The following is a 115,343-nucleotide window of genomic DNA, read 5'->3' as shown; positions in this document are numbered from 1 at the left end:
AGACCAGTTAAGGTCGCACGGTGCTTTGGTAAACGACCGATAGCACTTTTAGTCTGAGTAACTTTTACAGTTTTAGTTGCCATGGTGCATTACCCCCGAATTTCGTCAACATTCAGGCCACGCTTAGCTGCGATTTGCGAAGGTGACTTCATGTGCACCAGAGCATCTACAGTTGCGCGAACGATGTTGATCGGGTTAGTAGAACCGTATGCTTTTGACAGAACGTTATGAACGCCTGCTACTTCCAATACGGCACGCATTGCGCCACCGGCGATAATACCGGTACCCTGTGATGCTGGTTGCATGTATACACGTGAACCAGTATGACGACCTTTAACTGGGTGATGCAGAGTGCCTGCATTCAACTCAACGGTCACCATGTTACGACGGGCTTTTTCCATAGCTTTTTGAATCGCTGCTGGAACTTCGCGCGCTTTACCATAGCCATAGCCGACCTTACCGTTACCATCACCCACTACTGTTAGTGCAGTGAAGCTAAAGATACGACCGCCCTTAACTACTTTAGAAACACGATTAACTGCAATTAATTTCTCTTGCAGATCGTCTTTTTGCTGAGCTTCTAATTTAGCCATTTTTATAACCCCTTAGAACTGGAGGCCAGCTTCACGAGCAGCATCTGCCAGAGCAGCTACACGACCGTGATACTTGAAACCAGAACGATCGAACGCAACAGTAGTTACGCCTTTCTCGATCGCGCGTTCAGCAATAAATTTACCTACTGCTTTAGCCGCGTCTACGTTACCGGTACTCTTCAGTTGCTCTTTAACCGCTTTTTCCACGGTTGAAGCAGCTGCCACCACCTGAGCTTCAGGATTGATCACCTGAGCATAAATGTGACGCGGTGTACGATGTACAACCAGACGGTTCACGCCCAGCTCTTGGATCTTCTTACGAGCGCGAATAGCGCGACGTAAGCGAGATGTTTTCTTATCCATATCGCGTTACCTACTTCTTCTTAGCCTCTTTACGGCGTACTTCTTCGTCGTCATAGCGAACACCCTTGCCTTTGTATGGCTCTGGTGGACGGTATCCGCGAATCTCAGCAGCGACTTGGCCAATTAACTGCTTATCAACGCCACGTAGGACGATGTCAGTTTGGCTTGGACACTCTGCAGTAACGCCTGCGGGCAGTTTGTGTACTAACGGATGAGAGAAACCTAAAGTCAGGTCAATGTCAGAACCGACGAGCTTCGCACGGTAACCAACGCCAACTAACTTTAACTTACGCTCAAAACCTTGAGATACACCAACAACCATGTTGTTTACTAATGCACGTGTGGTACCAGCCTGTGCCCAAGCGCCAACAGCGCCTTCAACAGGTAGGAACTTGATCACGCCATCTTCAATAACAACATTGACCGCATTGTTGATCACTCGAGTCAGACTTCCTTTCGCGCCTTTGACGGTCAGGGTCTGTTCGTTTAAGGTCACCTCTACGCCAGCTGGAATAGATACTGGTGCTTTTGCTACACGAGACATTCCTAGCTCCTTATGCTACGTAGCAGATAACCTCGCCACCCATGCCTGCAAGGCGGGCGGCACGATCAGTCATCAGGCCTTTAGAAGTGGACACAATTGCGACACCCAGTCCGCCCATCACTTTTGGTAACTCGTTTTTACCTTTGTAAATACGAAGACCAGGACGGCTTACGCGCTGGATAGTCTCAACGACTGGTTGGCCTTGGAAATACTTTAAAGTGATTTCCAGTTCAGGCTTGGCTTCATCTGCTACGGCGTAATCAGCGATGTAACCTTCTTCTTTAAGCAGTTTCGCGATAGCGACTTTCAGCTTAGCAGAAGGCATCTTCACAGATACTTTGTTAGCAGCTTGGCCGTTACGAATACGGGTTAACATATCCGCAATAGGATCTTGCATGCTCATATTAGCTTACTCCGTGACAAGTGCTTACCAGCTAGCCTTACGCAGGCCAGGAACTTCACCACGCATGGTTGCTTCACGTAACTTGATACGGCTTAAACCGAACTTACGCAGGAAACCATGTGGGCGACCAGTTTGATTACAACGATTGCGTTGACGCGATGCGCTGGAATCACGTGGTAGAGCTTGCAGCTTTAATACTGCGTCCCAACGGTCTTCGTCAGAAGAAGCTGGACTTGCAATAATTGCTTTCAGAGCAGCGCGCTTTTCAGCGAACTTAGCTACGAGCTGTGCACGCTTTGCTTCACGTGCTTTCATTGATGTTTTTGCCATTACGCTACCCTTATTTCTTGAATGGGAAGTTAAAAGCGTCTAACAAAGCACGACCTTCTTCGTCAGAATTCGCAGAGGTAGTGATAACAATATCCATACCGCGAATTTTATCGATTTTATCGTAATCGATTTCTGGGAAAATGATCTGCTCACGCACGCCCATTGCGTAGTTACCACGGCCGTCGAACGCTTTAGCGCTCAGACCACGGAAGTCACGAATACGTGGGATTGCGATGTCAACTAAACGCTCTAAGAATTCCCACATACGCTCACCGCGCAGGGTCACTTTACAGCCAATAGGGTAGCCTTCACGGATTTTAAAACCAGCAACTGATTTACGAGCAACAGTCACTACTGGTTTTTGACCAGCGATTGCAGTCATGTCACGAACAGCATGTTCCATAACTTTTTTGTCTGCAACGGCTTCGCCAACACCCATGTTCAGGGTGATTTTCTCAATCCGAGGGACTTGCATGACACTGGTATAACCGAACTTTTTAGTCAGTTCAGCGACAACAGTCTCTTGATATTTATCATGCAGTTTCGCCATCGTTTACTCCAGTTACTTAACGAGTTCACTGTTCGATTTAAAGAAACGAACTTTTTTGCCGTCTTCAAATCGGAAACCAACACGATCCGCCTTGCCAGTGACAGGGTTAAAGATCGCAACATTTGATGCTTGAATCGGTGCTTCTTTCTCAACAATACCACCGGCTACACCCAGTTGTGGGTTTGGCTTTTGGTGTTTCTTGACAAGATTGATGCCTTCAACAATTAACTTACCAGTAGGTAATACTTGAGCAACTTTAGCGCGTTTGCCCTTGTCTTTACCTGCTAATACGATTACTTCGTCTTGACGACGGATTTTAGCTGCCATTTTGAAGCTCCTTACAGTACTTCTGGTGCCAGCGAGACAATCTTCATGAACTGCTCAGAGCGCAATTCACGTGTCACTGGTCCAAAGATACGAGTGCCAATCGGCTGCAGGTTGTTGTTCAGAAGAACTGCTGCATTCCGATCGAAGCGAATGACAGAACCGTCTGGACGACGTACGCCTTTCTTAGTACGGACTACCACCGCGTTATACACATCACCTTTCTTCGCTTTAGCGCGAGGAATTGCTTCTTTAACAGAAACCTTGATGATGTCGCCGATACCGGCATAACGACGATGAGAGCCACCCAAGACCTTAATACACTGAACTCTGCGTGCGCCGCTGTTACATGCGACGTCAAGAGTCGATTGCATTTGGATCATTTTAAGTGCTCCGCTATCGTTACTACACAATTCCCACAATTGGGACTATAAACACCATTTTTGCTTTGAATTTAGTCAAAAATGGCGCGCAAATATAACACCATAAATATGGAATGTATAGTATTAAAAAACAAACGGCCCCAAATACTGGAGCCGTTTACCTAAATACCTAATATAATTAGGCCTTTGATACTACTTCAACCAGAGTCCAAGATTTAGTCTTAGACAGAGGACGACATTCGCGGATCGCTACTACATCGCCTTCGTTGCACTGATTAGCTTCATCGTGTGCATGGATCTTAGTCGTACGCTTAATGTACTTCCCATAGATTGGGTGTTTCACTTGGCGTTCGATAGCTACAGTAATGGTTTTATCCATTTTGTTGCTTGTCACACGACCTTGCAAAGTACGGATTTTATCAGACATTATGCACCCGCCTTAGAAGTAATAATGGTCTTAACGCGCGCAATGTTACGGCGCACTAATTTCAGTTGATGAGTCTGAGTCAACTGACCAGTGGCGTGTTGCATACGCAGGTTGAACTGCTCACGCAGCAGACCAAGTAGTTCAGCGTTCAGTTCTTCAACGCTCTTTTCTCTTAGTTCGCTCGCTTTCATTACATCACCGTCTTAGTTACGAAGGTAGTCTTAATTGGAAGCTTGGCAGCAGCTAAAGCAAACGCTTCACGAGCGATCACTTCAGAAACACCATTCATCTCATAAAGAACCTTACCAGGTTGAATCTGACATACCCAGTATTCAACGTTACCTTTACCTTTACCCATACGCACTTCAAGAGGCTTAGAGGTAATTGGTTTGTCCGGGAAAACTCGAATCCAAATTTGTCCCTGACGCTTAATGTGACGTGTCATGGCACGACGTGCAGATTCGATCTGACGAGCAGTTAAACGACCACGGCCGACTGCTTTCAGACCAAAAGTACCAAAGCTAACTTCGGTACCGTTCGCTAGACCGCGGTTGCGGCCTTTGAACATCTTGCGAAACTTCATACGTTTAGGTTGCAGCATTGCCGGCTCTCCTATTTACCACGAGGCTTGCGCTTAGGTTGCTGCTGTTTCGGCTCTTCAATCTGTGGCAGCATTCCGTCCAGAACTTCACCTTTGAAGATCCAAACTTTAATACCAATCACACCGTATTGAGTGTGACTTTCAGAGGTTGAATAGTCGATATCAGCACGCAGTGTATGCAAAGGTACACGACCTTCACGGTACCACTCAGAGCGCGCAATCTCAGCACCGCCTAAACGGCCACTAACTTCAACTTTGATACCTTGAGCACCAATACGCATTGCGTTTTGTACTGCACGCTTCATAGCGCGACGGAACATAACACGACGCTCTAATTGCTGTGCAATTGAGTCAGCAACTAACTTGGCATCTAGCTCAGGTTTACGGATCTCAGCGATGTTAATTTGAGCAGGAGTGCCAGCCAGTTTTGAAACTGCAGCACGCAATACTTCAACGTCTTCACCTTTCTTACCGATCACAACGCCTGGACGGGCAGTGTGAATAGTAACGCGGATGCTTTTCGCTGGGCGTTCGATAACAATCTTAGATACTGATGCAGCTTGCAGTTTGTCTGCAAGATACTTACGCACTTCCCAGTCGCTGTTCAGGTTATTTGCATAATCTGACTTATCTGCGTACCAGGTAGAGATCCAAGGCTTGGTGATACCCAGACGGATACCATTAGGATGTACTTTCTGTCCCATTGCTCTCTCCTAGCGATCTGATACAACCACAGTGATGTGGCTGGTACGCTTCATGATACGATCAGCGCGGCCTTTAGCACGTGGCATGATACGCTTCATAGTTGGACCCTCGTCAACGAAGACGGCGCCTACTTTTAGCTCATCAATGTCAGCGCCTTCGTTGTGTTCGGCGTTTGCGATAGCTGAGTCAAGTACTTTTTTAACCAGTACGGCGGCTTTCTTTGGGCTGAAAGTCAGAATTTCGAGGGCCTTAGCAACAGGCAAACCGCGAATTTGATCAGCAACTAGACGAGCCTTCTGCGCAGACGTACGGGCAAAACGATGTTTAGCTAAAACTTCCATCTTATTCCTCCCGTATTAACGCTTCTTCGCTTTCTTATCAGCAGCATGGCCGCGATAAGTGCGAGTTGGTGAGAATTCACCAAGTTTGTGGCCGATCATTTCGTCAGTTACGAACACAGGAACGTGCTGACGACCATTATGGACAGCGATGGTCAAACCAATCATATTTGGAATGATCATAGAGCGACGTGACCAAGTCTTAATAGGCTTCTTGTCACCTGCTTCCATCGCTTTCTCTACCTTCTTCAGCAAGTGCAGGTCAATGAAGGGACCTTTCTTGAGAGAACGTGGCATGGCGAATCCTCTTACTATTTATTACGACGACGTACGATGTACTTGTCAGTGCGCTTGTTACTACGAGTCTTATAACCCTTAGTTGGCACACCCCATGGAGTCACTGGGTGACGACCACCAGAAGTACGGCCTTCACCACCACCGTGTGGATGGTCTACCGGGTTCATTGCAACACCGCGAACTGTTGGGCGAACGCCTCTCCAGCGCTTAGCACCTGCTTTACCTAACTGGCGTAGCATGTGTTCGGCATTACCAACTTCACCAAATGTTGCGCGGCAATCAACTGGCACTTTGCGCATTTCGCCAGAGCGAAGACGTAAAGTGGCATATGCGCCATCACGAGCAACAACTTGTACATAAGCACCCGCTGAACGCGCGATCTGAGCACCTTTACCAGGCTTCATTTCTACAGCGTGCACAACAGATCCTACTGGAATGTTGCGCAGTGGCATTGCGTTACCGGTTTTGATTTCGGCTTCAACACCAGACTGGATCTTGTCGCCAGCTTGCATGCCTTTAGCAGCAAGGATGTAACGACGCTCACCATCCGCATACAGTACTAACGCGATGTGCGCAGTACGGTTTGGATCGTATTCCAGACGCTCAATTTTTGCAGGGATACCGTCTTTATCGCGTTTGAAGTCGATTAAACGGTAGTGCTGCTTGTGACCGCCACCAACGTGACGAACAGTGATACGGCCAGTGTTGTTACGGCCACCACTTTTAGATTTTTTCGCCAACAGGCCAGCAAAAGGTTTACCCTTGTGCAGGTCAGAGTTCACCACTTTAACAACGTGGCGACGACCTGGAGAGGTTGGCTTACACTTAATAACTGCCATGATAATTCTCCTTTGCTTACTCAGCGCCGCCGACGAAATCGATGTCAGCACCAGCAGCTAAAGTCACGTAGGCTTTTTTCCAATCGCTACGACGGCCAGCACGGCCACCAGTACGTTTAGTTTTGCCTTTGCTCACTAAAGTGCGAACTGATTCGACTTCAACTTCAAATAGCTTAGCAACAGCAGCTTTGATTTCAGCTTTAGTTGCATCGATAGCTACGCGGAAAACAACAGTGTTGTGCTTCTCAGCATTCACAGTGCTCTTTTCAGAGATGTGAGGTGCAAGAATTACTTTTAGCAAACGTTCTTCGCGGATCATCATGCTAGCATCTCCTCGATTTGCTTAACTGCATCAGCAGTCACAAGCACTGTGTTGAACGCGATCAGACTTACTGGGTCTAGACCTGCAACGTCACGAACGTCAACCTTGTACAGGTTGCGAGCTGCTAAGAATAAATTCTCGTCAACTTCTGAAGTCACAATTAACACGTCTTCTAAGTTCATTGCTTTCAATTTAGCTTTCAGCTCTTTAGTTTTAGGAGCTTCAACGCTGAATGATTCAACAACAACCAGACGGTCTTGACGTACCAGCTCAGACAGAATGCTTTTCAGCGCGCCGCGGTACATCTTCTTGTTAACTTTTTGGCTGTGATCTTGAGTTTTAGCAGCGAAAGTTACGCCACCGCCACGCCAGATTGGGCCCTTAACACCACCCGCACGAGCGCGGCCAGTGCCTTTTTGGCGCCATGGCTTTTTGCCAGAGCCAGTTACTTCCGCACGAGTCTTTTGAGCACGAGTGCCCTGACGTGCGTTTGCAGCGTATGCTACAACTACCTGATGAACCAGTGCCTCGTTAAAGTCACGGCCGAAGGTAGTTTCGGAAACTTCAAGAGCGCTTTGCGCGTCTTTCAATACCAATTCCATTACTATCTCCTCAGACCTTAAGCTTTAACTGCAGGCTTGATGATCAGGTCGCCGTTAGTTGCGCCCGGAACAGCACCTTTAACCAGTAGCAGGTTACGTTCAACATCTACACGTACAACGTCTAGATTTTGAGTAGTAACACGCTCGGCACCCATGTGGCCTGACATTTTCTTGCCTTTAAATACGCGACCAGGCGTTTGGTTCTGACCGATAGAACCGTTCGAACGGTGCGACAAAGAGTTACCGTGAGTCATATCTTGGGTACGGAAGTTCCAACGCTTAACGCCGCCTTGGAAGCCTTTACCTTTAGATTGACCAGTAACGTCAACTTTCGCTACATCAGCGAAGATACCTACATTTAGCTCAGCACCAACTTCAATGCCTTCGCCTTCACCGTCTGCCAGACGCAATTCCCACAGTCCACGACCGGCTTCAACACCGCTCTTGGCAAAGTGACCTGCTTCTGGTTTAGTGATGCGATTGGCTTTTTTGGTACCAGTAGTAACTTGAAGAGCACGGTAACCGTCAGTTTCTAAAGTTTTCACTTGAGTAACACGGTTGCCAGCAACTTCAATTACTGTAACAGGTATAGAAACACCATCTTCAGTGAAGATGCGAGTCATACCAACTTTACGACCAATAAGACCGATAGCCATCTCTCAAACCTCTTCTAAGGATCTCAATTAACCCAAGCTAATCTGTACGTCGACACCAGCCGCAAGATCTAAACGCATTAGAGCGTCTACAGTCTTTTCAGTTGGCTCTACGATGTCAACCAGGCGCTTGTGAGTACGTAATTCGTACTGGTCACGAGCATCTTTATTAACGTGCGGAGAGATCAAAACGGTATAACGCTCTTTGCGCGTAGGTAGTGGAATTGGACCACGTACTTGGGCGCCTGTACGCTTAGCAGTTTCAACGATTTCCGCTGTAGACTGATCAATTAAGCGATGATCAAATCCTTTTAAGCGGATACGGATTCTTTGGTTCTGCATTGACCAGAGCTCCTAAAATGGACACATAAAAAATCACCCTCTAGCTTCTTCCTTACTGGAAAAGCAGAGCGAGATGATTTAACCGTTCGACTCCCAATCGGAGCCGCTATGATAATGACAAGTTCATTGACTTATCATTTAATTCGCTAACCTAGGTTAACGAGGGGGCCATTATACTTATCTAAAATTAGATTTCAAGCCCGCTGTGTAAATAGTCATCAAAAAGACTATTCAACTTCAGAGTGGCGAGCATTTTACACAAATTTCAGAATAACACCAGCCCAAAATAAAAAAGGAAGCCGAAGCTTCCTTTTTCAGTACTATAACTAATTCGCGATTAAGCGAAAATCTTAGCTACAACACCAGCGCCTACTGTACGGCCACCTTCACGGATTGCGAAGCGTAAACCTTCGTCCATCGCGATTGGGCAGATCAGAGTCACTTTCATCTTGATGTTGTCGCCTGGCATTACCATCTCTACGCCTTCTGGCAGTTCGATAGTGCCTGTCACGTCAGTTGTACGGAAGTAGAACTGTGGACGGTAGCCTTTGAAGAATGGAGTGTGACGACCACCTTCTTCTTTTGACAGAACGTAAACTTCTGATTCAAAAGTAGTGTGTGGGTTGATTGAACCTGGCTTAGATAATACTTGGCCACGTTCTACGTCATCACGCTTAGTACCACGTAACAGGATACCACAGTTCTCACCTGCACGACCTTCGTCAAGCAGCTTACGGAACATTTCAACACCAGTACAGGTTGTCTTAGTAGTTGCACGGATACCAACGATTTCTACTTCGTCACCAACACGTACGATACCACGCTCAACACGACCTGTTACTACTGTACCACGGCCAGAGATTGAGAATACGTCTTCGATTGGCATCAGGAATGGCTTATCGATATCACGCTCTGGTTCTGGAATGTAAGAATCCAGTGCAGCGGCTAATTCGATGATCTTAGCTTCCCACTCTGGCTCGCCTTCAAGGGCTTTCAGAGCAGAACCTTGGATAACTGGTAAGTCATCACCTGGGAAGTCGTATTCTGATAACAGTTCACGTACTTCCATTTCTACTAATTCTAACAGCTCAGCATCGTCAACCATGTCACATTTGTTCATGAATACGATGATGAATGGTACGCCTACTTGGCGAGACAGCAGGATGTGCTCACGAGTTTGTGGCATTGGACCGTCAGTAGAAGCTACTACCAGGATCGCGCCGTCCATCTGTGCAGCACCAGTGATCATGTTTTTAACATAGTCAGCGTGGCCTGGGCAGTCTACGTGTGCGTAGTGGCGAGTTGGTGTATCGTATTCGATGTGAGAGGTATTGATGGTAATACCGCGCTCACGCTCTTCTGGAGCGTTATCGATTTGAGAGAAGTCTTTAGCTTCACCACCGTAGGTCTTAGCCAGTACGTGAGAGATAGCTGCAGTCAGAGTGGTTTTACCATGGTCAACGTGACCGATGGTGCCCACGTTAACGTGAGGCTTATTACGTTCAAATTTAGCTTTTGCCACGATATATTCCTTTCTTTTCAGAATAATCCTGTATCAACAGGACCATATTACATTTATGTCGTAACTTAAAATTAGCTACGAGATTCAATAATCGCTTTCGCAATGTTTTGCGGTGCATCAGTGTACTTCAAGAACTCCATGGAGTAGGAAGCACGACCCTGAGTCGCAGAACGCAAATCAGTTGCATAACCAAACATTTCAGAAAGAGGCACTACAGCATGGACTATTTTGATGCCACCGAAGCCATCATCCATACCTTCAATCAAACCACGACGACGGTTTAAATCACCAACCACATCGCCCATGTAGTTCTCAGGAGTAGTTACTTCTACTTTCATGCAAGGCTCGAGCAACACAGGATTCGCTTCTAGCGCACCCTTTTTGAAGCCCATAGAACCCGCAATTTTGAACGCCATTTCATTCGAGTCCACATCGTGATATGAACCGTCGAACAGAGTGACCTTCACGTCCAACACAGGGAAGCCGGCGAGAACACCGTTCTTCATCTGCTCTTGGATACCTTTATCAACCGCAGGAATGAATTCACGTGGAACTACACCCCCAACGATCGCGTTGATAAATTCGTAACCAGCGCCTTCTTCATTAGGCTCTAGTTTTAACCAAACATGACCGAATTGTCCACGGCCACCTGATTGGCGTACAAATTTACCTTCAGCCTCGACTGATGCGCGAATGGTTTCGCGGTAGGCCACTTGTGGCTTACCAACGTTACACTCAACACCAAATTCGCGACGCATACGGTCAACGATAATGTCTAAGTGTAACTCACCCATTCCAGAAATCAGTGTTTGTGATGATTCTTCGTCAGTCTCAACCCGGAAAGATGGATCTTCTGCTGCAAGTTTTTGCAGCGCGATACCCATTTTATCTTGGTCCGCTTTAGACTTAGGCTCAACGGCAATGGTAATTACTGGCTCAGGGAACTCCATGCGTTCCAAGATCACCTTATGATCAGGATCACAAAGTGTATCACCCGTGGTGACTTCTTTCAGACCGATAGCCGCAGCGATATCACCTGCACGTACTTCTTTCAGTTCGGTACGGTCGTTAGCGTGCATTTGCACGATACGGCCGATACGTTCACGCTTCTGTTTAACAGAGTTATAAACGCCAGAACCTGATTCGAGTACGCCAGAGTACACGCGAATAAAGGTCAAAGTGCCCACGAACGGGTCTGTAGCAATCTTAAATGCCAACGCCGCAAAGGGGGCATTGTCATCTGATGGGCGCTCAACTTCTTGCTCATCGTCATCAATGCCCTTAATTGGAGGCACATCGACAGGGGCTGGCAAGAATTCCACAACCGCATCAAGAACCGCTTGAACGCCTTTGTTCTTAAATGCAGAACCACAGGTCGCTAAAACGATTTCATTATTAATAGTACGCTGACGCAGTGCCTTTTTGATCTCGTCTTCTGACAGTGTGCCTTCTTCAAGGTACTTGTCCATCAGTTCATCCGAGGCCTCGGCTGCTGCCTCAACCAGATACTCATGCATCTCAGCCGCTTTATCGGCTAACTCTGCAGGGATCTCTTCATAAGAGAAAGTCATACCCTGGTCCGCTTCGTTCCAGTTAATGGCTTTCATCTTGATTAAGTCGATCACGCCAGTGAAGTTTTCTTCTGCGCCGATATTCAGTTGAATAGGCACACAAGTCGCTCCTAGGCGAGTTCTGATTTGCTTCACTACACGTTCAAAGTCCGCACCTGCGCGGTCCATCTTGTTGACAAACACTAAGCGTGGAACGCGGTATTTGTCAGCTTGACGCCAAACGGTTTCTGATTGAGGTTCAACACCTGAAGAACCACAGAAAACCACGACAGCGCCGTCGAGAACGCGCAAAGAACGTTCAACTTCAATAGTGAAGTCAACGTGACCAGGGGTATCGATGATATTGATGCGGTGTTCAGTGAATTGAGCATCCATACCACGCCAGAATGTAGTAACAGCAGCCGAGGTGATAGTAATACCACGCTCTTGCTCTTGTACCATCCAGTCAGTGGTCGCGGCGCCGTCATGCACCTCACCGATTTTATGAGACAAACCGGTATAGAACAGAACACGTTCTGTTGTGGTGGTTTTACCTGCGTCCACATGAGCACAAATACCGATATTACGATAACGCTCAATTGGGGTTGTACGAGCCACTATTATACCCTCTCCACCAAGACAGGTGCCTTGGCAATATCAACAACAATGGTGTGGGCCTAAGCCCACACCATCAGATTACCAACGGTAATGAGCAAAGGCCTTGTTAGCTTCAGCCATGCGGTGCACGTCTTCACGCTTCTTAACAGCAGTACCTTTGTTTTCAGACGCATCTAGCATTTCACCTGCTAGACGTAAAGCCATAGATTTTTCACCACGCTTACGAGCAGCTTCAACTAACCAGCGCATCGCCAGTGCGTTACGACGCACAGGACGAACTTCACATGGTACCTGGTAAGTAGAACCACCAACGCGACGAGATTTAACTTCGACTGATGGGCGTACGTTGTCCAGGGCTGCTTCAAGAACGTCTAAATGGTTAGCGCCTTTCTTTTCAGCGATAACATCTAGCGCCTTGTAAATGATTTTTTCTGCAGTCGACTTTTTGCCGTCTTGCATAATGACGTTGATGAACTTAGCCAGCAACTCACTGTGAAACTTTGGATCTGGTAGGATTTTACGTTGTCCTACAACGCGACGTCTTGGCATAACAATTCTCCGTATGCTTCAGGGATTTCCAAAACTGGAATTCTCAAAATAAAACTAGCTTGGCCTTACTTAACGGATTGCGTTAAGACTTAGGACGCTTAGCACCGTACTTAGAACGACCTTGGCGACGAGTGTTCACGCCAGCACAGTCTAGGGCGCCACGAACAGTGTGATAGCGCACACCTGGTAAGTCTTTAACACGACCACCACGGATTAAGATCACGCTGTGTTCCTGCAGGTTGTGGCCTTCACCGCCGATGTACGAAGTAACTTCGAAACCGTTAGTTAAGCGCACACGAGCTACTTTACGTAGTGCAGAGTTAGGTTTTTTAGGGGTAGTAGTGTACACACGTGTACATACACCACGTTTTTGTGGGCACGCGTTCAACGCAGGCACGTTAGTCTTGTCGACTTTAGGTGCGCGTGGCTTACGTACCAACTGGTTTACAGTTGCCATGTATAGCTCCGAAACAGTTGAATCAAACTCAACGATAAGGTGTGAAAAATCTATATCCCACAATGGTGGGACGCGGAATTTTAGAAAGGTAATGCCTGACTGTCAAGAAATAGCCAACTTTTGCGGCATTTTACAATAAAAAAGGCGCCATAGGCGCCTTTTTGTTACAAACTGATTACTTAATCTTGGCTACCAGCCAGGTTTAAGAGGTCTGCAAGGTTTTGTTCTGCTTCACTTGCAGTGATCTTATTCACTACAACTGGCTCGTCTTTCTTAGCACGGGCATCGTTACGGGTCTTGTGATAAGCATAACCAGTACCGGCTGGGATCAGACGGCCAACGATTACGTTCTCTTTCAGACCACGTAAGTTATCAGACTTACCACCTACGGCAGCTTCTGTCAGTACGCGAGTGGTTTCTTGGAACGATGCTGCAGAGATAAACGATTCTGTTGCCAGAGACGCTTTGGTAATACCCAGCAGTTCACGTTCGAAGGTCGCAGGCACTTTGCCTTGTTCGATCAGGTCGCGGTTAGCGATCTTCACGCGAGACACTTCAACTTGTTCGCCTTCTAAGAACTCACTGTCACCCGCAGAGGTGATCACGCACTTACGCAGCATTTGACGGATGATCACTTCGATATGCTTATCGTTGATCTTCACGCCTTGTAGACGGTATACGTCTTGTACTTCGTTCACAATGTAGTTTGCTACGTTGTGGATGCCACGTAGACGCAGAATGTCGTGCGCCGCTTCTGGACCGTCAGCAATAACTTCACCACGTTCGACTTTTTCACCTTCGAACACGTTTAAGTTACGCCATTTCGGGATCATCTCTTCGTACTGTTCACCGCCATCCGCTGGTGTAATCACCAGACGACGCTTGCCTTTGGTCTCTTTACCAAACGAGATTGTACCAGAGATTTCCGCCAGGATAGCTGGCTCTTTTGGCTTACGAGCTTCGAACAGGTCAGCAACGCGTGGTAGACCACCCGTGATGTCGCGTGTTTTAGACGATTCTTGTGGAATACGTGCTAACGCGTCACCCACGGCGATTTGCGCGTTGTCGTCGAGGTTAACGATCGCACTGCCTGGTAAGAAGTATTGTGCAGGTACTTCAGTACCTGGGATCATCAGGTCGCTACCGTCGGCACCAACCAGACGGATCATTGGGCGCATTTCTTTACCCGCTGAACCACGTTGACCCACGTCGAGGATCACGATTGAAGACAGACCAGTCAGTTCGTCTGTTTGACGAGTCATGGTCACGCCGTCGATCATGTCAACGAACTTAATACTACCCGCCACTTCAGTGATGATTGGGTGAGTATGTGGATCCCAGTTAGCGATGATATCGCCCGCTTCTACCGCAGCTTCTTCTAACTTCTCGAGCACAGTACCGTAAGGCACTTTATAACGCTCTTTCTCACGACCTAGTTCGTCGATGATCGCCAGTTCAGAAGAACGAGAAACGATAACCAGCTTGCCGTCAGTGTTAGTTACGTACTTAGCATTGTGCAGTTTCAACGAACCAGAGTTCTTCACTTGAACGTTGTTTTCTGCAGACGCTCTTGATGCCGCACCACCGATGTGGAACGTACGCATCGTTAACTGTGTACCTGGTTCACCGATTGATTGCGCCGCGACAACACCGATGGCTTCGCCGTGGTTAATCAGGTGACCACGGGCTAAGTCACGGCCATAACATGCCGCACACACACCGAAGTCGGTATCACAGGTAATTACTGAACGTACAATCACTTCGTCGATTGAGTGTTCTTCTAACTTGTCACACCATGCTTCATCGAGCAGAGTGTTACGTGGCGCAAGCACATCTTCAGTACCAGGGTACAGAACATCAACCGCAACCACACGACCCAGTACGCGTTCACGTAATGGCTCAACAACGTCACCACCTTCGATCAGCGGCTTCATTGTCAGACCTTCGTGAGTACCACAATCGTCTTCGATGACCACTAAGTCTTGAGCAACGTCAACCAGACGACGAGTCAGGTAACCCGAGTTCGCTGTCTTCAATGCGGTATCGGCAAGACCTTTACGCGCACCGTGGGTTGAGATGAAGTACTGAAGTACGTTCAGACCTTCACGGAAGTTCGCCACGATTGGGGTTTCGATGATCGAACCGTCTGGTTTCGCCATCAGACCACGCATACCCGCTAACTGACGGATCTGTGCGGCACTACCACGAGCGCCCGAGTCGGCCATCATGTAAATGCTGTTGAACGATGCTTGTTTCTCTTCAACGCCATCACGGTTAATCACTGTCTCAGTTGACAGGTTTTCCATCATCGCTTTAGAAACTTTTTCGTTCGCACTTGCCCAGATGTCGATTACTTTGTTGTAACGCTCACCCGCGGTTACCAGACCTGATTGGAACTGCTCTTGAATTTCGAGCACTTCTGCTTCAGCGTCAGCAACTAAGGTGTACTTCTCAGCTGGGATCACCATGTCGTCGATACCGACAGATGCACCAGAGATAGTGGCGTAACGGAAACCTGTGTACATCAGTTGGTCAGCGAAGATAACAGTATCTTTCAGACCTAATTGACGGTAACAAGTGTTCAATAGTTTAGAAATCTGCTTTTTGCCCATGTTCTGGTTAACCAGATCAAATGACAAACCTGCTGGCAGAATTTGTGACAGCAGAGCACGACCCACAGTTGTATTTACGATACGACGTTGCTCAGTACGCTCACCATTGTCACCGATAACGGTTTCAGTGATACGCACTTTCACGCGGGCATGCAGTTCGGCAGCGCCAGTTGCATAAGCTTTTTCAACTTCAGCAACAGACATAAAGTACATACCTTCACCACGGCCGTTGATACGCTCACGGCTGGTGTAGTACAGACCTAATACCACGTCTTGAGACGGAGTGATAACAGGCTCGCCGTTCGCAGGTGACAGGATGTTGTTGGTAGACATCATCAGGGCACGAGCTTCAAGCTGCGCTTCCAGTGTTAACGGTACGTGTACCGCCATTTGGTCACCGTCGAAGTCGGCGTTGTATGCCGCACAAACGAGTGGGTGTAACTGGATGGCTTTACCTTCAATCAGTACAGGTTCGAACGCTTGGATACCAAGTCTGTGCAGTGTTGGTGCACGGTTAAGCATCACTGGATGTTCGCGGATCACTTCATCCAGAACGTCCCAAACTTCCGCCACTTCACGCTCTACCATCTTCTTAGCAGCTTTAATGGTCGTCGCTAAGCCACGACCTTCCAGCTTGCCATAGATGAATGGCTTGAACAGTTCCAGCGCCATCTTCTTAGGAAGACCACATTGGTGCAGACGTAAAGTAGGACCTACGGTAATTACCGAACGACCTGAGTAGTCAACACGCTTACCTAACAAGTTCTGACGGAAACGACCTTGTTTACCTTTGATCATGTCGGCCAAAGATTTCAGAGGACGTTTGTTAGAACCGGTAATTGCACGACCACGACGACCGTTATCTAATAGCGCATCAACAGACTCTTGTAACATACGCTTTTCGTTGCGTACGATGATGTCCGGCGCAGCTAAATCTAACAGACGCTTCAAACGGTTGTTACGGTTGATCACGCGGCGGTACAGATCGTTCAGATCTGAAGTCGCGAAGCGGCCGCCATCGAGCGGTACCAGCGGACGTAAGTCAGGTGGTAACACAGGCAGTACTTTTAAGATCATCCACTCTGGCTTGTTGCCAGAAGTGTGGAACGCTTCCATCAACTTAAGACGCTTGGTCACTTTCTTGCGACGAGTCTCAGAGTTGATTGATGGCAGCTCTTCACGCATTTGTTCGATTTCTTTTTCGAGATCGATTGCGCGCAGCAGTTCTAATACCGCTTCAGCACCCATCTTAGCTTCGAATTCGTCACCGTATTCTTCTAATGCGTCCAGATAGTTTTCTTCTGTCAGCATTTGGCCACGCTCAAGGCTGGTCATGCCAGGCTCGATCACGACGAAAGATTCAAAATACAGTACGCGCTCGATATCACGCAGCGTCATGTCCAGCATTAAACCGATACGGGACGGCAGTGATTTCAAGAACCAAATGTGGGCAACTGGGCTAGCCAGTTCAATGTGACCCATACGCTCACGACGTACTTTAGTCTGGGTAACTTCTACGCCACACTTTTCACAGATCACACCACGGTGCTTCAAACGCTTGTACTTACCGCACAAACATTCGTAATCTTTGACCGGGCCAAAGATACGCGCACAGAACAGACCTTCACGCTCAGGCTTGAAGGTACGGTAGTTAATGGTTTCTGGCTTCTTAACTTCACCAAAAGACCAAGAACGGATCAGATCAGGCGATGCCAGACCAATTTTGATGCCGTTAAATTCTTCAGTCTTGCTTTGCTGTTTCAGAAACTTTAATAAGTCTTTCACGTTTCTCTCCTGAAGGAGTTAAACCGGGTGCTCCGCTCGCACGGAGCACCATTCTGTTGCCAAACGCGGCTAAATACCTGCGCTTATTCCTGATCCAACTCGATGTTGATACCGAGTGAACGGATCTCCTTCAGTAATACGTTGAAGGACTCTGGCATGCCAGGCTGCATCTGATGGTTACCGTCGACGATGTTCTTATACATCTGAGTACGACCGTTAACGTCATCCGATTTCACGGTGAGCATTTCTTGAAGCGTATAAGCGGCACCGTATGCTTCGAGTGCCCACACTTCCATCTCACCGAAACGCTGACCACCGAACTGAGCTTTACCGCCCAGTGGTTGTTGAGTCACTAAGCTGTACGAACCGGTAGAACGGGCGTGCATCTTATCGTCAACTAAGTGGTTCAGTTTGAGCATGTACATGTAACCTACAGTTACTGGACGCTCAAATTCGTTACCGGTACGACCATCAAATAATTTCAGCTGACCAGAGGTTGGCAAGCCTGCAAGCTCAAGCATCTGCTTGATCTCTTTCTCTTTAGCACCGTCGAAGGCTGGCGTAGCAACTGGGATACCGCCTTTCAGGTTGTTCGCTAAACGCAGTAACTCATCGTCAGTGAATGAATCGATGTCAACGCGCTGCTGCACTTCGTCACCTAATTCGTACACTTGCTTGATGTAGCTACGAACTTCTGCAAGTCCCTTCTCGCGCTGATCTTCCAGCATGGCAGCAATCTTGTTACCAATACCTTTAGCAGCAGCACCTAAGTGAACTTCAAGAACCTGACCGATGTTCATACGTGATGGAACGCCTAGCGGGTTCAATACGATGTCCACAGGGTTGCCTTGCTCGTCGTACGGCATATCTTCAATTGGGTTAATCTTAGAGATAACACCCTTGTTACCGTGACGACCCGCCATCTTGTCACCTGGTTGGATAGTACGTTTAACCGCTAAGTAAACCTTAACGATCTTCAGTACGCCTGGTGCCAAGTCATCACCTTGGGTGATCTTGCGACGTTTGATTTCAAACTTCTTATCGAAGTCTGCTTTCAGCTCTTCATGCTGTTCAGCTAATTGCTCAAGTTCAGTTTGTTTGGTTTCATCGTCAATGACCTGAACCAATACATCTTTACGTGGCAATGCTGCGATTTGTGCTTCAGTGAAACCGGCACTTAATAATAAGTTGCGCGCACGGCTCAATACGCCTTCTTCAAGGATCTTGAACTCTTCGCCTAAGTCTTTACGAGCTTGGGCAATGTGCATTTCTTCGATTTCAATGGCGCGTTTGTCTTTCTCAACGCCGTCACGGGTAAATACCTGAACGTCGATGATGGTACCTTTAACAGAGTTAGGTACACGCAGTGAGCTGTCTTTCACATCAGACGCTTTCTCACCGAAGATGGCACGCAGTAACTTCTCTTCTGGAGTCAGTTGAGTCTCGCCTTTTGGCGTCACTTTACCTACCAGAATGTCGCCGCCCTTCACTTCTGCACCAATGTAAACGATACCTGACTCGTCGAGTTTCGACAGAGCAGATTCACCTACGTTTGGAATGTCAGCAGTGATTTCTTCGCTACCCAGTTTGGTATCACGAGCGATACAAGACAGCTCTTGAATGTGGATAGTGGTGAAACGGTCTTCCTGTGCAACACGCTCAGAAATTAAGATCGAGTCTTCGAAGTTGTAACCGTTCCAAGGCATGAACGCGATACGCATGTTCTGGCCAAGGGCTAAGTCACCTAAGTCAGTAGACGGACCGTCTGCTAACACGTCACCACGAACCACTGGCTCACCAACAGAACAGCAAGGACGTTGGTTGATACAAGTGTTTTGGTTAGAACGGGTGTACTTAGTCAGGTTGTAAATGTCGATACCCGCTTCGCCTGGGCGCAGCTCGTCTTCATTTACTTTAACTACGATACGGCTCGCATCAACGTAATCGATCACACCGCCACGTTTAGCGGCGACTACTACGCCTGAGTCCACAGCTAACGTGCGCTCAATACCAGTACCGACCAGAGGCTTCTCTGATTTCAGTGTTGGTACTGCTTGACGTTGCATGTTCGCACCCATCAATGCACGGTTCGCGTCGTCGTGTTCTAAGAACGGGATCAGTGACGCAGCAACAGAAATAATCTGTTGTGGCGATACGTCCATGTATTGAATGTCAGACGCGCGCATAAAGGTAGATTCACCTTTGTGACGACATGCGATCTGCTCTTCAACCATGCGGCCTTCAGAGTCAACTTCGATGTTCGCCTGTGCAATCACATAACGACCTTCTTCAATCGCTGACAAGTATTCCACATCGTCAGTGATCACACCGTCTACCACCTTGCGGTATGGTGTTTCTAAGAAGCCGTAAGAGTTAGTACGGGCAAAGCTTGCTAATGAGTTGATCAGACCAATGTTTGGACCTTCAGGGGTCTCAATTGGACATAAACGACCATAGTGCGTTGGGTGTACGTCGCGGACTTCGAAGCCTGCACGCTCACGGGTCAAACCACCTGGGCCGAGAGCAGAAATACGACGCTTATGCGTTACTTCTGACAGCGGGTTGTTTTGGTCCATGAATTGTGACAGCTGAGAAGAACCGAAGAACTCTTTCACTGCAGCAGAAATTGGCTTAGCGTTGATTAAGTCTTGTGGCATCAGCTCGTTCAGATCGCCTAATGACAGACGTTCACGCACGGCGCGCTCAACACGGACCAGACCAACACGGAATTGGTTTTCAGCCATTTCACCCACAGAACGAATACGACGGTTACCTAAGTGGTCGATATCGTCCACTTCGTCGAAGCCGTTACGGATGTGAATGATGTTCTTCATTACTGCAACGATGTCTTCTTTAGACAGTACGCCGCTACCTTCGTCATCAGGAATGCTGAGACGACGGTTGAACTTCATACGACCTACTTTAGACAGGTCATAACGTTCTTCGCTGAAGAATAAGTTTTGGAACAGGGCTTCTGCTGCATCTTTGGTTGGTGGCTCACCAGGACGCATCATGCGGTAGATCTCAACTAACGCTTCTAAGCGGTTAGTGGTTGGATCAATACGCAGAGTGTCAGAGATGTAAGCACCGTGGTCTAGCTCGTTGATGTACAACGTGCTCAGCTCTTTGATGCCTGCCAGTGATAACTTCGCTAAGTCTTCTAAGCTGATTTCACTGTTAGCAGAAACTAATACTTCGCCCGTGTCCGGATCGATGTAATCTTGGGCTGCATATTTGCCCACGATGTACTCAACTGGTACTTCGAGTTCAGTGGTGTTGGTTTTTTCGAGTTGGCGAATATGACGTGCAGTCACGCGACGGCCCGCTTCTACCAATACAGTACCTTCAGCATCCTTGATGTCGTAGCTGGCGGTTTCGCCACGCAGACGCTCAGGTACTAAGGTCATAACCAGAGTATCTTTCTTGATCTTGAATTCAACGCGTTCGAAGAACAGGTCGAGGATCTCTTGAGTAGAGTACTCTAATGCGCGCAGAATGATGGTCGCAGGTAATTTACGGCGACGGTCAATACGTACGAACAGCGCATCTTTAGGATCGAATTCAAAGTCTAACCATGAACCACGGTAAGGAATGATACGTGCGTTATACAGCACCTTACCTGATGAGTGGGTTTTACCACGGTCGTGATCGAAGAATACGCCTGGGCTGCGGTGTAATTGAGATACGATTACACGCTCAGTACCGTTGATCACAAAGGTACCGTTGTCAGTCATCAATGGGATATCGCCCATGTAGACTTCTTGTTCTTTAATATCTTTTACAGTGCCGGCCGCTGCTTCACGATCATACAACACCATGCGTAATTTAACGCGCAGTGGAGCTGAATATGTAACACCACGGATCTGACACTCTTTCACATCAAAAACAGGCTCGCCAAGCTTATAGCTGACGTATTGCAGTTCTGAATTACCAGAAAAGCTCTTGATGGGAAAAACGCTACGGAAGGCGGCTTCTAGGCCGCGCTCACCGGTAGGATCTTGATCGGTGAACTTCTTAAAAGAGTCTAACTGAATAGACAAAAGGTAAGGAATATCCAACACCTGTGGACGCTTACCAAAGTCTTTGCGAATACGCTTCTTTTCAGAATAGGAGTAAACCATGGGTTTCCTCTGCTTGCGAGATGTGACCAAGACTGAACTTATAACATTCGTCATTAAATTCAGCACGTTTGCCCATCACCGTTGATGGCAAGAACCTAACCAGTAATCTCTGCTAGGGACTGCAAAATTTGGCGATAAACGGTGAAAAAAAATCGCCGACGAATATAGCGCAAAAAAGGCCGACGGTTAAAAAACCGCCAGCCTCCACCCAATTGGCTTGGGTGAGTAAGCTACATAATAGCTTACTTGATCTCTACTGTAGCACCAGCTTCAACCAGTTCTTTCTTCAGAGCTTCAGCTTCTTCTTTAGAAACGCCTTCTTTAACTGCTACTGGAGCAGCTTCAGACATTGCTTTAGCTTCTTTCAGGCCTAAACCAGTTGCGCCACGGATTGCTTTAATTACAGCAACTTTGTTGTCGCCGTGAGCAGTTAACATAACAGTAAATTCTGTTTGTTCTTCAGCAGCAGCACCTGCATCAGCAGCACCGCCAGCAACTACTGCAGCAGCAGCAGAAACGCCGAACTTCTCTTCCATAGCTTCGATCAGTTCAACAACTTCCATTACAGACATAGCTGCAAAGGCTTCTAAGATTTGGTCTTTAGTGATAGACATAACAAATGTTTCCTATTGTTCTGAATTCAATTTTATTAAGCAGCCAGCTTAAAATTAAGCGGCTTCTTGTTTTTGATCGCGCAGGGCGGCCAGAGTACGAACGAACTTGCCAGCAGATGCTTCTTTCATAGTCATCATTAACTGTGCCAGTGCTTCTTCGTATGTTGGCAGTTTCGCCAAACGATCAATTTCAGCTGCAGGGATGAAATTCCCTTCAAAGGCAGCGCCTTTAACTTCGAAGTTAGCTTGCTCTTTAGCAAAGTCTTTTAACAGACGAGCTGCAGCACCTGGGTGCTCGTTAGAGAAAGCAATCAAAGTTGGGCCAGTGAACGTTTCTGCTAGGCACTCAAAAGCAGTACCTTCAACAGCACGACGAGCCAGAGTGTTACGTACTACACGTACATAAACACCAGCTTCACGAGCTTTTTTACGCAGACCGGTCATAGCACCTACAGTTACACCGCGTGAATCAGCGGCTACTGCAGATAGCGCACCTTTGGCAGCTTCGTTGACTTCAGCAACAATCGCTTTTTTGTCTTCGAGTCTTAATGCCATTGGCTTTACTCCTGGATTCCACCTAGGGTATACCCCTAGTATTTACCATACTAAATACTTATGTATTTAGTGACTTACGGTGCAGATTATCCAGTAAAAAAATTTAGCTGGGGCCTGACACCGTCTACGCAGGAAATTAAGTAAACCGATAAGGAAAACACCTGCGGTCTTGGACGGAAGCCCGTTTCACGATGTTTTACACATCAAAAACAGGCTTCAACCCACAAAGTGCGCGCATTATAGACTAATGCGCGTACCTTGTAAAATTAGTTAGCTGTATCGAGAGTCGCTTGGTCGATAGCTACACCTGCACCCATAGTGGTAGAGATGCTAACTTTCTTCACGTATACACCTTTAGCAACTGCAGGCTTAGCCTTTTTCAGTGCAGAGATTAACGCTTCCAAGTTTTCTTTCAATTGAACTGGTGTGAAATCCACTTTACCGATAGTAGTGTGGATAATACCGTTCTTGTCGTTACGGTAACGAACTTGACCAGCTTTAGCGTTCTTAACTGCTTCAGCAACGTTTGGCGTTACTGTGCCAGTTTTTGGGTTAGGCATTAAACCACGAGGGCCTAAGATTTGACCTAACATACCAACAACGCGCATTGCATCTGGAGATGCGATAACTACGTCGAAGTTCATTTCACCGGCTTTGATTTGCTCAGCCAGATCATCCATACCAACGAGTTCTGCACCAGCAGCTTTTGCAGCTTCAGCATTTGCACCTTGTGTAAATACTGCAACGCGAACTTCACGACCAGTACCGTGTGGTAATACAGTAGCACCACGAACGTTTTGGTCTGATTTACGTGGGTCGATACCCAGGTTAACAGCAACGTCAACACTTTCAACGAACTTAGCAGTCGCTAATTCTTTTAACAGAGCAACAGCGTCGTTGATTTCGTATAACTTAGTACCGTCAACTTTCTCGCGGATTACGCGCATGCGTTTAGTTAGTTTTGCCATTATATTAACCCTCTACAACCAAACCCATTGAACGCGCAGTACCTTCGATTGAGCGAGTCATCGCTTCAACATCAGCACCAGTCATATCGGCCGCTTTCAATTCAGCAATTTCTTGAATCTTAGCACGAGCGATAGTACCTACTTTCTGAGTGTTTGGACGTGGAGAACCTGATTTCAGGCCTGCAGCAGTCTTCAGTAAGTAAGAAGCTGGCGGAGTCTTAGTTTCGAAAGTGAATGAACGGTCACTGTATACAGTGATCACGACTGGAATAGGCATGCCTTTTTCCATTTTTTCTGTACGGGCGTTGAACGCTTTACAGAATTCCATGATGTTCACACCTTTCTGACCCAGAGCTGGACCAACTGGTGGTGAAGGGTTCGCAGAACCTGATTTCACTTGTAGCTTAATATAAGCATCAATCTTTTTTGCCATCTGACATTTCCTCAGTTTGGGTTCAAACGCGCATCAGCGACATGCCGACGTGCTCCCCCGAAAACAACGGGTGCGGATTATATAGAAATCCGCACCCGTTGCCAAACGGATTTTTGTATTTAATTTAATCAGCCTTTTTCGACCTGATTAAAATCGAGCTCAACTGGTGTAGAACGACCAAAGATCATTACTGACACTTTTACGCGGCTCTTGTCATAATCCACTTCTTCAACGGTACCGTTAAAGTCAGCAAATGGACCATCACAAACACGCACCACTTCGCCCGGCTCGAAAATAACACGGTGAGTCGGTGAAGCTGTGGTTTCTTGTAAGCGACGCAGAATTGCATCCGCTTCTCTATCTGAAATTGGGGCAGGACGATCAGAAGTTCCGCCAATAAAGCCTAAAACACGCGGGATGCTTTTGACTAAATGCCAGCTGTCATCGTTCATTTCCATCTGGACTAAAACATAACCAGGGAAAAACTTACGCTCGCTCTTACGACGCTGGCCTGCACGCATTTCAATGACTTCTTCAGTCGGAACCAATACTTCGCCGAAGTACTCTTCCATGCCGTGCATTTTAATGTATTCAATCAGTGACTTACAAACTCGGCTTTCATAGCCTGAGAATGCCTGCACTACATACCATCTTTTTTTAGCTTCTTTAGCTTCAGTCATTCGAGGTGCCTATACGCCAGTGATGAAATTGACAATGTGCATTAACACTGCATCTAAACCCCATAAAACAAGGGCTAAAATACCTGTTGCAGCAAGGACAATAAAAGTGGTGTTAAGCGCTTCTTGACGTGTTGGCCATACGACCTTGCGCACTTCAATTTGCGACTCACGAGCGAACGCTAAGGCTTTCTTACCCTTTTCTGTTTGCAGGGCAATAAAACCAGCAATAGCGAATGCAACGATAACAGCCAGTGCACGGATCACGGCACTTGTCTCGCTATACATCTGATTGCCAATAACAGCAGCGGCCAGCAATAGGATCGCTAAACCCCACTTCACGATATCCAGAGAGTTAGTCTGGTTTTCAGTATTTGTTGTCATCGGTTATTCCGTTACTCAATACGGCCTGAGCTTGAGCACAATAATTAGGGACATACGACCCAGTTACAATACGCTTTAGATACTCTGCATTCCGAATACCCCTAGAAACGCATCATGTTGCATAAGCTCAGGGTCAAAAATCGGCCATAGATTGTATTCTTATTCGACCTTGTTAGCAAGGATGCACAGCCGTTGCAACCCACAAAACCTAGTAAATAATCGACTTAAACAAAAAAGGAAGCCGAAGCTTCCTTTTTCAGTACTATAGCAAGTTCGCGATTAAGCGAAAATCTTAGCTACAACACCAGCGCCTACTGTACGGCCACCTTCACGGATTGCGAAGCGTAAACCTTCGTCCATCGCGATTGGGCAGATCAGAGTCACTTTCATCTTGATGTTGTCGCCTGGCATTACCATCTCTACGCCTTCTGGCAGTTCGATAGTTCCAGTCACGTCAGTTGTACGGAAGTAGAACTGTGGACGGTAGCCTTTGAAGAATGGAGTGTGACGACCACCTTCTTCTTTTGACAGAACGTAAACTTCTGATTCAAAAGTAGTGTGTGGGTTGATTGAACCTGGCTTAGATAATACTTGACCACGTTCTACGTCATCACGCTTAGTACCACGTAACAGGATACCACAGTTCTCACCTGCACGACCTTCGTCAAGCAGCTTACGGAACATTTCAACACCAGTACAGGTTGTCTTAGTAGTTGCACGGATACCAACGATTTCTACTTCGTCACCAACACGTACGATACCACGCTCAACACGACCAGTTACTACTGTACCACGGCCAGAGATTGAGAATACGTCTTCGATTGGCATCAGGAATGGCTTATCGATATCACGCTCTGGTTCTGGGATGTAAGAATCCAGTGCAGCGGCTAATTCGATGATCTTAGCTTCCCACTCTGGCTCGCCTTCAAGCGCTTTCAGAGCAGAACCTTGGATAACTGGTAAGTCATCACCTGGGAAGTCGTATTCTGATAACAGTTCACGCACTTCCATTTCAACTAATTCTAACAGCTCAGCATCGTCAACCATGTCACATTTGTTCATGAATACGATGATGAATGGTACGCCTACTTGGCGAGACAGCAGGATGTGCTCACGAGTTTGTGGCATTGGACCGTCAGTAGAAGCTACTACCAGGATCGCGCCGTCCATCTGTGCAGCACCAGTGATCATGTTTTTAACATAGTCAGCGTGGCCTGGGCAGTCTACGTGTGCGTAGTGGCGAGTTGGCGTATCGTATTCGATGTGAGAGGTATTGATGGTAATACCGCGCTCACGCTCTTCTGGAGCGTTATCGATTTGAGAGAAGTCTTTAGCTTCACCACCGTAGGTCTTAGCCAGTACGTGAGAGATAGCTGCAGTCAGAGTGGTTTTACCATGGTCAACGTGACCGATGGTGCCCACGTTAACATGGGGCTTATTACGTTCAAATTTAGCTTTTGCCATGGTATTGCCTCAATCCAAGAGTCTTGGTGATGAAAACATACATATAGAAAAAATCCGATGCATATAAATGACATCGAACCGATTATTTAGGTATAGGAGCTTAATTTAGAAAGGCTGGTGCTGATAGGCAGATTCGAACTGCCGACCTCACCCTTACCAAGGGTGTGCTCTACCAACTGAGCCATATCAGCAACTAAATTTGGAGCGGGCAGCGGGAATCGAACCCGCGTTATCAGCTTGGAAGGCTGGAGTAATACCATTATACGATGCCCGCGCAACCTAACTAAGGCTACCTAACTACCTAGAAAATGGTGGAGGGAGAAGGATTCGAACCTTCGAAGGCGGAGCCGTCAGATTTACAGTCTGATCCCTTTGGCCACTCGGGAACCCCTCCAGTAAAATGGTGCCGGCACCAAGAGTCGAACTCGGGACCTACTGATTACAAGTCAGTTGCTCTACCAACTGAGCTATGCCGGCAAATCATTTCGGAACGGGATATTAGGTAAATGTGTGCCCAAGTGCAAGCAAAAATCGACGATTTGTTTAAAAAAAGCAATCAAATGATGCTTTTTTACACTCAAACCTAGGCTGTCGTGCAATTATTCTGCGAATACTCAATCCTGACCAATAAACGGGGCATCGGGAATAGATTTTATATTGTCGATACTTAAGTCATGGTGTACTGTGCGATCCCTAAGCCGAGGAAAGCCAATGACGTCAAAAAATCCAATTCAAAAAGCACTCTATCTTGCCTTTGAGCGCGCGCAATGGTCTGTTTTACGGGACGCAGTGCCGATGACACTGAGTGAACAAGACTTGGAAAATTTGCGTGGTATTAATGAGAAGGTCTCCCTCTCAGAAGTGACCGACATTTACTTGCCTCTCAGTAGGTTACTCAATCTCATCGTAAAATCGAAGCAACAACGTGGCTTAGTTTTGGATGAGTTTCTCGGCCAAAAACCCTCAAGTAGCCCTTATATCATTAGTATCGCCGGCAGCGTTGCCGTAGGCAAAAGTACCACAGCGCGTATTTTACAGGCATTACTGCGCCACTGGCCTGAGCATCCTAAGGTCGATTTAGTCACTACCGATGGTTTTCTGTATCCTTTGGCTGACTTAAAGCGCAAGGGTTTACTGCAGCGTAAAGGCTTTCCCGAAAGCTACGACATGAAGATGTTGGTCGAATTTATTTCGGCGGTAAAATCGGGGCAAGCCCATGTAAATGCGCCTATCTATTCCCACGTGACTTACGATCGTATTCGCGGCCAACATCAAACGGTTTCTCAACCTGATATTTTGATCCTAGAAGGACTCAATGTACTGCAAACCGGCTTAGATTCTCCGGTAGATATACGCCGCCCCTTCGTCTCTGACTTTGTCGACTTCTCCATTTACGTCGATGCCGAAGAGCACTTATTAAAGCAGTGGTATCAGGAGCGCTTTTTGCAGTTCCGCAAAGGCGCCTTCAGTGATGAAAAGTCGTATTTTCATCACTATGCCAGCCTAACGGATGATGAGGCGAATGCCATTGCAGCGAAGATTTGGGACACGATTAACGGCCCCAATTTACAACTCAATATCCAGCCGACAAGAGAGCGGGCACATCTGATCCTGCAAAAAGGTCAGGATCACTTGATGTCCCACGTATTGTTACGCAAATAATCTATCTTGGCCTTAAACTGATTTCGCCGCCGATGTATGCCTGTGTGCCATCGGCGGTTTCGAGTAGCACTGCCCCCTGTTCGTCCACACCGCGGCAAATACCATCGACATGATTTTCACCCATGAGCAAACGGATCTCTTTGCCATAGAATAGATCAGCCGCTTGCCAACGCAGTTTGAATGCCGCCAGTCCTTCTCGCTCAAAGAGTTGAATGTCTTTCTTCAGCTGCTTTTGCAGCGCAATCACGAGATCCGTTTTATTCGGCATAGTCGCTAAGGCGGATAGATCGCTCCAAGGCTGGTCGATACCTTTACCCTGATCTTCCGACATGGCCATGTTGACGCCAATACCAATGATCAATTGGCACTCGCTGTCAGCCTGACCTGACATCTCAATTAAAATCCCAGCAAGCTTTTTATAATTAAGGTAAATATCGTTTGGCCATTTCACGCCGATATTATCAACACCAAAGGATTTCAATACCTCGACTAAACTACAAGCCACCACTAAGCTTAAGCCCATGGCCTGCGCCATACCCTGTGGGAATGACCAGAACTGCGAGAAATATAAATGATGCCCATAGGGAGAAACCCAAGTACGGCCGCGTCGACCTCGCCCTGCCGACTGGTATTCCGCGACACAAAGGTCGCCACTCTTAAGCTCACCCGTATGACTTAACATAAATCCGTTAGTGCTTGGGATCTCATCAAAATAAAAGCAGCGATTATCAATCGACTGAATTAACCGAGCCGAGTCGATGAGGGAGATGGGGTTCGCTAGCTTGTAACCACGGCCTTTGACACTGTAAATTGCCACGCCATACTCTTCCAAAGCATCCACATGCTTACTCACCGCCGCACGAGAAATACCCAGTTGTGTTGCCAACTCTTCACCTGAGACAAAATGTTCGCTCGACAACAATCCCAGAATTTCGCGTTTTCTCACCCAGTTATCAGACATCAAGACTCGTCTCCCCTGTTAATCCCATAATTCTTGGCTCAGCTTCGAGCTTAACATCAAAAATCTCATTTACTCGCGCAATCACATGCAATGCTAATCGACAAATATCTTGGCCAGTCGCATGGCCTAAATTGACTAATACTAAGGCTTGCTTTGCATGTACGCCCGCATTACCAAGAGCAAAACCCTTAAGACCCGCATGCTCGATTAGCCAACCCGCAGCCAGTTTAACCTCTCCATTGGGTTGAGCATAACCGACGATACTCGGGAAACGCGCAGCAAGCTGCATATATGTCGCCGCGCTTACGATTGGATTCTTAAAGAAACTGCCTGCATTCCCTAGCACTTCTGGGTTAGGTAGCTTTTCGCTCCTCACTTCACAGACCCGATCAAAAATCTCCCTTGGGGTCACTGTCTCAGCGGTAAATGATTGCAACGGACCATAGGCCAATTTCGGTTGCCAAGCTTTAGGAAGGCACAAACCAACGGCGGTAATCACAGCTTTGTCGCGTAAGCTGCCTTTAAATATCGACTCCCGATAGGCAAACTCACACTCATCGACTGTAAGCCTTAGCAAGTTACCAGACTCGAGATCTAGATATTCGACCCAATCACAAATATCGCACAGCTCAACGCCATAGGCGCCGATATTTTGGATCGGAGCCGCACCAACGGTACCAGGGATCAGCGCTAAATTCTCAAGTCCTGGCATGTTCTGATTTAAGCTGAATTGAACCAACTCATGCCAGTTCTCACCCGCCTCAACAGCAAGGTAAAAGTGAGTGTCATCTTCAGAGCAGAAAATGCCCTTAGACAAAACTCGCACTACAGTGCCATTAAAATCATCGGTGAATACGATATTGCTACCGCCACCCAGCACAAGCATAGGTCGCTTAGACTGATATAAGGATAAGCAGGTCGCTTGTAGATCTGCCTTGGAATGGACTTCAATCAAGGATAAGCAGGATTGCTCCACGCCAAAAGTATTAAACGGCTTTAGCGAATATGGAAAAGACATGGTGATGTTCTGCCGCGACAAAAGCGACATTGTAAACGCTTCACCCTAGAATTGCAGCAAACTGAGGTCGATCGGTCAAAGCAGGCGCAAGACCTTGAACAAGAGTAAAAATAACAGTGGAAGTGGCGGTTAAGAACTGCCAAAAACAAAAAAGCCAGCTTATTCAGCTGGCTTTCTGCTCTCTTCCGAGAATGTTAGGCGCTTGGCGATGACCTACTCTCACATGGGGAGACCCCACACTACCATCGGCGCGATTGCGTTTCACTTCTGAGTTCGGGATGGGATCAGGTGGGACCACAATGCTATTGTCACCAAGCAAATTTGTTATTTACTACCAGTCTTATCTCATGCAGGCAGTAAATTAAATTCGGAAAGCTGGTTTGAGTTGCACTTCTTAAGTGTTTGTATTCAAGCTAAGTACTCTTAGCAAAACCCATCTGGGTTGTATGGTTAAGCCTCTCGAGTCATTAGTATCAGTTAGCTCAACGCCTCACAACGCTTACACACCTGACCTATCAACGTCCTAGTCTCGAACGGCTCTTTAGTGGACTTATAGTCCAAGGGATGACTCATCTTGGGGCTCGCTTCCCGCTTAGATGCTTTCAGCGGTTATCGATTCCGAACATAGCTACCGGGCAATGCCATTGGCATGACAACCCGAACACCAGCGGTTCGTTCACTCCGGTCCTCTCGTACTAGGAGCAACTCCCCTCAATCATCCAACGCCCACGGCAGATAGGGACCGAACTGTCTCACGACGTTCTGAACCCAGCTCGCGTACCACTTTAAATGGCGAACAGCCATACCCTTGGGACCGACTTCAGCCCCAGGATGTGATGAGCCGACATCGAGGTGCCAAACACCGCCGTCGATATGAACTCTTGGGCGGTATCAGCCTGTTATCCCCGGAGTACCTTTTATCCGTTGAGCGATGGCCCTTCCATTCAGAACCACCGGATCACTATGACCTACTTTCGTACCTGCTCGACGTGTCTGTCTCGCAGTTAAGCTGGCTTATGCCATTGCACTAACCGTACGATGTCCGACCGTACTTAGCCAACCTTCGTGCTCCTCCGTTACTCTTTGGGAGGAGACCGCCCCAGTCAAACTACCCACCAGGCACTGTCCTTAACCCCGATTAGGGGCCCAAGTTAGAACATCAACACTACAAGGGTGGTATTTCAAGGACGACTCCATCAGAACTAGCGTTCCAACTTCAAAGTCTCCCACCTATCCTACACATGTAGGGTCAATGTTCAGTGCCAAGCTATAGTAAAGGTTCACGGGGTCTTTCCGTCTAGCCGCGGGTATACGGCATCTTCACCGCAATTTCAACTTCACTGAGTCTCGGCTGGAGACAGCGTGGCCATCATTACGCCATTCGTGCAGGTCGGAACTTACCCGACAAGGAATTTCGCTACCTTAGGACCGTTATAGTTACGGCCGCCGTTTACCGGGGCTTCGATCATGAGCTTCTCTTGCGATAACCCAATCAATTAACCTTCCGGCACCGGGCAGGCGTCACACCGTATACGTCATCTTGCGATTTTGCACAGTGCTGTGTTTTTGATAAACAGTTGCAGCCACCTGGTATCTGCGACTGCCGTCAGCTTAGGGAGCAAGTCCCATCACCAACAGCAGCGTACCTTCTCCCGAAGTTACGGTACCATTTTGCCTAGTTCCTTCAGCCGAGTTCTCTCAAGCGCCTTGGTATTCTCTACCCGACCACCTGTGTCGGTTTGGGGTACGATTCCCGCTAACCTGAAGCTTAGAAGATTTTCCTGGAAGCATGGCATCAACTACTTCATCCCCTTGGGGACTCGTCATCAGCTCTCAGTGTATAGTGACCCGGATTTGCCTAAGTCACCCACCTACCACCTTAAACGCGGACTACCAACGCCGCGCTAGCCTAGCCTTCTCCGTCTCTCCATCGCAGTTAGCGGAAGTACAGAAATATTAATCTGTTTCCCATCGACTACGCCTTTCGGCCTCGCCTTAGGGGTCGACTCACCCTGCCCCGATTAACGTTGGACAGGAACCCTTGGTCTTTCGGCGAGGGGGTTTTTCACCCCCTTTATCGTTACTCATGTCAGCATTCGCACTTCTGATACCTCCAGCGTGGGTTACCCCTTCACCTTCAACGGCTTACAGAACGCTCCTCTACCGCGCAACCCTAAAGGATTGCACCCGTAGCTTCGGTGGTATGTTTAGCCCCGTTACATCTTCCGCGCAGGCCGACTCGACTAGTGAGCTATTACGCTTTCTTTAAATGATGGCTGCTTCTAAGCCAACATCCTAGCTGTCTAAGCCTTCCCACATCGTTTCCCACTTAACATACACTTTGGGACCTTAGCTGACGGTCTGGGTTGTTTCCCTTTTGACGACGGACGTTAGCACCCGCCGTCTGTCTCCCGGATAGCACTCTTTGGTATTCGGAGTTTGCAAAGGGTTGGTAAGTCGGGATGACCCCCTAGCCTTAACAGTGCTCTACCCCCAAAGGTGTTCGTCCGAGGCGCTACCTAAATAGCTTTCGAGGAGAACCAGATATCTCCCGGTTTGATTGGCCTTTCACCCCCAGCCACAAGTCATCCGCTAATTTTTCAACATTAGTCGGTTCGGTCCTCCAGTTGATGTTACTCAACCTTCAACCTGCCCATGGCTAGATCACCGGGTTTCGGGTCTACGCCTTGCAACTAAACGCGCAGTTAACACTCGGTTTCCCTACGGCTCCGCTATTCGCTTAACCTCGCTACAAAACGTAAGTCGCTGACCCATTATACAAAAGGTACGCAGTCACGGTCTCAAGAACCGCTCCCACTGCTTGTACGTATACGGTTTCAGGTTCTATTTCACTCCCCTCACAGGGGTTCTTTTCGCCTTTCCCTCACGGTACTGGTTCACTATCGGTCAGTCAGGAGTATTTAGCCTTGGAGGATGGTCCCCCCATATTCAAACAGGATATCACGTGTCCCGCCTTACTCGTTTTCATCAAAGGTTAGTTTTCGTGTACGGGGCTATCACCCTGTGCCGCTGGACTTTCCAGACCATTCCACTAACACCCCTCTGACTTAAGGGCTAATCCCCGTTCGCTCGCCGCTACTAGGGGAATCTCGGTTGATTTCTTTTCCTAAGGGTACTTAGATGTTTCAGTTCCCCTCGTTTGCCTCGCAACGCTATGTATTCACGTTACGATAACAGCTTATGCTGCTGGGTTCCCCCATTCGGACATCGTTAGCTCAAATGCTTGTTACTAGCTCGCCAACGCTTTTCGCAAGTTACTACGTCCTTCATCGCCTCTGACTGCCAAGGCATCCACCGTATACGCTTAGTCGCTTAACCATACAACCCAAATGAGTTTCACTCACCTAGGTCGTTGCGACCAGCTGGTTTTACTTGTCTCATTTCCGACCAAGGAAATGGACTCGCCTTAGACTTGAATATTCAAGACACTTAAAAAGTGTTTTAAGAACTCAATTTTTTCGTATTAACACAACGACAGACATCATTGCATTAATTACTATCAGCTTTCCAAATTGTTAAAGAGCGGGCTTAAAAAAGCCAAAGATAATTTTTCAGTTTATCTTTGGCATCTCTAACCAGATTGCAGTAAATGGTGGAGCTATGCGGGATCGAACCGCAGACCTCCTGCGTGCAAGGCAGGCGCTCTCCCAGCTGAGCTATAGCCCCATTTACATGCAGTGCGAGTATCAGATGTCCAACCCTCAAAGGATTGGTGGGTCAGAGTGGACTTGAACCACCGACCTCACCCTTATCAGGGGTGCGCTCTAACCAGCTGAGCTACAGACCCATCTTTTACTCTATCTTCTATCAAGCAAATCTGTGTGAACACTCAACAAACATCGAGTTAGTCGTATAGGTAAGGAGGTGATCCAGCCCCAGGTTCCCCTAGGGCTACCTTGTTACGACTTCACCCCAGTCATGAACCACAAAGTGGTGAGCGCCCTCCCGAAGGTTAAGCTACCCACTTCTTTTGCAGCCCACTCCCATGGTGTGACGGGCGGTGTGTACAAGGCCCGGGAACGTATTCACCGTGGCATTCTGATCCACGATTACTAGCGATTCCGACTTCATGGAGTCGAGTTGCAGACTCCAATCCGGACTACGACGAGCTTTGTGAGATTAGCTCCACCTCGCGGCTTTGCAACCCTCTGTACTCGCCATTGTAGCACGTGTGTAGCCCTACTCGTAAGGGCCATGATGACTTGACGTCGTCCCCACCTTCCTCCGGTTTATCACCGGCAGTCTCCCTAGAGTTCCCGCCATTACGCGCTGGCAAATAAGGATAGGGGTTGCGCTCGTTGCGGGACTTAACCCAACATTTCACAACACGAGCTGACGACAGCCATGCAGCACCTGTCTCAGAGTTCCCGAAGGCACTAAGCTATCTCTAGCGAATTCTCTGGATGTCAAGAGTAGGTAAGGTTCTTCGCGTTGCATCGAATTAAACCACATGCTCCACCGCTTGTGCGGGCCCCCGTCAATTCATTTGAGTTTTAACCTTGCGGCCGTACTCCCCAGGCGGTCTACTTAATGCGTTAGCTTGAGAGCCCAGTGTTCAAGACACCAAACTCCGAGTAGACATCGTTTACGGCGTGGACTACCAGGGTATCTAATCCTGTTTGCTCCCCACGCTTTCGTGCCTGAGCGTCAGTCTTTGTCCAGGGGGCCGCCTTCGCCACCGGTATTCCTCCAGATCTCTACGCATTTCACCGCTACACCTGGAATTCTACCCCCCTCTACAAGACTCTAGTTTGCCAGTTCGAAATGCAATTCCCAGGTTGAGCCCGGGGCTTTCACATCTCGCTTAACAAACCGCCTGCGCACGCTTTACGCCCAGTAATTCCGATTAACGCTTGGACCCTCCGTATTACCGCGGCTGCTGGCACGGAGTTAGCCGGTCCTTCTTCTGTAGGTAACGTCACAGCTGCAAGGTATTAACTTACAACCTTTCCTCCCTACTGAAAGTGCTTTACAACCCGAAGGCCTTCTTCACACACGCGGCATGGCTGCATCAGGGTTTCCCCCATTGTGCAATATTCCCCACTGCTGCCTCCCGTAGGAGTCTGGGCCGTGTCTCAGTCCCAGTGTGGCTGATCATCCTCTCAGAACAGCTAGGGATCGTCGCCTTGGTGAGCCATTACCTCACCAACTAGCTAATCCCACCTAGGTTCATCCAATCGCGGAAGGCCCAAAGGTCCCCTCCTTTCCCCCGTAGGGCGTATGCGGTATTAGCAGTCGTTTCCAACTGTTATCCCCCACGACTGGGCAGATCCCTAGGCATTACTCACCCGTCCGCCGCTCGCCACCTCATAAGTAAACTTACTTGTGCTGCCGCTCGACTTGCATGTGTTAGGCCTGCCGCCAGCGTTCAATCTGAGCCATGATCAAACTCTTCAATTAAAAGTTTTGTGAACCCGAAGGTTCGGCTCAATGAATTCTGATTTGTCGTTTCAACCCGAAAGTCAAAACAAACTGTACATATTGCTATGAACACTCATTCATTGATGTAAATTTTGATTACTCGCCAAACGGCAGAGTAATTTCGATTAACTCAACACCTGTGAGTGTCCACACAGATTTGCTTGATAAATTGTTAAAGAGCGTTGACCATCGCCTTACCGTAAGTGATTTCAGCGGGTCAGGGCTGCGTATTCTACGCATTCCCGTTTTTGCGTCAAGTAGTTTTTGCAACTTTCTTTTCGCTCATCGAGGAGTGAATCACTCGATGAACTGGCACTTGAAACTGCGTTTCGCTGTCTGCCGTGTCAGTGGATGCGCATTATAGGCAGCAGAACTTTTTGTGCAAGGGCTTTTTTCGGTTATTTAAATCGTACGTCGATATTTTAAACATCATGTCTATTTTTTATCTCTTTCTGCTTTGTTATTCGATTTAAAAGCGAATTTTTATCTGAGAAATGATAATTCACGCTCAATTTTTCGGCAGCGGTCTAGTGTAAAAGTAAATAATTCATTACCATATGATTTGCTGTTAACAGTTATTTATCATTTTCTATTTCATTCAGAGAGCATTTATATGCAAAAGTCATTTCTTATTGTTTTGGTTATTGCCATTCTCGGCGCAATCGCGCTATCTCAGTTTGCAACTACATTACCTGCGTACATCGCTTTTGTTGCTGGCGTTATCATTACTACTCTCGTTTTTAAATTTGTCCCAGAGACAAACCAAGCTCAAGGTGCAGATGAGCAATATGTTGGCCCGACCATGACACTCTATGTAGGCAACTTGCCTTATCGTGTCCATGAGGGTGAAGTGAAGGTTCTGTTTGGTGAGTTCGGCCCCGTCAACTCAGTACGTTTAGTACGTGATCGTAAAACGGGTCGTCGTAAAGGGTTTGGCTTTGTGGAAATGTCCGAGGCGGGAGCTCAAAAGGCGATGGTCAAGTTGAACGATTTCAACTTCCAAGAAAGAACCTTAAAGGTTAGAGAAGCGAAGACTCAAGATTCGGAAGCTGCCGACCGTACAGGTACCGATGAGTAATCCGCGTTAATTTATCCGTTTGAGTTGATTGTGGTGATTCGCTCTAAAGTTGAAAAGCCACAATCGACTAACGTAGTCGCTAATCCCTCACTGATTTCCGCTTTAGTATAAAACGCCTGCATATGTGCATCGCAGTGCGCATCTTCTTGAACTTGCTGCTCACTGTTAGTCTCAGCCAACAATGTTTTGACTCGCTTGGCGATTGCCTCACCGGAATCGAGCAAGGTGACACCTTGGCCTAATACCTGTTGCAATTCATCACGCAGCATAGGGAAGTGAGTGCATCCAAGCACCAGTACATCTAAGTCCGCTTCGACGATGGGTGATAAAACCTGTGTTAACCGCGCCATGTCCAATTGACCAGTGGCAATCTTCTGCTCGGCCATCAGCACTAATTCAGAAGATCCGAACAGCTCAACGTGACAATCATCGGCAAATTGGCTGATTAACTCGTAGGTATAGTGGCGCTTGACCGTACCAGGGGTGGCGAGCAAACCGATACGCTTACTTTTAGATAACTGCGCCGCGGGTTTAATGGCGGGGACAACACCCACAACAGGAATAGATAAGGTTGCACGCAGTGCGGGCAGCACCACAGTACTGGCGGTATTGCAGGCAACGACGACAATGGCGGCATGGGTACGCTCGACGACTTGGTCGATGAGCGCAACACAACCCGAGACAAGTTCCTGCTCTTCCAATTCGCCATAGGGCAATCTGGCATTATCGAACAAATAGCAGTAATCGTGATGTGGGAGCAATTTGCGAATTTCGGCCAATACGGATAGCCCGCCGATGCCAGAATCGAATACTAATATTGGTTGCGACAAGCCCGTCTCCAGTTAATTCGTTGTCCCATTCGCGAGCGGATTCTCCCACAGCTTAACTCAAACCGCAAAACCAAGATGCTGGACATTCGTGTCACCTAGTATAAAATTTGCGCCCCAATTTACAGCCACGGTGAATCAACAATGAACTTAGCAGCAATGGATCCCACGACCTATGATGCGCAACTAACTGCAAAGCGTATCAAGCTAGAGCAGGCCTTTGCCCAATTTGAGACACCGAGTGTTGAAGTGTTTGCCTCAGAACCTGCCCACTATCGGATGCGCGCCGAGTTTCGCGTATGGCACGAAGGCGACGATTTATACTATTACATGTTCGATAAAGTATTGAACGACAAAGTTCGTTGCGATCAATACTTACCCGCGAGCGCGTTAATCAATCAGATGATGGCGGCGCTGATCGCCGAGTTAAAACCGAACCACAGCCTACGTCATAAACTCTTCCAAGTTGATTTTTTATCAACGCTCAGCGGTGAGATTTTAGTGTCACTGCTGTATCACAGACAGCTTGATGACCAATGGCGCACCGAAGCCGCCGCACTTAAAGCCAGATTGAGCAGCCAATTTAAGGTCAACATCATTGGCCGTGCGCGCAAACAGAAAATCGATTTAGATAAAGACTTTGTGGTTGAGTCACTGCAAGTGAATGACAAAGTTTTCCATTACAAACAAATCGAAAACAGCTTTACCCAGCCAAATGCCAAGGTGGCAATCAAGATGCTGGAATGGGCTATCGACGTGACTCAACGCAGCCAAGGCGATTTACTGGAGCTTTACTGTGGTAATGGCAACTTCTCCATCGCGCTGGCACAAAACTTTAATCGCGTGCTCGCGACCGAGTTAGCTAAACCTTCGGTGGATGCAGCCCAGTACAATATCGAAGTCAACAATATCGATAATCTGCAGATTATTCGTATGTCGGCGGAAGAATTTAGCGATGCGATGGCGAAAAAGCGCAGCTTTAGACGCTTAGAAGGCATAGATCTGGACAGCTATGTCTGCAACACCATTTTTGTCGACCCACCACGAGCAGGTATCGACCCAGCCACGTTGGAGCTAGTGCAAGGTTATGAGCGGATCCTGTATATCTCTTGTAATCCCGACACCCTGAAAGACAATTTGCAGCAATTAAATCAGACCCATAAAGTCACCCGTTTTGCCCTGTTCGATCAGTTCCCTTATACCGACCATATGGAAACAGGTGTACTGCTTGAGCGTCGTTAGGCGACTCTATGTACCTAAAAATAAAGGAGCCATTGGCTCCTTTATTTTTAGACTAAATCACACTCTTACTTAACGATGCTCGATCTTATGTTGTAAGGCCTCGGCACCCTTCGCCACCATACGTAATTGCATCACCAGTTGATCGGCGAGCACTTTACGATCGGCGCGCTTCATATCCAGCGCCGACGCTCCGGCGTTAAACACTAAGGTCACTAAGGCTTCTGCCTGTGCTCTGGCGAGCATAGGCGTGCGGCCCGCTGTCGCTTCGGTGTAATGGGCCAGTTCAGAGATAAAATGTTCAATCTCACGGGCTACCGCCGCGCGGAATGCCGCCGAAGTCCCTGAGCGCTCATGCAGTAAGATTCTGAAAACGTTTGGATTAGAATCAAGCACTTCCATAAAGGTATCCACAGAAATGCGGATCACACTGCCCCCGGCTTCGGCACGTTGCCGCCCCTTTCGCATCATCTGTCTTAGGGTGAGCCCGCCTTCGTCGACCATGGTCAACCCGAGCTCATTCATATCCTTAAAATGACGATAAAAGGATGTGGGTGCAATGTTGGCTTCCCTCGCCACCTCTCGCAAGCTTAAGCTAGAGAAACTTCGCTCAGCACTGAGCTGGTTAAACGCCGCATCGACCAATGCCCGCCGAGTTTTCTCTTTTTGCTGTGCACGAATACCCATTCTTCAATCCGCTAACTGAATGTAATGACGCGATAATACCGCTTTTGCGTCTGAAACACAGCCCCATCCACCTTGACCAAACAAGATTGCTAGGCTAAATTAGCTTACAGTTGTACGCTCAAATGCGGATATTGGAAACTATAATGAATAAACCCCCTATCATCTGGCTAAATGTCATCCTCTTTAGCCTCACCTTCCTCAGTGCAGTTATCCTTGTTCCTTGGTATGGCCTAACCCACGGGTATGGCGCCAGCGAATGGATTGCTTTTGTGGTGTTAGCCTTTGCAAGTGGTCTGTCGATCACAGCGGGTTACCATAGACTCTGGTCGCACAAGGCCTATAAAGCTCACCCTGCGGTACGTTTCCTCTACGCGCTTGGCGGTGCATTAGCATTGCAAAACAGTGCATTACATTGGGCATCCGATCATCGTGTGCACCATAAGCATGTCGATGACAATGATAAAGACCCCTACTCGGCTAACATGGGTTTCTGGTACAGCCATATCGGTTGGATGCTGCGCGAATACCAAGCCCAGCGTTACCATGACTACCAAAACGTGCGTGATTTGCAGAACGACCGAATCGTAATGTGGCAACACAAGCACTATCTCGCCCTCGTGATTCTGATGAATATTGGTCTGCCCGCGCTACTCGGCTGGTTCACTGGCAATATTGCCGGTATGTTGCTGATGGCTGGATTACTGCGCTTAGTCGTTGTGCATCACTGCACCTTCTTCATCAACTCTCTCGCCCACGTGTGGGGTAGCCAACCCTATACCGATAAAAACACCGCCCGTGACAACGGTTTTCTGGCGATGTTGACCTACGGTGAGGGTTACCATAATTTCCACCATATCTTCGAGAACGATTACCGTAACGGCATTAAGTGGTGGCATTACGATCCGACTAAGTGGCTGATTAAGGGTTTATCTTGGGTTGGCTTAGCCAAAGACCTACGCACCAGTCCACAGGAACGGATTGAGAGCGCACGCCTGCAGATGCAACTGCTACATGCCAAAAATAAAGTGGTCCATCTGCCCAATGCCGATGAAGTGATTGAGAAAATCCAACAGGAATACGAGTTAATGAAGGAACATTTACTAGAATACTATCAAGCGAAAAAGGCGCTGTTAGACGCCAAACGTAAGCAACTGGTCGATCAACAGTTATTACTGCAAGTCGAAGAATTGAAGACACGATTCCTGACTCAGCAAAAAAGCTGGAAGAGCCTCACGGCAAGTTATAGCTAGACCACAATTCTCGGTAAAAATCATACGGCCGCCTTGCATGGTGGCCGTATCCTATTATGATGATGCCTCAATCACTTTTTACAGGATGTAAGGCTCATGTCGAATTCCGCTGTATCTTCCGCCGATAGCATTAAACTCACAGAATATAGTCATGGTGCCGGCTGCGGCTGTAAAATTTCCCCTAAAGTACTGACCACGATTCTTGCCTCGCAGCTGCCTGTATTTACCGATCCTAATCTGTTGGTCGGCAATCAAAGCCGTGATGATGCAGCCGTTTACAAACTCAATGATGAAATCGGCATTATCAGTACCACCGACTTTTTTATGCCTATCGTAGATGACCCCTTTACCTTTGGCCGTATCGCCGCCACCAATGCCATTAGCGATATCTATGCCATGGGTGGCACGCCCATGATGGCGATTGCGATTCTAGGCTGGCCAGTGAACAAACTTCCCGCCGAGATCGCGCAACAAGTGGTCGATGGTGGCCGTCAAGCCTGTATGGAAGCCGGGATAATGTTAGCCGGAGGTCACAGTATCGATGCGCCTGAACCAATCTTTGGCCTTGCGGTCACCGGGCAAATCGCCCTGACGGATTTAAAACAAAACGATACCGCAAAAGCGGGCGATCGCTTGTATCTCACTAAACCTATCGGCATTGGCATTCTCACTACGGCACAAAAGCAGAAGAAGCTCAAAGACGAAGATAGCCAAATTGCAGTCAATGCCATGTGCCAGCTCAATAGCATAGGCGCCAAAATTGCTAAGATTAAAGGCGTGAACGCCCTCACCGATGTCACTGGTTTTGGGCTGGCGGGCCATCTACTGGAAGTGTGCCAAGGAGCCAAACTCACCGCTAAACTTGACCTCGATGCCGTGCCACTCTTACCCCGCGCCCTCGACTATCTAGCGCAAGGCTGTATTCCCGGTGGCACCCATCGTAACTACGACAGTTATGGCGAACACTTACCCACACTTACCGATCATCAAAAAGCCATTTTGTGTGACCCACAAACCAGTGGTGGCTTGTTAGTGGCGGTGTCAAGTGAGGCCGAAGCGGAACTGGTGGCGCTACTTAATGCCCATCAAATTGAGCCTATCTGTATTGGCTCGTTAGAAACACCCATCTCCACCGCCAATGTGGTGCTGTGTTAATGACAGCTAAGCTCATCCCCGCCCAGCAATATCACGATATCTTTGTTGCTGGGCAGCCATTAATCGACTTAAGGGCGCCAATCGAGTTTGGCCGCGGCGCTTTTCCTTCCTCGGTAAATCTGCCGTTAATGGTTGATAAGGAGAGGGAAAAGGTCGGCACTTGCTATAAAGCGCAAGGGCAGCAAGCCGCGATCGCCCTGGGCCATTCCCTCGTGCATGGCGTGGTAAAACAGCAGCGTATTGATGCTTGGTTAAACTTTTTATCAGCAAACCCAGAAGCTTATCTTTACTGCTTTCGCGGCGGGCTACGCTCACAATTAACTCAGCAATGGCTGCAAGAGGCAGGCGTTACCGTGCCTTATGTGCAGGGTGGCTACAAAGGTATGCGCCAATATTTAATTGGTGTCATTGAGACGGCGCCAAGTCAGCAACCTTTGCTAAGCCTGAGCGGTATGACGGGAAGCGGTAAAACCGATTTTTTAAGACTGCGTAAAGAAGCAATCGATCTCGAAGGCATTGCCAATCACAGAGGCTCGAGCTTTGGTAAAAACATCGACCCACAACCGACACAAATTAATTTTGAAAATCAGCTCGCCATCGCCCTGCTTCGGCATCAATTAGGCAATCACGCCTGTTTGTTGCTCGAGGATGAAAGCTTTTTGATTGGCCGCTCGGCGCTGCCGCAAAGCTTTTATAGTGCCATGCAGACGGCCGATATTCTGGTACTCGAAGAAGACGATGACATCAGGCTAACTCGTTTACTCGATGAATATGTTCATAAAATGCATCGAGGATTTAGCGAACGTCTCGGCTTAGAGGCAGGTTTCGAAGCCTTTAGCCACTACCTATTACAGAGTCTTGGCAGTATTCGCAAACGTCTTGGTGGTAAGCAATATCAAGAGTTGCAAGACATGATGCAACAAGCACTGTCGCAGCAACTTAATCAAAACCAAACCTCACAACATTTGGCCTGGATAAGCCTGCTACTACACAAATATTACGACCCCATGTACGAATACCAGTTGCAAAAGAAAGCCGGCAATATTCTGTTTAGGGGAAGTCATCAAGCCATGCATGAGTGGCTGGATAACTATTAATAAAAATAGAAAATACACCGCCGCACAATGGCGTACAGCGGTGCTTTTCCTGCAAAACTAATACGTTGAAATAGTGATATCTTCGTAGTCGTAATTGTCAAATTTAGTCGAACGTATAGAATTAGTGCTGCGGCTAGACTTACTCAGCTCAGAGCGTAAATCATATAAATCAGCCATACCACTATAACCCCATACATAGAAACTCATCGATGTCATCGACGAATCATCAAAGGCCGCTTGTAGGTGCGCAGGCAAATCTAAATCAGGAATAGAACCCTTCAGCGGGCCTGAAATAGACCAGTAATCATTGCTTTGCGATAAGGTTACCTGCACTCCTTGCATACGATTAGCGTTGAAACTGAAGTCATAATTTGTACTTCCTGCATTACCAATTGTACTCATTAAGCGTGTAACTTCACTTAGCATTAGATTTTCATTTAATGGTAAATTTAAGCTTAAATTATTTGAAGCATCTGCAACGGCTCTCCGAGTTAATCCGACATAACTCATAGTTCCAATATCATTTCCACCGAGATCGATTTGTTGTGATGCAGACACGAGATTGCGATTAAAAAGCTCGGGGAATAGCTGAACTTCTCTTGTAGGCCATGAAATCCAGTTTTGGCGACCGTATTCTGTTTCAGAATAACTACGTAAAAAATAGTTACTGCTATTCACATCTACATTGAGCAAAGTACCCTCATGACTCGCCCCTTCAAACATACTGCTTGAAAGTGAAATAACTTGCGATAAATCAATCTCATTGGGATCTATACTAGCTGCATAAGCAGCAATACCACCCTGCTTAGGAATTAATATAAAGTTCACCGGCGCGAATTTATTGTCACGCTTACACACATGCAATGGATTATTGGTGAGCGCTGGATTGATATAAGCATTATTACCATAAAGATAGTAGTTACTATAAACAGTAGCTATCTCACTTGTATTTAAATTGATATCACTACAGTCACAACCACTATTTAAATTTTCATCGGTAAATCGATATATACCATAATCACTGGCTTTAGCATTTAAATCTGTCTGGATCCGCCAAGAAGAGCTACCATTCACAAACTCTTGTGCCGCGACCGTTAAATGTGATGCTTCACTAGGCCAAGGGACATCGACATGTCCCTGCGCATCACTCTTATAAGAGTTCAGAATACTACCGTCACGTCGATGAACAATCACATCAACACCTGCTTTCTTTTCTCTTATATTACACATTGACGCTGTGCTCTCGACATCCATTGTTAGTCGAGGTGATGTAGGATTTCCTCCATCGGAGTCATCTGAGTTTGAATCACCAGACCCTCCACACCCACTTAGCACAAGTACCAAAGCGCCTATATAGCATCCCTTTTTCATGACCAAACTCCAACACTCAAATTGTTATTTATATGTAACTTTTTAACCGAGGGATTACATCATATCTCAATTTCGTAAAGCAAGTAGGTTTGCAACTTGCTGCCGTAGATTTGCGCGGCTAGTGGACGCTCCCAGAATAGGGCCATCAATATCCACCGAAACCTTGGACCAAAAGCGTTTCGGCATAGTAGTCAATGCATGGCCATCTTTATGACTAAAGTAAGAACCCCACAGACCATTGAGCGCCATAGGGATCACGGGCACGGGATCGCGGGCCAAGATTTTATCGATACCGGGACGGAACTCGCCAAGTTCACCATCGGGGGTTAAACGACCTTCGGGAAAGATACACACCAACTCGCCATTCGCTAACGCCTCATGAATCGATTCAAAAGCTTGATTGTAAGTTGCCTCACTCTGACGCGGCGAACAAATCGGGATCACCCCAGCATGGCGGAACAGGTATTTCAGCACAGGGATTTCACTGATGGATTTATCCATCACGAAACGAATCGGGCGGGTCGAGGCGCCCATAATGATCAACGCATCCACATAGCTCACATGGTTACAGACTATGATACCAGCGCCTTCTTTAGGGATCTTTTCTCGCCCAGTCACAGTCACCCGATACATCACATGGCTGAGTAAGTAACTGATAAATCGTTGTGTGAACTCAGGCACCTGAGAATACACGTAAAGCGCAACCACAAAGTTCATCACCGCCAGCATCAGGAACAACTGTGGAATACTCCAGCCAGCCACCCCGAGTAACAGCATAGACAACAACGCCGACGCCACCATAAAGAGCGAGTTCATAATGTTATTCGCAGCAATCGCTTGCGCACATTCTCCCTTAGCGGAGCGCGCCTGAATAAAGGCATACAGAGGCACGATAAACAAACCACCGCTGACCCCAATCATAAAGAAGTCCAACATCACTCGATAATGCTTCGACTCGGCAATGAAGGAGTGTAAGCCATAAACAAACTGCGCATCCGCCGGTGCTGGCGGAATCGCCCAAAGTAAGTCCACACCAAACACAGTTAACCCGAGCACCCCAAAGGGCAGCAAACCTAACTCCACATGGCCAAAGGAAAAACGCTCACAGACAAAGGAGCCCGCCGCAATCCCAATAGAAAACATCCCCAGCAGCAGCGACACCACTGTCGCGCCAGAGTGCAGGTGCAACTTGGCAAAGTTAGGGAATTGGGTCAGATATGTCGCCCCCAAAAACCAGAACCAGCTAATGGCGAGGATGGCCATCCAAATCGAAGGCGTTTGACGTGCCTTCTTTATGGTGCGCCAAGTGCCTGATAATGGGCGAAATTGGATTTTCTGAACTGTACCCTGTGGCGGTAAAGCTGGGATCGCGCGGCTAGATAAATACCCCGCCAAGGCAAGGGCCGCGACTGTGATGGCCGACCACAAGGTGGCATTGTTTTCAGACACCAAAATCCCGGCACTCAAGGTACCAATCAAGATAGACAGAAACGTCCCCATCTCAACCCAGGCATTGCCCGTCACTAACTCATCTTCTTTTAAGGCTTGAGGTAATAGGGAATATTTGACCGGCCCAAAATAGGCTGACTGACTGCCAGTTAAAAACAACAGTAATAACATCATCATGTAATTTTCGCTCACGATGGCCGCGGCGGCACTGAACATAATGATGACTTCGAGCAGTTTTAAGCGACGGATAAGTTTGGCCTTATCCATATTGTCGGCCACCACGCCTGCATGGGCCGAAAATAGGAAAAACGGCAGGATAAAGACCCCTGCAGCCAAATTGACAAACATGTCGACACTAATAGGTAAGTCGTTGACTTGGCTGAAGGTAACCAGCAGTAACAACACATTTTTATAAATATTGTCGTTAAGTGCCCCAAGGCATTGGGTAGCAAAATACGGTAAAAAACGTTTTGTTAGCAGCATGATGCTTCCCTCTGATAACCCATTCCCTGTAAATACCCAGTCACATGACTTTCTAACAAAGCGGGTAAAGATGCCGTATCGGCAAACAATTTATTATCCAGTGATAAGGCGGTGAGGCCGTGGATGCCGCCCCAGAGTACTCGGCTCATTTGAAGTTGCTGCTCAGCAGTTTTATGGGGGAATAACAGGGCTAACTCACGCTCAATTAAACTGAATAAACCCGCGATAAGCTGGCCTTGGGATTCGGGCAAAGGTTCGGAGTCAAGTAGCTGCAGTTCAAATACCAACTTAAAACATTGGCGCTGTGCATGGGCAAACTCAGCGTATTTTTGCGCCATGCTAATGATTTGATTGCGACTATTCTCTGCATTGACCTCGGAGATCTGACGCATCAGCGCCTGCAACGTTGCCTCAGAAACGGCTAACAGAAGGTAGTTATAGCTACCAAAGATATTGATTAAGGTACTCGGCACATAGCCAATCTGGCTAGCAATCTTGCGTAAACTCAGCTCCTGTGTCCCTTGCTGTTGCAGCAATGCCATTGCCGCTTCTATTGCCATAGCACGAATCTCATCATGACTATGTTCTTTGCGTCTCGCCATAGGTCTCACTCCCTGTTGAATACTGTGAGATTAACAGCCTAAAAAATAAAAAACAACGTTCAAAATAAGTTTATTTTGCGTACAGCATGAACTAAAAGCCATAAAAATGAGGGAAGAAGAGCTAACTTTGAGGCAATAGATCGATGGGAACCTTGGAAGGAATTTAACTTTTAGCGCATAAAAAAATGGCGCCCTCAATCGAGGGCGCCATTTCGAGGTTGAACTTTTACCTAGCGACAGTGATAACTCATCACCACCCTGTCGGCCCCAGCACCAAAATAGTCCGCTTCGAAGGCGGTATCGACAAACCCTAAACGCTGATACAAACCATGGGCCGGGTTGTGGGGATCGACAGTTAAATCCACCCGCTTAACCTGAGACGGTAGTTGGGTTAAACATTGTTGGATTAATTGTTTACCAATGCCTCGCCCGCGGGCTTGCTCACTCACCGCCACGGAGAGAATCCACATACAAGCAGGGTCGCCACTTTGAGCACAGAGTAAATAGCCTAACAGCTCCTCGCCATCATCTACGGCAACCAGAAACTGCTCAGGCCAACAATCAAACCCTTGGCGGAAGAAAAAATCAGGATAACAATGGTCGCCAAAGATAGCCTGCTCGAGTTGAAAAACATCGGCTAACTCTGACTTTAATACTGGACGGATCGACTGCATGTAAAACTATTCACCAATTAAAATTTTATCCCACTCTAAATTGGGCGCACCCACAACAATAAAGTTAGGATTTTCAAGCGTCTCACGCTCGTTGTAGGTTAAAGGTTGCAGCTCGGTATCCATGAGCTGGCCACCCGCTTCCTCAATAATGATCTGCGCGGCGCCGGTGTCCCACTCCCCCGTCGGCCCGACTCGCACATAGCAATCGGCGCGTCCTTCGGCAACCAGACAACTCTTCAAGGCTGCGCCACCCATGACCACCAGCTCACAGTGCTTAGGCTGATTAAACAGGGTCAACACAGATTGGGGATCCTGACGACGACTCACAGCTAACCTAAGAGAAACTTGCTCACGGTGCTGAATTTGCCGACTACTGATGCGCACTTCCTGCTTATCGGTGCGTTTATAGGCACCTAAGCCCGCAATGGCGTAGTAGCAAACCTGCGTCATCGGCACATAGACCACACCCATCACAGGGCGATTGTGCTCCACCAGCGCAATGATCACCGAAAAGTCACCACTGCCCGCAATAAACTCCCCTGTGCCATCGAGAGGATCGACTAACCAATAACGTTTCCAGCCTTCGCGCACACTTAAGGGAATATCGGCAGCCTCTTCGGACAGGATAGGAATATCGGGCGTCAATGCGGCTAAGCGTTCACAGATCAGCTTATTTGCCGCTAAGTCCGCCGAGGTAACAGGGGTATTATCAGACTTGGTTTCTCGTTCAAAATTACCCTTGAGGTAAATCTCACGAATAGTGCGACCCGCATCCGTTGCTATCGCTATCACCTCGTCGATTAACTCTTCTGGCTTCATAACCACTCCAATCGCAAACTTCGCGAATGATTTACAAGCACTCAGTTGCTGAACGCTTTAACGAAAAAGATTATTTAAGTTGTAGGTGTTTCTGCGCTAAAAACAATGCGCTCACACTTCGAGATTCGGAAAAATCGCTATTATCGAGTAATGCTTCCCACTCGGCCAACGCCCAGGGCACCACATCTATGGGTTCTGGCTCATCGCCTTCGAGGCGGCTTTCATATAGTTCTTCTGCAATAAAAATTTGCATCTTGCTAGAGAAATAACCCGGCGCAAGACTAAGTTCTTTCAGCAATGTTAGCTTACGCGCCCCAAAACCGATTTCTTCCTGTAATTCTCGATTGGCCGCCTCGATAGCTTGCTCACCAGGGTCAATTAATCCCTTAGGAAAACCTAGCTCGTAATTATCTGTTCCAGCGGCATATTCACGGGCTAACAGCATGTTGCCTTGATGAATGGGCACCACCATCACAGCGCCTCGGCTACCCCCCTTCATCCGCTCATACTGGCGCTCGACACCGTTGGAGAATTTAAGATGAACCTGTTCAATTTGAAACAAGCGGCTCTTAGCGACAACTTCGGTATGTAAGATTTCCGGCTTATGGTGCCGCTGCGACATAACTGCCCCTGGATAAAAATAGCAACAAACTAACTAGGATAAGTGACAATCTTACTATCCTGTCTTTAATCTACAACCTGAATTTAGTGCGGCTATTCCAAAGACCACCACCCAAGCCACGGGATTTAAATCACATACTCAGCCAAGACAAAGGAGAAACGGTTAAAACTTTTCGCTTTTTACCGCGAAAATTCACCAACAAAAAAGGGGCTAAGCCCCTTTTTATGTCGACATCATTTAAAACTGATAGCGCAGATTGAGTTGATAACTCAATAGGTCATTCGGCTCGATATCTATGTATTGATAACCTAACCCCACGGACCAAGCATCACTGAATTGGTAACTAAAACGCACTCCCGCATACCAATCAGTGCCATCCAAGTCGGTCTTGATCCTGGTATTGCCCATGGTACTGCTGATATCGGCTTGCCAATGGAACAAGCCAACGGGTACTTCAAAGCGCCAACCTTGATGCTGCAGCAGGGTAAATCTCAGGCCCAACATGACCCCATCGGCAAGCACAGGGGTGACGGTTTTCACCAACTCATGGTATTGCTCCGGCGTTAAGGTTGAGCCCTTAATTCTCGCGCTGCCTTCACCAAAGTCGGCATAGCCCAGTTCTAACGCTACGGTCGGCGTCCACTGATAACCCAGACTCACCCCAAATGCGGTATCCGAGTCATCGACGTTGAGGAGTTGTCCCTCTCCAACTTGGACGTTCAACTCAGGCAGGGTTTTATCGGCCTGCGCTTGGCCGATAAAACCCTCAACATACCAGTCTGTTGCCTGCGCCTGTTGTGTCACACTGAGCAATAACAGGCTGCCTAAAGCAAATCGCTGTAACTCTCGGCGGCGCAACATGGCGCACGCTAAGATGAATGCCAACGCCCATAAGGTCATACTGCCACCTCCTGACTTATTATCGATAATGACCTCTTGATAGGCTTTCACTGTGATAAGCACTTGCCCCGTTGCTTCACCACCTTGGCCGTCGCTAATCCTATAGGTCACAGTATCCACGCCATCGAACCCTGTTTTAGGGATGTAGCGCAGTTTATTCGCTTCGATAGTCACAGTGCCTTGTTGAGCCGTCGCACTTAACAGGGTCAACGTATTACCATCCGCATCGGTGTCATTACTCAGCACGTCGATAAGCAGGCTGGTGCGATCATCGGTGGCGGCGCTATCGTCGACAGTCACAGGTGCTATGTTGCCATTCACCACTATCGTCAGTTCACTACTTGCCGTACCGCCCTTGCCATCGGTAATGCTATACACCAACACATCGGTGCCGATAAAATCTGCCGCCGGTGTGTAACTGATCTGTTGGTCAGCTAACACTGTAACAGTGCCAAACTCACTAATCACTTGAGTGATGCTCAAACTATCCCCATCGCCATCCGTATCGTTGGCAAGCACGTTCACATCGATACTCTGGTTCCAGGCAATTGCTGCCGAGTCGGGATTGGCGACAGGTAAGTGGTTACCATTGAGCATCACCGCCACGCCACTTGGGTCGACAATAGTACGGTTAGCCACACCATCATCATCGTTAGGGCCACCGTCTTCGATGGTTAACTGCACACACCAATGGCCTTCGGTTAATCCCGGCGTCCAACGGCTATCCCCCGGTGGCGGGCAGAAACCACGTTCACCCTCGGTACTGGCAACAGTGTTGTTTGCATCAATCACAAAGTCTCGCCAGCCCGCTTGAGCATTGAACTTGCGATAGACGGCATTCGCAGGAACGGGCGAGCGTTGTGGTAATACTAAGCTATAGCTTTGGCCCTGTTGTGGTAGGCCCGTCGCGATAAAGTCGAAAATACCACCAACATTGGCTGCTAAAGCATCTTCAGTCACGACTTCAGGTTGTAGCTGCATGCCGCTCTGCCCACGTCTTAGGGCAATATTCCCTAAACGTAAACAGACGCCCGCCTGCCCTTCGGCCAAGAAGTAGACTGGCTGTAATTCGCCTTCAGGCATCACATTACAGTCGTTATTCGCGTCCAAATAATCAGGAATACCATCACGATCGCTGTCGCTATAGCCTTCTTGATCATCGGGAATTAAATCGCCATCCGTATCGGCACTCGTCAATGCGGCTAAACTTGGACGCACTACGATGTACACTGTTTCGGTACTCGACAGCACAGGTGAACCATCATCGGTGGCAGTTAGGCTCACGGGATAAATCCCCGGAGTCACCGCTGCTGGAGAGAATGCCATGCCTGTCGCATCCGCTTGCAAACTTAGCGCGCCGCTTGCCCACGTCAGCGTCAATGTATCTTGCTCATTGGCATCGGATGCTGTGGCACGGATATGCACATCACCGCCATTTTGCGCGACAATGACTTGCTGCTGGCCAGCTTGAGTCACCGCCAAACTGACCTGTGGTGCAATATTAGCTTCGGTAATCACCACTTGAGTCTGCTGCTTACTACCAAGATTCAAGCTTGGATCTAGGCTGATAAGCACCTCTTCATCCCCTTCGGTCACACCATCATTCAGGGTAGTAAAGTGGATTTCCGCCATCTGTCCCGAGGTTATCTCGACAACACCATCAACCAAATCATGGTCGCTGCTATCGGCTGAACCGGATACTGTGAATGGAATACTCAGCGGATAACTCGGCGCCTCACCATTGAGATGAACACTCACAGTCACTTGGTTACCTTCGGCTACCACTTGATCTTTGCTCAGTGAAATCAATGGATTGACTTTGACTTTCTGCGCTTTAATCGCCTTATTACCCTCGCCATCCACTGCCTGCCAATAGGCTAAGTAGTTGCCAGGGGCGAAGAACAAGCTCTTATTCACCAGCGACACAGGTAATGGATGGCCATTACGGTCAACCGCCTTGGCAAAACCGAGTTTCACCCGCGTAAACAGGCCAGTCGCATTTACCTCAACATCATCAGGTAGAGTGATCACGGGTTGATTCGCTGAGTCAGCGCCTTCAATCAGCACATTCACTTTGGCGGTTGCTCGGCCTTTGTGATCATCGCTGATGGTATAACGCAGTGCAACAGGCCCCACATAAGCCTCGGGCGCGGTAAAACTGAGCCCATCTGAGGTGATTTGCACACTGCCAATATCCGCAGCAGCGCCATCAATGGTTAGGGTGTCACCATCGACATCCACATCGTTTGCCAATACGGCCAGTGTATAGGTGTCATTGGGGGCACTGGTTAAGGTATAGCTGTCATCAACAGCTTGAGGATCGTCGTTCACTGGCGTAACCGTAATGGTGACAGTCGCAGGCTCTGAGCTTAACTCCGCATCTTTGGCAATAAAGCCAATAGAGTCGGTACCATTAAAATCCTTCTCAGGTGTATAAAGCCAGACACTACCGTGTTGCTCTAAGGTACCAGAGGCTGGTTGCGCGGTGATCTCATAGGTCAGAGGATCATTGTCGGCATCCTCAGCGGCAAGCGTGATCATCAGCGAACTATCTTCCTCTAGCGTCACTGTCTGATTGGTAGCAACTGGTGCATCGTTAACGTTTGCCACGACAATCGTAAAGCTTTGGTCTGCGGTTAAGCCATCCACATCCGAGGCGCGTAACACTACCGCATGGCTGCCGACGTTAGCATTAGTTGGGGTACCACTCAGCACGCCTGTCGCCGCATTGAAACTCAGCCAGCTTGGTAAGGTCACCGCGCTTAAGGTGAGACGGTCCCCCACATCGCTGTCCGTCGCTACCAAGGTGTAGCTGTAGGCCGCATCCTGAGTCGCACTCGTTAACGCCGTCGAACTGATAGTCGGTGCATCATTAACGTTTGCCACCACTATCGTAAAGCTCTGGTCTGCGGTTAAGCCATCTACATCCGTGGCGCGTAACACCACCGCATAGCTACCCACGTTCGCGTTAGTTGGGGTACCACTCAGCACGCCTGTCGCCGCATTGAAACTCAGCCAGCTTGGTAAGGTCACCGCGCTTAAGGTGAGACGGTCCCCCACATCACTGTCCGTCGCCACTAAGGTGTAGCTGTAGGCCGCATCTTGGGTCGCACTCGTGATTGCCGTTGAACTGATAGTCGGTGCATCATTAACGTTCGCCACCACTATCGTAAAGCTCTGGTCTGCGGTTAAGCCATCTACATCCGTGGCGCGTAACACCACCGCATAGCTACCCACGTTCGCGTTAGTTGGGGTACCACTCAGCACGCCCGTGGCCGTATTGAAGTTCAGCCAACTTGGCAAGGTCACTGCGCTTAAAGTGAGACTGTCGCCCACATCGCTGTCTGTTGCGACCAAGGTGTAGCTATAGGCCGCATCTTGAGTGGCACTGGTGAGTGCGGTTGAACTGATAGTCGGTGCATCATTAACGTTCGCCACCACTATCGTAAAGCTCTGGTCTGCGGTTAAGCCATCTACATCCGTGGCGCGTAACACCACCGCATAGCTACCCACGTTCGCGTTAGTTGGGGTACCACTCAGCACGCCCGTGGCCGTATTGAAGTTCAGCCAACTTGGCAAGGTCACTGCGCTTAAAGTGAGACTGTCGCCCACATCGCTGTCTGTTGCGACCAAGGTGTAGCTATAGGCCGCATCCTGGGTCGCACTCGTGATTGCCGTTGAACTGATAGTCGGTGCATCATTAACGTTCGCCACCACTATCGTAAAGCTCTGGTCTGCGGTTAAGCCATCTACATCCGTGGCGCGTAACACCACCGCATAGCTACCCACGTTCGCGTTAGTTGGGGTACCACTCAGCACGCCCGTGGCCGTATTGAAGTTCAGCCAACTTGGCAAGGTCACTGCGCTTAAAGTGAGACTGTCGCCCACATCGCTGTCCGTCGCCACTAAGGTGTAGCTATAGGCCGCATCCTGGGTCGCACTCGTGATTGCCGTTGAACTGATAGTCGGTGCATCATTAACGTTTGCCACCACTATCGTAAAGCTCTGGTCTGCGGTTAAGCCATCTACATCCGTGGCGCGTAACACCACCGCATAGCTACCCACGTTCGCGTTAGTTGGGGTACCACTCAGCACGCCCGTGGCCGTATTGAAGTTCAGCCAACTTGGCAAGGTCACTGCGCTTAAAGTGAGACTGTCGCCCACGTCGCTGTCCGTCGCCACTAAGGTGTAGCTATAGGCCGCATCTTGAGTGGCACTGGTGAGTGCGGTTGAACTGATAGTCGGTGCATCATTAACGTTCGCCACCACTATCGTAAAGCTCTGGTCTGCGGTTAAGCCATCTACATCCGTGGCGCGTAACACCACCGCATAGCTACCCACGTTCGCGTTAGTTGGGGTACCACTCAGCACGCCCGTGGCCGTATTGAAGTTCAGCCAACTTGGCAAGGTCACTGCGCTTAAAGTGAGACTGTCGCCCACATCGCTGTCCGTCGCCACTAAGGTGTAGCTATAGGCCGCATCCTGGGTCGCACTCGTGATTGCCGTTGAACTGATAGTCGGTGCATCATTAACGTTTGCCACCACTATCGTAAAGCTCTGGTCTGCGGTTAAGCCATCTACATCCGTGGCGCGTAACACCACCGCATAGCTACCCACGTTCGCGTTAGTTGGGGTACCACTCAGCACGCCCGTGGCCGTATTGAAGTTCAGCCAACTTGGCAAGGTCACTGCGCTTAAAGTGAGACTGTCGCCCACGTCGCTGTCCGTCGCCACTAAGGTGTAGCTATAGGCCGCATCTTGAGTGGCACTGGTGAGTGCGGTTGAACTGATAGTCGGTGCATCATTAACGTTCGCCACCACTATCGTAAAGCTCTGGTCTGCGGTTAAGCCATCTACATCCGTGGCGCGTAACACCACCGCATAGCTACCCACGTTCGCGTTAGTTGGGGTACCACTCAGCACGCCCGTGGCCGTATTGAAGTTCAGCCAACTTGGCAAGGTCACTGCGCTTAAAGTGAGACTGTCGCCCACATCGCTGTCCGTCGCCACTAAGGTGTAGCTATAGGCCGCATCCTGGGTCGCACTCGTGATTGCCGTTGAACTGATAGTCGGTGCATCATTAACGTTCGCCACCACTATCGTAAAGCTCTGGTCAATCGTCAGACCATCTCCGTCCGTGGCGCGTAACACTACTACATGACTGCCGACGTTAGCGTTAGTTGGGGTACCACTGAGCACTCCCGTCGCCGCATTGAAGTTAAGCCAGCTTGGTAAGGTCACTGCGCTCAAGATGAGACTGTCGCCCACGTCGCTGTCCGTCGCCACCAAGGTGTAGCTATAGGCCGCATCCTGGGTGGTGTTGGTCACCGCGGTTGAGCTGATGGTTGGTGCATCGTTAACGTTTGCCACCACTATCGTAAAGCTCTGGTCTGCGGTTAAGCCATCCACATCCGTGGCGCGTAGCAATACCGCATAACTGCCAACGTTAGCGTTAGTTGGCGTACCACTCAGCACGCCCGTCGCCGTATTGAAGCTCAGCCAACTTGGTAAGGTCACCGCACTGAGGGTCAGACTGTCGCCCACATCGCTGTCCGTCGCTACCAAGGTGTAGCTATAGGCCGCATCTTGAGTCGCACTCGTTAACGCCGTTGAACTAATGGTCGGTACATCGTTGACGTTTGCCACCACTATCGTAAAGCTCTGGTCAATCGTCAGACCATCTCCGTCCGTGGCGCGTAACACTACTACATGACTGCCGACGTTAGCGTTAGTTGGGGTACCACTGAGCACTCCCGTAGCCGCATTGAAGTTAAGCCAGCTTGGTAAGGTCACTGCGCTCAAGATGAGACTGTCGCCCACGTCGCTGTCCGTCGCCACCAAGGTGTAGCTATAGGCCGCATCCTGGGTGGTGTTGGTCACCGCGGTTGAGCTGATGGTTGGTGCATCGTTAACGTTTGCCACCACTATCGTAAAGCTCTGGTCTGCGGTTAAGCCATCCACATCCGTGGCGCGTAGCAATACCGCATAACTGCCAACGTTAGCGTTAGTTGGCGTACCACTCAGCACGCCCGTCGCCGTATTGAAGCTCAGCCAACTTGGTAAGGTCACCGCACTGAGGGTCAGACTGTCGCCCACATCGCTGTCCGTCGCTACCAAGGTGTAGCTATAGGCCGCATCTTGAGTCGCACTCGTTAACGCCGTTGAACTAATGGTCGGTACATCGTTGACGTTTGCCACCACTATCGTAAAGCTCTGGTCAATCGTCAGACCATCTCCGTCCGTGGCGCGTAACAATACTGCATGGCTACCCACATTAGCGTTAGTTGGAGTACCACTCAGCACGCCCGTCGCCGCATTGAAACTCAGCCAGCTTGGCAGTGTGACGGCACTTAAGGTGAGACTGTCGCCCACGTCGCTGTCCGTCGCCACCAAGATGTAGCTATAGGCCGCATCTTGAGTGGCACTGGTGAGTGCGGTTGAACTGATGGTCGGTGCATCGTTGACGTTAATCACTCTCAGATCAAAGGGAGGAAGACTGGCAGACAGTGAACCATCTGACACACTGATCACAATACCGTTAATCACACCCACATCTTGATTAGAAGGTGTGCCAGATAAAGCTCCCGTTACGCTATTAAAGGTCAGCCATGAAATAGTCTGATTAATGCTAAACGTTAGACTATCTCCAAGGGAGTCCGTCGCTACTGGCGCGAAGTTATATAGCGCACCTTGGTTAACGGTTAACGTTGGTGTGCCATTAATGACTGGTGCGCCATTGGGTTTTACTGTGTTACTTGCCGCTGAAGCACTACCTAAACCAGCCGAATTTGTCGCAGCTACAGTAAATGAATAGGAAGTTCCGTTGGTTAATCCCGTAATTGTGATGGGCGAAGAAGCACCCGATGCGGTAATACCACCAGGAGTAGAGACTAAGGTATATCCCGTAATTGCTGTACCACCACTAAATCCTGGAGCGGTAAAACTCACCGAGGCTTGAGCATCACCGGCTGTCGCCGTGCCAATGACTGGTGCCCCAGGAACAACAGCATTCACTGTAAAGGAACGACTAACTTGGGTCGCTGGTAAATAACTGGCGTTACCAGACTGATCTGCATTAATAGTACAAGTTCCCGCAGTGACGAATGTCACAGCACCAAGGCTTGTGATCGTACAAACACCAGTTGTGGATGAAGTAAAGGTAGGTAATAAACCAGAATCAGAAGTCGCACTAAACATTGGTGACGAACCAAAGTTCTGCGCACCGGGGTTATTGAAAGTAATGATCTGAGTCGCTTTGGGGGTTATCGAGTTGGATGCTGCTGATGCAGGACCAGTTCCTGCTGAGTTATTAGCAGTGACAGTAAAAGTATAAGCCTGCCCGTTAGTTAAACCCGACACTACTATCGGTGAACCTGAACCATTAATTGGTGCAACATCCGCAGGGCTGACTGTTACTGTATAACCTGTAATACTCGTGCCACCAGTATTGACCGGAGCGGTAAAGGCCACACTTGCCTGAGCATTCCCAGCCGTCGCAGTTACACTTGTAGGAACACTAGGCAATGCAGGATTAACTGTAAAGGTTTGGGAAACTTGAGTTGCAGGCAAGTAGGATGAATTACCCACTTGGTCAGCGTTAATGGTACAAGAACCAGCCGTAACGAACGTCAGGGTTCCGCCCGTTGTGATAGTACAAACCCCTGTAGTTGATGAAGTAAAAGTCGTTGTTAACCCTGAGTCGGATGTCGCGACTAAAGTTGGCGAAGAACCAAAACTCTGTGCACCAGGATTCGTAAAAGTAATTGTCTGAGGTGACACAGGAGTAACAGAATTGGACGCCGCGGAAGCAGAACCTGTCCCGACAGAGTTGGTCGCGGTAACGGTAAATGTATAGGACACTCCATTTGTCAAACCAGTAACAGCAATTGGCGAGCTGGTTCCTGATCCAATAAAACCACCGGGATTAGAGGTAACTGTATAACCGGTAACCGCTGCACCGCCATTACTTACAGGAGCGGTAAAGCTAACCGATGCTTGAGTATTCCCTGCGGTTGCAGTACCGATTGTTGGTGCCGTCGGTGTTACCGCATTAACAGCAAACGAACGCGTAACCGTCATAGCGGCATTAGTCGCAGCGTTACCGGATTGATCGGCATCTATAGTACAAGTACCAGCAGTGACAAAGGTAAGCGCGCCACCGGAAGTGATAGTACAAACGCCTGAGGTTGACGACGAGAAACTTACTGTCAGTCCAGAATTAGAAGTCGCCGTCAGCGTTGGTGTAGCACCAAAGTTATAATTGGCAGGTTGCGCAAAAGTAATGATCTGATCAGCTTTCGGAGTTACTGCATTTGAGCTCCCTGATGCCAAGCCAGTTCCAATAGCATTGGTCGCAGTTACAGTGAAGGTATAGGCAGTACCGTTAGTTAATGAGCCAACTGTAATGGTGCAGGCTGCAGGACCAGCACAGTTTCCTGTCGCCCCTCCAGGATTAGCTGTTGCGGTGTAAGTGGTAATATCCGAACCACCATTACTGCCAGGAGCTGTGAAGGTCACGTTTGCTTGACCATCCCCCGCTGTAGCCGTACCTATCGTAGGTGCATTTGGTGCAGTAGGAATTGCGACCGTGTGGGTTGTACCGCTGCTATAGGCTGCAGGACCTGAATTACCTGCGGCATCTGAAATGTTTGTTGAACCGTTCAGATTGAGCTTGATCGAGCCATTCCCACTGATACCACTGACCGTCACTGTCACACTGGAACCAGTACTAGCAGACACACTGGCAATTGTGCCCGTTGCACCGCCAGTTGTTACTAAGCTGAAATCATCGGTGGAAATATTGCTCACCGACTCACTGAAGTTCACCGTGAAATCCACACTGGTATCAGTTGATACTGCTCCACCACTGGGGGCGATACTCGTCACCGAAGGTGTCACCGCGTCAATAACTATCGCTGTATTCGCACCTAAGGAGTTTGCTGCTCCAGGCGATGCAAGAGTTAAAGTCGCATTGTTGCCTGCAGCATCTTTAATTGTACCCCCATTGGGTGCAAGGGAATTTGTTGCCACATAATCCAGATCGCTGGAGATATCTCCCGCTTGTACTGTGTAACTGAATGTGAGCGAACTAGTACCTGTCCCAGTCGAATAGTTCACAGTCCTATTACTTGATCCATTTTCCAGCGTCAGTTGTGGCGTACCGGTCACATTAACTGTTTCACTGAAATTCACCTGGATACTAATCACATCACCAGCTTTATAAGTGCCACTGTTTGTGCTTGACGTGACCGAGGAAACAGTAGGCACCACGCCATCTATGACGATGTTTTTATTGGCCCCTAGAGAGTTGGCAGCACCCGGAGATGGTAATGTCAGTGTTGCATTATTGGCCGCAGCATCTTTGATAGAACCGCCGTTGAGCGACAGGGGATTCGTTGCCACATAATCCAAATCGGACGTGGTATCCCCTGCCTGAACCGTATAATTAAAAAGCAGTGCACTTGTCCCTGTACCACTTGAATAATTCACTACCCTATCTGTGGAGCCAGTTTCAAGGGTTAACTGTGGAGTACCTATAACGTTTACAACCTCACTAAAGTTCACCCGAATACCAATAACATCACCCACTTTATAAGTAGCATTTGTGGCACTCGAACTCACTGAATTTACTGTTGGCGGCGTATTATCCGGATCGGGCACGGTAAATGAGACAATACCCGATAAACCAGCACAACTAGAGAGTTTAATAACAAACTTATCGATAGCTATTCCGCTAAAAGCGGACATATTAATATCTGTTCTAAAGTTCGAAGGATCTGGAGGATTGTTAGTCGACGAAGCCACTAATGAGTTACTGTTATAGCCATAGACCTTGTTAGTTGGACAAGTCCCACCACCTATTCGAAGTTGGCTAAGATTAAAAACTCCGTTATTCCCTGTCACAGTAATAGTGTGTGTGGATGGCATTGGATTTGAGTAACCGACTTGCCCGAATTGGCCACAATATAAACGATTAGGAGAGGTCGCAATGGTATAGTGTGTATCTGTAGAAGTGATATTGACTGCGTTGGCAACATATGTGCCAGGACAAAAATTCAAAGGCGTATACTGACCTAAGACCGCAGAAAAATCCTTAAGCGCTTTTTCGGTAAAGGCCAGTTCAGTTTCAATATGACCGCGCTGAATTTCTAAGTTCCAGTCACCATGTTGCCGTGAATCTCCGGTTAAATTGTTTGATGCAGCCACATCCAGATGAGTGTTGTGCTGAACTATATCCAGCAACTCCTCACCAGCAGCATTTGCAGCTAACTCACAACCGTAAAACAACAGGTCACCACCTTCGCGTACTGCACCATTTAAGGCAGCGAAAACCTCCACTTCTTGCTTTATATTCTCAGCAGTGATGCGAGAGTTACCTAGTAATAAGGCCCCCTCTTGTGCATGTGAGACAATGTGAATTGCAGCAAGATCATGATATTTAGAGAGAATAGTCTTTAGTTGACGTACCCCAGATTGGCTCGAATCGATTTCAACAATATCAATCCCGGGTTTAAGGCCACGATAAAAGAGTTGTTTGTCCGGTACGGCAGAATCAATAACCACCAACTCCTTAACGGGGTAGGCACCAATTATATCTAGGTCATTAGCCTTTTCAGGCGCCAATCCGCGTAGCACCTTTGAAGATGCTGCAGTGCTTACTGGAAGTAGGTTTCCTTGAGCCGTAGCCGAAAGATACGAACGTGAATAACCAGAAGAAAGCTGCACGGGCGCGCCATAAAGCCCAAAGGGAAGCAACAGAGAAGACAACCCGGTAAGAATTTTGTTTGCCATAGTACTCTAAGTTCCTTAGTTTTTAACTGGTATTACTGGCGACTTTTTACTGGCAATAATATTGGCTGCAGTGCCAGTAGTATCCAGCCAGAAGTCCATTTCTTGGTACTTCACAAATAAATCTGGTGGCAAAATGCTACGTCGATTTTTAAACTCCACCTTTCTACCGACGTTATGCAAACCTTTTACACCCAGGTTTTGATCAAATTCATTCTCTGAATAATCGACATTATCGAAATCATGCGCAAACAAAGGCTCGCCAATAAAACGGTAAATTAATTCTAGAGTGCGAGCTGGATGCTGAGTCAGCAGATCGTAATCCACTAATAACAATCGATCTGAATATTCGCCGTAATAAGCCTCTTTTAATGCCGTCCAAGCGGCCCCCACACTCCCACCCGTATTAATAAGAGCTTCGCAGCGGCTATATACGGTTTGGCGAGTAGCTGCGTTAAACATCCGACTGTAGTCAAAAGGGTTTTTACGGTAAATTTTTTCAAAGCTATCCATAATCCATGCAGGATTTCGCACACAACAAATCACTTTAAAATCATCAACTAATTCAACTAACTGATGAAGACGCGCTGTCCATAGACGATTGGTATCAAAAATAACTGCTTGGCTTTTATCGCTGTAGTAGGCATCGATCAATGCTCGACAAATGGCTTTGCGCTTTTGTTCATCAAAAAAGGAATAGCTTTCACTTCCTGCGCCCATTTGCTCCAAGGCACCATTCACAAGTCCCGCAACAGGACTACTCATAGCAGCGTGAAAGCGTGGATTTTGCCTCAATATTCCCGCAAGCAGCGTGGAGCCAGAACGAGGTAAACCCGAAATAAAATGTAATTGAGCCGTCATTCAATCCCTTGCTTTCTGAAATCATTATTTATATAGAAATGTCAAAGCGTACGACTAAGACACCTAACCATAATCTGGGTAAAAATTAACTTATGTGGATAAATAGAGCTCTTACCCACACAATCTAGAGCAGTTATCCAAAGCAGCGTTGAATTCACGGTATAATCATTTCGACTTACCGATTTCAACTCGCGAAACTTAACCAATGATAAACAAAATAGCCACCAAATAAGGATAGTGCAAAACAAATACGAAACATCTGAAAACATATTTTGTCGTTCGGAATATATTCACCACTTTTTGTTGGACAAATAGCAACCACACAGGACATCCCATGTTTGACTGGAAGAAGATTGATACTGTACTGCTCGATATGGATGGCACCCTGCTCGACCTGCACTTTGATAACCATTTTTGGTTGAGTTTGGTGCCACAGGAGCTGAGCAAGCAGCGGGGATTAAGCCAGAGCCAGGCACAACAACTGGTGGAAGAAGCCTACGGCAGAGTCGCGGGCACGTTAGACTGGTATTGCCTCGATTATTGGCAGTCTGAGCTGCAGCTCGACATTATGGGGCTTCACCGCAACTTAGTTGACCGTATTCAGCTGCGCCAAGACAGTATGCCATTTCTCGATGCCCTCGCCGCTGCGGGCAAAAAACGTATCTTAGTCACCAATGCCCACCCTAAGAGTCTTGCGCTTAAGCTTGAGCACACTGAACTGGCGAGCGGCTTAGATGCGATGATTTCGAGTCATGAAACGGGTTATCCCAAGGAGCACCCACAATTTTGGCAAACGCTATTTGAAAAATTCGCTCTAGTGCCAGAGCGCTGCCTGTTTATCGATGATAGCGAGCCGATTTTGAATGCGGCGCGCTTAGCGGGCGTGGGGCATCAGCTCGGGATCAGCAATCCCGATAGCCAAAAGCCGACCAAAAACTTCAATGATTTTCCGGCCATTAGCGACTATCGTCTGCTGTTTGCCGATCTAGCGGGTTAATCCTTTAAAAACAAAAGGCACCCTAAGGTGCCTTTATCGAATCATTCAAGCTTATCTAAGATTAAAGCCCTGGAATACGGCCTTGATAAACCAAAGGGAAGTAACCATCGCTGCCGCGCTTGCCCAGCATCCCGAGGGATTTACGCATATCTTCTGGCTGTTCGTTGGTTTCTTTAATCTTAGCGGCAACCTTAACCATATTGCCTTCATCTAGCTGTAGCGTGCCGATAATCCCCAACTGGTTTTTGCTCTCATCGGTGGCGATCTGGGCTTTACCCTCAACACAACTTAGCCCCAGTTCGATATTACCCAGTGGATAATTGCCGAATTGGTTCTTCACATTGGTTTGATTTAAAAACAGCTTACCCGATAACTGCTCGCACCAAGGTTTACCTTGCTCTAGGGTTTCCACCAGCAGGCTGACTTCACCGTTAATTTCGGTTCTAAAGGGCAGTTTAGCATTGCCAATCAAGAAGCTATCGGGCGCTTCAAAACGCAATCCTTGAGCGCTGATACCGCCCATAGACCAAGTGATTAACCCTTTGGCACTCACTGGGGTTGCACGGCTACCCACCTGAAAATCCAGCTTCACTTTACCTAAAAACAACGCCCAAGGGCTCAGCTCCCAGCGAACTTGTTCCAATTGGCGTTGCTGCAGATTTAAGGTTTCGATGCTGCCAGACCAAATACTGCCGCTCACTCCAGAAATTCCCACATTTGCAGGCAGTGGCGCGAGGCGCACAGCGACACTGGCGGGAAATAGCGCCAGTAAAAACACTAAATAAACCAGTACACCTATAATGATTTTTTTTATCAAACTCACAGCTACACCTTAACCTATTGCGCTAGTTGGATACGTCTTACTTTGACATAGCCAGGCGCGTCGGCCTCTGCCAAATCAACACTCTCAAGTGATAGGCCTTTTTTCTGCACTAAGTCACTCAAATAATTGAGTAAGGCATCGAATGGCACATCATCCATCCACACTTGGATTTTATCGCCCTGGGGCTGCATGCGAGTGATCACTAATCCGTAAGTGCCCGCCGTTTGGTTAACGACCGAGCTTAAGCTGCCTGACATAGTCGGCTTAGCGCCGCTTTGCTTTAAGCCAGCGATTTTATTTGCCGTTTGCTTTACATAGGTAAGTGTCTGCTGCTGCGCCGTTAAGTTGCGCAGTGCATTGGCTTCGGCATTGGCAATGGGTGTCCAGATGCCCCAGTAAAACACGCCGATCACTAAGAAAACGGCGCCGAAGCCGACGATTTGCTGCTCGCGCGATGCAAGCCCTTGCCACCAAGTCCGCAAATTATCCATCTTATTTGCTCCTCAAGGTTAAGGTACTGGTGACCTGATCTTCACCGCTGTTCATCGTACCGCCATCCATTTGGAAGCGACGGCCGACAATCTCTTTAAACTTCTCAATTTGCGCGTAATTCTTGGCCGTGACTTGCATACGGATTTCATTACGGGCGCTCTCAAATCTTAGGGTGTTTGGTTTCAGCTCGGGCACTTGTTTAAAGGCGTCCTGTAAACCATCGAGCATCGCAAAAAACTCAGCACCACTACCTTGGCCTTGGAGTGCGCGCAGTTGGCTTTCCATCTGCGAACGTAAATTCACGATGCGTGAATTCCCCGGTACCACTTGTTGGTAAATGGCTTCACTCTGCGCCTTCAAATCGGCAATCTGACCATTCACCTGATGAATGGTTAAGCCCTTATTTACCAAGGACAAGACAATGGCAACGCCTAACACGATTGCGGCATTTTTCCATTGCAACAGATGCTTACTGTATTCACGCTTCGGCGTATACACACCCGTGAGTAAGTTGATGGGCGCATGTAAGATGCCACGCGCCAGTACCAACATAGGTAAATCGAGCGGCTGCGGCTTAAGCTCAACGCCGTCCAGCTCCATCTCAGTGTAACTGGCAACCGACACTTCGTCGGCCTGCGCCGTCAGTTGCTGCATCGCGACTGGTAGCCAAGGTAAAGGCAGACTGTGGCCAGTCCCTAATCCTGTACGCAGTAATAACTCGTTACCGAAACGCATGGCCGCCCATTGGCATTCCTGCAATGGCAAGGCGAGGCAATCGGGCACGATACGCTTCACTTTTAAACCCGCTTCGGCCAAACAGCTGAGCCAAGTTTGCATTTGTTCATGGGCAACGGCCACCACACTGAGGGCATCGCCATTGCGTGGGCCAACGGTAAAGTGCATCGCATCCACATCATCGGCGATGGTTTCTTCCAACATAAAAGGCAGGGCTTTTAAGGCCTGGCGTTGGCCTTTTTCGGGCAGATTCACGCTGGTGAGCGTCATGGCGGAGGCTGGCACCAATACATCGATAGGCCGATTTCCCGCGCGCTCGGTTAAGGTTGATAAACCTTGGGCGTTGGCAAGTTCACCAGAGGCGATAATTTCTTGTTCTTGTTCGGACCAAACCAGCCAAGAGCATGCCTGCTCTGCGGTTCTGCCTAAGCGAATAAATAGCCGTTCACTCACAGTTTTTCTCCACCAGCTTCCATCTTAAAAGATTGAGCTTGTTTGCTATTATTTTTGTCCACCAAACTGACGGGTGAGCACATCCATTTTGTTACCGCTGCCCTTTTTGAGCATGCTCTCCATCCTAAAAATGGCGTTATCGACCTTAGCGCCCGAGGCGAGGAGGAAGTACTGACTGTCCACCACAAAACTGGACTTCATCGCATCTTCCCACTTAATCGACCCCATTGAGGAGGATTCATAAAAATCATCGATCTTGGCAAAACCATCGCCGGGGCGTTGGTTGATAATGCTTTCGGCCTCACCAACCGATATCTGATTATCCAGCATGGCCGCCAGCAGCGCCGCTTGCTCGACATCTATGGTGTTCACGTTTAGCAGTTGTCTGTCATTCCCTGGAATGACGCAAATATAAGGCAATAATTTCAGATAAATATCTTGGGTGTAACCTATCACCGCCCGCAACTCACTCCTGTGATTCATCAGGGTATTTGCGGCGCGATATGGCACATTTCGTGCCTCGTACTCGGCATCTTCGGCGCCATATGGGCTCGCGACCGTGTCCTCGTCGATATAATCCTTTAGGGTTTGGGTTAAATGATCCGCGGTAAAATCATCCATCCCTAAACTCACTAATAACGCTTTGTATTGCTTTGCCGCTAAGGGCAATTTAGGTTGACCGTTTTCCACATCTTTTGTGGTGACGGACAAAGCATTTAAGTTAAAACACGAACGCATATCGGTGATCTTGCCTGCAATCTCACCATATTCCGCCGGAAACACCACGTCGCTCATGGCCCAATACTGTTGCTTATGTACACGGCCTTCCGAATCGTCCAAGTCCTGCTTGAGGATCTTCTTCGCCAGCTCTTCGGCAGAAATTGCATACCAATAGGCCTGATCGTACTGGGCTAAGTTTAAAGTGCGGCGCATTGACAACTGATTTCGGCTGGTAATATTGGTGGCGATAATCACCACCATGGCCACGATCAGCAACACCACAATCAGCGCGACGCCACGTTGTTTAGCAGGATTTCGCCTAATCATGCGCCATCCTCATTTTCAGGGTCACCTTTGCCTGGGTCTTCTTCCCCGTTACCCGAGCCATCACCGTTATTATCTTGGTCGCCGTTGTCGTCTTTATTGTCATCGGCGTTGTCGTTCTTGTTGTCCTCATCATTGGATTTCTCTGGCGCCGCCGCGCCCAAGGGCAACATAAACTTACGCTGAATTTTGCCTAAGCCTTCAATCTCAATTTCCATTGCAATGGCTTTGGGTAACTTGGTCGCCTCGACCTTGCGTTCCCATTTGTCCTCCATAAAGAAGGAATACTCGACTGAGAGCACCTTGTCGATAATCACTGTCTTCATTGGCTCGGCACCAAATTCGGGCTCGGGATATGGAAAGTACCAACGCTCTAATTTTCCTTCGCGTACCACGTAGGCAACCGACTGTATGCTGCCACGGGGCAATAAGCCGTCGGGATTGAGCCAGCCTAAGCGGTAGAACACTAAGGCCTCTGATTCCGAATCTAAAATATCGTTACCCGTTTGGAAGACTGTGGTACCACGGCCGCCTTCGAGTAATCTGGGGGTACGCGCCACCATTTGCCCAAGGTCGCGCTCAATCGCGCCAAAGCCCTGCTGCAATGCCTTTAAACGAACCGAGAAGTTACGGGTCACTTCATCATTGGTCAGCACAGTGCTGAGTACCGCATTGGCGGCTAAACCTAACATGGCAAAAATCGCAATCGCGATCAGCATTTCCAGCAGGGTAAACCCCTTATGAGCCTTAGTTTGTTTTAAGGACATAACTGCTCACTTGTGCTGCAATACGCTGATAACGCTCATCTTCACTGACACTAATGCGGATCATGCGAAAGTTATCATCCGTGGTTTTCACCACTTCTTTACGCCAGTACCAATCCCTACCCGCGAGTTCTACTTGCCCTTCTTTTTTGCCGATTTCCGGAAATTGCGGATCGAGTCTGGCATCCACCATTTGATTATCCGCCACCCATTGGGCAAGGGTGCGCGACTCCAGAATCGGCATGTTCGCCATCTGCTCACCCAAGCTTTTGGTGATAGAGACGGCGGCGATGGCAAATACCGCCAAGGCCACAATGACTTCGAGTAGGGTCATCCCCTTAGCGTATTTCATCGGGTCGCCCTAGGGTTAAACGGCCAAGGGCATCGCCCACCACTAACACATCGAGTGGTCCCTTGTCGGTCTTGGTTATAAAGCTCAGCTCAAAGGCGCTCATTTCACCACTCGGCAACAGCAAAATCTGCGGCTCTGGATGCTTTTTCTTATCTTCCGCAGAAGGCTCGATTAAGGGCTCGTCGAACCACGACTCGTCCTTCTCATCCTCCTGCACTAAGGGTAAACCGTCGAGCACCAGATTCAGCACCACGCCGGGCTCCATTTGTTTTTCAGACAGAATCCTGTCCTTCTCCAATGGATTCCATTGACCATCTTTATAATAAACAAACTGATAGCTGGTTTTTTCCACCACGATACCGATAAATTGACCGCTCAAGACGGTTTCATCCAGCACTAGCTCTGTGGCGGCGATAAATTGCTGCGCGTTTTTTTCCAGCGCCTGTTGTGGACCTGAATTGCCAATAGACATAGTCACCGCAGCGGCGGTGAGTCCCATTAACAAAATCACCAGCATCACCTCCATCAAGGTGAAGCCGGCGTGGCGCAGCGTTAACATCTTATTGGAAGTTCTGTAAGTTCCAGTTACCGATATCGTCTTCGGTACCTGGTTGACCATCTGGGCCTGCACTAAAGATATCTAACTTGCTGTTTTCGCCAGGGCTTAACAGTAAGTAGTTATTGCGCCATGGATCCTGTGGTAAACGCTTTACATAACCTTCTTCACGGTAGTTACGTGGCTCGGGTGAAATCGTGGGTTTTTGCACTAAGGCTTCTAAACCTTGTTCAGTCGTTGGATAAACACCGTTATCTAACTTGTACATATCTAAGGCGTTTTCGAGCGCTACTATGTCAGATACCGCTTTCTGTTGGTCGGCTTTATCTTTGTTGCCCATCAGGTTTGGCACCACCATAGACGCCAAAATACCGAGGATAACGATTACCACCATCACTTCGAGTAAGGTAAAACCCTTGTGCTTTTTGTTCATTTGCATCGACTACATCTCCTAGAAAAACCTGCGCCATCTCTGAGTCCAAAGAGGCAATAATCCATAAATTTAAAAACTAGCCACTAATCAAATTGTTCAGTGCCAAAATAGGTTGCAGAATGGCCATCACGATAAAGAGTACAACCCCCGCCATGCTCACCACCAACATGGGCTCGAACACACCCAGCGCCAGTGTAACATTACTCTCAAATTCCCTATCCTGGTTATCTGCAGCACGCTCAAGCATTTCCTCGAGCTGACCACTCTTCTCCCCCGAGGCGATCATATATAACATCATCGCCGGGAATAGCTTAGTGTTAGTCAACGCTGCGCCTAGGCTAGTTCCTTCCCGTACGCGTGCCGTGGCATCATCCACCGCCGCTCGCACCCGAACATTTTGCAATACTTCGCTGGCAATGCGCATCCCATCTAACAAAGGCACCGAGCTGGCGGATAAAATACTCAGGGTACGCGCAAACCGTGCGGTATTGAGTCCTTTACTCACTCGGCCAATCACCGGCATTTTCAGCAAAAATGTATGGTATTTCATCTTGAAAATCGGTGACTTAAGCAGACGCTGGAACACCATCAGCAGAATACCAATAGCCAAGATAACAAACAGGCCATAGTGCTGGACAAAGTCTGAGGCGGCAATTAAGAAGCGGGTCGTCGCCGGTAACTCGGCGCCCATATGCTCAAATTGGCCAACCACTTTTGGCACCACGGCGGCCAATAACACCGACACCACCCCAATGGCCACTATCGTCAGCATAATGGGGTAAATCATCGCCTGTTGCAGTTTGGACTTCAGCTGCTGACGACGTTCGGTGTAATCGGCTAAGCGGTTCAGTACCACTTCTAAGTGGCCGGATTTTTCACCCGAGGCCACCATGGCGCGGTACAAGTCATCGAAAATATGCGGAAATTCTGCAAGGGAGTCGGCCAGACTATAGCCTTCCACCACGCGGGAGCGCACCGCCATGATCATGCTGGCGAGACGCGCCTTCTCACATTGCTGGCCCACCGCCTTGAGACACTCCTCAATCGGTAAGCCCGCCGCGACCAGTGTCGCGATTTGACGGGTGATCAACGCTAATTCCGCCACCGAAATCCCGCGTTTAAAGGGCGAGAATCCGGTGCCTTTTGCCTTGGCTTCCTTTTCGGTGACCGGCAAAATCTCCAGCGGCATCATGCGTTGGTCACGCAGCTGACTACGGGCATGTCTGGCGGTATCCGCCTCAATCACCCCTTTAAGCTGTTTTCCCTTGGCGTCCAGCGCCTTATATTCAAATGCTGGCATAGCTTACTCCTCGCGGGTCACCCTCAGGACTTCTTCCAGAGTGGTGATACCTGAGAGCACCTTGCTCATGCCATCGTGGCGAATGCTTGGCACCGACTGGCGGATATATTTCTCAATCGCCAGTTCGCCACGTCCACCGTGGATCAGCTCGCGCACATTATCATCGACCAGCAATAGCTCATGGATACCCGTACGACCACGGTAGCCACTACTACCACAGGCCTTACAGCCATTGGCGCGGTAAATATGGCGATGATCGTCCGCCGCCATTCCCAGTAGCTCACGCTCACGGGCATCGGGCACATGCTCTGTCTTACATTTTGGACAGAGTGTACGGATTAAGCGCTGGGCTAATACCCCAAGCAAACTCGATGAGACTAAGAAAGGCTCTACGCCCATGTCCTGCAGACGGGTAATCGCGCCCGAGGCCGTATTGGTATGCAGGGTTGAAATCACTAAGTGACCAGTCAAAGATGCCTGCACCGCAATTTGTGCGGTTTCTAGGTCACGGATCTCCCCGATCATCACCACATCCGGGTCTTGACGCAGAATCGCACGCAGACCACGGGCGAAGGTCATGTCCGCCTTAGTGTTCACTTGGGTTTGACCTATACCCTCTAACTCGTATTCGATCGGGTCTTCAACGGTTAAGATATTGGTATCTTTAGAGTTAATTTCGGTAAGACCCGCGTACAGCGTGGTACTCTTACCCGAACCCGTAGGGCCTGTCACCAGAATAATGCCGTGTGGACGACGGATAATCTCGTCGAACTGGGCACGGATACTATCGGTCATCCCCAGTTGTTTTAAGTCCAAATTGCCGGCATTTTTATCTAACAGACGCAGCACCACACGCTCGCCATGGCTCGATGGCATGGTAGATACCCGTACGTCCACCGCACGACCCGCAATCCGCAGCGAAATACGGCCGTCTTGTGGTACACGTTTCTCGGCGATATCGAGGCGCGCCATGACCTTAATCCGCGACACCAACAAGGATGACAGCTTACGGTTCGGCTTAAGCACTTCCTTCAACACGCCGTCGATACGGAAACGCACGACTAACTGTTTCTCGTAGGTTTCGATATGGATATCCGAGGCTTCTTCTTTAATCGCTTCAGATAACAAGGCGTTAATCAGCTTGATAATAGGCGCATCGTCATCGCCTTCGAGCAGATCTTCGGTTTGCGGCAGCTCTTCGGCGAGGGTGAATAAATCCATCTCGTTGCCAATATCTTCCATCAGCTGCTGCGCTTCAGAGGAGTTGGCTTGATAGGCCTGGGTTAATTTCGCCTCAAACTTGCCCGGTTCGAGCAATACCAGAGGCAAATCCGCGCCCGAGTAGCGGCGAGCTTCGAGCATCGCCGCTAATGGGGTCTTAGCGGTATAAAACAGGTTCAAGGCGCCATCATCGCCATAGGCTAAAATCACCTCATGGCGGTGGGCAAAGGCAAAGGGTAAACGCTCTTTGCTGCTGGAGCGAAATACCTCATCACCTTCGGCTTCAAGCCCTAGTTCGTTAGAAACTAGGCTTAAATCCTCGACTTGGGTTACTTGTATTTCACTCATTGTGTTTTGTCTTTGTTCTTGTTTTCATCCAGCGACTTGAGGGTCGAGTCCGTTTTACGCATATTGGTATCTAACCCTTTGCCTTCTTTGTAACGCTCTAAAATCTCATTCACTTCCGGCGGCAGGTATTCAGATTGATTCCATTCTTCCAAGATTGGCACTTGAGTATTTGGCATTAAGTTCACGCCGCGCTCTTGCTGCTCAAGCTGTAATGCTCTGAAATAGTTGTATTTACGGCCTGCGATACCTTCCATAGTCACACCATCACGGATAATGGTGGGCTTGATGAAGATCATCAGGTTCTTTTTGGTCTTCTTACTCGAAGACGACTTGAATAGGTGTCCGAGTACCGGAATGTCACCAAGGAATGGCACTTTCTGCACGCTTTCTTGGACTTCTTCGTTAATCAAACCACCGAGCACCACGATTTGCCCAGAATCGGCCATCACAGTGGTAGTTAAACGACGAGTCGCGAAGGAGATATCCACACCCGTGTTACCGTTTACACCCGAGACTTCTTGCTCAATCGCAAGTTTAACCGCGTTGCCTTCGTTGATCTGAGGCACCACTTTTAACTTCACCCCAACCTCTTTACGTTCAACGGTTTGGAATGGGTTACTGTTGTTTGAGCTGGCGGTAGAACCGGTCAGAATCGGCACTTCGTCACCGACGATAAAGGAGGCTTCTTGGTTATCTAAAGTCGTAATCGAAGGTGTTGCCAGTACGTTCGAGTTGGTATCGGCCGATACAGCTTGTATTAGGGCGCCAAAGTCACCCATGGCCACGCCCCACGCCATACCATTCACTTTACCTAAGGCTTGGGCAAGTAATGTCACATCACCTTTGGTATCAGGGTTGTCTGTACAGGTCTGATTATCCCCAGAACCAGTACAAGTTTGGGAAGCTTTCACATCCTGTGCCTGCCAAATACCGGCACCAATTTCACCAATGGTTGGGCCTAAGTTATTAAACTGAGTACCACCACCCGCTTTAGATGCCCATTGCACCCCAAAGCCAACGTTATCGCCTTCGGCGACTTCCACGATAATGGCTTCGACTAATACTTGGGCGCGGCGAATATCGAGTTGGTTGATCACACTCTCGATAGTACGCATTTGATCTGGCTCGGCACTGATCACTAAGGCGTTGGTATCAGTGTGGGCCATAATGTTGATTTCATTACGACGTTTAGCTCCGGCCTGGGCGCTAGGGTCTTTTTCACCCTCAAGCTTTTGCGCAAATCCGGTCAACACTTCAACCAAATCTTCGGCCTTGGCGTAACGTAAATAGCGAACCTTGGTATTACCTGTGCTGGCCTGCTCTGCATCAAGGCGGTGGATAAGCTCCACCACGCGTTGGCGGCTCTTTTCATCACCACTGACTACCACGGCGTTAATCCGCTCGTCGGCAACGACCTTAGGCGCTTGTCCTGGGAGCTGCGCTTGGTTAGCCGTCGCGCGGTAAAGGGTATCGATAATACGCACCATTTCACCGGCTGAGGCATATTCGAGTGGCACCACTTGTACCGAGGTATCGCCCTGTTTATCAACACGGCGAACGATTTCAACTAACTTGTTCACTACCGCGGCGCGGCCTGACAGCATCAGTACGTTCGATGGGTCGTAGTTCACTACGTTACCGCCACCGGCGTTATCGTTTAACTGGCGTAATAACGGCGCTAACTGCTTGGCTTCAGTGTTATACAACGCCACGATGCGGGTGACCATTTCATCGCCCAAACCTGGGTCGTTGTCGTTGGCGACACGAATTGCTGCGGTTTTCGCATCTTTGTCTTTAATGACCTTGATGACGTTGTTTTCCATCTCAACGATGGCATAACCGTACACTTGCAGCACGTTGAGGAAGAATTGGTAATACTGCTCATCGTTGAGCAGATCATAACTGCGCACGTTAATCTTGCCGCGAATGGTCGGGTCAACAATGATGGTTTTATTCAGGTTTTTACCAACAATGTTGATAAATTCTTGGATATCAGTGCCTTTAAAGTTGGCCGCATATTGTTCAGACCAAACAAATTGCGAGGTCAGCATAGTGGCGCCAGCCACAACTCCAGCAATCAGTTTGCGTCGAATCCGTTTGTTATTCATTATTTTACTTTCCTCTAACGCGTGTTATTGCGGCAAACTAAACATGATTTCAACCAATTGTCCTTCCCGTTCCACCATAATGGAAACTTCAGTTAACTCAGGCAATTGGCTCATCATTTCTAACGCCTGACTCATCACAGTCAGGTCGTATCCATTAATCGATTTCGCAAGGTCATTGGGTTTAAAGCCCGCTTGCTTAAAAAGGTTCACATCTTTACCCGGGTTTAAACGGTAGCCCACGACGCTTTCGCCCTGTCTGACGGGAGAAATCGCGATGTAATCGGTGATTTTGCTGGGATCGGCTAAGAGTTCGCTGCGGGATTCGGCCAGCTCTTGGGAAATTTCAGCATTTTTGCGCTGATCCACGCGGCTCACCACCTCGGCTTTTTCACTCTTAGCCTTTTGTAATTGCTGATTCGCTGGGCTTTGGCTGGTGTAAACCAGACCATCGAGCATTAAGGTCTCGTAACGGCCCGCGTTGGTGATGATAATCCGGTCGGCATAGACTTCTTTTAACGAAGCCGAAGTGCCTTTGATCTTATCGCCTAGGCTGTAGGTTTCTTGACTACCGCTGGACTCGATAATCGCGAGGCCTTTTTGATCGGCGGTCGAGGCCACCACACCCGTTAATTGGATCGAGAGGGACGTCTTAGGCGCATCGGTCACAGTCTCAACCACTTCCACTTTCGGTTTATCGGTTTTGGCATCGGCTCTGCCAAACAGTGCAAGCTGCTGTAATCCCGCCAGATCAACTTGCCCAGCCCCTTTACCTGTCGTGGTGACAGCCGTAGGAGACCAAGCCGTTGGGGATGAAGTACTAGGTACGAGTTTCCATGTAATTTGCGCGGCTAAGAGTAAACACAGAATAAAACCAAACCAGAAAACAACCTGACTCAATGGCTTATGCGGGATACCTGCAGCTTTAGCGATAACTTTATCTAATAAATCCATATTTATGTGGACCCTCAATACAGGTCTCTGTTCTGATTATAAAAATTAGAATGTTCGCCACATGCTAACCTAGGCCGCATTTGGCAACAACCCCATAACAGTATTGCAATTGGCGAAAATTCGCCATTTATGCTAACTTTGCCCGCCTCAAAAGGGTGTGAAGCGCACCACCCTTTAACATAATAGCAATGCGGCTTAGGCATTTTATTGTTCAGCATGTGAACTCATCGATCTTTTATCTTGGAGACACTATGACGCAAAGTGTAAGCGACAGTGGCAGCGTTCGACTCGATAAGTGGTTATGGGCCGCACGTTTTTATAAAACCCGTGCCATTGCCAAAGAAATGATCAACGGCGGCAAAGTACATTACAACGGTGCTCGCACCAAATCTAGTAAGAATGCCGAGATAGGTGCCGTCCTTAAGATACGACAGGGATATGACGATAAAGAGATCGTCATAAAAAAATTATCTGAAATGCGCCAAAGTGCATCGATTGCGCAGGAATTGTACGAAGAAACGGCCGCCAGTATAGCCAAGCGTGCGGTAAACGCCGAAGCAAGACGATTGAATATTCTCAATAATCCTGCGCCCGACCATAAACCGGATAAAAAGCAACGACGCCAACTTATCCGTTTTAAAGAATGCTAAGAATTACGTAAAAGTTACCTAACAGTGAGATACAAGATGATACAAGATATTTTAAACCGCTACCTGTTCGACAATGCCGATGTGCGTGGTGAACTCGTACAGTTACAAGACAGCTATCAGCAGGTGATTGGCTCACACGCTTATCCACCCGTGTTGCAAATCCTGCTGGGTGAATTGCTGGCGGCGACGTCTCTGTTAACTGCCACCTTAAAATTCAGTGGCGATATCAGCGTGCAGCTGCAGGGCAACGGCCCAGTATCACTGGCGGTGATCAATGGAAATAACCAGCAGCAATTACGCGGTATTGCCCGCTGGGAAGGCGAGTTAGCCGACAATGCTAGCCTCGCCGATCTGTTTGGCCAAGGTTATATGGTTATCACCCTGACGCCAGATGAAGGCGAGCGTTACCAAGGCGTGGTCGCCCTCGACAAGCCAACCTTAGCCGCCTGTGTCGAAGACTACTTTAACCAATCAGAGCAATTACCTACTGCACTCTGGTTATTTGCCGACGGTAAGCAAGCTGCGGGTATGTTCCTGCAAGTATTGCCAAGCCAAGAAGACCACAATGCCGACTTCGAGCATTTGTGTCAGCTGACCGCGACCATCAAGGCAGAAGAATTGTTCACCTTAGATGCGCAGGACGTCTTGCACCGCTTATATCACCAAGAAGAAGTGCGACTATTCGATCCTATCGAAGTCAGCTTCAAGTGTACTTGCTCACGTGAGCGCAGCGCAGCCGCGATCAAAACCATTGATCAAGCCGAAGTCGAAGCCATTCTGGCCGAAGACGGTAAGGTCGAAATGGGTTGTGAATACTGCAATGCCAAATACGTATTCGATGGCATTGATATCGCAGCAATTTATGCCAACGGCACGGCTTCAAATACCCAGCAGTAAGTCAAAATTGACTGTTAAAAGGGCACCTTAGGGTGCCCTTTTTTGTACCGCCTCAATGATCCAGCTCACACTTTACCCGCGGATAGGATACAATCGACACACTTTGTCCCCTAGCACGCCTCGGGCGATAAATAAAAACAAATCGGCAGACGATCGATAAAAAAATAACCTTACAAATACAAGTCAATGGAGACCTCACTATGGCGGATGGATTAAACCGCGTTCATTACAACCCCTCAACAGCACAACTGGTCGAATTTGCCCTGCTACGCGGCGAAGGTGAATTGACTGCAAACGGCGCACTGGTCGCTAAAACAGGTACCCGTACCGGTCGCTCTCCTGGCGATCGTTTTATCGTAAAAGAAGACAGCTCAGCGGCTGACATCGAATGGGGCCCCGTCAACCAAGCATTTGAACCCGGTGCTTTTGAAGGATTATGGGCGCGCGTAGAAGCATTCCTCGCCGATAAAGAGTTGTTTGTATCTGACCTCGAAGTCGGTGCAGATCCAGAACATTACCAGCCAGTGCGTGTGACGACTCAATACGCTTGGCACCAACTGTTCGCCCGCAACCTTTTTATCATCCCAGAAGAATTTAACCGTCAAGACAAGCCTGTATGGCAAATCATCAACGCGCCAGACTTCGTCTGTGTACCTGAGCGTGATGGCACCAATTCAGATGCGGCGGTGATCTTAAACTTTGCCGAGCGCAAAGTGTTGCTAGCGGGCCTGAAATACGCTGGCGAAATGAAGAAGTCGATGTTCTCTGTACAAAACTTCCTGCTGCCAGCCCAAGGCGTATTGCCAATGCACTGCTCGGCTAACGTAGGTAAAGACGGCGACACCACCCTATTCTTCGGTCTGTCAGGCACGGGTAAAACCACCCTGTCTGCGGATCCAAAACGCTTCCTGATCGGTGACGATGAGCACGGCTGGGCACCTGGCGGCGTATTCAACATCGAAGGCGGCTGCTACGCCAAGTGTATCGACCTGAGCCAAAAGAACGAGCCAGTGATTTGGGATGCGATTCGCTTCGGTACAGTGCTGGAAAACGTGGTAATGGACGAGCACCGCGTGCCTAACTACAAAGACAGCAGCCTGACGGAAAACACCCGTGCGGCTTACCCACTCGAGCATATCGCTCAGCGTAAAGAAGACAACCGTGGCGCCGAGCCGCACGCTGTGGTGTTCTTAACCTGCGACGTGTCTGGCGTATTACCACCAGTTTCTATCCTGAGCAAAGAGCAAGCGGCTTACCACTTCCTCTCGGGTTACACAGCTAAAGTCGGTTCGACTGAAATCGGTTCAACTTCTGCGATTCAGTCCACCTTCTCGACCTGCTTCGGCGCACCTTTCTTCCCACGTCCTGCGGGCGTGTATGCTGAGCTGCTGATGAAGCGCATCGAGTCATTTGGTAGCCAAGTGTACTTAGTGAACACTGGCTGGACTGGTGGCCCACACGGTATTGGTAAACGTTTCGACATCCCAACGACGCGCGCCATTGTCGATGCGATTGTCAGCGGTGAACTGAAAAACGTCGAAACCGTACACTTAGAGACGCTGAATCTGGCCGTGCCAGTGGCGGTACCAGGTGTAGACACTAACCTACTCAACCCAGTAAACACTTGGAGCGATAAGGCTCTGTACGCCGAATACGCCCAAAAACTGGCCGAAGCCTTCACCAAGAACTTCGCTAAGTACCAAGTGTCAGATGCCATCCGTAACGCTGGCCCAAAGGCATAAGCGTAGCGAATTCATTTAGATAATGTAATCAAACACATTGTTGAGTAAAAAAGCGCGGGGTCAGCGATGAACCCGCGCTTTTTATTTGCCTGTTGATTTGATGACTAATACCAATCGTATTAAATATCTGTTCATTCAGCGGGAGTTAAACGGGCTTTAGACAAGGCGAAGGCTTGAAGGCATAGTGGCGCTCTGTCGAAAGCCTTAAACGCACTAAAGTCACTGCGGTAGATTTTTATGTGTTTTATTTCTTATCGATTAGTTAAACCAAGCTTAAATTAATGCTGCGTTTTTATAATCATCGATAACAATCATCAATTTTTAGGAAGCGACACCCAAATGGAAAACCATAAACCTGTCACTGGATTCCAGCGATTTCTCAATGGCGTCGAAGTCGTCGGCAATAAACTGCCCGATCCGGCGGTGTTATTTGCGATGTTTCTGGGCTTAGTCTGGCTGATCTCCTGGGGATTATCGGGTGTCAGTTTTGATGAAATCGACCCTCGAACTGGCAACCCCATTCAAGTCGTGAATATGCTCGAAGGCGGTGCACTGACAGCCTTTACCTCGACAATAGTCTCCACCTTTGTGACTTTTCCGCCGCTCGGTGTCGTGCTGGTTGCTATGCTGGGTCTTGGCGTGGCTGAGCATACCGGCTTTATTAATGCCGGGCTGCGCTCAATTTTATCTGTTACCCCCAAGATGTTACTCACTCCGGTATTGATCGCCGTGGGTATCCTCAGCCATGTCGCGGTTGATGCGGGTTATGTACTGGTTATCCCGCTCGGCGCGGTGATCTTCTATGCCGCGGGTCGTCATCCCCTAGCCGGTATTGCCGCCGCTTTTGCAGGCGTATCAGGCGGTTTTTCTGCGACCGTGGGTGTGCCATCGAGCCTTGACCCTATGTTAGCGGGCTTAACTCAGGCAGCAGCAAGATTATCGGCCGACCCAGCCGCCGCCACATTAACAATTAACCCACTGAATAATATCTTCTTTACGTCGGCTTCAGCCGTGTTAATTATATTAGTTGGCTGGTTCTTAACGGATAAAGTGATTGAGCCGCGCCTAAAAAACACGGCGGTGAATGGCGATCCCAGCACACTCCCAACGCTTGATGAGCTGGCGCCCCATGAGCGCCGAGGTCTCAAATTCGCCATGGGCGCCATGTTGTTATGTGCCTTAGGGCTAGTGTTTACCGCCTATGGTGACAACTCTGCCTGGCGTGGTACCGATGGCGCGCTAACCAGTGCCTCGGCTCCCTTAATGCGCTCCATTGTGGCGATTATTTTTGTGTTCTTCCTCGTGCCAGGCATAGTCTATGGCTATGTTGCGGGCACGGCGAATAACCACAGGGCCATTATTCAAGGCATGAGTAAGTCCATGAGCGGCATGGGTTATTACATCGTCATGGCCTTCTTCTGCGCCCAGTTTATTTACGCCTTCGGTCAATCCAATTTAGGCGCATTAATGGCGATTAAAGGCGCGTTGGCGTTGAAAGAATTGGCCCTTCCTATGGGTGTGACTTTGGTGGGAATTGTGTTTCTCACGGCGTTCGTCAATCTATTAGTCGGCTCGGCGTCGGCCAAATGGGCCTTGATTGGTGCCATCATGGTGCCCATGTTAATGGAGCTGGGCGTATCGCCCGATCTGACTCAAGCCGCTTACCGCGTGGGCGACTCGTCGACCAATATCATTACCCCGCTGATGCCTTATTTTCCGTTGATAGTGGTGTTTTGCCAAAAATACGTTAAGGAATCGGGCATAGGCACTCTAGTGGCACTGATGTTGCCGTTTTCAATCAGTTTTCTCCTGCTTTGGAGCGGTTTCTTATTGGCTTACTGGGCCCTAGGTCTGCCATTAGGAATTGGCAGCTCGCTAACCTTCCCCGCACTATCTTAGCCTTAGTATAAATATCGCTTGGCTGAGCTCATCGAAAGAGCTATCACAGATAAACAAAAATGGCGCCAACTCGATAAGAGCTGACGCCATTTTTATATCTATTGATATCAAACGATTGAGCTTATTTAGTGTCCGATCTTAATACTAACTCGACACGGCGATTCTGCTGCTGCCCCGCCTCATCACTGTTGCTAGCAACGGGAGCATGTTCACCTATGCCTACGGCTTCCAATTGTTGAGTTTGAATACCATGACTCGTGGTCAATAACTTCACAATCGCCACCGCGCGGCGTTGGGATAGACCTTGGTTATAGGCTTGATTACCTTTGTCATCGGTATGACCCACCACATAAAATGCACGCTTAGGATTTGCCTTTAAGTAACTCGCAAGCACCTCGACAACGGGCTGCGCCTCGGGCAATAACGTGTCGCTATCGTACTCAAATAACAGCCCTTCTAAGGCAACATGCCCCTTGGCTTCGATTTGGTCGGTCAGCGCCTCAAGATTGATCCCCACGCGATCATCCTTAAGCTCAGTCTCCTCTAACACCCGCAAGTCGGTCCATAACCCGCCGATATAACCTATGGTATAAGTGCTCACATGCACATTCCCCTCGGGGCGCGTTAAGGTATACCAAGCATAAAACTGGCTGTCTTCGTTACCGATATTCACTAGAGAATCGATGGCTTTGATAAACCTATCCTCCCTACCACAGGCCTTTCCCTGACACTCAAATTGCATCTCGAATCCGAGTTTAGTTAATGCCACCTTATAGTTAGTGAACACCTCGTAACCCGAATATTCCTTTGGTATTGAATAGCCATTTTGAGTCAACTTACCCGCACGCTCCACCAGCACAGGCTTATTGCTTGCATCCATTGACGACACAAAGGCAGTGCTGGCAAAGCCTTGGCGTTTAAAGTCCTGGATATAGCTTCCCTTTAAGCGGCTGATAAGCGGATGATCCTCGGCGCCATTCGTATCCTTCTTTTGATTGTCTTTAAACTCGATTTGCTTAGGCGCTTGCTGTAAAAATGCGGCATTAACTGTGACTAAATCTAACGGCTCGGGGATCACCTCGAGCGTCGTAATATGAATACCCGCGGAACTCTTCAGATTTGCGGCTTGTATGGCGGTATAAAACTCTTTTTGCTCATTCTTCACTCGAGCAAACAAGTAACCACTTTCAACACCAATAACGCCATCCAACAGGGCAATTTTCTCTTGCAATAGGCGAGAATCACCACAGGCCTCAAGCAGACACTCGAATAGGACTTCGCCACCAAGCTTTTTAATCTGCTCACGGTAATTATCGAGAATATGCGCAGGGTTATATTCGGGCGCTAATTTGTATTTTTGCTGATGGACCTGACCGAAGATAGGCTTAAAACGATAGTCAGCTCTTTGTTCACCCGCGCTGATAATAAAGGGATATTCAGCATAATGGCGCGTCAATTCATCCTTTAATTTCGCCGTCGGGAAAGGCGTAAATAATCCCTCATCCGCCGCCATTAACAACAAGGGCAACAGGCTCGTCGACATAGCCAATAACCCCGCTAAATAACTCCGCTTAGAAACACGCATCAATATTTACCCTCCATAGAAATACTGCTGCGAAAAGTAACACTAAACGGGTTGCACAATAACAAATATGAAACAAGTTAATACTTTAGCGTGATTGAGGCGATGGGTTGTACAGGCAAAAATAGCTGTCGAAAATGCAGACTGATTTAAAAACAGCCGCATTTTGACCGGAAGGAAGCCAAACGTTGTCGTGAAAGGGATTTCACATCAAGCCGCATGTTTTATCACAAGCGGCGTCGATTTTTATCCACTCAGACCGATACTCACGCCCTTCTTAGTCACCTTGGCTCATGCTATTTGGCTTGGCCACAAATAACACTGCAACACGTTGAATACTCGACGTTATCAGATGACTCCGCGCTAACTCAGTGCAATGGAAATTGCCGAATTGATGTAAGGACACAAGATGTTTAAACCTAAACTGCTCTCTTTGCTGATCGCCACCAGTTTGCTGACGGCTTGTTCTGGCTCAGACGATAAAGATGACACCACGACGCCAGAACCGACGCCACCCACGGAATACACACATAAAGTCACAGGTCAGGTCACTTATATCGGCGCTATCGCCGGGGCCAACGTGTGCGTGGATCTCAACCAAGACTTAAGCTGCTCAGAGGGTGAACCGAGCACCACTACGGGCACTGACGGTAAGTATCAAATCGATTGGAAAAGCGCGACCGAAAAACCTAACTATTACCTGCTGGCCGACTGGATTGATACCGCGCCTTCATCTGCACGCTCAGCATTGACGGTGAGCTCTGCCGCAGCTAACACCAGTGCCACCACTGGCGGCATGAATATCGTTGCCCTGCCCGATCATGCGGGTCATATCAACGCGCTGACTAATATTGAGTTTTCACGCTATCGCAAGATGATTGAGGCCGACTTAACGCCACAGCAAGTGATTGAGTTCCGCGCCAAACTCAAATCCTTATACGCCACTGGATTTAAACAAGTCGAAGCCGATTTATTTAGTCTTTCGCCCGAAATCACCCTGCAACCCACATTTCTCGACACCCTGCTGTTACACGATTACCTGCTAAACCTCACCAATGAGCGCACAGTGGAAATTTTGGCGGCTATCGAAGTGTTAATCGCCGCATTTGAAGCCTTCGAGAATTTAATCCTAGGGTACGGCTTTGGCACTGAGGCTTATCTGCAAACCAATCCTGTTGCCGTTACCAATAAGGTGGAGAGCACCTTAGTGTCCTTCGGTTATATGGAAGCGCCGGTTGATGGTAAGGCGATGAACAGCACTGACTGGGATACAGTGTTTAGCAGCATGCTCAATCATACCGACGCATCTCATGTGCTCAATATCGCCACCGTTCGCAACAGCCATTTTGTCAACTTAGATTATGGTACTGCTGACCAAACTCTTACTGGGGTATTTTCAGGTGACGCTGTGATGATCTTCGACAACTCGTCTGGAGAGGAGGTCCCTACCGAATGCTGGAATGAGCCGATGAAAAAATGGATCAATGCCTCGCGTAACGACCAAGGGTACGTCCTTAAAGAACCTGTGATTGAAGGTAACAAAATAAAGACCGTGTATGCTGGCACTGAAATCCCTGTCGAAATGAATTTCCATAAGTATCAGAACACGGCAGCCGACTGGCAGGATTTGCTGGTAAATCTCCCGAGCGACCTTAAGCTGGCGTCACTCAGTTGGCCTTCGCAAATCTATCGCATGGATATAAAACAAACGGCTGATGTGCTTTGCCGCGCAGAAGATCCCATCACCTATGAAACGGGCGTTGAAACCGCGAGCGAGCTTTCCTCTAGCGTGATCGTGGAGCTATTGTGGCCCTTCGCTTACCCCGAGAGTTACGTTGAGGACTCAACGAATAAATTCACCATTCTCGATAGCTTCGGTCAGCCTGAAAGCCAACATGAATGGAGCATTAGCACCAGCCCGAACGGCGGCAAGCTGCTAACTATCACTGAAATTGTGGAGGATCCGATTGCGAGCCAGATGGTGCAACCTCGCTACTACCTTGTGACCTCAAACTTGCTGACTGAAGTTGAGCTAAACACGGCATTTGATACGACTGACAATAAACAGTTATATCGCTTTACCTACGACCAAAGCTTCAGCAATACCCTGTACAACCACTTTAAATCGCTAGCAAAATAAACCTTAATTCCTCCGCGCCCCTGAGTTGATTCCTCGGGGCGCTTATCTCAACTTAAGTCGCGACGCTCCGCAAAGAGCCCATCAGAGGCTGATAAACGCATCTCGCTCATAGTAAAAGATAATCGCTTCAAGCAGTTCCTGTTCACTGGGCTGAGCTTTTTGCTGCTTAAGATTATCAATCACATCCTCGATTTGATCCGTGTTTAGCAGATAACCATAGTCACTGTGGCCCAAGCCATCCTCAAAGGCATCGATTTCGGCATCTGATAGGTCTCTCATATCGGCCACTATCGGGAACAATAATGTGGTCAGCTGTAGGGATTCACCTTGTTCCAGATCTTGATAAACCAGCCAATAACTTAATCCGGGTTGTTCGATACACTTTCTTATCCAGCGCTGTAACGACTCGGGCTGACCAAAGAATGAAGTGATATTCATAATGTCCTCGAAATGGCGTTGTCATAGTAAAACCGAGTGAGTCACTAAGTTGCATGGTCATAGAGGCTATTCACCACCCTCAAGATGCATATAAGTAAGAGATGGGAGTTCTCGCGACTCAGCCCGCCCCAAGAATACGAGAGGATATCTGCGTCCATCAAAGCCAAAATCACAATTCATCAATTCGATGGACAAAACCCAAGTCAAAATTAAACAAACATCATTTTATGGCGTTAATTTTTAAATATTACACATTTAGCCTTAGCGTTATTTAGATTTTGGTTATTTTCAAACCAAGCTTGGTGATGTTTCACAAAACCCGCTACGCCAACTGTGGTACCTTAGGCGCCCAAAAAACGTGTCAGGGCTGAGCTTTTACGCCAAAAGCGAGGGCAAGCCTGTAAATAGATAACTAGTCTTAAGACACAAAATGCCGCGGTAACTGGGGAGTTTCGCAAAAATGAAGAGCAAGAGTTTATTAGGCAACATTGGTGTGCAAGTGGTTATTGCCATGATGATTGGCGCACTGGTTGGTTTTACCATGGGTGAAAGTGCGAGCATCTTCGCCCCACTGGGCACCATCTTTATCCATTTAATTAAAATGCTAGTGATCCCACTGGTACTGGTGTCTATCATCAGCGGCGCCGCCAGCTTAGGCGATAGCCCCTCGGCGGGTAAGATTGGTGTCGGCACCTTCGGTTTCTTTATTGTCACCTCGGGGATTGCCGTGGCCTTGGCATTAGTCATGGGCAATATGTTTACCCCCGGCGCGGGTGTCGACTTTACCGCCCATAGCAGTAGCGGCCTGATGGAAGTAACTGCCGAGCATGGCGCACTGCCTGGGGTCATGGACACCTTTATTGGCATGATCCCAACCAATGTGTTCGAATCGCTGACTGGCGGGAATATCCTTCAAATTCTGGTGTTTAGTATATTTTTCGGGATCGCGCTTACCAAGGTCAAAGGCGATGGCGCTAAGCCCATCATGGCGGCGTTAAATACCGTCGTCGACGCCTTTGTGTGGATGATCAACTGTGTGATGGTGATTGCGCCCATTGGGGTATTTGGCTTGATGGCCGATTCCGTCGGCACCTTCGGTTTCGATGCCTTAGAAGTGGTGTTTAAGTTGTTTGCCGTGTTTGTGGCCGCGATTCTGATTTACGGTTTTGTGTTCTTCCCCTTAGTGGTACAGCTGTTTTCTAAGGTATCGGCACGCCAATTTATTTCGGCGATGAAAAAACCTCAGGTGATGGCACTGTCGACGGCTTCATCCATGGCAACGCTGCCGGTGAATATGGAAACCTGCGAAGAAGATCTTAAGGTTTCTAAGGCCACCACCGCCTTTGTGCTGCCTTTAGGCGCCACCATCAATATGAGCGGCAACGCGATTTATTATGGTTTAGTCGCCATGTTCTTCGCGCAAATGTACAACGTCGATCTGTCGATGACCGCCTATGCCGCGATTATCTTTACCTCAACCTTAGGCGCCATTGGCCAAGCGGGTGTGCCTGGTCCATCGTTTTTAGTGGTTGCTGTGCTACTGGCCGCCGGTATTCCCATTGACGGTTTACCATTGTTATTCGCCCTCGACCGGGTGTTTGACATGATCCGCACCGCGCTCAACATCACAGGTGATGCCGCCTGCGCCGTGATTATGGATAAGTACACCGCAGAGCCAAGCTCGAACTAACTGTGCGAATACATTGATATACCAAGGCTTGAATAGGCTTGCTTATTCAAGCCTTTTTTATGGTTTAAACTTCGAGATACCACATCTTATCCCACTGATTTTGTATCACTTAATGCAGATTAATGTGATCTTGGCGACGCCTTGGGCTAAGCTCAAACGGTGCCGCCTCGCAATTTGTATTTCTTTATCTGCCGAGCCACACGAGTACGGTGCCTTTCTGCGATAATGGCTTGGCTACCATCAGTCCAAAGGAGTGTTGCATTATGTCCGTTTTTGCCCCTGCAAGCCCTTTTGCCGACTTTATCTATCGTCATTTCCGTGCCATTCACGCCCTTAAACTCGGCCTCGCCCAGCTAATTGCCGTCACCATTAACGCCATTTGGTCGCCGCCGCATTTTATTTGGAGCATGGTGACCATAGTGATCATTATGATGAGTCTGCCGCAGGTGGGCGGCGCGATTGAAAAGTCCCTGCAACGGGCGGTAGGCACTTGTTTAGGGTCGGCTTATGGCGTGATGTTAGTGGCCACTATCGACAGTTATTGGCTGATTATGGGGCTGCTGATCTTAGGGGTGACGCTGATCTGTTTTATCTCGGCGGGGCGATACAGCTATGCCTATCTGGTGGCGGGATTCACCATTATTATCGTAGTGGGCGATGCGAACCACGACACCTCAGAGGCGCTCTGGCGCACGGCGAATATTCTGCTCGGTTGTGTTATCGCCATTCTGGTGTCGCTGTTTATCTTCCCGATTAAAGCCAAACAGGACTGGCGCAGCCAGCTTGCCAATGCCATCGACAATATGGCCAAAGTGCTGACCCAACACTTACAGGCCCCCGCCAACCATGATTTAGATTTTCGCGCCGAACTCGAAGCGGCGATGAAGGCGGTATTAACCCAGAAGAAATTGTTTTTCTCCCTCGAGTGGGAAAGCCAAACCCTGAAAAAACATAAAGTGCTGCTGGCAGAATTAGTTAATAAACAGGTGCGGCTGATCACTCTGCTCGAATTATTACCTTTGAGTCGTTGGCAGGAGGCCGACAAAGAGGCATATCACCAAATCAACAAAGTCGCCGCCGAGCTTACGGCTTATCTTCACAGGCTGAGTGAATTTGTTGCAGGCAAAACAGCCACATTGCCCACACTACCAAATGCATTAGAGCAAGAGTTGCAACACAGATTACAACTTAGCTTGGCCGCCCAGACGCCAAATTCGGCCCCTTTAGCCAATGAAGTTGCGCAGGGATTTGCCCTCACGGGATACGGCTGGCTTATCTATCAACTCGCCATCGCCGTCGAAGCGCTCTACGCCGATATCGAGATTATCGAAATCGCCTATAGCGGACAAACCGTGTTACATAAAACCGCCAAGCCTTCATAGGCTATTACCACGGGGAATGGCAGCGAAAATCACTCAGTCAGATCAAGATAAACCCTTGGCAACCCTTGCACTCGCAGGGGCTTAATGAAAAGATACCGCCCTAATAAAAATTCGATGTGTGGACTGTTTTCATGCGCTTGTTTTCCCCTTCCGTTATCGCCATTGCCTGCTTATCGGCGGGTTCACTATTCACCGCCCAATTAGCCGTTGCCGCGAATGCCGAAGTCGCGCAGCCTGAAGTGACTACTGGAGCTGCCAACGCTGAGGCCGCTAAAACTGACACGGTTGACACCAGTGCCGACAGCAGCGTTTTGCCCGCAACAGAAGCTGCTCCCGAAGCAGCAGTGACAGCGACACCGACTCGCGCCAACACCTTTGTGAATGATGCCATTCTACCGCCGAGCATCACGTGGCACGGTGCCAGTGAGTCGTTGTTACTCAGCGCCGATAACGAATGGGCGACGCCCTTCGAGCAAAGCAACGGCACCGAAAGCCCAAGCTATGACGACACCATCACTTGGCTCGACCGATTAGCGGCCGAAACCACCCAATTGCAGAAAGTCAGCCTAGGCAAGAGCCCTCAAGGGCGCGACATTTGGATGTATGTCGCCAGCAGTGAAGGCATTAACGAATCGGCACGACTAAAGCAAAACACTAAGCCGACGATTCTGGTGCAGGCCGGGATCCACGCGGGCGAAATCGACGGTAAAGACGCCGGCATGATGCTGCTACGGGATATAGTCAAAGGCGATAAAAGCGACCTGCTCGAAAAGGCTAACTTGCTGTTTGTGCCTATGTTTAGCGTCGATGCCCATGAGCGCAGCGGCGAATTTAACCGCGTAAATCAACGCGGTCCGGTCAATATGGGTTGGCGCACCAATGCCAATAACCTCAACCTGAACCGCGACTACGCCAAGGCCGATACCCTAGAAATGCAGCATATGCTGCGGGCGATTAATGTGTGGCAACCGGATCTGTATATCGATGTGCATGTCACCGACGGTATCGACTACCAATACGACATCACCTTCGGCTACAACCTCGCCCAAGGCTTGAGTCCTGCCAGTTTCCGCTGGCTCGAAAATAGCTACCGCCCAGCGGTAGAAGCTGCGCTAAGCGCCCAGGGCCATATCCCAGGTCCGCTGATTTTCGCCGTCGACAATACCGATATCACTAAAGGCATGTCACTGTGGAACCCTAGCCCACGCTTCTCTAATGGTTATGGTGATGCCCGCCATCTACCGACTATTTTGATTGAGAACCACAGCTTAAAACCCTTTAAGCAGCGCGTACTTGGCACTTATGTGATGCTAGAGCAAACCCTAAAAACCGTCGGCGACCAAGCGACCAAGTTAAAGAGTGCGATTCAAGAGGATAAATACCGCGCCTCGCCACTGATCACCTTAACGTGGAAATCGGCGCCACTGGCTAAAGGCTGGGATTTTAAAGGCATAGATTACAAGTTAGAGCAGAGTACGATTAGCGGCACCGAGGTTGTGCGTTGGACGGGCGAGCCTAAGCTGTACCCGAATTTACCCGTGATTGCCGAAACCGTGCCCGATATTAAAGTCACTCGCCCGAGTGCTTACTATATTCCCGCCCAGTGGACACAAGTGATCGACCGCTTAAATCTACACGGCATTCGGATGACGCGTTTAAGCAAGCCAACAGAGCTTAAATTGCAGCAATATAGCCTGAGCAATCCGGTGTTTAATACCAAGGCGTTCGAGGGTCGACTCACAGTGAAGGCCGACTCGACACTGGCGAAACTGACCACCACCTTGCCTGCGGGCACAGTGAAAATCAGCACAGATCAACCCTTAGGCGATCTGGCGATTTTACTGCTCGAGCCACAATCACCGGACTCGTTACTGCAATGGGGCTTCTTCAACCCTATCTTTACTCGTACTGAATACATTGAGGACTACGCCGTAGAGCCGCTGGCCGCCAAAATGCTGAAGGAAGATCCAAAGCTACAGGCCGCATTTAACAAAGCGCTGGAAAACCCAGAGTTTGCCGCCGATCCCGAGGCACGCTTACGCTGGTTCTATGAGCGCAGCCCTTACTACGATAATCAATATCTTAAATATCCGGTCTACCGTAGCCGTTAATCCCGCAGTTAAAAACGGCAAGGATTAAGCAGGCTTACGCACGCTAATGCTATACACCAAGGGCACATGCTGCCCTTGGTGTGTGAGCACATAACGGCCATCGGCTTGCGCCTCTAGCCCTGCGAAACAGTTATAGGGGCTAAACGCAAATTCGTGGAAGAACTCCAACACTAAGCCCGCCTGCAACAAGGCATTGATCACCTCAGACAAGCTATGCGACCAGCACATTAAGGTCTGCTGCTCATCACCGGCATTCTCGGTATAGGTCCCTTCCTGCTCTATATCTGGCTCACCGCGATTAAAATAGCTATACCCATCGAATAGCTGCTGCGCCGGATGAAATTCGGCCATATAAAACTGTCCGCCGGGCTTTAAACACGCCGCAATGGTCTGCGCCCAAAGCGTTAAATCCGGCAGCCATACAATGGCGCCATAGGAGGTAAAGACAATATCTTGCGGCTCAACCTTGCCCGCTACGCTGTAGACATCGCTACAGATAAACTCGGCGGACAACTGCGTCTGCTGCGCCAACTTGCACGCCTCAGCAATCGCCACCTCGGATAAATCGACCCCAATCACTTTTGCGCCCATTCGCGCCCACGACAGGGTATCTAAACCAAAGTGACATTGCAGATGCAGTAGGCTCTTACCCGCTACCGCAAGCTCATTTAATTCGATTTCCGTTAAGGAGGTGTTGCCATTCAAAAAGCCTTCAACATCATAAAAATCAGAGGTTAAGTGCACCCGAGTGCGGGCATCCCAAGCGATTTTATTGGTCGTTAAGTAATCCATATGAATCCTTTCTGATTATGCTGTTAGCCACGCGGGCTGAATGGACACACGCTAACCGAATAAGTGATTAATTTCACCACTCTTTGGGAAAAATCACTCATTCAGCGGACATGTCCGCCTGCGCCCAAGCGGACACATTTAATTTATCTGCATGATTATTAATACGTTTTAAAATTGGCATAGGATGTGCATTCACGAGAGATATCAAGCTTATCGCTAATAGCTCAGCACTCAGTCGCTCGTCGAGTGTCGATAACAAGGAAGAAGAAAATGTCACTACGCCCTTTTATATTCACCCTCGGATTTGTCGCCGTCTTTACCGTTGGCGTGTCACTCACTGGCTGCATTATCAATGTGAACGCCGCCGGCATGCCGGATTTAGACCACCAGCAACGTGAACTCAGCCTCGATGCTCAAGACCTGCAAGAACTCGTCGCTGAAACCGGTGCAGGCAGCCTTGAAATTATCGGTGTCGAAGGCCTAACCCAAATTAAGTTAGTGGCTGATATCTATAGCAATGACGATAGCAAAGTGATTCTCACCCTTGAGAAAAAGGCCAACAAAGCCCAGCTTAAGGCTGACTTTGAATCCCATAGCAGCTTTAGCAATTACTCACCCTATATCGACCTTAAGTTACAAGTGCCCGCTGGATTAGCGCTGGATATTGACGATGGTTCGGGTGCGATTTTGATCAACAAGATGACCGCGGATATCAAGGTCAAGGATGGCTCGGGCGAACTGGTTATCCATGGCGGCAATAATGTCAGCATCGACGATGGTTCTGGCGCGATTGAAGTCAGCCAAGTCAACGGTAATCTGGCGATTGTCGACGGCTCTGGCGGCATCCAAGTCAATGATATTAAAGGTAGCATCACCATCGATGACGGCTCTGGCGAAATCAACGTCGCCAATGTGCAAAACACAGTCACCATCAACGATGGCTCAGGCGATATCAATGTGGTGAACACTAAGGGCTTAACGATTCTCTCGGCAGGTTCAGGGGATGTGAGCTTCGATAAAATCGATGGCCCAGTAAGCAAACACTAAGCCCGTTAGATTAACAGCGTTACCGCTCGACCAACTTCCCGGCGTAGAGACTGATGTTGCAGTACCCAACCAAATGTCAGTCTTCTACCCACCCCTTTGCGTTACCGTTCCATGGACATTCTTATGCACTTTATGCCACTAACCCCTTGTAGTGGCATCTTTTTTTGTGTCTGAGACTTTCTCAGTCTCAATTCTGAACAGTAGGTTCGGTCATGATTTGAGGGGCTAATAGGCGGCATCATGGCTTCTGGCTATTGTATACCCTAATTGCCTGCCGCAGGCTTTCGCACTGTTACGCCAGTGACTCGCCGTGGATACGTCCTTGTAGGCTCTACTAAAACATCCATGTTTTAGAAGGTCACTGGCGCAACAATGCTGGGTTTGGTGCAACCATTGATAGTCGAGTAATACCTATCCTTACGTTTTCTCGGTGCTGACTGTTAATCCCACAAGAGTTTTGCCAGCTCGACCATTCCCGTAAGAATATTTAACAATGGGTGTCTCGATAAACTCTCGTCTTTCTGGAACCTAGCGCATGTTAGAATTTTAATCAGATAGGAAGTTACAACAGTGGGAAAATCTATTGATAACCGCAGCCTTATTTGCCGCTTAGAGCACAAAGTAAAGCTATCAAATTGGTGATTTTCTTAGACCTCAGTCGGCTGAGCAATTAGCATTTCCTGATAACTGCACAATCTACGGTCTGCTTTATAGAATACTATTTCGAAATCTTTACGGATTGGACCACTTTTGGGGAAAGTACCTTTGATTCGGTTTCTAACTTGAGCCCCTGCCGGATGTACAACAAAGTCAGCCACCTCTAGAAGAGACAAGCATACATCCTTGGTTGCATACATAACTTTTCTAGGAATAATCCCATTATCAGAGCTCATTTGATAAGCACTGAAATAGCTACGCGTTGCCTTCCCAATTCTTTGTGAATCTTCAATTACAAATACAACTTCAGACGGATTAGTTAGCGATGCAAATTCGCACACTTGATGCATCACAGACTGCACTAATAGGTGTAAGTTATCAGTGCCACTTCCGTTTTCAAAACTGATTGCAGACATAGTTGCAAATCTGAAGATGGGTGAATTCGTAAAAAAGGACTCTAGAGCAGATAATTGATCTTTTGAAGGATTCTTTAGCTCTGCAGCGTGAAGCGGTTTATTCCTCCCAGAGAAGTAACTGTCTTTGATCATTGACCATGGTTCTTCTATAAACCGGAAATAATCCCTAGCAAGTACAGCGCATCCACCCAATCCGAAAACCGGAAAATTCTTATCAGCATAATTCTCGCATCCAGTTTCATCGATACCAACAACAAGAGCTGTATCTGGAAGATGATAGCTCCCATTTTCGTGTTCGAAAGATAGCATTCCGATACTCTTAGTTCTGTGGTCTAAGGTCTTATATTTATGCATTACGCTGTTTGCAAAACATAACCCGCTTGTCGGGCTTAGCCGCTGCCACACTCATGTTAATTGGTATGAATGATGCTATCGGAATTTGCTTTTGTAGGATAGCTGTTTTCTATGCGGCTCAGATCGTATTCACTTGATATCGTTTTAGCTTTATAAGTTTAACAAGATACCGATTGTTAGATTTAACTCCCTGCATACACAGATGTCGACGAGATTAAGCACTGTCATGAAAGTGACCGTTGGCGGCATGGATGCCGCCGTCGAGCCTATAGGGATATATTCACGGCGTGTCACTGGAATTGCAGTGCTTAATCGTTCCCCGCCATCATACCTAACGCTATCAAAGCGAGCTTTTGACTGCGGCTTAACTTTTTAACTGCGATTTCACGCCTTAGCGCATCGCTGCGAGTGCCGACTGGTTCTTGATACATTAGGGTTAATGGCCCTTTGCCGCGCAGGTACTTTGCAGCTTTGGGACTGCTTGATTGATGTTCGTTAAAGCGGCGTGCGACATCTGTCGTGATGCCTGTGTATAAGTGGCCATTGGCGCAGCGGATAAGGTACAGATACCACATCGAGACTTGTTCTATCTCTGACGTCGCGCCTTGCTCCGAAGTAACAGCTTGCTCAGCACCTAACGCTTCTGGCTTGCTAGAAAGCTGAGCTTTGTTAACAACTTGAGTTTGGCTAGCCCCTTTTTGAGGGCTAGCCGAGGGAGTTGAATTAGCGGCTTCAATCACTAAATCAGTCACCCGTTGGCGCCTATTTAGTCATGCCGAGCAGGCTTAGGAAGAAGGCATATTCCTGCGCTGTGTCTTGATACTGGCGATAACGGCCACTCTTGCCACCGTGTCCTGCATCCATATTGACGTCGAATAACAACACCTTATCGTCCAGTTTGTACCATTTATTTTGCACTTCACGCAGTTTTGCTACCCATTTCGCTGGCTCGAAATACTGCACCTGTGAATCATGTAAACCTGTCGTCACCAACAGGTGTGGGTACTCATGGTCGGCAACATTGTCATAGGGTGAGTAGCTGAGCATATAGTCGAAATAGGTCTTCTCGTTTGGATTACCCCATTCATCGTACTCATTGGTGGTGAGCGGAATCGACTCATCGAGCATAGTCGTCACCACATCCACAAAGGGCACATGCGCCGCGATAGCAAAGTACTTTTCAGGCGCCATATTGGCAATCGCACCCATTAACAACCCGCCAGCACTGCCACCCGAAGCCACCACTTTATTTTTATCACCATAACCTTGCTCGGTTAAGGCGGTAGTGACATCAATAAAGTCATTAAAGGTATTCTTTTTATTCAGCAACTTGCCCGCATCGTACCAAGGGCGGCCGAGCATTTCGCTGCCACGCACATGGGCGATGGCATATACAAAGCCGCGGTCGAGCAGACTAATAACCGACGAAGAAAAGTCTGGCTCTACTGTGTAACCGTATGAACCATAACCATATTGATACAGAGGGTTGGTGCCGTCTTTCTTGAACTTATCCTTACGATACACCAAGGACACTGGCACCTTAGCACCATCGCGAGCGGTGACAAATAAACGTTCGGCGCGATATTGGCTGGCATCGAAGCCGCCGAGCACTTGTTCCTGCTTAAGCAAATCGCGTCTATCAGGATTGCTTAAGTGGTACTCATAAATCGCCTCGGGCGTGGTCAGGCTCGAGTAGAAAATCCGCAATTTGTCGCTATCTTGCTGGGCGTTAACATCTAAACCCAGCACATAAGCAGGTTCATCAAAACTCAGCTCAAAGGGCTTTTGACCATTGAATGGCATCACTTTAATGCGCGTTAGGCCATTCTCGCGGGTTTGAATCACCAAATAATCCTTCAATACCAGCTCGTCTTCGATACGCGCATTGGGATTATGGGCAACCACCTCCTGCCATTTGGATTTATCGGCGGCATCCTTAATCGCCACTTTCATCAAACGGAAGTTAGTCGCCTGCCAGTTGGTGAGAATGTAATAACTGTCGCCCAGCTTAGAGACGCTGTATTCATGGCCTTCTTCCCGCGCCAGCACAGGTTTGAATAGGCTTAGGGGATCGTTAGCATCCAGCACCGACACTTCGCTAGTGGTGGTGCTCTCATGGAACAGCACAATTTGCGACTCGTCTAAACTCTTGCCGAGGGAGATGTAGTAAGCATCATCTTGCTCCTCATACACCAACACGTCGCTCGATTGTGGCGTGCCGAGTTCGTGGCGATATACACGGTAACCCAGCAGGGTTTGCAGATCCTTAGCGATATAAAACACATGGCGATTATCATTGCCCCAAACGATACGTCCCTCTGTGTTTTCAAGCACATCGGTGATCATGGCGCCGGACTCAATATCTTTAAAATAGATGTGATACACGCGGCGGCTTAGCACATCTTCACCGAAGGCCAGCATGGTTTCATCTGGGCTGACGCTGACGCCACCTAAACCATAAAACTCATGGCCCTTGGCGCGCTCATTCACGTCCAGCATCATTTGCTCAATCCCGTCACTGCCTTTGCGAGCGATCAGCGGATATTCGCCGCCCTCTTGGTAGCGGCGGTAATAGCTGTGCTGGTGCCATTGGTACGGCACGCTCGACTCATCGGCCACTAAGCGCCCAGTAAGTTCGTTAAACAGCCCATCCTGCAATGACTTAAGCGGTTTAAAGTAGGCTTGGGTATAACGGTTTTCGGCATTCAGATGCGCCAAAACCTTAGGATCTTGGCGTTTATCGTCGCGCATCCAGTAGTAATCGTCGGTACGTGTGACCCCGTGCAAGGTCATCACATGGGGGATTTTTTCCGCAACGGGCGCAGAGACTTGCCCTTTTGGAGTGGAGCAACCGGGTAATAGCATAGCGAGACCTAAAGTAAGCAGCAGAGTGCGCATGTATACGTCCTTGTGACGTTCAAACACCATCGTGGGGCACGACGGCAAGCCAATAAGTTGATGTGTCGGATATGATATACCCAAGCTAGCGCTTGTTGCGAGTTTCCTAAAGATGATGCTGGTTTAAGCTTGGCGGCCAGTTGTGCGCTTGCGCAAACATTGCCCAATTTATGGCGCGATTTTATTGCCATTCCAACTAAATAGGCGCAACATAACCGCGTTTTTAGGCCAAGGCCTAACAACAATTCTCAGGGCGGGGTGAAACTCCCCACCGGCGGTAAATAGTGTCGTGAGCCGTTTTCACTCCCACTAAAGCCCGCGAGCGCCCGAACGCAATTTCGGGGTCAGCAGATCTGGTGACTTAGCTTGTCTCGTTATGGTTAACGCCTATCGAGCGCTACTATTCCAGAGCCGACGGTAATGGACTGTTTGCCATCATAGCAACGGTACTGAGTCCGGATGGAAGAGAATGTAAGACAACATTAGGATACGGGCGCTTCGTTTCAGCCAATGATCGAAAGCTACCGCCATCTGAATGTTAGCCTCATATTTTGCAATTAGCCGACGTAAGCCATTGAGCTTAAATGGGTCTATTGCTACAGCTCAATCCCTTTTGGGTAAAGGCTGTATTTCTGCACGCCCTGATTCTGGAAATTCCCATGTCGTATTTTTGAAGGATATTAACCATGAATCAGTCTTTACTTGCTCCTTTTGGTACTGCTATCGAACGCGTTGAAGCGGGTCTTGAAGCCCTGCGCCAAGGCCAAGGTGTGTTGGTCGTCGACGACGAAGATAGAGAAAACGAAGGCGACTTAATTTTTGCCGCCGAGTCACTCACCAATGCGCAAATGGCCATGTTGATCCGCGAATGCAGCGGTATCGTATGTTTGTGTTTACCGGATGAAAAGGTCAAAGCCCTTGAGCTGCCACCTATGGTAGAAAACAACTCGAGCCAATATGGCACTGCCTTTACCGTGAGTATCGAAGCTAAAGTGGGTGTCACCACTGGGGTTTCGGCAGCGGATCGTGTCACTACCATTAAAACCGCTATCGCCGATAATGCTAAGCCAAACGATTTAGCGCGCCCAGGCCATGTGTATCCACTGCGCGCCCAACCCGGCGGCGTATTAACTCGCCGTGGCCATACCGAAGGCACTATCGATTTAATGCAACTGGCCGGACTCAAGCCTGCGGGCGTGTTATGTGAAGTCACCAATCCCGATGGCACTATGGCGCGTCTGCCAGAAATTATCGCCTTCGGTGCCGAGCACAATATGCCTGTGCTGACGATTGAGGATATCGTGGTTTACCGTAAGTCATTATTAGCCAATGTTGGCTAATTAATCCCCAAAGCGGGATGCCATTTAAAGGACGTCGGCTCTGCCCACGTCCTTTTTTATTGACCAAACATCATGCTAAAAAGCGGGAGAATTTGTATCAAATTAAGCTCAATATCACAGACAAACAAAAGATTCGTTTGCTAGGAGAGTAAATACACTAATAAAAATAGTATGTTAGTTATATATAATAAATCTCTGAATTTCGTGAGCTAGATTAGATATCCATAAACTAGGGGTCGCGACCCTCTTGCTTCTATGTTAAATATCCACACCCAGTGCCCGGTCTTTTTCCACTTTCAACACATCAAGGTTATGCCTTGATTTTTTATGTCTCCAACCGGGCAAAAGTAGGAGTAAGTTTACATGCCATCCACGCTACAGCATCTCAGCCTGAAGCAGAAGTTGATTCTGTTTTCACTGCTACCTTTGCTGATGATGAGTATTTTTGTGTTGTCGCGGATGTATGTGCTGGTGAAGGAATATCGCTCCGCCAATCAGAACCATCTGGCAATCCAAGCGACCGCCCAAACCACCGAACTACTCTACCAACTGCATAACGAATATGGCCTCAGTGTCCAGCTTTCTGCCCCCGGTTCCCCCCAAGAAGAAACACGCCTGCTACAGCAACAACAGATAACCTCAGACGCCTTAGATACCCTGCTCAATGGCTCAGCCTTAAGCGCTTTAATGTCTGCCTTGGGTCGCAATCAACTCGCCGCCGCACAGTTGCAGGAGCAGCTCAATACCCTAACCCTGTTAAGTCATAGGCTAGCATCCGGTCGCCAAGAGGCGCTCGACCAACATCCTAAGGCCTTTATCGATTTGTATAACCAGTTCAACACGGAATTGGTCAAACTTATCCAGCAATTACAGTTACAAACCAACGATATTGCGCAATCTCGCGCCTACACGGATTTGCTTAACTTATTGATGGTGCAACAACTGGCGGTAAAAGAGCGTAGTGCGATTAATCGAATGCTGCTGTCGCAAACGCTGAACATTAACGACTACCGCGCGATCAGCACTATCATGTATGAATATGGTCAAGCCATAGAACATGCCAGCAACGCCTCGATTTCTGACCGTCAGTCCTTAATCCGCAAGGTGCAAACCTCTCCCGAGAATCTGCGTATCCTCAAGATTAGCCAACAAATAGAGCAACAAATCCGCGTCAGTACCTTAGTGCAAAATATTAATGCTCATTTAGGCTACGGTGGCTTGATTGACAGTTTTCAGGATTACCTCATCAAGGGCGATGCTGCCTCGCTAGAGAAATTTACTAAGGCACAGGCAATTATCCAGCTGAATCTCGATGAACTAAATCATGAAATCCGCAATATTCCCGAGCTTAAAGCGGCGGTCAGGACGATTGAAGACAGTGTCGATCAATATCAATTCTGCATGTCTAAACTGCAACAGTTGAAGCAACAGCAACTGTCACTCGAAGAAATCACCGCACTCGCCCAAGTCAATGATAGCGGCCTGAGCGAGGCCATAGACAAGCTGTTAATGCCACCGCATCCGGTCAGCAGTAAGCACTGGTGGTCGCTCACCAGCGATAGGATCAATAAGCTGCACGCCATCAGCGATGAAATCACCGAAAACATGGCGCACCAGAGTGAGGTTGAGCAAACTAAGTCACTCAGTTTGCTCGGGTTATATTTATTCTCCGCATTTTTTACCGCGGCGATTACCCTCTGGCTGGGGCGTAAAATTATTCGCAGCTTTATGGTGAAAATCACTAAGATTGCCAATGATATGCAGCGAATGGCCGCCGATCCGCAGCTTAATATCAATATCGATGCTTCCGGCTCCGACGAGTTGGCCCGCATGGCACAGGCGATGAATCGGATGATTAGCGAACGCCAAAAGGCCAACCACGCCCTAAGCCGCGCCGCCGCTGTGTTTAACTATTCCGCCGAAGGCATTATGGTCACGGATGCCGATAACCATATCGAGCTGATTAACCCCGCCTTTAGCCAGATCACCGGCTATAGCCTCGAAGAAGTAAAGGGCCGCAGCCCCTCGATTTTAAGCTCGAATCGCCACCCGCATCATTACTACACCGCCATGTGGGAAGCGCTGCATAAAGAAGGCAAATGGGAAGGCGAAATCTGGAATAAACGCAAAGATGGCCAAGTGTATCCCGAGTACCTCGCAATTACTGTGGTGCGCAATGAGCAGGGCGAAATAATCCAACATATTGGTTTATTTATGGATATCAGTAAGCGCAAGCAATACGAACAAGACCTCTGGTATCAAGCCAACTTCGACACGCTAACCGGACTGCCCAACCGCAAGCTGTTTAACGAGCGGCTACAGCATGAAATCCAACTCGCCCAACACGACTCCCGCAAACTGGCGATTCTGCTGATCGACTTAGACCAATTCAAATACATCAATGATGTGCAAGGCCATGCGACGGGTGACCTCTTGCTGCAGGATGTGGCCAAACGGTTAGAAAATATTATGGGTAAAAACGATTTTATCGCCCGTATCGGCGGTGATGAGTTTGTGCTTATTTTACCAAGATTAACCAATGAGTTAGCCATCGAGCATATGGCGAGCCGAATCATCGAAACCCTAGCGACTCCCTTTAATTTAAATGAACGGGAAATCCAGATTTCCGCCAGCTTCGGCATTGGCGTCTACCCAGAAGACGGGCTCGATGTCAGTTCGCTGACCCGCAATACCGAAATGGCCATGTATCAAGCCAAGGATGCTGGTCGCAACAACTTTAAATACTTTACCTCCGGCATGAACCAGGCCATGTTTGCCCGTATGGAGCTTGAACAGCGCCTGCGCCGCGCCGTGGCTCAGGATGAATTTACTCTTCATTATCAGCCGATTGTGGATATGAAAACGGGTAAAGTGTGCAGCCTTGAAGCACTGATCCGCTGGCAAGACCCAGACTTAGGCCTGATCCCTCCGGATCACTTTATTCGTATCGCCGAAGAGACTGGCCTTATCGAACCTATGGGCGAATGGGTACTCAACCAAGCCATGCACGACCTGAGGCAATGGCAACATATGGGGTTCAAACTCAATATCGCGATCAATGTCTCGAGCCGCCAATGCATCAATACCCGCGGCATAGGTTTCGACCAAGTGCTGCAGGAGTGTTTTAATCGTCACCATATCAACCCGAGAAACGTGCATATCGAGATCACCGAGAGCATGCTGATGGGCGATGCCAGCCACTGTCTAAGCACCCTCGAATCGATTCGCCACTTAGGCTCGCAGATTTATATCGATGATTTTGGCACAGGCTATTCCTCCTTGAGTTATCTGAAGAAATTCCCGATTTCCGTTATCAAGATTGACCGCAGTTTTGTCGAAAACGCCCTCGATAACAGCTCGAACGCCAATCTGGTCAAGGCCATTGTGATGATGGGGCAAAGCCTTGAAATGGAATTGGTGGCCGAAGGAATCGAAACCGAGGCACAGTGGAAGTTTCTGCGCGACCTAGGCTGCCACTATGCCCAAGGCTATTTACTCTCTAAACCACTACCATTCGATGAGATTACGCCATTACTCGGCCAGACCTTGCCGAAAATGTTGCACTTAGAGCAACGTGAGAAGTGCGTAAACAGTTGATAGATTTACCCGGTAGCCACGAATCATAGAGATTAAAAAAGCAGCCTAGGCTGCTTTTTTATTATCGCGTTGAATATCGCAATGGCGCTTAAGCCTGTGGTTGGCTTTGGGGATTCATAATGCTCTCACCGCCCTTTGATGCCAACTTAGCTAAATCTTTATCGATAAAGAACAGTGCTTTACCATCTTCGCCCACTAAACGGATCTTATCGACAATCGACTTAAACAGCTTTTCTTCTTCGTGCTGCTCGGCCACATACCATTGCAGGAAGTTGAAGGTCGAATAATCTTGGTTTGAAAAGGCTGCATGGGCCAAGGCATTGATCTTACTGGTGATCAACTGCTCATGCTCATAGGTCAGCTCGAATAACGCCAGCAGAGAGTCAAACTGTGACTGCGGCGCTTCAATGGCACCCAATAGAGGTAAGCCGCCGGTTTCGCTCACATAGGTGAACAAACGACGCATATGGCCCATTTCTTCGTCCGCATGTTCGCGCATAAATTTTGCTGCGCCTTCAAAGCCTTGATCTTCACACCATGCGCTCATTTGCAGGTATAAATTAGAGGAGAAGAACTCCATATTAATTTGTTCATTCAACTTTTCGATCATGGTTGCAGACAGCATAGTTAATCCTCTTGGGCATTCGAACTGAAATCTTGGCACACATTGTCATGAAGGGCGTCGCCAAAAGCAACAAAATTTACCTTTGTTTATAGAGCTAAGCTAATGATTCATTGATAAAAATGATTTTCATTTGTTCATAGACTCGTATTTAGCAGCATATCCAAGTCGTCGCAAAATGACGTCTTGCTAGCGTTTTCTTTAGGCAAGACTTAAGCAAAACTGTCTGACAAATCACATAAACCCCTATGCAGATCATAGCCAAGCAAGCACAGCGTGGCATAATAGCCAGCATATTTGCCCAATCTTTTGCCCATAAGGAAGACCCGATGTCCGTGAAAGCCGATCCTTGTTCGCAACCTAGCTTAATGCATCCAGATCAAGCCATTCCCCTTCTGCTTGAGCAGGTTAGCCCAGTGTCAGACACAGAAGTCGTTACCCTTCCCCATGCGCTTGGCCGCGTATTGGCCGAAGATTTGGCCTCTTGCATTGATTTGCCGCCCTTCGATAACTCCTCGATGGACGGCTACGCCTTTCGCTTCGCCGACTTAAACAGCCAGACCAATCAAACCACATTAACCCTGATTGGTAGCTCCTTTGCAGGCCATGGTTTTGAAGGTGAAATAACCCCTCACTCCTGCGTGCGCATTATGACGGGCGCACCAGTGCCAGCGGGTTATGACACAGTGCAAATGCAGGAAGAAACCCAAGCGCAGGGCAATCAAATCCAAATCAATCACCCTAAGGCTAAGGGCGCCAATGTGCGTTGCCGCGGTGAAGAGCTGCTACAAGGCACTAAAGTGCTAAAGGCGGGCATCGAAATTAAAGCCGCAGAACTGGGCGTATTAGCCACCATTGGCGTGAGTCAGGTGCGGGTTTACCGCCAACTCAAAGTCGCGTTTTTCTCCACTGGTGATGAACTGCGCCCCGTGGGCAGCGACTTAGCACCGGGACAAATTTACGATTCAAATCGTTATTCCATCCAAGGCTTACTCAGCCGCGCCAATGTGGAATGGTTGGATTTAGGCGTGATAGCCGACGACCCAGAGGCCATTCGCCACGCATTTCGCCATGCCGCAAGCCAAGCGGATATGGTGTTAACCTCGGGCGGTGTATCGGTCGGTGAAGCAGATTTCACTAAGCAAATTCTTGATGAAGAAGGCAAAATCACCTTCTGGAAACTCGCCATTAAACCGGGCAAACCCTTTGCCATGGGACGCATAGGCAAGGCGGTATTCTGCGGCTTACCGGGCAATCCTGTGTCTTCCATGGTGACCTTCTACAAGTTAGTGTGGCCAATACTGAATAAGATGCAGGGCTTAACCCCGAAGGCGCCACTGATGCTGTCAGCCACTCTGACAACTCCCGTGCGTAAACAGCCCGGCCGTGTCGAGTATCAGCGCGGCATTTTATCCCGCAATGCACAGGGCGAATTGGAAGTGGCCATCACGGGCAGCCAAGGTTCGGGCATGTTGACCTCTATGAGTCTGGCGAATTGTTTTGTGCTGTTGGAGCAATTCCAAGGTGATACCCCTGTGGGCACGCAAGTGACGGTTGAACCTTTTAATTCAGTGCTCTGCTAAGGTACGCCTCGATGAATGAACAACTAGAGATCCTCAGCGACGGCGAACTCACCCGCTACAGTCGCCAAATCTCCATCAAGGCGATGGATATCGACGGCCAAGAGCGCTTAAAACTCGCCAGAGTCTTGATGATTGGCGCCGGCGGTTTAGGCTGCGCGGCGGGGCAGTATCTCACCGTTGCGGGCATTGGCGAGCTGACTCTAGTGGATTTCGATACGGTCGAACTCTCTAATTTGCAGCGCCAAGTGCTGCATCAGGATGCGACTATCGGCCAACCTAAGGTCGAGTCGGCCAAGCAGAGCCTTAACCGACTCAATCCTCACGTTAAAATCAATGCCATCAATGCGGTATTAGATGACCATGAGATCGACGCCTTAGTCGCCAGCCACAGTATCGTGGTCGATTGCACCGATAATGTCAGTGTGCGTGAGCAGTTAAATCAAAGCTGTTTTAAGCACAAGATCCCGCTGGTCTCGGCCGCCGCGATTCGTATGGAAGGCATGGTTACTGTCTTCGACTATCAAGGGCAAACGCCTTGTTATCATTGCTTTAGTTCACTCTTTGGCGAGCAACAACTCAGCTGTGTGGAGTCCGGTATTCTCGCCCCCGTGGTCGGCATGGTCGGCTGCTTACAGGCGGTTGAAGCCATTAAAGTGATTGCAGGGATGGGCAAGACACTTGCAGGACGAATATTGATGATCGATGCCATGACCATGGAATTTCGCGAAATGAAACTCCCTAAACAACCCCACTGCAAGATTTGTGGTGAGTGACAGATTAACCTTTACCACTTAGCACGCTTTTTACAATTAAGGATATAAAAATCAATGGATTCTGAAAACAGCGTATTCGACCGCCGCACTACCGATGACACTCTCATAGGCGCGGGTCTTTATAATTTAGTGATTGGCTTAACCCTACTCTGGGGTTTTGCCATGAACTATATAATGGTCAGCCATATCGACCCCGAAGCGATTGCCAGCGTTAACCCTTGGGTTTTCTTTATCGGTTACTTCGCTTCGTGTTTCTTTGGGATTTACTTATTTCAAACGTCGAGTAACCCCCTCGTCAGTTTTATCGGCTACAACTTTGTGGTCGTGCCCTTTGGCTTGATCATTAATATGGTCGTCAGCCAGTACGACCCTGAGCTGGTGACCGAGGCGATTCGAATCACGGGCTTAGTCACTATCGCCATGATGTGTTTAGGAACTATGTTTCCGGCCTTCTTCCAGAAAATCGCTGGGGTGCTGACTATCGCATTGTTATTAGTGATAGTCGTTGAACTGATTGAAATATTTATCTTTAAAACCCACCACGGCATTTTGGATTGGATAGTTGTGCTCATTTTCTGCGGCTATATTGGCTACGATTGGGGCCGCGCGAATCAAATCCCGAAAACCGTCGATAATGCCGTCGACAGTGCCGCCGCTTTGTATATGGATATCATCAACCTATTTCTGCGTATTTTGCGGATTTTAGGACGTAAATAAGTCACTCAACGACAAGGAAATCAGCATGAAGTTAACATCACCACTGTTAATCGGCCTGATCATGTGCGGCAGCTTAGCTGGCTGCGGCGAGAAGACTGAACCTGCAACCCAGGCGCCTGCCGAAGTAAAAACCGAAGCCAAAACTGGCGCTAAGGTGCAAATCGCCAACCCAGCCGCCGAATACTGCGTCTCACTAGGTGGCACCTCAGAAATCCAAAAGACTGCTGAAGGTGAACATGGCATTTGTATTTTGCCAAGCGGTGAAAAAATTGATGAATGGGCGCTATTTCGCCGCGACCATCCACAGGAAAACGCCCAGTAATTGAGGCTAATAAAAAAACAGGCGCACTCGGCGCCTGTTTTTTTATGTCCCACTGATGACCTGATTACACCACTGCAAACGTTTAGCCTGCGAATGGAAACTCCATGCGAGTACCCGAGTGACTTTATTGCCCTGCTGCATCTCAATGGTTTTTACTGTATCGACACTCAACTTTTCCAAAGCCTGATAACAGGGCTTTAGATTCTCCTGCTTCGACACTAAGCTGGTAAACCACAAACACTGCTCGGCAAACGCTTGGCTCTCGCGGATCATAGTGGCTAAAAATTGCTTTTCTCCCCCTTGGCACCATAACTCCGCCGCCTGACCACCAAAGTTTAAGGTCGCGCTGGTCGCTTTAGGCTGCTCGCCACGATTAAGTTGCAGATTACGCACCTTGCGCAGCGAGCCTTCACTCGCTTCTTTTAACGAGCCATGAAAGGGAGGATTGCACAGGGTTAGCTCGAAGCGATCAGAAGCTTGAATGATCCCCTTAAAGACCGCCTTGTCATCCTGCTGCCGCCTTAAGGATAAGTGCCCCTGCAAACTCGGGTTATTGTCGATAATCCGCTGCACATTGGCGAGCGACTCGGGATTAATATCCGAGGCGACAAACTGCCAGTCATACACTTGATGCCCTAAGATGGCATAAACGCCATTCGCCCCAGTGCCTATATCTAAGGCACGGATCGCCGCAGCGCGCTTAACTTTGCCGCCCTCAAATAACAGATCGGCCAAGTAATGCAGATAGTCGACCCGCCCAGGGATTGGCGGGCACAGCGCGCCCTTGGGGATATCCCAAAACGCCAGCCCATAATGATGGTTCAAGAGCGCCGCATTGAGGGTTTTTACCGCTAAGGGATCGGCAAAATCGATAGATAAGGCGCCGTAGGGCGTGGGCCGGACAAAGGCTTTTAGCTTAGGAAAACTCGCCATCAAGGCCGGGAAGTCATAACCATTAAGGTGCAAGTTACGCGGATGTAAGCGCTTCTGCTCGCCGTGCTTCGCCTTGAGCTTACTCGCCATTTTCGGCTTGGCGGCTTGGGAGTTAGCTAGCGATTTTGGCGTGCTTGGCTTGCCCCGTTTACCTGCGGATGACATCGCGAGTTTGGCGGCAGTTTTAATGGCGGGTTTAGGCATAATGACTTATCAACAAGGGCAGGCCAATCCAAGGATCAGCCCTCAAACATATTGGCGGAATTAATCGTAAAGATAGGAGGTAAACAGTAGGTTGACCACTAAGGGCTTACCCGCTTCTTTGGTCAGCAGATTATTCACAGTATCGAAGCACTCACGGCGGATTTCTTCACGGCCAGTGAGGGACTTAATCTTTTCTTCGGCCTGATTACCAAGCACTTCGATAATCGCGGCGCGCAGCAGCGGATCGTGGCGCTCGACAATGACGAGATCATCGGGATTTTTGACCATCAGCTCGACACTGATCTTCACAAACCCCAGTTTTTTGCGGTTTGAAATATAGTTAGTCACGATTTCGGGTTCGAAACCGTAGTAAGCATAATCCCCAGCGGGAGTCGCTTCTTTCTCGTCGGCCGCATATGCACTGAATACAACACTGAATAAGATCAGGCAGGCTGATAATAATTTTTTCATCGCGGTTTACAGCTCCCTAAAAACAATAATGGTCAATGGAAGAAACTTCCCAATCTATCTGGTAGACTGCCGACGTTTGCTTATATTGTAACGAGTATTTAATGAATGTGACCAGCTTAAGCTTCCCCTATGGCGAATCTATTCAATGGTTTTGTGCCGATAATGCCAAAAATCTTCCCTCTTCTCCCCTTAAAGAATGGTTGCTAGCACCGGGAAGCCTGACACAAAAGCTCAAGGGCTGTTGCGATAAGTTCGAAGTCAAAATCCTCGGTGAAGGCCAATGTGCCCCGCTCGAAGGGGAATATCCCAAGCAAAATGCCGTTTGGGTGCGAGAAGTGTTACTCTGCCTCGATTCTGTGCCTTGGGTATTTGCTAGAACCTTGATCCCGCAATCTTTATTATCGACCCGCCAAGCCGATTTTTTAGGCCTAGGTACACGTCCACTGGGCGAATTATTGTTTAGCCAAGACAGTTTTGTGCCAGGTCGCATCGAAATAGCCCGCTTTACCACCGATAGTCGCCTCGCCCAGCTCGCTCAGAGTTTAGCGCAAAACGTCGAACACGAGCTCTGGGGCCGACGCCGATATTTCCACCATGACGAGGAGGAAATGTTTGTCAGCGAAATGTTCCTCCCAGCTGCAGTGCAAGCGATGGCTAGGCTATAGTCCTAACCTCTACGCTAAAACAAAAATGCCTCTATATCAGAGGCATTTTTCGGTAACACATCCGCTTATTGACGCTGGCGACGCCACGCAAAACCACCGAGCAACATCAGGCTCAGCCAGCCTAGACTGCCACCACCGCCGCCACTCGATGTTTCAGCAGGCGTCGTTGGTGCTGTCACGGTAACGCTTGAACTGCTGCTTGCAGTAGCGTTTTGAGTATCTTTCACCGTCAGCGTGACAGTGTAAATGCCCGCGCGAGTGTAAGTGTGGGTTGGCGATGCCGAAGTGCTTGAGGTGCCATCGCCAAAGTTCCATGTATAACTTAGGCTACCAACGCCACCTGCCGAGGTGTTGCTAAAGTTCACCGTGAGCTGGTTGGCACTGACACTAAAACCAGCGGTTAAGGGAGTTAACGCTGGATCAGCATTCGCATTAGCTAAACGGATCACCGCTGTGCTGTTATCGCTGGCTTGAGAGACCACTTGCATCGTCAAGCCCAGTTTTTGCAACACCATACCCGATTGAGGTTGTAGCGGTGCACTGTAATCGAAACTATCGTCAAACAGGCTCACAGGCTCGAGGTTATTATCGCCGCTGTAAGCCGTTTGTCTTACCGTACTAAAGGCTGCATCACGGATTTGCACATCGGTCGAGTTGTTGCCAATCATGTTCTGATCCGCATCTATCACCCCAATCAAACCGTGGCCAGGATGATCAGACACATTGTTATCGTAGTAACTAAAATCCTCTAACCACAGGAGTACTCCGGGATCAAAACCTTTACTCTTTAATCCAGCATCGACACCATTATGACTGCGTAACTGGATAAGATAACGGGATGCAGGGCCTGGGCGAGTGTCGGTAATACGATTGTAACCTGCCAGAGTGGCTTTACCCGCAACCTCGGCATTATCGGCATACAACTCAGTTGCACCTTGCTTGATGCTGATATTGTCGATAGTGATACCCGACTCGGTTGTCGCCTCATCGGTCACATAGGAAAATTCAATCGTCACAGCTTTGCCAGCGTAGGCTGATAAATCATATTCCAATCCTACCCAAGCATCACTGCCTACTGCGGTCGAAATACTCGATGATTTACCCGTAATAATATGTCGAGCACTGTTAATCGCATTGACGGACTTAGTGTAATTGCCCGCCATCGCCACGCCGTTCACTTTGACCTGCATATAGTCGTAGTCGGCTTCAATTTCCCAACTCGCCTGCATCGCAAGCGTGAGTTTTTCACTCGTCGCCGGTAAATTCGCCGTAAAGCTCATGCTATTGCTCAGCATATCGCCTTGGCCAGAGTAATACTGATAACTCCCTTGATAGGGTGCTTTAAAGGCAATCGGAGCTGCGGGGAGAGGAATCGACACCTGATTCACTAGGTCTTGATTTGACGCCTGGTTCAGTGTCACTTCCATGCCAGATTTTGGAATGCTGTCTAAGCTGATTTCACGCTCATTCAGCCATTTACCTTTATATTTTGTCTGCAAATAGGAGCGTGCATAGGGGCTAAAACCGCTAGGCTTAGTTCCCGCAAGAGCGCCTGTCCAGCTACCCGAAGACATTAAAGACCAATAACCCACTGGTGAGCCGTCTTGGTTATCGTTTTCTGTAGTGTCATACTCATCGGGCAAACCCAGATCATGGCCAAACTCATGAGTACATACCCCGGTTGCCGCATCGATTGGTTGTATGGTGTAACCAAAGAGTTTTTTGGACGACCCAGGTAGGCTATAACCTTGCGTGCTTTGGTCAACATAATAGCGATGCGACCAAATCGCGTTATCCCCTAATTTGCCGCCCCCAGTCTCTTCCCCAATACTCGAGTGGAAAATCATCACATGGTCAATTATGCCATCGGGCTCATTTAGATTGCCGTTATCATTAAAATCGTATGGGTCTTCAACATCATAGGTGGCGAGTTCCGCCTCCGATATATTAGCAACCGCTTGGCTGACCGCCTCTTTAACCAGCTCAGTCACATTTGCATCGCTTCCCCTGCCAGCATTATTCGCGCCATAGTAATCGGCATTTTGGCTCGCGGTGTACCAACCTTTCACATCGCCCGTGAAGAAGAAAGTCTTGCCCGAAACAGCTTGGTAATATTGATAGGCCGAATCTAAGGTCTGCCCTTGAGGACCATTAAAACCTGTGGTGGAGAAGAGTAAATTTTTATAGTGAGAAGCGGGGTAACTGGAGTAATACATGTCGGTATCACTCGCCGTTAAACCATTGTTGTTATACTTTAAATCAGGAAAATCAATTAGAACGGTTAATACCTTTACCGTTTTGGTCACGTCGGCATCCGCTAACACCCGCTGTGCAGGGGCGCGCATCATCGCCGTCGACTTGGCTTTTTGCAGCCTATCCTGCTCGGCCTCAATCACCATTCTAGGCTCTTTGGGCTGGGCTAGGTTGGCACGGGCAATATAGGCTTCAACGGCCGCTTGCTTAACGCTGTCGCTGGCATCTGCGGAGACTTCTCCCCGCTTGATCAACCAATAGAGGATCCTTTCTTTATTGATGACCCCTGCATCCGCTGGCGTATGATTTGGCGCCGCAATACTTGCGCCACTCAGCAAGGCCAACATCAATCCTAACGCTGTGATACTTCTTGAACTTCGCATTACTCTTCCTTCCGTCACAATGTGCGCTGTAGCTAAGCTATTTTCTAAGGCTAGTGCCTATTTGCTCTATGGCAAGTTTGTTTTTGGCGGCTCGCGATCTTGAATACCTTCCCCAATTTCGGGGATGTAAAAACATATCAGGACTACTTTTGCGTAACAACTTGATACATTCAGGGATGGGATTCTTTTTATGTTTTGTCAGCCGTTATTCAGCAAACGCTCCTCATCGCCCCTTAGGCATAAAAAAACCGCATTAACGGGCGTCAATGCGGTTCTTGCAAAACAAAGCTAGGTTTAGCTGGCGGTTTTCATATAGTTTGAAACCCCATCGAGGAACATTTGCACCGATATCATCACCAGAACCATACCCATCAAGCGCTCAACAGCCGTTAAGCCTTTTTCACCCAACATACGGGTAAAGAGCTTATAGAACATTAGGATAACCGCACTCGCTCCCCACGCAGATACTAGCGCTATCGTCCAGTCACCCATGCGAGAGCTGTCGGTGTGCGCGAGTAAAATCAGCGCGGCCAGAATCGATGGTCCCGCCATCAACGGAATGGCCATAGGGACGATAAAGGGTTCCTCTCCCGCCGCAAGACCAACCACGCCGCCCGGCTGAGGGAAAATCATCCGAATGGCAATCAGGAATAGGATAATCCCGCCAGCGATGCTGACAGACTCGGAACGTAGATTTAAGAAACTGAGGATGGCTTCGCCGGCATACAGGAAGGCCAACATGATCAATAATGCGAAAATCAGTTCGCGGATCAAAACCCTACGACGTTTTTTCGGGTCGATATGTCTTAAAATCGACGCGAAAATCGGTAAATTACCGAGGGGATCCATGATCAAAAACAACATTACCGCAGCAGAAAATATATCCATTTAACGTTATCAACACCCAAGCCAACATGAGCCGATATTGTATAACTTTTTCGCGTTACAGATGTGAAAAATTATCTATATAATTCCTAATGATGGCCCTAAGCCAGCATGCCATTGTCAATGTCCCCCGCCAAATGCCAAGCCGCACTGCGCACTGAGATAAGGCCCTCGAGCGTTGAATGGATTTCTGCGCCTGCAATGATAGGTCATTGTCGCTTGAGTAAATTGCCAGTAAGTCGCTGCTCATTTTGATTACAACTGGTATACTATGGCGTTTTTTCAGCAAAATTCGTGGAATCCATGCTCTATCTTCTCGCTAGCTGTATCGCACTCTTAATCGGACCACTGTTTTATCGCTACTTTTCATCGGGCAGCGGCTTACAGAAGGGACTCGATGGCTTTATCTTCGTCTCTTTAGGCGGGCTAGTGCTGATCCATATTTTGCCTGAATTGCTCGAGCATGGCGGCCTATTGGCCATCGTCTTTGTCGTCCTCGGCCTCTGGGGACCGACCGCCAGCGAACGCTTATTCCACCGCTACTCAGAGATCACCCATAATCTCACCCTGTCACTCGGGATTGGTGGTCTTTTACTGCACACCATCACAGATGGCGGCGCTATGGTACTGGCGCAGCAGGACGGCAATTCCAGCCTATTAGCGCTCGGGGTGATATTGCATCGACTGCCCGTCGGCCTCGCGATTTGGTGGTTACTCAAGCCTCAAGTCGGAACCCGTTGGGCAAGTCTCGTATTAGTCGCCATGATGTTGCTCACTGGCGTGGGTTATTTCGCGGGCGAGCAATTATTATCCCAGCTCAGTTTAGATAATACCGTTTATTTACAAGCCTTTGTGACAGGCTCAATCCTGCACGTTGTGCTGCATCAACCCCATGGTCAACACGATACCGATAAGCAAGGCCAGTATGAATATCAGGCCGGTATCGGCAGTTTATTGGGGATTGGATTGTTGATGGTGCTGCTCCTGATGGATTCCGGCGGCCATGACCATGCCCACCACGATCACAGCACCGAACAGCTAACCACTTGGCTAATGACCATAGCGCCGGTACTTTTACTCAGCTATGCCGCGGCCGCGCTGCGATTCCAGTTAGGCTTAACCCCGCAGGATAACAGCCTCGCTCGCCGTTGGTTCCAACGCTTGGCGGGTCCTGAGGCGCTTGTGCTTACCGCGTTACTGCTCGGCCCTTGGTTAGCGTTATTCCAACTACTCGTGGTGTTTATTATGAGCGCCTATCTCGCCCATGCTCGGGTCGAGATTACCGATCCCCACAGCAAGTTGCCCCACAATGCGCTGCGCTTTGGCTTTGCCCATCTGGTTGATCGCAGTGCCCCTTGGGTGCTTCTCAGCCTAGTACTCGTCAATCTGATCGGCCATCCTTCGGTACCGTTAAGCAATCCTATGTTGCAGATTGCCGTACTCTTGTTGGTCTTTTTACCGATGCGCTTCTGTAATTTAGGTGCAGCAGTACTGTCGATTGCCCTCGCCTACAGCGGCTGGAGCCCAATTGCCATCATACTGCCTCTGATTGCTGCGCCCGTGCTGAACATCGCCCAACTTAAACTTATGAACTGGCCGCAACGTGGTGTTTTGCTGACTATTATTGCCGTATCACTGGTAGCAGCCCTTAAGTTACCTATGTGGTTCTCCTTGGTCACCTTGCCTGAGGCGATTAACTTGGCCGCCTTGCTGGTTCTATCCGGTTTATTTGCCGCGAGTTTACTGCGCCTAGGCCCACGTAAATTCTTACGTCGCCTGATGATGTTAAAACCCGCTACTCATGGTCATAAGCACGGCCATGATCATGCGCATGCCTCGGCAGCAGAAACCGCCCATAGTCACGGGCATGGCCATACACACACTCATCAGAGTGGCGGCCACAGCCATAGCGATGCAAATAAGCACCATCACTAGCACTGTTCATTTGATCACAGACAGGCTAAGTTAATCCTACTCCTAGGATAAATTTAGCCTGTTATGTGCATACTCTTCGTCGCCCTTAAAACTCACCCCCAGTATCCGCTGATCATTTGCGCCAATCGGGACGAGTTTCACCACAGACCCACAGCCCCTGCACAATTTTGGCCGCCGGAGCAGAATATGCTCGCGGGCAAGGATTTGCAGGCGGGTGGCACTTGGTTTGGGGTGAATAAACAGGGGCAAATTGCAGGAGTCACTAACTTGAGGGTGGCGCAAAAAGCCCAAGAGCCGATGCGTAGCCGCGGCGAACTGATCATTAAAGCCCTAAGCTCGGGTTCGCTTATCTGTCCAAATTGGCTTGAGGAACACGCCGAAGATTATCAGCCATTTAATCTCGTGTTTGGCCAAGGCACTAATCTCTATTGCTTCAACAGTCTTAAGCAAGAAACGGTAAAACTCACGGCAGGATTCCATGCAATAAGCAATGGCGCACTCGATGATATCTGGCCGAAAATGGCCAAAGGCCAACGTTCGCTCGAGGCCCTTATCCAACAATCGGAGCCACTTGAGATAGAGTCGCTGATTCAGTTAATGCAGGATGATTCGCGTCCAGAGGATAACGAGCTACCCGATACGGGCGTCGGGCTAGAGTGGGAGCGCCGACTCGCGGCAATTTATATTCGTCACCCCGACTATGGCACCCGCTCCACCAGCATTTTGCTGCAAAATGCCCATGGGGAAGTCCAGTTTACCGAGGTAAGATATGACGGTAAGGGTCGACGACTGGGACAGCAGGATTTCCACTTCACCCTGCCATCGCAATTACCTAAAGAGCCGGACTGTCTCGCCCACTTTTAACGGCTCAATCCGAACTGTGGTCCATAGTGATCACCCAGCGGTCATCAATTTTTTCCACCAGCAGGGTAAATACCCCCGTGGGCGCATCCTTTTGCCGCTTTAAATCCCAACGTCCCACCACCATAGCGGCGTAGTTACTGAGCATTTTGATTTCTTTGATGGTGAACTTCAGCTCACCCAGCGCCTCTTTATTCGGATAGTTTTTCTTGTAGGCGGCAAGGGTTTCATCCCAGCCGTAACGAAACTTTCCATTAGAGACAAATCTAAGCTGTTCGCTCTTCCAATAACCCTGCATGTAAGCGTCAAGATCGCCGCGGTTCCACGCATCTTCCTGACCTTTTAGCATTTGGGCAATGTCATCCGTCGGCACTGCACTCACCTGCCCAACAAACAGCAACATCAGTACCGCGAAGCACTGTAAAATGTGTTTTTTCATCAATCCCTGTCGCAACATAGTATCGCTCCCCAACTATCAGGTTAGACTGTACTATAACCAAATTGGCGCAGACTATCTTGTCAAAGCCGATTTATAATTAAAAAAAGCTGATGATATTATTCATTTTTCGACTCTGAGCACCAAACTATGTTTACACATTTATGCCGCTGGCTACTCAAAATTTCAGGCTGGCAAATCCAAGGGCTGTTACCCTCTCAAGCCAAATACATTGTGATTGTTGCGCCACACACCAGTAACTGGGACTTTATCATCGGCGTACTCGCCCGCGGCGCCTTAAACACCCGCATACACTTCCTCGGTAAGCATCAATTGTTTATTCCGCCTTGGGGTTGGTTCTTCCGCGCTATCGGTGGCAGCCCAGTGGACAGGCGTAAAAACAATAACTTAGTCGATGCTGCGGTGCAGTTATTTGCCACCCAATCCGACTATAAACTCGCGCTCGCCCCCGAAGGTACTCGCAGCCCTGTAACCCGCTGGAAATGCGGCTTCTACCATATAGCTTCCAAGGCGCAGGTACCAATCGTGCGAGTCGGCTTAGACTTTGCCCGTAAGGCCGTGGTGATCCAACCGCCACTGCAACCAAGGGAAATCGAGCAAGATATGGCGGAAATCCTCAGTTTTTACCGCAGCATTAAAGGGCGTCATCCCAAAACGATCCCCGACTATACGCCAGACAACAGACGTTAATGACTGAGGAATCACGGAGCAAAGCATGCAGACCGAAACTTGGTTACTCTATCTTTTTGCGATTGTTTTGATTGGGATTTCCCCCGGGCCTATCGCCATGTTGTCTATGTCCCATGGCATTCATTTCGGTAAAAAACGTAGCATAGCCACAGGGCTTGGCAGTGTCAGCGCCGCGCTGGTGCTGATGGCGGCTTCGGCGGCAGGATTAGGCGCCATTATCAGCGCCTCGGAATACGGCTTTAGCTTGCTCAAATGGTGCGGCGCCGCCTATCTGGTGTTTTTGGGCATTAAACTCGTGCTCACCAAGTCGCAGGGGCAAAAGCTGGAAGTGACGAAAACCGAAGGAAAAGGGACTGCTAAACAACTCTATAAACAGGCATTTTTAGTAGGGATCAGCAATCCTAAAGACCTGCTGTTTTTTGCGGCGTTATTTCCACAATTTATCGATTTAACCGCACCACAAATGCCGCAACTGACGATTCTTGCCCTCACCTGGGCGCTGGTCGATTTTAGTTTTGTGATGCTGTACGCCTCGATGGCGAATGTGCTGGCCCCGAGCCTAAAGGCCAGCAACAAACTGCATTGGTTTGACCGTACCAGCGGCGGCGTATTTCTCACCCTCGCCGCCATCTTAGTCAGTCGGGATTAGATTAGCCCTCGACTTTCACCGATTTTAGACTGCGGATATCGTTGCCTGTCGGTGCTTGGAAGGCCTGCAAACCAAACTCGGGCAATACGGCAAAGATATGGTCGAAGATATCCGCTTGTATCGCCTCATAAAAAGCCCAACGGGTGTCATTGGTAAAGATATAAATCTCTATCGGTAAACCTTCGGTAGTTGGTGCCAATTGGCGCACCATCAGGGTCATATCCTTATGCACTTTATCGTGGCGTTGCAGGTACTCCTGCAAATAGGCGCGGAAGGTGCCGACGTTGGTCAGATGGCGACCGTTGACCTTCATGTCCAGATCCGACACTTTGGCATTCGACTCTTGAATTTCACTGATCTTGGCGGGGAAATACTCTTTCAAGCAATTGATTTTACTGAGGCGATTTCGCTCTTCCTCAGATAAAAACTTAATGCTGTTGATATCGATATTGACCGCACGCTTGATACGGCGCCCCCCCGATTCCGACATACCGCGCCAGTTACGAAATGCATCCGACACTAAGGCATAGGCGGGGATCATGGTGATGGTCTTGTCCCAGTTACGCACTTTGACCGTAGTTAAGGACACTTCCTCCACCGCACCGTCGGCGCCGTACTTGTCCATTTGGATCCAGTCGCCCTTGCTCACCATGCGGTTGGCAGCGAGCTGAATGCCGGCCACAAAGCCCAAAATGGTGTCGCGGAACACTAACATCACAAAACCCGTTGCCACACCTAAACCACTGAGGAAGTACACGGGGGACTGATCCGCCAGTACGGAAATCGACACGATCAGACCGACGAAGAACAGGAACAGTTTA

General features: G+C 48.7%; 97 protein-coding genes, 6 tRNA genes, 3 rRNA genes and 1 riboswitch (2 of these 107 cut by a window edge). Of the genes, 27 read left to right on the top strand and 79 right to left on the bottom strand.

What is annotated here, in order from left to right; genetic code table 11:
* The 37 genes from rpmD to K0H59_RS00895 all read right to left on the bottom strand — a co-directional run.
* A protein-coding gene (gene rpmD / locus K0H59_RS01075; RefSeq protein WP_007644440.1) for a 50S ribosomal protein L30 crosses the window boundary here: on the bottom strand, positions 1–83 show its 5' portion. The gene continues 100 nt to the left of window position 1, outside the view; 83 of the gene's 183 nt are visible here — the first part of the coding sequence; the start codon lies at positions 81–83; its stop codon lies beyond the left edge, outside the window.
* 6 nt (positions 84–89) lie between these two features.
* Complete coding sequence (rpsE, locus tag K0H59_RS01070) at positions 90–593, bottom strand: 30S ribosomal protein S5 (protein ID WP_007644438.1); 504 nt, start codon at positions 591–593, stop codon at positions 90–92.
* Positions 594–605: 12 nt separating this feature from the next.
* Complete coding sequence (gene rplR / locus K0H59_RS01065) at positions 606–956, bottom strand: 50S ribosomal protein L18 (RefSeq protein WP_011715467.1); 351 nt, start codon at positions 954–956, stop codon at positions 606–608.
* Between the two features lie 10 nt (positions 957–966).
* On the bottom strand, positions 967–1,500 hold the full coding sequence (gene rplF / locus K0H59_RS01060) for a 50S ribosomal protein L6 (RefSeq protein ID WP_011715466.1): 534 nt from the start codon (positions 1,498–1,500) through the stop codon (positions 967–969).
* Positions 1,501–1,510: 10 nt separating this feature from the next.
* Complete coding sequence (gene rpsH, locus K0H59_RS01055) at positions 1,511–1,903, bottom strand: 30S ribosomal protein S8 (protein WP_007644434.1); 393 nt, start codon at positions 1,901–1,903, stop codon at positions 1,511–1,513.
* A 24-nt stretch (positions 1,904–1,927) separates the two neighbouring features.
* Positions 1,928–2,233 (bottom strand): 30S ribosomal protein S14, encoded by a 306-nt coding sequence (gene rpsN / locus K0H59_RS01050; protein WP_011715465.1) that lies wholly within the window; start codon positions 2,231–2,233, stop codon positions 1,928–1,930.
* 10 nt (positions 2,234–2,243) lie between these two features.
* Positions 2,244–2,783, bottom strand: coding sequence for a 50S ribosomal protein L5 (gene rplE / locus K0H59_RS01045; protein WP_011715464.1), 540 nt, complete (start codon positions 2,781–2,783; stop codon positions 2,244–2,246).
* Positions 2,784–2,795: 12 nt separating this feature from the next.
* Entirely contained in the window at positions 2,796–3,110 is a 315-nt protein-coding gene (gene rplX / locus K0H59_RS01040) for a 50S ribosomal protein L24 (protein ID WP_011070623.1), read from the bottom strand.
* Positions 3,111–3,121: 11 nt separating this feature from the next.
* On the bottom strand, positions 3,122–3,490 hold the full coding sequence (rplN, locus tag K0H59_RS01035; protein WP_011715463.1) for a 50S ribosomal protein L14: 369 nt from the start codon (positions 3,488–3,490) through the stop codon (positions 3,122–3,124).
* A gap of 178 nt (positions 3,491–3,668) precedes the next feature.
* Positions 3,669–3,917: a 30S ribosomal protein S17 gene (gene rpsQ, locus K0H59_RS01030; protein WP_011070622.1), complete on the bottom strand. Its 249-nt coding sequence runs from the start codon at positions 3,915–3,917 to the stop codon at positions 3,669–3,671.
* Positions 3,917–4,108 carry a 50S ribosomal protein L29 gene (gene rpmC, locus K0H59_RS01025; protein WP_007644429.1) on the bottom strand — a complete coding sequence of 64 codons (192 nt, stop codon included), beginning with the start codon at positions 4,106–4,108 and terminating at the stop codon, positions 3,917–3,919. The genes rpsQ and rpmC overlap by 1 nt, the downstream gene beginning before the upstream one ends.
* A complete protein-coding gene (gene rplP / locus K0H59_RS01020) occupies positions 4,108–4,518 on the bottom strand; it encodes a 50S ribosomal protein L16 (RefSeq protein WP_006083593.1) in 411 nt (136 codons plus the stop codon). The genes rpmC and rplP overlap by 1 nt, the downstream gene beginning before the upstream one ends.
* Before the next feature lie 11 nt (positions 4,519–4,529).
* Positions 4,530–5,222 carry a 30S ribosomal protein S3 gene (rpsC, locus tag K0H59_RS01015; protein ID WP_011070621.1) on the bottom strand — a complete coding sequence of 231 codons (693 nt, stop codon included), beginning with the start codon at positions 5,220–5,222 and terminating at the stop codon, positions 4,530–4,532.
* A 9-nt stretch (positions 5,223–5,231) separates the two neighbouring features.
* Entirely contained in the window at positions 5,232–5,564 is a 333-nt protein-coding gene (gene rplV / locus K0H59_RS01010) for a 50S ribosomal protein L22 (protein WP_006083595.1), read from the bottom strand.
* Positions 5,565–5,579: 15 nt separating this feature from the next.
* Positions 5,580–5,858, bottom strand: a complete 279-nt coding sequence (rpsS, locus tag K0H59_RS01005) for a 30S ribosomal protein S19 (RefSeq protein ID WP_006083596.1) — start codon at positions 5,856–5,858, stop codon at positions 5,580–5,582.
* A 14-nt stretch (positions 5,859–5,872) separates the two neighbouring features.
* On the bottom strand, positions 5,873–6,697 hold the full coding sequence (rplB, locus tag K0H59_RS01000) for a 50S ribosomal protein L2 (protein WP_011621028.1): 825 nt from the start codon (positions 6,695–6,697) through the stop codon (positions 5,873–5,875).
* Positions 6,698–6,713: 16 nt separating this feature from the next.
* The gene (rplW, locus tag K0H59_RS00995) at positions 6,714–7,016 is read right to left on the bottom strand and encodes a 50S ribosomal protein L23 (RefSeq protein ID WP_039977607.1); all 303 of its coding nucleotides are present in this window, start codon (positions 7,014–7,016) and stop codon (positions 6,714–6,716) included.
* A complete protein-coding gene (rplD, locus tag K0H59_RS00990; RefSeq protein WP_011070618.1) occupies positions 7,016–7,621 on the bottom strand; it encodes a 50S ribosomal protein L4 in 606 nt (201 codons plus the stop codon). Before rplD ends, rplW begins: the two co-directional genes overlap by 1 nt.
* A 17-nt stretch (positions 7,622–7,638) precedes the next feature.
* Positions 7,639–8,277: a 50S ribosomal protein L3 gene (gene rplC / locus K0H59_RS00985; RefSeq protein WP_011070617.1), complete on the bottom strand. Its 639-nt coding sequence runs from the start codon at positions 8,275–8,277 to the stop codon at positions 7,639–7,641.
* 27 nt (positions 8,278–8,304) lie between these two features.
* Positions 8,305–8,616 (bottom strand): 30S ribosomal protein S10, encoded by a 312-nt coding sequence (gene rpsJ / locus K0H59_RS00980; RefSeq protein WP_011070616.1) that lies wholly within the window; start codon positions 8,614–8,616, stop codon positions 8,305–8,307.
* 337 nt (positions 8,617–8,953) lie between these two features.
* Positions 8,954–10,138, bottom strand: coding sequence for an elongation factor Tu (tuf, locus tag K0H59_RS00975; protein ID WP_011715454.1), 1,185 nt, complete (start codon positions 10,136–10,138; stop codon positions 8,954–8,956).
* 71 nt (positions 10,139–10,209) lie between these two features.
* A complete protein-coding gene (gene fusA / locus K0H59_RS00970) occupies positions 10,210–12,306 on the bottom strand; it encodes an elongation factor G (RefSeq protein WP_086904167.1) in 2,097 nt (698 codons plus the stop codon).
* A gap of 78 nt (positions 12,307–12,384) precedes the next feature.
* A complete protein-coding gene (gene rpsG / locus K0H59_RS00965; protein ID WP_011715460.1) occupies positions 12,385–12,855 on the bottom strand; it encodes a 30S ribosomal protein S7 in 471 nt (156 codons plus the stop codon).
* Between the two features lie 82 nt (positions 12,856–12,937).
* A complete protein-coding gene (gene rpsL / locus K0H59_RS00960; RefSeq protein ID WP_011715459.1) occupies positions 12,938–13,312 on the bottom strand; it encodes a 30S ribosomal protein S12 in 375 nt (124 codons plus the stop codon).
* A gap of 179 nt (positions 13,313–13,491) precedes the next feature.
* Complete coding sequence (gene rpoC / locus K0H59_RS00955) at positions 13,492–17,709, bottom strand: DNA-directed RNA polymerase subunit beta' (protein WP_220054398.1); 4,218 nt, start codon at positions 17,707–17,709, stop codon at positions 13,492–13,494.
* A gap of 83 nt (positions 17,710–17,792) precedes the next feature.
* The gene (rpoB, locus tag K0H59_RS00950; protein ID WP_088213139.1) at positions 17,793–21,830 is read right to left on the bottom strand and encodes a DNA-directed RNA polymerase subunit beta; all 4,038 of its coding nucleotides are present in this window, start codon (positions 21,828–21,830) and stop codon (positions 17,793–17,795) included.
* 242 nt (positions 21,831–22,072) lie between these two features.
* Complete coding sequence (rplL, locus tag K0H59_RS00945) at positions 22,073–22,444, bottom strand: 50S ribosomal protein L7/L12 (RefSeq protein ID WP_011624800.1); 372 nt, start codon at positions 22,442–22,444, stop codon at positions 22,073–22,075.
* 54 nt (positions 22,445–22,498) lie between these two features.
* Positions 22,499–22,999: a 50S ribosomal protein L10 gene (gene rplJ, locus K0H59_RS00940; protein WP_023265431.1), complete on the bottom strand. Its 501-nt coding sequence runs from the start codon at positions 22,997–22,999 to the stop codon at positions 22,499–22,501.
* Positions 23,000–23,265: 266 nt separating this feature from the next.
* Positions 23,266–23,967, bottom strand: a complete 702-nt coding sequence (rplA, locus tag K0H59_RS00935) for a 50S ribosomal protein L1 (protein ID WP_011715456.1) — start codon at positions 23,965–23,967, stop codon at positions 23,266–23,268.
* A 4-nt stretch (positions 23,968–23,971) separates the two neighbouring features.
* Complete coding sequence (gene rplK / locus K0H59_RS00930; RefSeq protein ID WP_011621019.1) at positions 23,972–24,400, bottom strand: 50S ribosomal protein L11; 429 nt, start codon at positions 24,398–24,400, stop codon at positions 23,972–23,974.
* A gap of 128 nt (positions 24,401–24,528) precedes the next feature.
* Positions 24,529–25,080 (bottom strand): transcription termination/antitermination protein NusG, encoded by a 552-nt coding sequence (gene nusG / locus K0H59_RS00925; protein ID WP_088213140.1) that lies wholly within the window; start codon positions 25,078–25,080, stop codon positions 24,529–24,531.
* Positions 25,081–25,089: 9 nt separating this feature from the next.
* Positions 25,090–25,461 carry a preprotein translocase subunit SecE gene (gene secE / locus K0H59_RS00920; RefSeq protein WP_011621018.1) on the bottom strand — a complete coding sequence of 124 codons (372 nt, stop codon included), beginning with the start codon at positions 25,459–25,461 and terminating at the stop codon, positions 25,090–25,092.
* A gap of 279 nt (positions 25,462–25,740) precedes the next feature.
* Positions 25,741–26,925, bottom strand: coding sequence for an elongation factor Tu (gene tuf / locus K0H59_RS00915; protein WP_011715454.1), 1,185 nt, complete (start codon positions 26,923–26,925; stop codon positions 25,741–25,743).
* A gap of 115 nt (positions 26,926–27,040) precedes the next feature.
* A tRNA-Thr gene (locus K0H59_RS00910) sits at positions 27,041–27,116 on the bottom strand.
* A 9-nt stretch (positions 27,117–27,125) separates the two neighbouring features.
* A tRNA-Gly gene (locus K0H59_RS00905) sits at positions 27,126–27,199 on the bottom strand.
* Between the two features lie 35 nt (positions 27,200–27,234).
* Positions 27,235–27,319: transfer RNA gene (locus K0H59_RS00900), tRNA-Tyr, on the bottom strand.
* A 7-nt stretch (positions 27,320–27,326) separates the two neighbouring features.
* A tRNA-Thr gene (locus tag K0H59_RS00895) sits at positions 27,327–27,402 on the bottom strand.
* Positions 27,403–27,636: 234 nt separating this feature from the next.
* Between K0H59_RS00895 and coaA the strand changes: the two genes are divergently transcribed.
* On the top strand, positions 27,637–28,587 hold the full coding sequence (coaA, locus tag K0H59_RS00890) for a type I pantothenate kinase (RefSeq protein WP_011715453.1): 951 nt from the start codon (positions 27,637–27,639) through the stop codon (positions 28,585–28,587).
* A 1-nt stretch (position 28,588) separates the two neighbouring features.
* Here the strand turns inward: coaA and birA are convergent, their stop codons facing one another.
* The 7 genes from birA to K0H59_RS00855 all read right to left on the bottom strand — a co-directional run bounded on the left by birA (position 28,589) and on the right by K0H59_RS00855 (position 35,987).
* Positions 28,589–29,548, bottom strand: a complete 960-nt coding sequence (birA, locus tag K0H59_RS00885) for a bifunctional biotin--[acetyl-CoA-carboxylase] ligase/biotin operon repressor BirA (protein WP_220054397.1) — start codon at positions 29,546–29,548, stop codon at positions 28,589–28,591.
* The gene (murB, locus tag K0H59_RS00880) at positions 29,541–30,566 is read right to left on the bottom strand and encodes a UDP-N-acetylmuramate dehydrogenase (protein WP_220054396.1); all 1,026 of its coding nucleotides are present in this window, start codon (positions 30,564–30,566) and stop codon (positions 29,541–29,543) included. The genes birA and murB overlap by 8 nt, the downstream gene beginning before the upstream one ends.
* Before the next feature lie 200 nt (positions 30,567–30,766).
* A 5S ribosomal RNA gene (gene rrf, locus K0H59_RS00875) occupies positions 30,767–30,882 on the bottom strand.
* Positions 30,883–31,012: 130 nt separating this feature from the next.
* Positions 31,013–33,905 (bottom strand): 23S ribosomal RNA (locus K0H59_RS00870).
* A 272-nt stretch (positions 33,906–34,177) separates the two neighbouring features.
* Positions 34,178–34,253: transfer RNA gene (locus tag K0H59_RS00865), tRNA-Ala, on the bottom strand.
* A gap of 44 nt (positions 34,254–34,297) precedes the next feature.
* Positions 34,298–34,374, bottom strand: a tRNA-Ile gene (locus K0H59_RS00860).
* 70 nt (positions 34,375–34,444) lie between these two features.
* Positions 34,445–35,987, bottom strand: a 16S ribosomal RNA gene (locus K0H59_RS00855).
* Together the 16S, 23S and 5S rRNA genes with 2 tRNA genes alongside form the textbook arrangement of a ribosomal RNA operon.
* Before the next feature lie 634 nt (positions 35,988–36,621).
* Between K0H59_RS00855 and K0H59_RS00850 the strand changes: the two genes are divergently transcribed.
* The gene (locus K0H59_RS00850; RefSeq protein ID WP_011715450.1) at positions 36,622–37,086 is read left to right on the top strand and encodes an RNA-binding protein; all 465 of its coding nucleotides are present in this window, start codon (positions 36,622–36,624) and stop codon (positions 37,084–37,086) included.
* A gap of 11 nt (positions 37,087–37,097) precedes the next feature.
* Here the strand turns inward: K0H59_RS00850 and murI are convergent, their stop codons facing one another.
* The gene (murI, locus tag K0H59_RS00845; protein WP_220054395.1) at positions 37,098–37,916 is read right to left on the bottom strand and encodes a glutamate racemase; all 819 of its coding nucleotides are present in this window, start codon (positions 37,914–37,916) and stop codon (positions 37,098–37,100) included.
* 141 nt (positions 37,917–38,057) lie between these two features.
* On the opposite strand from murI, the gene trmA reads away from it, so the two are divergent.
* Entirely contained in the window at positions 38,058–39,155 is a 1,098-nt protein-coding gene (gene trmA, locus K0H59_RS00840) for a tRNA (uridine(54)-C5)-methyltransferase TrmA (protein ID WP_220054394.1), read from the top strand.
* A 69-nt stretch (positions 39,156–39,224) separates the two neighbouring features.
* Here the strand turns inward: trmA and fabR are convergent, their stop codons facing one another.
* Positions 39,225–39,839: an HTH-type transcriptional repressor FabR gene (gene fabR, locus K0H59_RS00835; protein ID WP_220054393.1), complete on the bottom strand. Its 615-nt coding sequence runs from the start codon at positions 39,837–39,839 to the stop codon at positions 39,225–39,227.
* 143 nt (positions 39,840–39,982) lie between these two features.
* On the opposite strand from fabR, the gene K0H59_RS00830 reads away from it, so the two are divergent.
* The 3 genes from K0H59_RS00830 to mnmH all read left to right on the top strand — a co-directional run bounded on the left by K0H59_RS00830 (position 39,983) and on the right by mnmH (position 43,341).
* Positions 39,983–41,089, top strand: coding sequence for a fatty acid desaturase (locus K0H59_RS00830; protein WP_041412484.1), 1,107 nt, complete (start codon positions 39,983–39,985; stop codon positions 41,087–41,089).
* Between the two features lie 96 nt (positions 41,090–41,185).
* The gene (selD, locus tag K0H59_RS00825; RefSeq protein WP_220054392.1) at positions 41,186–42,244 is read left to right on the top strand and encodes a selenide, water dikinase SelD; all 1,059 of its coding nucleotides are present in this window, start codon (positions 41,186–41,188) and stop codon (positions 42,242–42,244) included.
* Positions 42,244–43,341, top strand: coding sequence for a tRNA 2-selenouridine(34) synthase MnmH (gene mnmH / locus K0H59_RS00820; protein ID WP_220054391.1), 1,098 nt, complete (start codon positions 42,244–42,246; stop codon positions 43,339–43,341). The genes selD and mnmH overlap by 1 nt, the downstream gene beginning before the upstream one ends.
* Positions 43,342–43,398: 57 nt before the next feature.
* Here mnmH and K0H59_RS00815 read toward each other — a convergent pair whose 3' ends face one another.
* The 8 genes from K0H59_RS00815 to K0H59_RS00780 form a co-directional block, all read right to left on the bottom strand.
* On the bottom strand, positions 43,399–44,712 hold the full coding sequence (locus K0H59_RS00815) for a hypothetical protein (RefSeq protein ID WP_220054390.1): 1,314 nt from the start codon (positions 44,710–44,712) through the stop codon (positions 43,399–43,401).
* 66 nt (positions 44,713–44,778) lie between these two features.
* Positions 44,779–46,644 carry an MFS transporter gene (locus tag K0H59_RS00810; protein ID WP_220054389.1) on the bottom strand — a complete coding sequence of 622 codons (1,866 nt, stop codon included), beginning with the start codon at positions 46,642–46,644 and terminating at the stop codon, positions 44,779–44,781.
* Entirely contained in the window at positions 46,635–47,246 is a 612-nt protein-coding gene (locus K0H59_RS00805) for a TetR/AcrR family transcriptional regulator (RefSeq protein ID WP_220054388.1), read from the bottom strand. Before K0H59_RS00805 ends, K0H59_RS00810 begins: the two co-directional genes overlap by 10 nt.
* Positions 47,247–47,476: 230 nt before the next feature.
* Entirely contained in the window at positions 47,477–47,920 is a 444-nt protein-coding gene (locus K0H59_RS00800; RefSeq protein ID WP_220054387.1) for a GNAT family N-acetyltransferase, read from the bottom strand.
* A gap of 6 nt (positions 47,921–47,926) precedes the next feature.
* The gene (cysQ, locus tag K0H59_RS00795) at positions 47,927–48,739 is read right to left on the bottom strand and encodes a 3'(2'),5'-bisphosphate nucleotidase CysQ (protein WP_011621003.1); all 813 of its coding nucleotides are present in this window, start codon (positions 48,737–48,739) and stop codon (positions 47,927–47,929) included.
* A gap of 70 nt (positions 48,740–48,809) precedes the next feature.
* A complete protein-coding gene (gene nudE, locus K0H59_RS00790) occupies positions 48,810–49,361 on the bottom strand; it encodes an ADP compounds hydrolase NudE (protein ID WP_220054386.1) in 552 nt (183 codons plus the stop codon).
* Between the two features lie 237 nt (positions 49,362–49,598).
* The gene (locus tag K0H59_RS00785; RefSeq protein ID WP_220054385.1) at positions 49,599–61,052 is read right to left on the bottom strand and encodes a putative Ig domain-containing protein; all 11,454 of its coding nucleotides are present in this window, start codon (positions 61,050–61,052) and stop codon (positions 49,599–49,601) included.
* 15 nt (positions 61,053–61,067) lie between these two features.
* Entirely contained in the window at positions 61,068–61,910 is an 843-nt protein-coding gene (locus tag K0H59_RS00780) for a sulfotransferase (RefSeq protein WP_088213094.1), read from the bottom strand.
* 334 nt (positions 61,911–62,244) lie between these two features.
* Between K0H59_RS00780 and yrfG the strand changes: the two genes are divergently transcribed.
* Positions 62,245–62,907: a GMP/IMP nucleotidase gene (gene yrfG / locus K0H59_RS00775; protein ID WP_220054384.1), complete on the top strand. Its 663-nt coding sequence runs from the start codon at positions 62,245–62,247 to the stop codon at positions 62,905–62,907.
* 61 nt (positions 62,908–62,968) lie between these two features.
* On the opposite strand, the gene K0H59_RS00770 is transcribed toward yrfG, so the two are convergent.
* The 12 genes from K0H59_RS00770 to gspC form a co-directional block, all read right to left on the bottom strand.
* Positions 62,969–63,730 carry a type II secretion system protein N gene (locus K0H59_RS00770; RefSeq protein ID WP_220054383.1) on the bottom strand — a complete coding sequence of 254 codons (762 nt, stop codon included), beginning with the start codon at positions 63,728–63,730 and terminating at the stop codon, positions 62,969–62,971.
* 14 nt (positions 63,731–63,744) lie between these two features.
* Positions 63,745–64,221 carry a type II secretion system protein M gene (locus tag K0H59_RS00765; RefSeq protein WP_011715431.1) on the bottom strand — a complete coding sequence of 159 codons (477 nt, stop codon included), beginning with the start codon at positions 64,219–64,221 and terminating at the stop codon, positions 63,745–63,747.
* A 1-nt stretch (position 64,222) separates the two neighbouring features.
* Positions 64,223–65,410 (bottom strand): type II secretion system protein GspL, encoded by a 1,188-nt coding sequence (gspL, locus tag K0H59_RS00760; RefSeq protein WP_023266225.1) that lies wholly within the window; start codon positions 65,408–65,410, stop codon positions 64,223–64,225.
* 48 nt (positions 65,411–65,458) lie between these two features.
* Positions 65,459–66,457 carry a type II secretion system minor pseudopilin GspK gene (gspK, locus tag K0H59_RS00755; RefSeq protein ID WP_220054382.1) on the bottom strand — a complete coding sequence of 333 codons (999 nt, stop codon included), beginning with the start codon at positions 66,455–66,457 and terminating at the stop codon, positions 65,459–65,461.
* Entirely contained in the window at positions 66,454–67,221 is a 768-nt protein-coding gene (gspJ, locus tag K0H59_RS00750) for a type II secretion system minor pseudopilin GspJ (RefSeq protein WP_011715429.1), read from the bottom strand. Before gspJ ends, gspK begins: the two co-directional genes overlap by 4 nt.
* Positions 67,202–67,570: a type II secretion system minor pseudopilin GspI gene (gene gspI, locus K0H59_RS00745; RefSeq protein ID WP_220054381.1), complete on the bottom strand. Its 369-nt coding sequence runs from the start codon at positions 67,568–67,570 to the stop codon at positions 67,202–67,204. Before gspI ends, gspJ begins: the two co-directional genes overlap by 20 nt.
* Entirely contained in the window at positions 67,557–68,129 is a 573-nt protein-coding gene (gspH, locus tag K0H59_RS00740; RefSeq protein ID WP_220054380.1) for a type II secretion system minor pseudopilin GspH, read from the bottom strand. The genes gspI and gspH overlap by 14 nt, the downstream gene beginning before the upstream one ends.
* Position 68,130: 1 nt before the next feature.
* Positions 68,131–68,565: a type II secretion system major pseudopilin GspG gene (gene gspG, locus K0H59_RS00735; RefSeq protein WP_011715426.1), complete on the bottom strand. Its 435-nt coding sequence runs from the start codon at positions 68,563–68,565 to the stop codon at positions 68,131–68,133.
* A 70-nt stretch (positions 68,566–68,635) separates the two neighbouring features.
* The gene (gspF, locus tag K0H59_RS00730) at positions 68,636–69,859 is read right to left on the bottom strand and encodes a type II secretion system inner membrane protein GspF (RefSeq protein WP_088213086.1); all 1,224 of its coding nucleotides are present in this window, start codon (positions 69,857–69,859) and stop codon (positions 68,636–68,638) included.
* 3 nt (positions 69,860–69,862) lie between these two features.
* The gene (gspE, locus tag K0H59_RS00725; RefSeq protein ID WP_086902859.1) at positions 69,863–71,428 is read right to left on the bottom strand and encodes a type II secretion system ATPase GspE; all 1,566 of its coding nucleotides are present in this window, start codon (positions 71,426–71,428) and stop codon (positions 69,863–69,865) included.
* Positions 71,425–73,536, bottom strand: a complete 2,112-nt coding sequence (gspD, locus tag K0H59_RS00720; protein ID WP_088213085.1) for a type II secretion system secretin GspD — start codon at positions 73,534–73,536, stop codon at positions 71,425–71,427. The genes gspE and gspD overlap by 4 nt, the downstream gene beginning before the upstream one ends.
* Before the next feature lie 24 nt (positions 73,537–73,560).
* Positions 73,561–74,487 (bottom strand): type II secretion system protein GspC, encoded by a 927-nt coding sequence (gene gspC, locus K0H59_RS00715; protein ID WP_088213084.1) that lies wholly within the window; start codon positions 74,485–74,487, stop codon positions 73,561–73,563.
* A gap of 251 nt (positions 74,488–74,738) precedes the next feature.
* Here gspC and hslR point away from each other — a divergent pair, with 251 nt between their 5' ends.
* From hslR to K0H59_RS00695, 4 genes are all read left to right on the top strand, one after another.
* On the top strand, positions 74,739–75,137 hold the full coding sequence (gene hslR / locus K0H59_RS00710) for a ribosome-associated heat shock protein Hsp15 (RefSeq protein WP_088213082.1): 399 nt from the start codon (positions 74,739–74,741) through the stop codon (positions 75,135–75,137).
* A gap of 36 nt (positions 75,138–75,173) precedes the next feature.
* A complete protein-coding gene (gene hslO / locus K0H59_RS00705; RefSeq protein WP_220054379.1) occupies positions 75,174–76,034 on the top strand; it encodes an Hsp33 family molecular chaperone HslO in 861 nt (286 codons plus the stop codon).
* Positions 76,035–76,234: 200 nt separating this feature from the next.
* Positions 76,235–77,776, top strand: coding sequence for a phosphoenolpyruvate carboxykinase (locus K0H59_RS00700; protein ID WP_011715419.1), 1,542 nt, complete (start codon positions 76,235–76,237; stop codon positions 77,774–77,776).
* Between the two features lie 339 nt (positions 77,777–78,115).
* On the top strand, positions 78,116–79,675 hold the full coding sequence (locus K0H59_RS00695; protein WP_220054378.1) for an AbgT family transporter: 1,560 nt from the start codon (positions 78,116–78,118) through the stop codon (positions 79,673–79,675).
* Between the two features lie 121 nt (positions 79,676–79,796).
* Here the strand turns inward: K0H59_RS00695 and K0H59_RS00690 are convergent, their stop codons facing one another.
* A complete protein-coding gene (locus tag K0H59_RS00690) occupies positions 79,797–81,260 on the bottom strand; it encodes an OmpA family protein (protein WP_220054377.1) in 1,464 nt (487 codons plus the stop codon).
* Positions 81,261–81,666: 406 nt separating this feature from the next.
* On the opposite strand from K0H59_RS00690, the gene K0H59_RS00685 reads away from it, so the two are divergent.
* A complete protein-coding gene (locus tag K0H59_RS00685) occupies positions 81,667–83,397 on the top strand; it encodes a hypothetical protein (RefSeq protein ID WP_220054376.1) in 1,731 nt (576 codons plus the stop codon).
* A gap of 81 nt (positions 83,398–83,478) precedes the next feature.
* Here the strand turns inward: K0H59_RS00685 and K0H59_RS00680 are convergent, their stop codons facing one another.
* Positions 83,479–83,835, bottom strand: a complete 357-nt coding sequence (locus K0H59_RS00680) for a hypothetical protein (protein ID WP_220054375.1) — start codon at positions 83,833–83,835, stop codon at positions 83,479–83,481.
* A gap of 460 nt (positions 83,836–84,295) precedes the next feature.
* On the opposite strand from K0H59_RS00680, the gene K0H59_RS00675 reads away from it, so the two are divergent.
* The 3 genes from K0H59_RS00675 (at position 84,296) to K0H59_RS00665 (ending at position 89,018) form a co-directional block, all read left to right on the top strand.
* Entirely contained in the window at positions 84,296–85,525 is a 1,230-nt protein-coding gene (locus K0H59_RS00675; protein ID WP_220054374.1) for a dicarboxylate/amino acid:cation symporter, read from the top strand.
* A 263-nt stretch (positions 85,526–85,788) separates the two neighbouring features.
* Positions 85,789–86,907 (top strand): FUSC family protein, encoded by a 1,119-nt coding sequence (locus K0H59_RS00670; protein ID WP_220054373.1) that lies wholly within the window; start codon positions 85,789–85,791, stop codon positions 86,905–86,907.
* Between the two features lie 131 nt (positions 86,908–87,038).
* A complete protein-coding gene (locus tag K0H59_RS00665; RefSeq protein ID WP_220054372.1) occupies positions 87,039–89,018 on the top strand; it encodes a M14 family metallopeptidase in 1,980 nt (659 codons plus the stop codon).
* 24 nt (positions 89,019–89,042) lie between these two features.
* Here the strand turns inward: K0H59_RS00665 and K0H59_RS00660 are convergent, their stop codons facing one another.
* Positions 89,043–89,810 (bottom strand): bifunctional 2-polyprenyl-6-hydroxyphenol methylase/3-demethylubiquinol 3-O-methyltransferase UbiG, encoded by a 768-nt coding sequence (locus tag K0H59_RS00660; RefSeq protein ID WP_088213073.1) that lies wholly within the window; start codon positions 89,808–89,810, stop codon positions 89,043–89,045.
* 270 nt (positions 89,811–90,080) lie between these two features.
* Between K0H59_RS00660 and K0H59_RS00655 the strand changes: the two genes are divergently transcribed.
* Positions 90,081–90,857 carry a DUF4097 domain-containing protein gene (locus K0H59_RS00655; protein ID WP_220054371.1) on the top strand — a complete coding sequence of 259 codons (777 nt, stop codon included), beginning with the start codon at positions 90,081–90,083 and terminating at the stop codon, positions 90,855–90,857.
* A gap of 647 nt (positions 90,858–91,504) precedes the next feature.
* Here K0H59_RS00655 and K0H59_RS00650 read toward each other — a convergent pair.
* The 3 genes from K0H59_RS00650 to K0H59_RS00640 form a co-directional block, all read right to left on the bottom strand.
* Complete coding sequence (locus K0H59_RS00650) at positions 91,505–92,239, bottom strand: DUF3800 domain-containing protein (protein ID WP_220054370.1); 735 nt, start codon at positions 92,237–92,239, stop codon at positions 91,505–91,507.
* A gap of 353 nt (positions 92,240–92,592) precedes the next feature.
* Positions 92,593–93,036 (bottom strand): GIY-YIG nuclease family protein, encoded by a 444-nt coding sequence (locus K0H59_RS21175; RefSeq protein WP_258405874.1) that lies wholly within the window; start codon positions 93,034–93,036, stop codon positions 92,593–92,595.
* 10 nt (positions 93,037–93,046) lie between these two features.
* Positions 93,047–95,182, bottom strand: a complete 2,136-nt coding sequence (locus K0H59_RS00640; RefSeq protein ID WP_220054369.1) for a S9 family peptidase — start codon at positions 95,180–95,182, stop codon at positions 93,047–93,049.
* Between the two features lie 240 nt (positions 95,183–95,422).
* Positions 95,423–95,657: riboswitch (FMN riboswitch) on the top strand.
* A gap of 211 nt (positions 95,658–95,868) precedes the next feature.
* On the opposite strand from K0H59_RS00640, the gene ribB reads away from it, so the two are divergent.
* Both ribB and K0H59_RS00630 read left to right on the top strand, forming a co-directional pair.
* On the top strand, positions 95,869–96,522 hold the full coding sequence (ribB, locus tag K0H59_RS00635; protein ID WP_220054368.1) for a 3,4-dihydroxy-2-butanone-4-phosphate synthase: 654 nt from the start codon (positions 95,869–95,871) through the stop codon (positions 96,520–96,522).
* A gap of 363 nt (positions 96,523–96,885) precedes the next feature.
* Positions 96,886–100,119, top strand: a complete 3,234-nt coding sequence (locus K0H59_RS00630; protein WP_220054367.1) for an EAL domain-containing protein — start codon at positions 96,886–96,888, stop codon at positions 100,117–100,119.
* Between the two features lie 88 nt (positions 100,120–100,207).
* Here K0H59_RS00630 and ftnA read toward each other — a convergent pair whose 3' ends face one another.
* On the bottom strand, positions 100,208–100,744 hold the full coding sequence (gene ftnA / locus K0H59_RS00625) for a non-heme ferritin (protein WP_011620966.1): 537 nt from the start codon (positions 100,742–100,744) through the stop codon (positions 100,208–100,210).
* Positions 100,745–101,070: 326 nt separating this feature from the next.
* Here ftnA and moeA point away from each other — a divergent pair, with 326 nt between their 5' ends.
* The 4 genes from moeA to K0H59_RS00605 are packed head-to-tail and all read left to right on the top strand — an operon-like array spanning position 101,071 to position 104,136.
* Positions 101,071–102,324, top strand: a complete 1,254-nt coding sequence (gene moeA, locus K0H59_RS00620; protein ID WP_220054366.1) for a molybdopterin molybdotransferase MoeA — start codon at positions 101,071–101,073, stop codon at positions 102,322–102,324.
* 11 nt (positions 102,325–102,335) lie between these two features.
* Positions 102,336–103,097, top strand: a complete 762-nt coding sequence (gene moeB, locus K0H59_RS00615; RefSeq protein ID WP_220054365.1) for a molybdopterin-synthase adenylyltransferase MoeB — start codon at positions 102,336–102,338, stop codon at positions 103,095–103,097.
* A 54-nt stretch (positions 103,098–103,151) separates the two neighbouring features.
* Entirely contained in the window at positions 103,152–103,814 is a 663-nt protein-coding gene (locus tag K0H59_RS00610; RefSeq protein ID WP_220054364.1) for a Bax inhibitor-1 family protein, read from the top strand.
* A gap of 25 nt (positions 103,815–103,839) precedes the next feature.
* Entirely contained in the window at positions 103,840–104,136 is a 297-nt protein-coding gene (locus K0H59_RS00605; RefSeq protein ID WP_220054363.1) for a DUF333 domain-containing protein, read from the top strand.
* Between the two features lie 42 nt (positions 104,137–104,178).
* On the opposite strand, the gene rlmF is transcribed toward K0H59_RS00605, so the two are convergent.
* Positions 104,179–105,273: a 23S rRNA (adenine(1618)-N(6))-methyltransferase RlmF gene (gene rlmF / locus K0H59_RS00600; protein WP_220054362.1), complete on the bottom strand. Its 1,095-nt coding sequence runs from the start codon at positions 105,271–105,273 to the stop codon at positions 104,179–104,181.
* Between the two features lie 60 nt (positions 105,274–105,333).
* On the bottom strand, positions 105,334–105,744 hold the full coding sequence (locus tag K0H59_RS00595) for a flagellar basal body-associated protein FliL (RefSeq protein ID WP_220054361.1): 411 nt from the start codon (positions 105,742–105,744) through the stop codon (positions 105,334–105,336).
* A gap of 101 nt (positions 105,745–105,845) precedes the next feature.
* Here K0H59_RS00595 and K0H59_RS00590 point away from each other — a divergent pair, with 101 nt between their 5' ends.
* A complete protein-coding gene (locus K0H59_RS00590) occupies positions 105,846–106,409 on the top strand; it encodes a chorismate lyase (RefSeq protein ID WP_011715398.1) in 564 nt (187 codons plus the stop codon).
* A gap of 65 nt (positions 106,410–106,474) precedes the next feature.
* On the opposite strand, the gene K0H59_RS00585 is transcribed toward K0H59_RS00590, so the two are convergent.
* A complete protein-coding gene (locus K0H59_RS00585) occupies positions 106,475–109,045 on the bottom strand; it encodes an immune inhibitor A domain-containing protein (RefSeq protein WP_220054360.1) in 2,571 nt (856 codons plus the stop codon).
* Between the two features lie 294 nt (positions 109,046–109,339).
* Entirely contained in the window at positions 109,340–109,933 is a 594-nt protein-coding gene (locus tag K0H59_RS00580) for a YhgN family NAAT transporter (protein ID WP_011715396.1), read from the bottom strand.
* A gap of 300 nt (positions 109,934–110,233) precedes the next feature.
* Here K0H59_RS00580 and K0H59_RS00575 point away from each other — a divergent pair, with 300 nt between their 5' ends.
* Positions 110,234–111,865 carry a metal transporter gene (locus K0H59_RS00575; RefSeq protein WP_220054359.1) on the top strand — a complete coding sequence of 544 codons (1,632 nt, stop codon included), beginning with the start codon at positions 110,234–110,236 and terminating at the stop codon, positions 111,863–111,865.
* A 63-nt stretch (positions 111,866–111,928) separates the two neighbouring features.
* Complete coding sequence (locus tag K0H59_RS00570) at positions 111,929–112,729, top strand: NRDE family protein (protein WP_220054358.1); 801 nt, start codon at positions 111,929–111,931, stop codon at positions 112,727–112,729.
* Between the two features lie 4 nt (positions 112,730–112,733).
* Here the strand turns inward: K0H59_RS00570 and K0H59_RS00565 are convergent, their stop codons facing one another.
* A complete protein-coding gene (locus K0H59_RS00565; protein WP_220054357.1) occupies positions 112,734–113,183 on the bottom strand; it encodes a DUF4440 domain-containing protein in 450 nt (149 codons plus the stop codon).
* A gap of 129 nt (positions 113,184–113,312) precedes the next feature.
* Here K0H59_RS00565 and K0H59_RS00560 point away from each other — a divergent pair, with 129 nt between their 5' ends.
* Together K0H59_RS00560 and K0H59_RS00555 are read left to right on the top strand one after the other, a co-directional pair.
* The gene (locus K0H59_RS00560; protein WP_220054356.1) at positions 113,313–113,873 is read left to right on the top strand and encodes a lysophospholipid acyltransferase family protein; all 561 of its coding nucleotides are present in this window, start codon (positions 113,313–113,315) and stop codon (positions 113,871–113,873) included.
* Between the two features lie 25 nt (positions 113,874–113,898).
* Positions 113,899–114,522, top strand: a complete 624-nt coding sequence (locus K0H59_RS00555; protein ID WP_089066649.1) for a LysE family translocator — start codon at positions 113,899–113,901, stop codon at positions 114,520–114,522.
* 1 nt (position 114,523) lies between these two features.
* On the opposite strand, the gene K0H59_RS00550 is transcribed toward K0H59_RS00555, so the two are convergent.
* Positions 114,524–115,343, bottom strand: partial view of a mechanosensitive ion channel family protein gene (locus K0H59_RS00550; protein WP_011715390.1) — the 3' portion only. The gene runs 449 nt beyond the window's last position; only the last 820 of its 1,269 coding nucleotides appear in the window; its start codon lies beyond the right edge, outside the window — the gene reads right to left on this strand; its stop codon occupies positions 114,524–114,526.

Origin of the sequence: Shewanella sp. FJAT-51649, assembly GCF_019457435.1 — a bacterium.
Lineage (GTDB): Bacteria > Pseudomonadota > Gammaproteobacteria > Enterobacterales > Shewanellaceae > Shewanella > Shewanella mangrovisoli.
The sequence above is the reverse complement of the archived record's forward strand: the minus strand, read 5'-3'. Positions and strand labels throughout refer to the sequence as shown.

Excerpts from the sequence above, each read along its gene's own strand:
- rpsE (WP_007644438.1), bottom strand. The coding sequence starts at position 593 with ATGGCTAAATTAGAAGCTCAGCAAAAAGACGATCTGCAAGAGAAATTA.
- rplR (WP_011715467.1), bottom strand. The coding sequence starts at position 956 with ATGGATAAGAAAACATCTCGCTTACGTCGCGCTATTCGCGCTCGTAAG.
- rplF (WP_011715466.1), bottom strand. The coding sequence starts at position 1,500 with ATGTCTCGTGTAGCAAAAGCACCAGTATCTATTCCAGCTGGCGTAGAG.
- rpsH (WP_007644434.1), bottom strand. The coding sequence starts at position 1,903 with ATGAGCATGCAAGATCCTATTGCGGATATGTTAACCCGTATTCGTAAC.
- rpsN (WP_011715465.1), bottom strand. The coding sequence starts at position 2,233 with ATGGCAAAAACATCAATGAAAGCACGTGAAGCAAAGCGTGCACAGCTC.
- rplE (WP_011715464.1), bottom strand. The coding sequence starts at position 2,783 with ATGGCGAAACTGCATGATAAATATCAAGAGACTGTTGTCGCTGAACTG.
- rplX (WP_011070623.1), bottom strand. The coding sequence starts at position 3,110 with ATGGCAGCTAAAATCCGTCGTCAAGACGAAGTAATCGTATTAGCAGGT.
- rplN (WP_011715463.1), bottom strand. The coding sequence starts at position 3,490 with ATGATCCAAATGCAATCGACTCTTGACGTCGCATGTAACAGCGGCGCA.
- rpsQ (WP_011070622.1), bottom strand. The coding sequence starts at position 3,917 with ATGTCTGATAAAATCCGTACTTTGCAAGGTCGTGTGACAAGCAACAAA.
- rpmC (WP_007644429.1), bottom strand. The coding sequence starts at position 4,108 with ATGAAAGCGAGCGAACTAAGAGAAAAGAGCGTTGAAGAACTGAACGCT.
- rplP (WP_006083593.1), bottom strand. The coding sequence starts at position 4,518 with ATGCTGCAACCTAAACGTATGAAGTTTCGCAAGATGTTCAAAGGCCGC.
- rpsC (WP_011070621.1), bottom strand. The coding sequence starts at position 5,222 with ATGGGACAGAAAGTACATCCTAATGGTATCCGTCTGGGTATCACCAAG.
- rplV (WP_006083595.1), bottom strand. The coding sequence starts at position 5,564 with ATGGAAGTTTTAGCTAAACATCGTTTTGCCCGTACGTCTGCGCAGAAG.
- rpsS (WP_006083596.1), bottom strand. The coding sequence starts at position 5,858 with ATGCCACGTTCTCTCAAGAAAGGTCCCTTCATTGACCTGCACTTGCTG.
- rplB (WP_011621028.1), bottom strand. The coding sequence starts at position 6,697 with ATGGCAGTTATTAAGTGTAAGCCAACCTCTCCAGGTCGTCGCCACGTT.
- rplW (WP_039977607.1), bottom strand. The coding sequence starts at position 7,016 with ATGATCCGCGAAGAACGTTTGCTAAAAGTAATTCTTGCACCTCACATC.
- rplD (WP_011070618.1), bottom strand. The coding sequence starts at position 7,621 with ATGGAATTGGTATTGAAAGACGCGCAAAGCGCTCTTGAAGTTTCCGAA.
- rplC (WP_011070617.1), bottom strand. The coding sequence starts at position 8,277 with ATGGCTATCGGTCTTATTGGTCGTAAAGTTGGTATGACTCGCATCTTC.
- rpsJ (WP_011070616.1), bottom strand. The coding sequence starts at position 8,616 with ATGCAGAACCAAAGAATCCGTATCCGCTTAAAAGGATTTGATCATCGC.
- rpsG (WP_011715460.1), bottom strand. The coding sequence starts at position 12,855 with ATGCCAAGACGTCGCGTTGTAGGACAACGTAAAATCCTACCAGATCCA.
- rpsL (WP_011715459.1), bottom strand. The coding sequence starts at position 13,312 with ATGGCAACTGTAAACCAGTTGGTACGTAAGCCACGCGCACCTAAAGTC.
- rpoB (WP_088213139.1), bottom strand. The coding sequence starts at position 21,830 with ATGGTTTACTCCTATTCTGAAAAGAAGCGTATTCGCAAAGACTTTGGT.
- rplL (WP_011624800.1), bottom strand. The coding sequence starts at position 22,444 with ATGTCTATCACTAAAGACCAAATCTTAGAAGCCTTTGCAGCTATGTCT.
- rplJ (WP_023265431.1), bottom strand. The coding sequence starts at position 22,999 with ATGGCATTAAGACTCGAAGACAAAAAAGCGATTGTTGCTGAAGTCAAC.
- rplA (WP_011715456.1), bottom strand. The coding sequence starts at position 23,967 with ATGGCAAAACTAACTAAACGCATGCGCGTAATCCGCGAGAAAGTTGAC.
- rplK (WP_011621019.1), bottom strand. The coding sequence starts at position 24,400 with ATGGCAAAAAAGATTGATGCTTATATTAAGCTACAAGTGAAATCAGGT.
- nusG (WP_088213140.1), bottom strand. The coding sequence starts at position 25,080 with ATGACTGAAGCTAAAGAAGCTAAAAAAAGATGGTATGTAGTGCAGGCA.
- secE (WP_011621018.1), bottom strand. The coding sequence starts at position 25,461 with ATGACAACAAATACTGAAAACCAGACTAACTCTCTGGATATCGTGAAG.
- tuf (WP_011715454.1), bottom strand. The coding sequence starts at position 26,925 with ATGGCAAAAGCTAAATTTGAACGTAATAAGCCCCATGTTAACGTGGGC.
- coaA (WP_011715453.1), top strand. The coding sequence starts at position 27,637 with ATGACGTCAAAAAATCCAATTCAAAAAGCACTCTATCTTGCCTTTGAG.
- birA (WP_220054397.1), bottom strand. The coding sequence starts at position 29,548 with ATGTCTGATAACTGGGTGAGAAAACGCGAAATTCTGGGATTGTTGTCG.
- murB (WP_220054396.1), bottom strand. The coding sequence starts at position 30,566 with ATGTCTTTTCCATATTCGCTAAAGCCGTTTAATACTTTTGGCGTGGAG.
- K0H59_RS00850 (WP_011715450.1), top strand. The coding sequence starts at position 36,622 with ATGCAAAAGTCATTTCTTATTGTTTTGGTTATTGCCATTCTCGGCGCA.
- trmA (WP_220054394.1), top strand. The coding sequence starts at position 38,058 with ATGAACTTAGCAGCAATGGATCCCACGACCTATGATGCGCAACTAACT.
- fabR (WP_220054393.1), bottom strand. The coding sequence starts at position 39,839 with ATGGGTATTCGTGCACAGCAAAAAGAGAAAACTCGGCGGGCATTGGTC.
- K0H59_RS00830 (WP_041412484.1), top strand. The coding sequence starts at position 39,983 with ATGAATAAACCCCCTATCATCTGGCTAAATGTCATCCTCTTTAGCCTC.
- selD (WP_220054392.1), top strand. The coding sequence starts at position 41,186 with ATGTCGAATTCCGCTGTATCTTCCGCCGATAGCATTAAACTCACAGAA.
- mnmH (WP_220054391.1), top strand. The coding sequence starts at position 42,244 with ATGACAGCTAAGCTCATCCCCGCCCAGCAATATCACGATATCTTTGTT.
- K0H59_RS00815 (WP_220054390.1), bottom strand. The coding sequence starts at position 44,712 with ATGAAAAAGGGATGCTATATAGGCGCTTTGGTACTTGTGCTAAGTGGG.
- K0H59_RS00810 (WP_220054389.1), bottom strand. The coding sequence starts at position 46,644 with ATGCTGCTAACAAAACGTTTTTTACCGTATTTTGCTACCCAATGCCTT.
- K0H59_RS00805 (WP_220054388.1), bottom strand. The coding sequence starts at position 47,246 with ATGGCGAGACGCAAAGAACATAGTCATGATGAGATTCGTGCTATGGCA.
- K0H59_RS00800 (WP_220054387.1), bottom strand. The coding sequence starts at position 47,920 with ATGCAGTCGATCCGTCCAGTATTAAAGTCAGAGTTAGCCGATGTTTTT.
- cysQ (WP_011621003.1), bottom strand. The coding sequence starts at position 48,739 with ATGAAGCCAGAAGAGTTAATCGACGAGGTGATAGCGATAGCAACGGAT.
- nudE (WP_220054386.1), bottom strand. The coding sequence starts at position 49,361 with ATGTCGCAGCGGCACCATAAGCCGGAAATCTTACATACCGAAGTTGTC.
- K0H59_RS00785 (WP_220054385.1), bottom strand. The coding sequence starts at position 61,052 with ATGGCAAACAAAATTCTTACCGGGTTGTCTTCTCTGTTGCTTCCCTTT.
- K0H59_RS00780 (WP_088213094.1), bottom strand. The coding sequence starts at position 61,910 with ATGACGGCTCAATTACATTTTATTTCGGGTTTACCTCGTTCTGGCTCC.
- yrfG (WP_220054384.1), top strand. The coding sequence starts at position 62,245 with ATGTTTGACTGGAAGAAGATTGATACTGTACTGCTCGATATGGATGGC.
- K0H59_RS00765 (WP_011715431.1), bottom strand. The coding sequence starts at position 64,221 with ATGGATAATTTGCGGACTTGGTGGCAAGGGCTTGCATCGCGCGAGCAG.
- gspK (WP_220054382.1), bottom strand. The coding sequence starts at position 66,457 with ATGATTAGGCGAAATCCTGCTAAACAACGTGGCGTCGCGCTGATTGTG.
- gspJ (WP_011715429.1), bottom strand. The coding sequence starts at position 67,221 with ATGTCCTTAAAACAAACTAAGGCTCATAAGGGGTTTACCCTGCTGGAA.
- gspI (WP_220054381.1), bottom strand. The coding sequence starts at position 67,570 with ATGAAATACGCTAAGGGGATGACCCTACTCGAAGTCATTGTGGCCTTG.
- gspH (WP_220054380.1), bottom strand. The coding sequence starts at position 68,129 with ATGTTAACGCTGCGCCACGCCGGCTTCACCTTGATGGAGGTGATGCTG.
- gspG (WP_011715426.1), bottom strand. The coding sequence starts at position 68,565 with ATGCAAATGAACAAAAAGCACAAGGGTTTTACCTTACTCGAAGTGATG.
- gspF (WP_088213086.1), bottom strand. The coding sequence starts at position 69,859 with ATGCCAGCATTTGAATATAAGGCGCTGGACGCCAAGGGAAAACAGCTT.
- gspE (WP_086902859.1), bottom strand. The coding sequence starts at position 71,428 with ATGAGTGAAATACAAGTAACCCAAGTCGAGGATTTAAGCCTAGTTTCT.
- gspD (WP_088213085.1), bottom strand. The coding sequence starts at position 73,536 with ATGAATAACAAACGGATTCGACGCAAACTGATTGCTGGAGTTGTGGCT.
- gspC (WP_088213084.1), bottom strand. The coding sequence starts at position 74,487 with ATGGATTTATTAGATAAAGTTATCGCTAAAGCTGCAGGTATCCCGCAT.
- hslR (WP_088213082.1), top strand. The coding sequence starts at position 74,739 with ATGACGCAAAGTGTAAGCGACAGTGGCAGCGTTCGACTCGATAAGTGG.
- hslO (WP_220054379.1), top strand. The coding sequence starts at position 75,174 with ATGATACAAGATATTTTAAACCGCTACCTGTTCGACAATGCCGATGTG.
- K0H59_RS00700 (WP_011715419.1), top strand. The coding sequence starts at position 76,235 with ATGGCGGATGGATTAAACCGCGTTCATTACAACCCCTCAACAGCACAA.
- K0H59_RS00695 (WP_220054378.1), top strand. The coding sequence starts at position 78,116 with ATGGAAAACCATAAACCTGTCACTGGATTCCAGCGATTTCTCAATGGC.
- K0H59_RS00690 (WP_220054377.1), bottom strand. The coding sequence starts at position 81,260 with ATGCGTGTTTCTAAGCGGAGTTATTTAGCGGGGTTATTGGCTATGTCG.
- K0H59_RS00685 (WP_220054376.1), top strand. The coding sequence starts at position 81,667 with ATGTTTAAACCTAAACTGCTCTCTTTGCTGATCGCCACCAGTTTGCTG.
- K0H59_RS00680 (WP_220054375.1), bottom strand. The coding sequence starts at position 83,835 with ATGAATATCACTTCATTCTTTGGTCAGCCCGAGTCGTTACAGCGCTGG.
- K0H59_RS00675 (WP_220054374.1), top strand. The coding sequence starts at position 84,296 with ATGAAGAGCAAGAGTTTATTAGGCAACATTGGTGTGCAAGTGGTTATT.
- K0H59_RS00670 (WP_220054373.1), top strand. The coding sequence starts at position 85,789 with ATGTCCGTTTTTGCCCCTGCAAGCCCTTTTGCCGACTTTATCTATCGT.
- K0H59_RS00665 (WP_220054372.1), top strand. The coding sequence starts at position 87,039 with ATGCGCTTGTTTTCCCCTTCCGTTATCGCCATTGCCTGCTTATCGGCG.
- K0H59_RS00660 (WP_088213073.1), bottom strand. The coding sequence starts at position 89,810 with ATGGATTACTTAACGACCAATAAAATCGCTTGGGATGCCCGCACTCGG.
- K0H59_RS00655 (WP_220054371.1), top strand. The coding sequence starts at position 90,081 with ATGTCACTACGCCCTTTTATATTCACCCTCGGATTTGTCGCCGTCTTT.
- K0H59_RS00650 (WP_220054370.1), bottom strand. The coding sequence starts at position 92,239 with ATGCTATCTTTCGAACACGAAAATGGGAGCTATCATCTTCCAGATACA.
- K0H59_RS00640 (WP_220054369.1), bottom strand. The coding sequence starts at position 95,182 with ATGCGCACTCTGCTGCTTACTTTAGGTCTCGCTATGCTATTACCCGGT.
- ribB (WP_220054368.1), top strand. The coding sequence starts at position 95,869 with ATGAATCAGTCTTTACTTGCTCCTTTTGGTACTGCTATCGAACGCGTT.
- K0H59_RS00630 (WP_220054367.1), top strand. The coding sequence starts at position 96,886 with ATGCCATCCACGCTACAGCATCTCAGCCTGAAGCAGAAGTTGATTCTG.
- ftnA (WP_011620966.1), bottom strand. The coding sequence starts at position 100,744 with ATGCTGTCTGCAACCATGATCGAAAAGTTGAATGAACAAATTAATATG.
- moeA (WP_220054366.1), top strand. The coding sequence starts at position 101,071 with ATGTCCGTGAAAGCCGATCCTTGTTCGCAACCTAGCTTAATGCATCCA.
- moeB (WP_220054365.1), top strand. The coding sequence starts at position 102,336 with ATGAATGAACAACTAGAGATCCTCAGCGACGGCGAACTCACCCGCTAC.
- K0H59_RS00610 (WP_220054364.1), top strand. The coding sequence starts at position 103,152 with ATGGATTCTGAAAACAGCGTATTCGACCGCCGCACTACCGATGACACT.
- K0H59_RS00605 (WP_220054363.1), top strand. The coding sequence starts at position 103,840 with ATGAAGTTAACATCACCACTGTTAATCGGCCTGATCATGTGCGGCAGC.
- rlmF (WP_220054362.1), bottom strand. The coding sequence starts at position 105,273 with ATGCCTAAACCCGCCATTAAAACTGCCGCCAAACTCGCGATGTCATCC.
- K0H59_RS00595 (WP_220054361.1), bottom strand. The coding sequence starts at position 105,744 with ATGAAAAAATTATTATCAGCCTGCCTGATCTTATTCAGTGTTGTATTC.
- K0H59_RS00590 (WP_011715398.1), top strand. The coding sequence starts at position 105,846 with ATGAATGTGACCAGCTTAAGCTTCCCCTATGGCGAATCTATTCAATGG.
- K0H59_RS00585 (WP_220054360.1), bottom strand. The coding sequence starts at position 109,045 with ATGCGAAGTTCAAGAAGTATCACAGCGTTAGGATTGATGTTGGCCTTG.
- K0H59_RS00580 (WP_011715396.1), bottom strand. The coding sequence starts at position 109,933 with ATGGATATATTTTCTGCTGCGGTAATGTTGTTTTTGATCATGGATCCC.
- K0H59_RS00575 (WP_220054359.1), top strand. The coding sequence starts at position 110,234 with ATGCTCTATCTTCTCGCTAGCTGTATCGCACTCTTAATCGGACCACTG.
- K0H59_RS00570 (WP_220054358.1), top strand. The coding sequence starts at position 111,929 with ATGTGCATACTCTTCGTCGCCCTTAAAACTCACCCCCAGTATCCGCTG.
- K0H59_RS00565 (WP_220054357.1), bottom strand. The coding sequence starts at position 113,183 with ATGTTGCGACAGGGATTGATGAAAAAACACATTTTACAGTGCTTCGCG.
- K0H59_RS00560 (WP_220054356.1), top strand. The coding sequence starts at position 113,313 with ATGTTTACACATTTATGCCGCTGGCTACTCAAAATTTCAGGCTGGCAA.
- K0H59_RS00555 (WP_089066649.1), top strand. The coding sequence starts at position 113,899 with ATGCAGACCGAAACTTGGTTACTCTATCTTTTTGCGATTGTTTTGATT.